The organism is Haemophilus haemolyticus, assembly GCF_003490595.1.
GTDB lineage: Bacteria > Pseudomonadota > Gammaproteobacteria > Enterobacterales > Pasteurellaceae > Haemophilus > Haemophilus haemolyticus_L.
Genome location: NZ_QQGY01000006.1, coordinates 1 through 115,343, shown reverse-complemented (window position 1 = coordinate 115,343; position 115,343 = coordinate 1). Strand labels below are relative to the sequence as shown.

At 38.3% G+C, this 115,343-nt stretch carries 106 protein-coding genes, 1 other RNA gene and 1 riboswitch; of the genes, 51 read left to right on the top strand and 56 right to left on the bottom strand.

Annotated elements, in window-relative coordinates; all coding sequences use genetic code 11:
- The first annotated feature begins 106 nt into the window (after positions 1-106).
- Together DV415_RS06010 and hycI are read left to right on the top strand one after the other, a co-directional pair.
- Positions 107-514 (top strand): formate hydrogenlyase maturation HycH family protein, encoded by a 408-nt coding sequence (locus DV415_RS06010; protein ID WP_118790423.1) that lies wholly within the window; start codon positions 107-109, stop codon positions 512-514.
- The gene (hycI, locus tag DV415_RS06005; protein WP_005626092.1) at positions 507-965 is read left to right on the top strand and encodes a hydrogenase maturation peptidase HycI; all 459 of its coding nucleotides are present in this window, start codon (positions 507-509) and stop codon (positions 963-965) included. The genes DV415_RS06010 and hycI overlap by 8 nt, the downstream gene beginning before the upstream one ends.
- An 87-nt stretch (positions 966-1,052) precedes the next feature.
- On the opposite strand, the gene hypF is transcribed toward hycI, so the two are convergent.
- Together hypF and DV415_RS05995 are read right to left on the bottom strand one after the other, a co-directional pair.
- Positions 1,053-3,323: a carbamoyltransferase HypF gene (gene hypF, locus DV415_RS06000; protein ID WP_118790424.1), complete on the bottom strand. Its 2,271-nt coding sequence runs from the start codon at positions 3,321-3,323 to the stop codon at positions 1,053-1,055.
- A 99-nt stretch (positions 3,324-3,422) separates the two neighbouring features.
- Positions 3,423-4,166 carry a YdcF family protein gene (locus tag DV415_RS05995; protein WP_118790425.1) on the bottom strand — a complete coding sequence of 248 codons (744 nt, stop codon included), beginning with the start codon at positions 4,164-4,166 and terminating at the stop codon, positions 3,423-3,425.
- A 134-nt stretch (positions 4,167-4,300) separates the two neighbouring features.
- Here DV415_RS05995 and lsgA point away from each other — a divergent pair, with 134 nt between their 5' ends.
- From lsgA to DV415_RS05955, 8 genes are read left to right on the top strand one after another with little or no spacing between them, the layout of a single operon-like run.
- The gene (gene lsgA / locus DV415_RS05990; RefSeq protein WP_118790426.1) at positions 4,301-5,506 is read left to right on the top strand and encodes a lipooligosaccharide flippase LsgA; all 1,206 of its coding nucleotides are present in this window, start codon (positions 4,301-4,303) and stop codon (positions 5,504-5,506) included.
- On the top strand, positions 5,503-6,417 hold the full coding sequence (lsgB, locus tag DV415_RS05985) for a lipooligosaccharide biosynthesis sialyltransferase LsgB (protein ID WP_118790427.1): 915 nt from the start codon (positions 5,503-5,505) through the stop codon (positions 6,415-6,417). Before lsgA ends, lsgB begins: the two co-directional genes overlap by 4 nt.
- 1 nt (position 6,418) lies before the next feature.
- Entirely contained in the window at positions 6,419-7,480 is a 1,062-nt protein-coding gene (gene lsgC, locus DV415_RS05980) for a lipooligosaccharide biosynthesis family 4 glycosyltransferase LsgC (RefSeq protein ID WP_118790428.1), read from the top strand.
- Positions 7,481-7,491: 11 nt separating this feature from the next.
- Positions 7,492-8,265: a lipooligosaccharide biosynthesis galactosyltransferase LsgD gene (gene lsgD, locus DV415_RS05975; protein ID WP_118790429.1), complete on the top strand. Its 774-nt coding sequence runs from the start codon at positions 7,492-7,494 to the stop codon at positions 8,263-8,265.
- 11 nt (positions 8,266-8,276) lie between these two features.
- Positions 8,277-9,158: a lipooligosaccharide biosynthesis N-acetyl-glucosamine transferase LsgE gene (gene lsgE, locus DV415_RS05970; protein WP_118790430.1), complete on the top strand. Its 882-nt coding sequence runs from the start codon at positions 8,277-8,279 to the stop codon at positions 9,156-9,158.
- Positions 9,159-9,167: 9 nt separating this feature from the next.
- Positions 9,168-9,971: a lipooligosaccharide biosynthesis galactosyltransferase LsgF gene (gene lsgF, locus DV415_RS05965; protein WP_192879099.1), complete on the top strand. Its 804-nt coding sequence runs from the start codon at positions 9,168-9,170 to the stop codon at positions 9,969-9,971.
- Between the two features lie 8 nt (positions 9,972-9,979).
- Positions 9,980-11,068 (top strand): lytic murein transglycosylase, encoded by a 1,089-nt coding sequence (locus DV415_RS05960; RefSeq protein WP_118790431.1) that lies wholly within the window; start codon positions 9,980-9,982, stop codon positions 11,066-11,068.
- A 46-nt stretch (positions 11,069-11,114) separates the two neighbouring features.
- Positions 11,115-12,320, top strand: a complete 1,206-nt coding sequence (locus tag DV415_RS05955) for a glycosyltransferase (protein WP_118790432.1) — start codon at positions 11,115-11,117, stop codon at positions 12,318-12,320.
- 722 nt (positions 12,321-13,042) lie between these two features.
- Here DV415_RS05955 and DV415_RS05950 read toward each other — a convergent pair.
- The 8 genes from DV415_RS05950 to DV415_RS05915 all read right to left on the bottom strand — a co-directional run bounded on the left by DV415_RS05950 (position 13,043) and on the right by DV415_RS05915 (position 21,331).
- Complete coding sequence (locus DV415_RS05950) at positions 13,043-13,360, bottom strand: c-type cytochrome (protein WP_118790433.1); 318 nt, start codon at positions 13,358-13,360, stop codon at positions 13,043-13,045.
- Positions 13,361-13,363: 3 nt separating this feature from the next.
- Entirely contained in the window at positions 13,364-13,846 is a 483-nt protein-coding gene (locus tag DV415_RS05945) for a TlpA family protein disulfide reductase (protein ID WP_118790434.1), read from the bottom strand.
- On the bottom strand, positions 13,833-14,507 hold the full coding sequence (locus tag DV415_RS05940; protein ID WP_005636775.1) for an ABC transporter ATP-binding protein: 675 nt from the start codon (positions 14,505-14,507) through the stop codon (positions 13,833-13,835). The genes DV415_RS05945 and DV415_RS05940 overlap by 14 nt, the downstream gene beginning before the upstream one ends.
- 371 nt (positions 14,508-14,878) lie before the next feature.
- The gene (locus tag DV415_RS05935; protein ID WP_118790435.1) at positions 14,879-16,033 is read right to left on the bottom strand and encodes an ABC transporter permease; all 1,155 of its coding nucleotides are present in this window, start codon (positions 16,031-16,033) and stop codon (positions 14,879-14,881) included.
- Positions 16,020-17,360, bottom strand: a complete 1,341-nt coding sequence (locus DV415_RS05930; protein ID WP_118790436.1) for an ABC transporter permease — start codon at positions 17,358-17,360, stop codon at positions 16,020-16,022. The genes DV415_RS05935 and DV415_RS05930 overlap by 14 nt, the downstream gene beginning before the upstream one ends.
- 2 nt (positions 17,361-17,362) lie before the next feature.
- Positions 17,363-18,778, bottom strand: coding sequence for a Fe-S-containing protein (locus DV415_RS05925; RefSeq protein WP_118790437.1), 1,416 nt, complete (start codon positions 18,776-18,778; stop codon positions 17,363-17,365).
- Between the two features lie 96 nt (positions 18,779-18,874).
- Positions 18,875-19,396 (bottom strand): iron transporter, encoded by a 522-nt coding sequence (locus tag DV415_RS05920; protein ID WP_005626197.1) that lies wholly within the window; start codon positions 19,394-19,396, stop codon positions 18,875-18,877.
- 27 nt (positions 19,397-19,423) lie between these two features.
- Positions 19,424-21,331 (bottom strand): FTR1 family iron permease, encoded by a 1,908-nt coding sequence (locus DV415_RS05915; RefSeq protein WP_192879098.1) that lies wholly within the window; start codon positions 21,329-21,331, stop codon positions 19,424-19,426.
- Positions 21,332-21,512: 181 nt separating this feature from the next.
- Between DV415_RS05915 and DV415_RS05910 the strand changes: the two genes are divergently transcribed.
- The 4 genes from DV415_RS05910 (at position 21,513) to qseC (ending at position 24,977) form a co-directional block, all read left to right on the top strand.
- Positions 21,513-22,400 carry a Dyp-type peroxidase gene (locus tag DV415_RS05910; protein ID WP_118790438.1) on the top strand — a complete coding sequence of 296 codons (888 nt, stop codon included), beginning with the start codon at positions 21,513-21,515 and terminating at the stop codon, positions 22,398-22,400.
- Positions 22,401-22,531: 131 nt separating this feature from the next.
- The gene (locus DV415_RS05905) at positions 22,532-22,897 is read left to right on the top strand and encodes a YgiW/YdeI family stress tolerance OB fold protein (protein WP_118790439.1); all 366 of its coding nucleotides are present in this window, start codon (positions 22,532-22,534) and stop codon (positions 22,895-22,897) included.
- A 62-nt stretch (positions 22,898-22,959) separates the two neighbouring features.
- Entirely contained in the window at positions 22,960-23,625 is a 666-nt protein-coding gene (locus DV415_RS05900; protein ID WP_118791538.1) for a response regulator, read from the top strand.
- The gene (gene qseC, locus DV415_RS05895; protein ID WP_118790441.1) at positions 23,622-24,977 is read left to right on the top strand and encodes a quorum sensing histidine kinase QseC; all 1,356 of its coding nucleotides are present in this window, start codon (positions 23,622-23,624) and stop codon (positions 24,975-24,977) included. The genes DV415_RS05900 and qseC overlap by 4 nt, the downstream gene beginning before the upstream one ends.
- A gap of 49 nt (positions 24,978-25,026) precedes the next feature.
- Here the strand turns inward: qseC and DV415_RS05890 are convergent, their stop codons facing one another.
- The 10 genes from DV415_RS05890 to sohB all read right to left on the bottom strand — a co-directional run bounded on the left by DV415_RS05890 (position 25,027) and on the right by sohB (position 35,586).
- Positions 25,027-26,400 carry a sodium-dependent transporter gene (locus DV415_RS05890; protein WP_118790442.1) on the bottom strand — a complete coding sequence of 458 codons (1,374 nt, stop codon included), beginning with the start codon at positions 26,398-26,400 and terminating at the stop codon, positions 25,027-25,029.
- 58 nt (positions 26,401-26,458) lie between these two features.
- Entirely contained in the window at positions 26,459-27,094 is a 636-nt protein-coding gene (nth, locus tag DV415_RS05885; RefSeq protein WP_005626177.1) for an endonuclease III, read from the bottom strand.
- Between the two features lies 1 nt (position 27,095).
- A complete protein-coding gene (locus DV415_RS05880; protein ID WP_118790443.1) occupies positions 27,096-27,794 on the bottom strand; it encodes an electron transport complex subunit E in 699 nt (232 codons plus the stop codon).
- A gap of 1 nt (position 27,795) precedes the next feature.
- Complete coding sequence (rsxG, locus tag DV415_RS05875) at positions 27,796-28,419, bottom strand: electron transport complex subunit RsxG (RefSeq protein ID WP_118790444.1); 624 nt, start codon at positions 28,417-28,419, stop codon at positions 27,796-27,798.
- A complete protein-coding gene (gene rsxD / locus DV415_RS05870; protein ID WP_118790445.1) occupies positions 28,419-29,495 on the bottom strand; it encodes an electron transport complex subunit RsxD in 1,077 nt (358 codons plus the stop codon). Before rsxD ends, rsxG begins: the two co-directional genes overlap by 1 nt.
- Positions 29,496-29,499: 4 nt before the next feature.
- Complete coding sequence (rsxC, locus tag DV415_RS05865) at positions 29,500-32,022, bottom strand: electron transport complex subunit RsxC (protein WP_118791539.1); 2,523 nt, start codon at positions 32,020-32,022, stop codon at positions 29,500-29,502.
- Positions 32,023-32,604, bottom strand: coding sequence for an electron transport complex subunit RsxB (gene rsxB, locus DV415_RS05860; protein ID WP_046952932.1), 582 nt, complete (start codon positions 32,602-32,604; stop codon positions 32,023-32,025).
- 87 nt (positions 32,605-32,691) lie between these two features.
- The gene (rsxA, locus tag DV415_RS05855; RefSeq protein WP_065250466.1) at positions 32,692-33,270 is read right to left on the bottom strand and encodes an electron transport complex subunit RsxA; all 579 of its coding nucleotides are present in this window, start codon (positions 33,268-33,270) and stop codon (positions 32,692-32,694) included.
- A gap of 222 nt (positions 33,271-33,492) precedes the next feature.
- Positions 33,493-34,344 carry an OmpA family protein gene (locus DV415_RS05850; protein WP_114909199.1) on the bottom strand — a complete coding sequence of 284 codons (852 nt, stop codon included), beginning with the start codon at positions 34,342-34,344 and terminating at the stop codon, positions 33,493-33,495.
- 180 nt (positions 34,345-34,524) lie between these two features.
- Positions 34,525-35,586, bottom strand: a complete 1,062-nt coding sequence (gene sohB, locus DV415_RS05845; RefSeq protein WP_118790447.1) for a protease SohB — start codon at positions 35,584-35,586, stop codon at positions 34,525-34,527.
- 200 nt (positions 35,587-35,786) lie between these two features.
- Between sohB and DV415_RS05840 the strand changes: the two genes are divergently transcribed.
- Both DV415_RS05840 and yccS read left to right on the top strand, forming a co-directional pair.
- Entirely contained in the window at positions 35,787-36,455 is a 669-nt protein-coding gene (locus DV415_RS05840; RefSeq protein ID WP_118790448.1) for a curli polymerization inhibitor CsgI-related protein, read from the top strand.
- Positions 36,456-36,522: 67 nt separating this feature from the next.
- Positions 36,523-38,658, top strand: coding sequence for a YccS family putative transporter (gene yccS, locus DV415_RS05835; protein WP_118790449.1), 2,136 nt, complete (start codon positions 36,523-36,525; stop codon positions 38,656-38,658).
- Between the two features lie 117 nt (positions 38,659-38,775).
- Here the strand turns inward: yccS and DV415_RS05830 are convergent, their stop codons facing one another.
- Complete coding sequence (locus tag DV415_RS05830) at positions 38,776-39,318, bottom strand: KdsC family phosphatase (protein WP_074030153.1); 543 nt, start codon at positions 39,316-39,318, stop codon at positions 38,776-38,778.
- Between the two features lie 9 nt (positions 39,319-39,327).
- Entirely contained in the window at positions 39,328-40,263 is a 936-nt protein-coding gene (locus tag DV415_RS05825; RefSeq protein ID WP_166635712.1) for a KpsF/GutQ family sugar isomerase, read from the bottom strand.
- A 160-nt stretch (positions 40,264-40,423) separates the two neighbouring features.
- On the opposite strand from DV415_RS05825, the gene rnpB reads away from it, so the two are divergent.
- Positions 40,424-40,800, top strand: an RNA gene (gene rnpB, locus DV415_RS05820) — RNase P RNA component class A.
- A gap of 76 nt (positions 40,801-40,876) precedes the next feature.
- Here the strand turns inward: rnpB and ytfE are convergent.
- Positions 40,877-41,548, bottom strand: a complete 672-nt coding sequence (gene ytfE / locus DV415_RS05815; RefSeq protein ID WP_118790451.1) for an iron-sulfur cluster repair protein YtfE — start codon at positions 41,546-41,548, stop codon at positions 40,877-40,879.
- 315 nt (positions 41,549-41,863) lie between these two features.
- A riboswitch (molybdenum cofactor riboswitch) is annotated at positions 41,864-42,005 on the top strand.
- Here ytfE and moaA point away from each other — a divergent pair.
- The 4 genes from moaA to moaE all read left to right on the top strand — a co-directional run bounded on the left by moaA (position 41,994) and on the right by moaE (position 44,277).
- Positions 41,994-43,007: a GTP 3',8-cyclase MoaA gene (gene moaA, locus DV415_RS05810; RefSeq protein ID WP_118790509.1), complete on the top strand. Its 1,014-nt coding sequence runs from the start codon at positions 41,994-41,996 to the stop codon at positions 43,005-43,007. (Overlaps the previous riboswitch by 12 nt.)
- A gap of 87 nt (positions 43,008-43,094) precedes the next feature.
- Positions 43,095-43,577: a cyclic pyranopterin monophosphate synthase MoaC gene (moaC, locus tag DV415_RS05805; protein WP_118790452.1), complete on the top strand. Its 483-nt coding sequence runs from the start codon at positions 43,095-43,097 to the stop codon at positions 43,575-43,577.
- 1 nt (position 43,578) lies between these two features.
- Positions 43,579-43,824 (top strand): molybdopterin synthase sulfur carrier subunit, encoded by a 246-nt coding sequence (moaD, locus tag DV415_RS05800; RefSeq protein WP_118790453.1) that lies wholly within the window; start codon positions 43,579-43,581, stop codon positions 43,822-43,824.
- On the top strand, positions 43,825-44,277 hold the full coding sequence (moaE, locus tag DV415_RS05795) for a molybdopterin synthase catalytic subunit MoaE (RefSeq protein ID WP_005631888.1): 453 nt from the start codon (positions 43,825-43,827) through the stop codon (positions 44,275-44,277).
- 45 nt (positions 44,278-44,322) lie between these two features.
- Here the strand turns inward: moaE and DV415_RS05790 are convergent, their stop codons facing one another.
- From DV415_RS05790 to purE, 3 genes are all read right to left on the bottom strand, one after another.
- The gene (locus tag DV415_RS05790; RefSeq protein WP_118790454.1) at positions 44,323-45,513 is read right to left on the bottom strand and encodes an amino acid aminotransferase; all 1,191 of its coding nucleotides are present in this window, start codon (positions 45,511-45,513) and stop codon (positions 44,323-44,325) included.
- Between the two features lie 139 nt (positions 45,514-45,652).
- On the bottom strand, positions 45,653-46,741 hold the full coding sequence (purK, locus tag DV415_RS05785; RefSeq protein ID WP_118790455.1) for a 5-(carboxyamino)imidazole ribonucleotide synthase: 1,089 nt from the start codon (positions 46,739-46,741) through the stop codon (positions 45,653-45,655).
- Positions 46,742-46,810: 69 nt separating this feature from the next.
- Positions 46,811-47,305, bottom strand: coding sequence for a 5-(carboxyamino)imidazole ribonucleotide mutase (purE, locus tag DV415_RS05780; RefSeq protein WP_118790456.1), 495 nt, complete (start codon positions 47,303-47,305; stop codon positions 46,811-46,813).
- A 348-nt stretch (positions 47,306-47,653) separates the two neighbouring features.
- On the opposite strand from purE, the gene DV415_RS05775 reads away from it, so the two are divergent.
- The 7 genes from DV415_RS05775 to rnm all read left to right on the top strand — a co-directional run bounded on the left by DV415_RS05775 (position 47,654) and on the right by rnm (position 60,320).
- Entirely contained in the window at positions 47,654-47,998 is a 345-nt protein-coding gene (locus DV415_RS05775; protein ID WP_005653201.1) for a type II toxin-antitoxin system HicB family antitoxin, read from the top strand.
- A 53-nt stretch (positions 47,999-48,051) separates the two neighbouring features.
- Positions 48,052-50,661 (top strand): aminopeptidase N, encoded by a 2,610-nt coding sequence (gene pepN / locus DV415_RS05770; RefSeq protein WP_118790457.1) that lies wholly within the window; start codon positions 48,052-48,054, stop codon positions 50,659-50,661.
- Between the two features lie 33 nt (positions 50,662-50,694).
- On the top strand, positions 50,695-51,555 hold the full coding sequence (locus tag DV415_RS05765) for a BRO family protein (RefSeq protein WP_118790458.1): 861 nt from the start codon (positions 50,695-50,697) through the stop codon (positions 51,553-51,555).
- 199 nt (positions 51,556-51,754) lie between these two features.
- A complete protein-coding gene (gene metE, locus DV415_RS05760; RefSeq protein ID WP_118790459.1) occupies positions 51,755-54,025 on the top strand; it encodes a 5-methyltetrahydropteroyltriglutamate--homocysteine S-methyltransferase in 2,271 nt (756 codons plus the stop codon).
- Positions 54,026-54,236: 211 nt separating this feature from the next.
- Positions 54,237-58,283: an ESPR-type extended signal peptide-containing protein gene (locus tag DV415_RS05755; RefSeq protein WP_118791540.1), complete on the top strand. Its 4,047-nt coding sequence runs from the start codon at positions 54,237-54,239 to the stop codon at positions 58,281-58,283.
- Positions 58,284-58,476: 193 nt separating this feature from the next.
- Entirely contained in the window at positions 58,477-59,496 is a 1,020-nt protein-coding gene (pyrD, locus tag DV415_RS05750; RefSeq protein WP_118790461.1) for a quinone-dependent dihydroorotate dehydrogenase, read from the top strand.
- Positions 59,496-60,320: an RNase RNM gene (gene rnm, locus DV415_RS05745; RefSeq protein WP_118790462.1), complete on the top strand. Its 825-nt coding sequence runs from the start codon at positions 59,496-59,498 to the stop codon at positions 60,318-60,320. Before pyrD ends, rnm begins: the two co-directional genes overlap by 1 nt.
- A gap of 84 nt (positions 60,321-60,404) precedes the next feature.
- Here rnm and DV415_RS05740 read toward each other — a convergent pair whose 3' ends face one another.
- Positions 60,405-61,013 carry a chalcone isomerase family protein gene (locus DV415_RS05740; RefSeq protein WP_118790463.1) on the bottom strand — a complete coding sequence of 203 codons (609 nt, stop codon included), beginning with the start codon at positions 61,011-61,013 and terminating at the stop codon, positions 60,405-60,407.
- A 127-nt stretch (positions 61,014-61,140) separates the two neighbouring features.
- Positions 61,141-62,535, bottom strand: coding sequence for a class II fumarate hydratase (fumC, locus tag DV415_RS05735; RefSeq protein WP_118790464.1), 1,395 nt, complete (start codon positions 62,533-62,535; stop codon positions 61,141-61,143).
- 234 nt (positions 62,536-62,769) lie between these two features.
- Between fumC and DV415_RS05730 the strand changes: the two genes are divergently transcribed.
- The 5 genes from DV415_RS05730 (at position 62,770) to valS (ending at position 67,548) form a co-directional block, all read left to right on the top strand.
- Positions 62,770-63,204: a DNA polymerase III subunit chi gene (locus tag DV415_RS05730; protein WP_118790465.1), complete on the top strand. Its 435-nt coding sequence runs from the start codon at positions 62,770-62,772 to the stop codon at positions 63,202-63,204.
- A gap of 15 nt (positions 63,205-63,219) precedes the next feature.
- The gene (locus tag DV415_RS05725; protein WP_118790466.1) at positions 63,220-63,711 is read left to right on the top strand and encodes a hypothetical protein; all 492 of its coding nucleotides are present in this window, start codon (positions 63,220-63,222) and stop codon (positions 63,709-63,711) included.
- Positions 63,712-63,757: 46 nt separating this feature from the next.
- Complete coding sequence (yqfB, locus tag DV415_RS05720; protein ID WP_118790467.1) at positions 63,758-64,072, top strand: N(4)-acetylcytidine aminohydrolase; 315 nt, start codon at positions 63,758-63,760, stop codon at positions 64,070-64,072.
- Positions 64,073-64,076: 4 nt separating this feature from the next.
- Complete coding sequence (locus tag DV415_RS05715; protein ID WP_118790468.1) at positions 64,077-64,595, top strand: hypothetical protein; 519 nt, start codon at positions 64,077-64,079, stop codon at positions 64,593-64,595.
- Between the two features lie 88 nt (positions 64,596-64,683).
- Entirely contained in the window at positions 64,684-67,548 is a 2,865-nt protein-coding gene (gene valS, locus DV415_RS05710; protein WP_118790469.1) for a valine--tRNA ligase, read from the top strand.
- Between the two features lie 82 nt (positions 67,549-67,630).
- Here the strand turns inward: valS and DV415_RS05705 are convergent, their stop codons facing one another.
- From DV415_RS05705 to DV415_RS05635, 15 genes are all read right to left on the bottom strand, one after another.
- The gene (locus DV415_RS05705) at positions 67,631-68,911 is read right to left on the bottom strand and encodes a type II toxin-antitoxin system HipA family toxin (RefSeq protein ID WP_118790510.1); all 1,281 of its coding nucleotides are present in this window, start codon (positions 68,909-68,911) and stop codon (positions 67,631-67,633) included.
- Entirely contained in the window at positions 68,911-69,189 is a 279-nt protein-coding gene (locus DV415_RS05700; RefSeq protein WP_005631862.1) for a helix-turn-helix domain-containing protein, read from the bottom strand. Before DV415_RS05700 ends, DV415_RS05705 begins: the two co-directional genes overlap by 1 nt.
- 310 nt (positions 69,190-69,499) lie before the next feature.
- On the bottom strand, positions 69,500-69,775 hold the full coding sequence (gene hybG, locus DV415_RS05695; protein WP_005626486.1) for a hydrogenase maturation factor HybG: 276 nt from the start codon (positions 69,773-69,775) through the stop codon (positions 69,500-69,502).
- 29 nt (positions 69,776-69,804) lie between these two features.
- Positions 69,805-70,314 carry a hydrogenase-2 assembly chaperone gene (gene hybE / locus DV415_RS05690; protein ID WP_118790470.1) on the bottom strand — a complete coding sequence of 170 codons (510 nt, stop codon included), beginning with the start codon at positions 70,312-70,314 and terminating at the stop codon, positions 69,805-69,807.
- Positions 70,315-70,410: 96 nt separating this feature from the next.
- A complete protein-coding gene (locus DV415_RS05685; RefSeq protein WP_118790471.1) occupies positions 70,411-70,899 on the bottom strand; it encodes a HyaD/HybD family hydrogenase maturation endopeptidase in 489 nt (162 codons plus the stop codon).
- Positions 70,899-72,608, bottom strand: coding sequence for a hydrogenase 2 large subunit (gene hybC / locus DV415_RS05680; RefSeq protein WP_118790472.1), 1,710 nt, complete (start codon positions 72,606-72,608; stop codon positions 70,899-70,901). The genes DV415_RS05685 and hybC overlap by 1 nt, the downstream gene beginning before the upstream one ends.
- Positions 72,608-73,834 (bottom strand): Ni/Fe-hydrogenase cytochrome b subunit, encoded by a 1,227-nt coding sequence (gene hybB / locus DV415_RS05675; RefSeq protein WP_118776006.1) that lies wholly within the window; start codon positions 73,832-73,834, stop codon positions 72,608-72,610. Before hybB ends, hybC begins: the two co-directional genes overlap by 1 nt.
- The gene (gene hybA / locus DV415_RS05670; RefSeq protein ID WP_118790473.1) at positions 73,827-74,867 is read right to left on the bottom strand and encodes a hydrogenase 2 operon protein HybA; all 1,041 of its coding nucleotides are present in this window, start codon (positions 74,865-74,867) and stop codon (positions 73,827-73,829) included. The genes hybB and hybA overlap by 8 nt, the downstream gene beginning before the upstream one ends.
- A gap of 2 nt (positions 74,868-74,869) precedes the next feature.
- Positions 74,870-76,015, bottom strand: a complete 1,146-nt coding sequence (hybO, locus tag DV415_RS05665) for a hydrogenase 2 small subunit (protein WP_118790474.1) — start codon at positions 76,013-76,015, stop codon at positions 74,870-74,872.
- A gap of 211 nt (positions 76,016-76,226) precedes the next feature.
- A complete protein-coding gene (gene trpCF, locus DV415_RS05660) occupies positions 76,227-77,660 on the bottom strand; it encodes a bifunctional indole-3-glycerol-phosphate synthase TrpC/phosphoribosylanthranilate isomerase TrpF (protein ID WP_192877168.1) in 1,434 nt (477 codons plus the stop codon).
- A gap of 40 nt (positions 77,661-77,700) precedes the next feature.
- Complete coding sequence (trpD, locus tag DV415_RS05655) at positions 77,701-78,702, bottom strand: anthranilate phosphoribosyltransferase (protein WP_118776002.1); 1,002 nt, start codon at positions 78,700-78,702, stop codon at positions 77,701-77,703.
- A gap of 52 nt (positions 78,703-78,754) precedes the next feature.
- Positions 78,755-79,141, bottom strand: coding sequence for a tautomerase family protein (locus tag DV415_RS05650; RefSeq protein ID WP_005636019.1), 387 nt, complete (start codon positions 79,139-79,141; stop codon positions 78,755-78,757).
- A 48-nt stretch (positions 79,142-79,189) separates the two neighbouring features.
- The gene (locus tag DV415_RS05645; RefSeq protein ID WP_118790476.1) at positions 79,190-79,771 is read right to left on the bottom strand and encodes an aminodeoxychorismate/anthranilate synthase component II; all 582 of its coding nucleotides are present in this window, start codon (positions 79,769-79,771) and stop codon (positions 79,190-79,192) included.
- Between the two features lie 11 nt (positions 79,772-79,782).
- A complete protein-coding gene (trpE, locus tag DV415_RS05640; RefSeq protein WP_192879097.1) occupies positions 79,783-81,333 on the bottom strand; it encodes an anthranilate synthase component I in 1,551 nt (516 codons plus the stop codon).
- Positions 81,334-81,590: 257 nt separating this feature from the next.
- Entirely contained in the window at positions 81,591-82,073 is a 483-nt protein-coding gene (locus tag DV415_RS05635) for a Dps family protein (RefSeq protein WP_005631842.1), read from the bottom strand.
- Between the two features lie 269 nt (positions 82,074-82,342).
- Between DV415_RS05635 and cdd the strand changes: the two genes are divergently transcribed.
- Complete coding sequence (gene cdd, locus DV415_RS05630; RefSeq protein WP_118791541.1) at positions 82,343-83,221, top strand: cytidine deaminase; 879 nt, start codon at positions 82,343-82,345, stop codon at positions 83,219-83,221.
- A gap of 48 nt (positions 83,222-83,269) precedes the next feature.
- Here the strand turns inward: cdd and cmoB are convergent, their stop codons facing one another.
- Together cmoB and putP are read right to left on the bottom strand one after the other, a co-directional pair.
- The gene (cmoB, locus tag DV415_RS05625) at positions 83,270-84,235 is read right to left on the bottom strand and encodes a tRNA 5-methoxyuridine(34)/uridine 5-oxyacetic acid(34) synthase CmoB (protein WP_118791542.1); all 966 of its coding nucleotides are present in this window, start codon (positions 84,233-84,235) and stop codon (positions 83,270-83,272) included.
- Entirely contained in the window at positions 84,232-85,746 is a 1,515-nt protein-coding gene (gene putP, locus DV415_RS05620; protein WP_118791543.1) for a sodium/proline symporter PutP, read from the bottom strand. The genes cmoB and putP overlap by 4 nt, the downstream gene beginning before the upstream one ends.
- A 114-nt stretch (positions 85,747-85,860) precedes the next feature.
- Here putP and rng point away from each other — a divergent pair, with 114 nt between their 5' ends.
- The 3 genes from rng to DV415_RS05605 all read left to right on the top strand — a co-directional run bounded on the left by rng (position 85,861) and on the right by DV415_RS05605 (position 88,072).
- Entirely contained in the window at positions 85,861-87,336 is a 1,476-nt protein-coding gene (rng, locus tag DV415_RS05615; RefSeq protein ID WP_118790481.1) for a ribonuclease G, read from the top strand.
- Between the two features lie 82 nt (positions 87,337-87,418).
- Entirely contained in the window at positions 87,419-87,679 is a 261-nt protein-coding gene (locus DV415_RS05610) for an antitoxin (protein WP_118775995.1), read from the top strand.
- A complete protein-coding gene (locus DV415_RS05605; protein WP_118791544.1) occupies positions 87,680-88,072 on the top strand; it encodes a type II toxin-antitoxin system VapC family toxin in 393 nt (130 codons plus the stop codon).
- Positions 88,073-88,364: 292 nt separating this feature from the next.
- Here DV415_RS05605 and DV415_RS05600 read toward each other — a convergent pair whose 3' ends face one another.
- The gene (locus DV415_RS05600) at positions 88,365-88,664 is read right to left on the bottom strand and encodes a hypothetical protein (protein WP_118791545.1); all 300 of its coding nucleotides are present in this window, start codon (positions 88,662-88,664) and stop codon (positions 88,365-88,367) included.
- A gap of 113 nt (positions 88,665-88,777) precedes the next feature.
- On the opposite strand from DV415_RS05600, the gene DV415_RS05595 reads away from it, so the two are divergent.
- Together DV415_RS05595 and DV415_RS10360 are read left to right on the top strand one after the other, a co-directional pair.
- A complete protein-coding gene (locus DV415_RS05595; RefSeq protein WP_118790511.1) occupies positions 88,778-89,323 on the top strand; it encodes a sigma-70 family RNA polymerase sigma factor in 546 nt (181 codons plus the stop codon).
- A gap of 9 nt (positions 89,324-89,332) precedes the next feature.
- Positions 89,333-89,506, top strand: coding sequence for an anti-sigma factor family protein (locus tag DV415_RS10360; RefSeq protein WP_048952589.1), 174 nt, complete (start codon positions 89,333-89,335; stop codon positions 89,504-89,506).
- Between the two features lie 103 nt (positions 89,507-89,609).
- On the opposite strand, the gene DV415_RS05585 is transcribed toward DV415_RS10360, so the two are convergent.
- Entirely contained in the window at positions 89,610-90,473 is an 864-nt protein-coding gene (locus tag DV415_RS05585; protein ID WP_118790484.1) for a DMT family transporter, read from the bottom strand.
- Positions 90,474-90,648: 175 nt separating this feature from the next.
- On the opposite strand from DV415_RS05585, the gene msrAB reads away from it, so the two are divergent.
- The 4 genes from msrAB to DV415_RS05565 all read left to right on the top strand — a co-directional run bounded on the left by msrAB (position 90,649) and on the right by DV415_RS05565 (position 93,970).
- Positions 90,649-91,707: a bifunctional peptide-methionine (S)-S-oxide reductase MsrA/peptide-methionine (R)-S-oxide reductase MsrB gene (gene msrAB, locus DV415_RS05580; RefSeq protein WP_118790485.1), complete on the top strand. Its 1,059-nt coding sequence runs from the start codon at positions 90,649-90,651 to the stop codon at positions 91,705-91,707.
- Between the two features lie 11 nt (positions 91,708-91,718).
- Complete coding sequence (locus DV415_RS05575) at positions 91,719-92,360, top strand: cytochrome c biogenesis protein CcdA (protein ID WP_118790486.1); 642 nt, start codon at positions 91,719-91,721, stop codon at positions 92,358-92,360.
- A gap of 41 nt (positions 92,361-92,401) precedes the next feature.
- Complete coding sequence (locus tag DV415_RS05570; RefSeq protein ID WP_118790487.1) at positions 92,402-92,872, top strand: redoxin family protein; 471 nt, start codon at positions 92,402-92,404, stop codon at positions 92,870-92,872.
- 180 nt (positions 92,873-93,052) lie between these two features.
- A complete protein-coding gene (locus tag DV415_RS05565; protein WP_118790488.1) occupies positions 93,053-93,970 on the top strand; it encodes a LysO family transporter in 918 nt (305 codons plus the stop codon).
- Between the two features lie 67 nt (positions 93,971-94,037).
- Here the strand turns inward: DV415_RS05565 and DV415_RS05560 are convergent, their stop codons facing one another.
- The 3 genes from DV415_RS05560 to moeA form a co-directional block, all read right to left on the bottom strand.
- Entirely contained in the window at positions 94,038-94,361 is a 324-nt protein-coding gene (locus DV415_RS05560) for an HI1450 family dsDNA-mimic protein (protein WP_005641855.1), read from the bottom strand.
- Positions 94,362-94,425: 64 nt separating this feature from the next.
- Positions 94,426-95,157, bottom strand: coding sequence for a molybdopterin-synthase adenylyltransferase MoeB (gene moeB / locus DV415_RS05555; protein WP_114909157.1), 732 nt, complete (start codon positions 95,155-95,157; stop codon positions 94,426-94,428).
- Between the two features lie 3 nt (positions 95,158-95,160).
- The gene (moeA, locus tag DV415_RS05550; RefSeq protein WP_118790489.1) at positions 95,161-96,375 is read right to left on the bottom strand and encodes a molybdopterin molybdotransferase MoeA; all 1,215 of its coding nucleotides are present in this window, start codon (positions 96,373-96,375) and stop codon (positions 95,161-95,163) included.
- A gap of 137 nt (positions 96,376-96,512) precedes the next feature.
- Here moeA and folE point away from each other — a divergent pair, with 137 nt between their 5' ends.
- Complete coding sequence (gene folE / locus DV415_RS05545) at positions 96,513-97,169, top strand: GTP cyclohydrolase I FolE (protein ID WP_118790490.1); 657 nt, start codon at positions 96,513-96,515, stop codon at positions 97,167-97,169.
- A 106-nt stretch (positions 97,170-97,275) separates the two neighbouring features.
- On the opposite strand, the gene DV415_RS05540 is transcribed toward folE, so the two are convergent.
- From DV415_RS05540 to potA, 4 genes are all read right to left on the bottom strand, one after another.
- Positions 97,276-98,358 carry an extracellular solute-binding protein gene (locus tag DV415_RS05540; protein WP_118790491.1) on the bottom strand — a complete coding sequence of 361 codons (1,083 nt, stop codon included), beginning with the start codon at positions 98,356-98,358 and terminating at the stop codon, positions 97,276-97,278.
- 128 nt (positions 98,359-98,486) lie between these two features.
- Complete coding sequence (gene potC / locus DV415_RS05535; protein ID WP_118790492.1) at positions 98,487-99,257, bottom strand: spermidine/putrescine ABC transporter permease PotC; 771 nt, start codon at positions 99,255-99,257, stop codon at positions 98,487-98,489.
- Positions 99,257-100,117: a spermidine/putrescine ABC transporter permease PotB gene (gene potB / locus DV415_RS05530; RefSeq protein WP_005638601.1), complete on the bottom strand. Its 861-nt coding sequence runs from the start codon at positions 100,115-100,117 to the stop codon at positions 99,257-99,259. The genes potC and potB overlap by 1 nt, the downstream gene beginning before the upstream one ends.
- Positions 100,101-101,219 carry a spermidine/putrescine ABC transporter ATP-binding protein PotA gene (gene potA, locus DV415_RS05525; protein ID WP_179227845.1) on the bottom strand — a complete coding sequence of 373 codons (1,119 nt, stop codon included), beginning with the start codon at positions 101,217-101,219 and terminating at the stop codon, positions 100,101-100,103. The genes potB and potA overlap by 17 nt, the downstream gene beginning before the upstream one ends.
- A 296-nt stretch (positions 101,220-101,515) precedes the next feature.
- On the opposite strand from potA, the gene pepT reads away from it, so the two are divergent.
- The gene (pepT, locus tag DV415_RS05520; protein ID WP_118790493.1) at positions 101,516-102,754 is read left to right on the top strand and encodes a peptidase T; all 1,239 of its coding nucleotides are present in this window, start codon (positions 101,516-101,518) and stop codon (positions 102,752-102,754) included.
- Positions 102,755-102,923: 169 nt separating this feature from the next.
- Here pepT and DV415_RS05515 read toward each other — a convergent pair whose 3' ends face one another.
- Together DV415_RS05515 and tdeA are read right to left on the bottom strand one after the other, a co-directional pair.
- A complete protein-coding gene (locus DV415_RS05515; protein ID WP_118790494.1) occupies positions 102,924-103,553 on the bottom strand; it encodes a histidine phosphatase family protein in 630 nt (209 codons plus the stop codon).
- A 92-nt stretch (positions 103,554-103,645) separates the two neighbouring features.
- Positions 103,646-105,013: a toxin/drug exporter TdeA gene (gene tdeA, locus DV415_RS05510; RefSeq protein WP_118790495.1), complete on the bottom strand. Its 1,368-nt coding sequence runs from the start codon at positions 105,011-105,013 to the stop codon at positions 103,646-103,648.
- Positions 105,014-105,316: 303 nt separating this feature from the next.
- Between tdeA and glnS the strand changes: the two genes are divergently transcribed.
- From glnS to glgC, 6 genes are all read left to right on the top strand, one after another.
- Positions 105,317-106,987 (top strand): glutamine--tRNA ligase, encoded by a 1,671-nt coding sequence (glnS, locus tag DV415_RS05505; protein WP_118790496.1) that lies wholly within the window; start codon positions 105,317-105,319, stop codon positions 106,985-106,987.
- A gap of 65 nt (positions 106,988-107,052) precedes the next feature.
- Positions 107,053-107,505, top strand: coding sequence for a YcgN family cysteine cluster protein (locus DV415_RS05500; protein ID WP_118775983.1), 453 nt, complete (start codon positions 107,053-107,055; stop codon positions 107,503-107,505).
- 70 nt (positions 107,506-107,575) lie between these two features.
- Complete coding sequence (gene malQ / locus DV415_RS05495; protein ID WP_192879096.1) at positions 107,576-109,666, top strand: 4-alpha-glucanotransferase; 2,091 nt, start codon at positions 107,576-107,578, stop codon at positions 109,664-109,666.
- A gap of 9 nt (positions 109,667-109,675) precedes the next feature.
- Positions 109,676-111,865: a 1,4-alpha-glucan branching protein GlgB gene (glgB, locus tag DV415_RS05490; protein WP_118791547.1), complete on the top strand. Its 2,190-nt coding sequence runs from the start codon at positions 109,676-109,678 to the stop codon at positions 111,863-111,865.
- Between the two features lie 3 nt (positions 111,866-111,868).
- Complete coding sequence (glgX, locus tag DV415_RS05485; protein WP_118791548.1) at positions 111,869-113,845, top strand: glycogen debranching protein GlgX; 1,977 nt, start codon at positions 111,869-111,871, stop codon at positions 113,843-113,845.
- A 22-nt stretch (positions 113,846-113,867) separates the two neighbouring features.
- Entirely contained in the window at positions 113,868-115,169 is a 1,302-nt protein-coding gene (gene glgC / locus DV415_RS05480; RefSeq protein ID WP_005627058.1) for a glucose-1-phosphate adenylyltransferase, read from the top strand.
- Positions 115,170-115,343 lie beyond the last annotated feature (174 nt).

Genomic DNA, 115,343 nt, shown 5'->3' with positions numbered 1-115,343 from the left:
CTGTATTGCTAAAGAAGAATCTCCCTCTTTAGCAAAGAGGGGTAAGGGGAGATTTGGCAGTATTGATTAGCGAAGAAATTACTTTACAAGTTTTATAGGACGTACCATGACAACCCAAGTTTTTTTCTATTTACTCAATGAGCGTTTTGTTGAAAACGATGAGCAAGTCCCAGAGCAGGCCAAGCAAGTAATGTATTATTCCCTTGCGATTGGTCACCACGTTGGTGTGATTGACTGCTTTAAAAAATTGCTAATTTGTGATTATGCCGATTACCAACGTTTTGTAGATAGCTTCCCAGAAGGAGATGCAAAACGTAAGTTTGCGGGCTTAATGAAATTTGGTGAAATAGTGATTGATTCAAGTCATGTGAATTTATTGGCTAAGGCACTAGATGAAAATAGATCCAATTTTTCGCCTGAACATCAAAAATGGGTAGATATTTTAATGGATACGCTTGCTTCCATCCAGCGTGAACCTGTGATGTATATTATGGTGAAACGTCGTGATGAATGAAAATGTAATTCTAACTGTTGGTAACACAATGATGGGCGATGACGGCGCAGGCCCTTATCTTGCTCAACTTTGTAGTGAAAATCCGTTGCCAAATTGGACCGCACTTGATGGCGGTTCAGCACCAGAAAATCTTGTGCATCAGATCCGTGCCATGAAACCAAAGCGTTTAATTATCTTTGATGCAACAGAAATGGAACTGCCCGTTGGCAAAATTCGTATTATCGACAAAGAGCTTATCGCCGAAATGTTCTTCGTCAGCACGCATAATTTGCCACTTAATTTTTTAATCGAGCAATTAGAAGAAGATATTCCCGAGGTTATTTTTATTGGTATCCAGCCCGATCTTGTTTCCTTTGGTTTTCCGATGAGTGAAGCTGTAAAAAGTGCGGTAGAATTTTTCTATGGATTTTTGAAGGATGGGGGCGATTTAGGCGAAATTACTCGATTGTAATTGCTTTCATTCATAAAAAACGATCGCTTAACTTGCGATCGTTTTTTTATATGTTAATAAGCAACATCTGCTTAAATGAATTTGGCATTAGCCAGACAATCTTGATGCGATCATCGCTTGCCCTAGACTTAATCCGCCATCTCCCATTGGATATTGATGTGCGCTTAATACATTAAATTCCACAAGCGCTTGTTTCAACAAACGACGTAATAATTGGTTATGCATTACACCGCCTGAAAGCACAATGGTTTTGCAATTGTGGCGTTTGGCTTGCTGACGAGCTAATTCAGCAAAACCTTTTGCCAGCGCATAATGGAAAATAAATGCTTTGTTTTCTTTGGAATCATCGTAATCTAGCCAACTTTGCCAAAATGTGGATAAATCCAATTGATTATTTTTGATTGGCATTTTAACCTGAATATTGAGCGTACTTTTTTCATCTTTGATAAAGTCAGATTTTGTGGCTAGTGCTTCTAAATAACAAGCAGCCTCGCCCTCCCAAGAGAGTTTGTCACCCACAATAGCTAACCCATAAGCTACCGCATCAAATAGTCGCCCAGCCGATGAAATGAGCGGAGAATTAAGATTACGTTCAATGGCATTGGAAAGAATTTCCCAAGGCAATTCGGAACAAGTTTTAGCCGCAATTTCACGCCAATTGGGTACAAATTTTTGCAGATGAGCAAGCCAATTACGCCAAGGTTGAGTTGCCGCAAGATCGCCACCAGGCAAAGCAACGGCAGGCAATCCACCTAAATGTTGAGATTGTTCGCCATCCACTAATAAACATTCACCGCCCCAAAGTTGCCCGTTATCCCCCATTCCAATTCCATCTAAAGCAAGACCAATGACTTTTTCATGACAATGATGTTCTGCCAATACGGCAGCAATATGTGAGTGATGATGTAACACTTCCGCATAGGGTACCGATAATTTTTGTGCGAGGTTTTTCCCCGTTTTTGATGAAAAATAACCTGAGTGAGCATCCACCGCAATTAAATCCGGTTTGAATTGATAAATTTGACAAAATAAGTCGATATTATTTTCTAATTGTTGTTGCACAAGCTCATTGGCGGCATCACCAATATGTTGGCTAACAACGCCTTTATTTTGTTTTAATAGGCAAAATGTATTTTTAAGATCAGAACCCAACGCTAAGATATTTTTTGTATTTTCTGTTTTCAATAGAATTTCATCAGGAACATAGCCACGTGCTCGGCGTAGCGTTTCCACGCCATCAAAAGAGGCTCTCACTAAGCTATCATCAGCGCGTTGCAAAATATCGCGATTATGGCAAAGATAGAAATCTGCCAAATTATTTAATTTTTTCACCGCACTTTCGTTATCTAAAACAGGTGGCTCACCACTAGGATTGGCAGATGTCATGACGAGCGGTTGATTGATTTCACGTAAAAGCAAATGCTGTAATGGATTACTCGGTAACATCACCCCAATTTCATTTAGATTCGGGGCGATATTTTCTGCGAGACTGGACACCTTATTTTTTTGTAACAAAACGATTGGTGCAGCTGTGCTAGTGAGTAATTTGATTTCGGTTTCTGTTAAATTTTGTAAAAAATCTAAACTTGGCACCATTACGGCAAGAGGTTTGCTTGGACGATGTTTACGATCTCGCAGTAATTGAACCACATCGAAATTCTGTGCATCACAAGCCAAATGAAAACCGCCAATCCCTTTGATTGCTAAAATTTTTCCTTCTTTTAGCAAAAGTGCAGTTTGTTTTAAGGCTGTTTGATGTGTTGCAAGTTGATGTTCGCTATCTTGTAACCAAATATGCGGGCCGCAAACTGGGCAGGCATTAGGTTGGGCATGAAATCGGCGATCTGCTGGACTTTTATATTCATGTTCACAATCTGGGCAGAAAGGAAAATCCGACATCGATGTATTTTTACGATCATAAGGAATTTTTTTGATGATTGTAAAACGAGGCCCGCAATGGGTGCAATTAGTGAAAGGATAGTGATAACGACGATTTTCAGGATTGAATAAATCCTCTACGCAAGCAGGACAAGTGGCGGCATCAGGCACAATTTGTGTGTCCATCGCATTGTTTTCGCTTTCTCGGATTACAAATTCAGCAAAGTGCGGTAGATTTTCCCAGTGTTTTTCACATTGTTGAATATCTGTGATCAGTGCTAAAGGCGGTAGTTTTTCCTGTAAATCTTTTAAAAAATGTGTAAGCGCATCTTTTTCTGGATTTACAAATCGAATTAATACTCCTTGCCCATCATTATTTACATCGCCCTTTAGGCCATATTCATTTGCTAATAACCACACAAAAGGGCGAAATCCCACACCTTGCACTTTGCCTTTAATGCGTAATTCGATTCCGTTCATAACTTATTCTCTACATCAAATTGAGTGATTTTTATGGTAACCGAAAATATATGTGCAAGCTGTGATTTTCATCAAAGAAGATTCGTTTTTATAAGCAAATTATTGTGCGTAATGGGCTTTCCAATAACCAATCCACTCTTTTAATAAAACCATATTGCTATTTAACGCACCTAAGTCAGGAACAAAAGATTTTGCAGATAGATTTCCTTTGCTGCCATAGCTTGCCGCTGCAGCCGGAAGTACATTAAATCCTTGTTTTTCAAAAAGGTATTTGGCTCGTTTCATATGCCATTGATTTGTTACTAAAATAATTTTTTGAATATGATCTTTAACTAAAATATTTTTAGTGAAACTGGCATTTTCTTCCGTATTACGGGCTTTATTTTCGATCCATTGTGTTGGCACATTAAAGAATTGGTTAAGTTCTTTCGCCATTAAGTCACCTTCAGAAATGCCTACCAAAGAATAGCCTGTGGTTAAAACAGGTAAGCCCGTTTCTTTTTGTAAAAATGCCGCATAACGTAAACGTTCTAGTTGCGGTGCGCCAGAAGCCGTTTCTGCATACAGTTCTTTGGTTGGGTAAGATCCACCGCCTAATATGACGATGGCTTGAGCTTGTTTATAGTCATCTAGGGTAAGGGCTGGAATGTCGTCATTATCTGTTAGCAATAAACCAGTAAAAGGCGTACTCATGACATAAAGCCAAGTGAAACTGATAAGCGCAATAAATTTGGCTAATTTTTTGAAATGAACACGATAAAGAATCGCTGCAATAATCAGTAATACAAAGGTATTGAGAGGCGGTGCGATAAGAGCGGTAAGAAGTTTTCCTAGTTCTAACATAGATAAGATCCTTGATATAGAGCGGTTTCATTATAATGATTAGTCATAGCTTGTCTATGTTGATTTTGTTAAAATAAGCCTCCTTATTTTTTGATAAACAAACGCTCGAATTCATCAAAAGTGCGGTTATATTTATGAAAGTTTTTAAAGACAGTGTCATTTACCTTGTTGGGGAATTATCGTCAAAGTTAGTTCCTTTTTTACTTTTGCCTTATTTATCGCGTAAATTGGGCGTAGAAGGGTATGGCTTACTTTCTTATTATCAAACTTTTTTAAGTTTATTTTTGATTGTGGTTTCTTTAACCCAAGAAGGCGCAATTTCCCGTTATTTTTATTTTTACGGAAAACGTTCATTAAATTTAGTGGTGAATACCGGCTATGCTTATACCACGATAATTGGCAGTATTATTTTAATTGGTTGTTGGATTGCTCAGTCTGAAATATTATTTTATGCCGCACTTTCCTCAATTTTCCAATCTTTTTTAAATGTTCAGTTAAGTGTAAGACAATGCCAGAAAAAGGCTTGGTCCTATGCGTTTATTCAATTTTCACTCACAGTCACTGGTGCGGTGTTTACCATCGCATTGCTCGAGTATTATCAAAATGATCTTGTTGAAAAAAGAATTTTGGCCATTTTATTGAGTAATTTAGTCGTCTGGTTTTTTTCTTATTTTCTTTACAGAAAGAGTACGACATCTAAAAAATATCAATTTAAGCATTATCAATCTGCATTATTTTATATTTTAGGATTTGGATTGCCGCTCATTTTGCATCATGCGAGCTTTTTCTTAAAAGGACAGTTAGACCGTATTTTTATTTATCACAAATTCAGTGAAACAGATTTAGGGCTTTATGCAATGGGCGCTCAACTTGCTTTGGTCGTTTCAATTGCTATTCAAGCACTTAATAAAGCGATCATTCCCTATTTTTATGAAGCCTTAAAACAAAAAAAATTAGTGATTCAACAGTTACATAAATGGGCGTTATTTTCCTTTTTGCTGATACCTATTCCTGCTTTAGTCATGTGGATTATTCCTGAAGATGTGCTAGTTTGGATTTTAGGTAGCCAATTTGTAGGAACGAAATATTATTTTATTTTATTTTTAATTTCGACCACATTAAGTATTCCTTATTTGATTTTAGTTAATTATCTTTTCTATTATGGAAAAAATAAACTTATTTCCCAATGTTCGGTTTTATCTACAGTTATTTATGTGGCAAGCCTTGTAGCTTTAGCTTTTACAGAAATTAAATATATCCCTTATGCTGGAATTATTGGTTCGCTTTCCATTATTCCTATTCTTTATTTTATGACATCTAAAGTGAGTAAAACCCTATGAATCTCATTCTTTGTTGCACACCATTGCAAGTATTAATTGCGAGAAAAATCATTGAATTACATCCTAACGAGCAATTCTTTGGCGTCATGTTTGGTGGTGTATGGGATAAAAAAAGAACCTTGTATGCGAGTAAATTAGCAGAAGTTTGTAATGATTCGATCAATATTGATACGGGAAAAGATCTAAAAGGTTTCGATTCCCTAAAATTAATGCGCCAGCTTAAGAATAAAATTACACACAAAGGTTTTGATAAGGTTTTTCTCGCCAATCTTAATTCATTATGGCTACAAACTTATCTTAGTCATGTTTCATTTAAAGAGCTTTATACCTTTGATGATGGCTCAGATAATATTTTCCCACATCCTAATTTATTGAGAGAACCTGATACATTTAAATATAAACTGATTAAAGCCTTTATTGGCGATAAATATAGTGTAAATAAATTATTTAATAAAATAAAAAAACATTATACGGTTTATCCTAATTACAAAAATATTGTTTCCAATATTGAAGCAATATCTTTATGGGATAATCAGATAGATTGTGAGATAGATGGCGAAGTCTCATTTTTTATCGGACAACCATTGTTAAATACAAAAGAGGAAAATATCTCATTAATAAAAAAATTAAAAGATCAGATTGCTTTTGACTATTATTTCCCTCATCCAGCAGAAGATTACCGAGTGGATGGGGTACATTATGTTGAATCAGAACTCATTTTTGAAGATTACGTATTTAAGAATTTAGCAAATAAAAAGGTGATTATTTACACGTTCTTCAGTTCTGTTGCGTTTAATTTATTAAGTCATCCTAATGTAGAAATTCGTTTTATTAGAACGAGTATTCCAAGATGGCAATTCTGTTATGATTCATTTCCAGACCTTGGATTAACGATTTATAAGGAAATTTAAGATGAAAAAAATTGGTTTCTTTATTATGAATATCGAAAGTGCGGGTGGAACGGAGCGCGTTTCCATTAATGTTGCGAATGCTCTTGCTAAACAGGGATATGATGTTTCTTTTATTAGTATTGGTGGTAACAAGCCTTTTTTCCAAGTCGATGAACAAATTAATATTTACTCAATGAATAAATTGCCCTATTCATTGAAAAAAGATTATTTTTCTATCACAAAAAAATTAAGAGAATGGGTTAAAGAATTGCAGCTAGATACCTTAATTGTGGTTGATGGTGCGATTATGCTCTTTTCAGCTTTGGCGTTGGTCAATTTACATGTAAAGCATATTTTATGGGAGCATTATTCTTTTAACTTTACTGGTAATCGTCTAGTTCGCACACTCGGTAAATATTTAGCTTCAACAAGATGTGATAAAGTTGTTACATTAACCGAGTCAGAAAAAACGCTGTGGCAAGAAAAATTTAAAACGAATAATATAATCAGTATTGCTAATCCAAATACGCTTTTGCCAAAGAATAAATTAGCAAAATGGGAAAATAAAACCATTTTATCTGTAGGGCATTTATTTTCTTATAAAGGTTTTGATTATTTATTAAAAGCCTGGCACGTTTTAGCAAAAAAACACCTAGATTGGAATTTAAAAATAGTGGGATCGGGTGAGGAAGAAGAGAATTTAAAAAATCTTGCTAAAGCATTGGATATTGAAGATTCAGTTAATTTTATTCCTCGTACCAATGATGTCGCTTTTTATTATGAAAGTAGTTCAATTTATTGTTTACCCTCGCAAACAGAAGGCTTGCCTTTAGTCGTTATTGAGGCGATGGCATTTGGCTTGCCTATTGTTGCCTTTAATTGTTCTCCTGGCGTAAAGCAATTAGTGGAACATAAAGAAAATGGTTTTCTTTGTGAACAAAATAATATTGAAGAAATGGTTAATGGTTTAGATTTATTAATGAATAATCCTGAACTTTATCAGCAAATGTCAGACAAATCTCGTTTAATGAGTGAAGATTATGGCATTGAGAAAATTATTGAAGAATGGAAAGCGATTTTATAAGGAATAATTTTATGTTAAAAAAATATTTGATCTCTTTAGATAAAGATATTCAGCGTCGGGAATTATTCTTTTCTCAAAAAAACACTGTGGATTTCCACGTTTTTTCTGCTATTAATACCATGCAAAAAGATTGGGATGAATTAGCTACTATTTTTAATATTGAACAATTTAAAGCACATTATGGCCGTAATGTCACTAAGGGCGAAATCGGCTGTACATTAAGTCATCTTTCTGTATACCAAAAAATTGTTGAAGACAACGATATCGCTGAAGATAGCTATGCGTTAGTCTGTGAAGATGATGCTTTATTCCACTCAGATTTTCAGCAAAATTTAACCGCACTTTTATCAGAAAAACTTGAGTCTGAAATTATATTGGTTGGGCAGTCAAAAATTAATGATTTCAATGATGCCGATTTAGAAATTAATTATCCGACAACTTTTTCTTTTCTATGCAAAAAAATAGGCAATGTAAATTACGCTTTTCCTTATAAAAGTTATTTTGCTGGCACGGTGGGGTACCTTATAAAAAAATCAGCTGCAAGAAGATTTATTCAGCAAATTTCTCAAAATAAACCGTTTTGGTTAGCGGATGATTTTTTACTCTTTGAACAGGATTTTAATATAAGAAATAAAGTGGTTCGCCCTCTCATGGTCATTGAAAATCCTGTATTGATAAGTAATTTAGAAAGTGTTCGTGGATCTTTATCCAATAACTTGTTTAAAAAATTAATGAAATATCCATTGAAAAAAATCTTTGCGATTAAGAAAAATTTGGCTAATTAAAGGAAGGAGTTATGTTAAGCATTATTGTGCCTTCTTATAATCGAAAAGCAGAAGTGCCAGCTTTATTAGAAAGTTTAACTCAACAAACATCGACTCATTTTGAAGTAATTATTGTGGATGATTGCTCAAAAGAGAGAGTAGTCGTTGAGAAAAGTTATTCTTTCCCAGTTACAGTGATTCGTAATGAAACGAATCAAGGTGCAGCAGAAAGTCGTAATATTGGCGCGCGTGCATCAAAGGGAGATTGGTTGCTTTTTCTCGATGATGATGATCGTTTTATGCCGGAAAAATGTGAAAAAGTATTACAAGTGATTGAGCAAAATCCGAATATTAATTTTATTTATCATCCAGCTAAGTGTGAAATGGTCAATGAAGGGTTTACTTATGTGACTCAACCGATTGAACCTCAAGAAATCTCGACAGAACGTATTTTGTTAGCCAATAAGATTGGTGGAATGCCAATGGTTACGATTAAAAAAGAGATGTTTTTAAAAATAGGCGGATTATCGACCGCACTTCGTTCTTTGGAAGACTATGATTTCTTGTTAAAACTGCTACAAGAGCCAAGTTTTACCCCTTATAAAATTAATGAACCTCTAACTTATTGTACTTTCCATACCAAACGTTCAAGTGTGTCTACGGATACCACTAATACGCAGAAAGCCATTGATTATATTCGCGAGCATTATGTGAAAACGGTAGAGCAAGCTCGTAATTTTGATATTAACGCGAGCTATATTTTGGCTTATCCCCATATCATGAGTTTATCGCGTAAAGCGGCAAAATATTATTTTGATATTTTTAAGAAAACAAAAAGCATTAAGCAATTCATTATTACGTTGGTTATTTTAATTTCGCCAAAATTAGCGATTAATTTAAAACGGTTTATGTAGGAAAATAAAATGAAATTTTCAGTCCTAATGTCCTTATATATTAAGGAAAATTCTCAATTCTTGCGGGAGTGTTTTGAAAGTCTTGTTGCACAAACTCGTCAAGCAGATGAAATTGTATTGGTTTTTGATGGCGGAGTAACGCCAGAATTAGAATCTGTTGTGACGGAATTTGAAACAAAACTGCCATTAAAATTAGTTAAATTGCCACAAAATCGAGGATTAGGCAAAGCCTTAAATGAGGGTTTATTGCATTGTGATTATGACTGGGTTTTCCGTATGGATACCGATGATATTTGCGTGCCTGAGCGTTTTGAAAAACAAGTGGCGTTTATTGAACAGCACCCTGAAACAATTATCTTTGGCGGACAAATTGCTGAATTTGGTGAAAATGTGAATGATATTGTGGCATATCGCAATGTGCCAACATCGGCTCAAGAAATTATCAAATTCACGCAAAAACGTTGTCCGTTTAATCATATGACGGTGGCATATCAAAAAAGTGCGGTCATTAATTGTGGTGGATATGAAGATCTTCAAGAAGATTATTATTTGTGGATCAAACTTGTTGCACAAGGTTTATATGTGGCGAATTTGCCAGATATTTTAGTTTATGCACGAGTTGGAAATGGTATGGTGAGTCGTCGCCGTGGGGTCAATCAAGCCAAAGCGGAATGGCGTTTGTTCAAATTAAAATATCGTTTGGGAATACAGGGTTTGTTATCTGGATTATTTACTTTTGCATTGCGTTTTGGTTCTCGTTTATTGCCAACCTCGTTATTGAAAAACCTTTATCAAACTTTTTTACGTAAATAGGAAATACAATGAAATTAAATATTTTATTTAAAATTTCTGTATTATCGACCGCACTTTTTTTAGTTGGCTGTTCTAGTTCGTCTGATATTAAGCCAGTGGTTAATAGCACCAGTTATACTAAGCAAAGAACGCCAGAAAATTTTAATGATTATGTTCAATTTTTAAAAGGTAAAGCCGCCGCTGAAGGCGTGTCATTATCGGTATTAAATGCTCAAAATAATATTCTCTATATGCAAAAGGCAGTAGATTTAGATCGTGAACAAGCTGGTAAAATTCGTAAAAGAGATACTAACTCCCCTCCAGTGGCTAATCCTAATGGCACTAGCAATTATCTCAATAGAGTACTAACTCAAAATAAAGTGAATGTTGCGACAGATCGTTATTGGGAAGTGCAAGCGCCATTGCAAAAAGCAAGCCAAAAATATGGTGTTCAGCAGGAGTATTTGCTTGCTCTATGGGGAATGGAAAGTAGTTTCGGGCATTATCAAGGCAAATATGATGTACTTTCTGCAGTGGCAACCTTGGCTTTTGAAGGTCGTAGAGAAAAATTATTTACGAAAGAATTTATCTCAGCCATGAAAATGCTTGAAAAAGATCATATTCGACGTGAACGTATGTTAGGTTCATGGGCGGGCGCGATGGGACAAACTCAGTTTATGCCAAGCACTTTCTTACGTTATGCGGCTGATGGAAATAATGATGGCGTAAAAGATATTTGGAAAAACCAATTTGATACTTTCGCTTCTATCGCCAATTATTTGCATACAGTAGGCTGGGATAATACTTTGCCTTGGGGCGTAGAGGTGATGCTTACGCAACCTATTGATTTGAGTTATTCTGGCACAGAAAGCAATAAAGCTCGCTCTTTGAAAGATTGGCAAGCTATGGGGTTAATTTTAAAAAGCACAAATCCACAGGAGCAAGCAAAATTAAGTATACTTGAAAATGCTCAGCTTTGGTTAGTTCGCCCTGATCGTGAAGCGGGCAGAGCATTTTTAGTTTCAAATAATTTCCGTACTATTTTAGATTGGAATAAATCTAATTATTTTGCGTTGAGCATCGGTATGTTTGCTGAACGGATTAGGGATAATTTATAATTAGCTTTTAATTTCATATATTTTATGAAAGGGAATATAGGTAAGTATGTTGAAATCAAATAAAAAAACAATTTGTTTAAATATGATAGTAAAAAATGAGTCTGCAATTATTGAACGTTGTTTGAACTCATTAGTTAATCAGATTGATTATTGGGTGATAGTGGATACAGGATCTACAGATAATACACAAATGATTATCAAGAATTTTATGATGAAACATAATGTTCCAGGAGAATTAATCGAGCGCCCTTGGGTAAATTTTTCACATAATCGAACAGAGGCACTAGAGTTGGCTGAGAATAAGGCGGACTACGTTTTATTATGTGATGCAGATATGGTTCTAGAGGTTATTGATTCTAATTGGAAAGATAAATTAAGTGGTGACTCTTCTTATTTGGTGATTCAAAAAAATAATACGTTAAGGTATCAAAATATTCGATTAATAAATGCTCGATTGAAAGGTAATGACCGATTCCGTTATTTTGGAGCTACACATGAATATTGTGATTCAATTGATGGATTTAATACCCCCGTATCCTTAACCGGTATTGAATTTTTTGATTATACAGATGGTGGTTCCAAAAGTGATAAATTTACACGAGATATAAAGCTTTTAACTGATGAGATAAATCGTCTAAATAGTATTGACAATTCTTTAGATATGAATAAGCAACAACTGATTGAAGAAGGAGTATTGAAAAGAAAAAATCACTTAATTCAACGATGTACTTTTTATTTGGCACAAAGCTGGCGAGATTTAGACGAATATGAGAAAGCATTAGAAACTTATGAAGAACGAGTAAAACTTGGTGGATGGGAAGAGGAGGTTTATTATTCTTTGTTGCAAATTGCTTTACTAAAAATTAAATTAGAGTACTCCTTAGAAGAGGTAACACAAGCTTTCTTAAGTGCCTATGAATATAGACCTAAACGTGCAGAAAGTTTATATTTTTTAGCTCGACATTTGAGATTTAAGGATAAAATTAAGTTAGCTTATATTTATGCATCGGTAGCAGCAAGTATACCTCAAAGTGATGATCGACTTTTTATTAATTATGATATTTATGTTTGGAAAGCAAAAGATGAATTGGCTGTGGCTGCTTACTGGGTTGAAAATTATCAACTTTCTTATGATCTTTGTTTAGAGTTGTTAACTAACTCATCAATTACAGATATTGAAACTAAAAAACGTATTAAGAAGAATTTTGATTTTGCAAAAGAAAAAATAAATCAATTAAGTTTAGTAAATTGATATATAGAAATTGTGACAGAAAGGGATAACTAAATTGCTCTGACTCCAAAAAGTTAGAGATCTAAATCAAGGAGCGAACCCTATAATCCACAGGGCTGCTTGGTTCTTATAGTTTATACTTAGTATGTTCATGATTGTAATAATGAATGTACCCATGAATTATTTTTCGAGTTTCTCAAAAGTATCAAGCTGTTTTTCCTCGTAGCACTTCGTTTTTCACCGCCTAAAGAAACTTTCCATCGTCTCACATCTAAACAATGTCCCTTTCTTGATATGCCTTGCCGAATGCAGTATTTCAACAGGATTTCTTGATATCCTACCATTTAATATTGCCACTCTTGGTCAGTATGTAAAATAGGCGTTGCCCCATTAAACCTTGTTATCACTTATGCCATCATTTGGGTAATTTGCTCAAAACTCGGTCTTCTTGATCAATCATAGGTATATTAAACAAGTTTTTAATTTGCGATAAATACAGCTTATCTTTCTCACATTTAAATTCGGGATAATACGTTTGTTTCTTGCCTAGTATTGATAACCCGTGATTCTACTATGATTAAAATGCACTCGGATGAGAAAATGGTTTTTACTGTGTTGAAGATAAAAATTGATCACCTGTTGTTTTAAGAGGGTATTTAGTCATAAAAAATCTGCACCTTGATCAGTTGATTGTTGAGTTCAACTTTTGGGGTGCAGATCAAAATTGACCGCATTTTGTTTACTTATTTTTTCAATGTCGGCACAAACTCAGACAGCATTTTTATCTCTTCTTCACTCAATCTGCTTTTTATCATGTTGCCTGCACCTTGTATTTTTCCACTTTTACGATCGGAAAGTGCGGTGTAAATTTCCTCTGAATTTAGCGTATTGATAATTCTGGATTGCCCCAATGCTGACTTGTCAGCGGATTTCCCGTGGCAAGTGGCACAGGTTCGTTTATAAAAATTTTCAGCTTGTTCCATATTCACATCAGCCAATACAAATTGGCTGGCGGTGAGTAAACTTAAAGAGAGTAGAGTAGCTTTGTAAATTCGTTTCATGGATTATCCTTTAAATAATTTAGTTAAATCGTCTTCGGGAATTTTGCCTTCATATTTAGCTTGAATGTTTCCTTCAGGGCTAATGACAAATGAAGTTGGCGTGCCAATAAGTTGATAACGTTCAGCGGTAATTTTCATTTGATCTTTAATTACAGGCAAATGAAGTTCACGTTTAGCCACTACGGCTTTGGTGTCCATTTTATCGCTATCCACATTAATCGCAATAAGTGAAACTTTTCCAGGATTCTCTTCTGCGAGTTTTTCAAATTCTTTTAACTCTGCGATGCAACGTCCGCAAGTTTCTGACCAAAAAATAAGTAAGCGTGTGCCTTTCCAATTCTCAAGGTTTGCAGGATTGCCTTGAAGATCATAGGCAGCAATATCAGGAGCTTTTTGCCCCACTGAGGCAACTTCATCTTTACAAGAAACCGCGCCAAAAATAACCGCACTTATGGCAAATAATTTCAATAGTTTATTTGTTCGCATGATTTTCTTCCTTTACAAATTTTCCGTGATGTAAATAAATAACACGATCGGTGAGTTCACCTAATTCTGGATTATGCGTCACCATTACAATGGTGCGCCCTTGTTGATTAAGTTTTGTGAGCAAATCTAAAACCAACGATTCGTTTTGCTCATCTAAATTTCCCGTTGGTTCATCGGCAAAGATAACGGGCGGTTGATTCACTAACGCACGTGCAATGCAAACACGCTGTTGCTCACCGCCTGAAAGTTGGCTTGGGCGGTGATCAATGCGATGACCTAAGCCTACTTGTTCCAATACCGCTTTGGCGGATGCTTCATCAATCACACTGTGATAATGTTGTGCCAGCATCACGTTTTCAAGTGCGGTCAAATAAGGGATTAAATGGAATTGTTGAAACACTAAGCCGATTTTTTCAGCGCGGAAACGTTGGCGACCGACTTCATCTAATTGGGCAGCATCAACGCCATCTAAAATGACTTTACCTTCGCTAGCGGTATCTAAGCCCGTTAAAATATTCATCAGCGTGGTTTTACCAGAGCCTGATGCCCCCATAATGGCAACAAATTCCCCTTGTTTGATTTGAATATTAATGTCTTCCAGCGCGGTCACTTGCCCGAAGCGTTTATATAAATGTTGGGTTTCTATTACAAAGTTGGTCATGGTTTTTCTCTTTTATTATCTAATTTCTTCGTGAATTAAGACTGCCAAATCTCCCCTACCCCTCTTTGCTAAAGAGGGGATTGGTTTTGTGGTTTAAATAAATTGCAACAGGCTCATTTACTTTTATTATTCTCAACTAGCAAAGTTAAGGCTCAGAACTTAAATTTTCTCAATCTCTCTCTTTGCTAAAGATGGATTGGTTTTGTGATTTAAATAAATTGCAATAGGCTCATTTACTTTTATTATTCTCAAATAGCGAAGTTAAATCTCAGAACTCAAAATTTCCTCAATCCTCCCCTCTTTAGCAAAGAGGGGTAGGGGAGATTTGGCAGAAGTAAAAACGAAGAACATAATTTATAAGCGTTTCAGTTTTACTCACCCTTCAACACATTCGCCACATTAATACTCAATGCTCGACGTGTTGGAATAATAACAGCTACAAATGCCACTAATAACGAAAGTACAATCGTAATTGGCAATACAGGGAGTCGCATATCAATATAAGATTTGAATACAGTTATTCCCAATACTTGAGCTAATAAATAACCCAATCCAAGCCCGATAATAATCGCACAAAACGCGATAATTAAAATTTCAGTGCTGATTTGGCTAATGATGTCTAATTTTCTTGCGCCTAGTGCTTTCTGTAAGGCAAATTCTTTGGATCGTTCGCCGACAATGGCAATTAAGGTAGTATTCACACATAAGGTTGCAAGCACCAAAATTACAAGGGAAATTAAGCCCATTAAGCCTTTAATTTTTTCTAAAATTTGACCTTCTGAGGCGGAAACTTTACGGATCGGGCGAGCGGTTAAATCAGGATATTGTTGCATGATTTTTTCGGCAAATTGATCCACTGTATTGGTACCTTGCTCATTTTGCACATTGAGTAATGCATTGTTTGCTACACCTTCTTTATCCAACCAATTTTGTGCAAATTCAACATTTACAATGAGCATATTATCAGTCGCATCACCAGCTTCTACAATTCCTTTAATGTTGAAACTGTGTTTTTCTACGGCATTTTTAGACAGTTGTAGGCTGTCTCCCACTTTCACATGTAATCGTTCAGCGAGGGTTTTCCCGATCATCGCATTGCGATCGTCAAAGTTTACGTTGATTGCTGATCCCGTAATTTGCCAGTAAGGGGCGAGGATTCGCATAGCATCAAAATTTACGCCCATCAGAACAATTTTTTCTAAATCACTGCGTGCAACGCCATAAAGGTAAGGGCTGGCTGCGGTGATAAAACCATCCGGTGCTTTTTGCAAAATTTCATCCAATTCGGCTTGATTCATCATTCCGCCATCAGCTGCACCAATGTAGAAATTTGCGCCGAAAGTACGCAGTTCTTGGCTCATTTTGGTATTGATGTCGAAGTAAACCGCTGCCATTGCAGTGACGATACTTGCTCCCACTGTAAGTGCGGTGAAAATAATGAACACTCGTTGGAGGCGTAATCGCAATGCGCGGAAAATTAATCGCCAGAACATGCTTTGAGTGTTTGCGCTTTTATGCTCTGCCATAAAGCACCTCGACAGGATAAAGTTTAGCGATTTTATGTGCTGGGAACCAAGTGCCAATCATAGCAATAAGAATGGAGAGCACGAGAACACAAGGCACGACGATCCAAGCGAAATCAAGAGGTGCACCGAATAATGTGGCACCGATAAATTTGGCTAATCCCCATCCGGCTAAACAGCCAAATATTCCGCCTGCTAATGCACTTAGCACTGCTTCGCAGTAGAACAGTAAGGTAATTTGCCATTGATAAGCGCCCAGGGCTTTCATTAAGCCTATTTCTTTTGATCGTTCGATAATGCCTGCGCTCATTAAGGAAGCGATACCCATTGCTGCAGCGATTAATGCGGCGAAGGTAACCACCGCCAGTAAGAGTTGGATTTTGCCAATGACTACACCTTCAGAAGCGGCAACTTGCCAAATTGGGCGAACCATTGCGCCAGAAATCGCTTCTTCTAATTGATGGGAAATTGATGAAACATAAGCAGTGCAATACCAACGGTCGTAGGCTTCCGCATCTAGGGCATCAGTATTGGCGCGCGCTTTACGGGAAAGATCGTTTTCTGGCACGGTGAGGGCAGATACACGAACGGATTGTACTTTGCCTTCTAAACCCAGCAAATTTTGTACTGCACTTAGGGGCATCACAAGCTGATTATCTTCTGTTCCACCGGTGCTTAAAATGCCTTTAATTTCTACCGCACTTTGTTGGTTTTCGCCGTTATCGTTTGTGTAGCTTAAGCTAAGTTTATCGCCAATTTTCCAACCATTACTTTTGGCAAGTTGTTCGCCAGCAAGTGCAGGAACTATTTCGCCAAAGTCATTGTTTAAATCATCAACCCATTCACCTTCTACTTTCCAATAAGGACTAATGATTCGTTGCCCTGTGTGGTAATCCTCTTCATCAGGTACGGCGATATTATGATCAAAGAAGGTACCAAGCACATTAATCGTTTTAGGTGATAAAAGTGCGGTGGAATTTTGTGAAGATTTTGTCACTTGCACATTTGCTGAAAGCAACGGGGCAAAACCCACGATATTATTTCGCCAGAAAATATCTTTGATGTTGGGAAGTTCTTTTTCATCTAAAAAATCTTGGCTAGATAATGAAGCACTATGACTAAGTTCATCAGGCAATGCCGCATTGCTGGCTGGCTCCACCAAAATATTGGCACCGTAAGATTTCAGCTCTTTCGCCATTTTGTCACCAATATCAATGGAAACTGCAAGCAGCGCAGAGACTAAGCCTGCTGCTAAGAAAATAGTGATAATGGCGAGTAATTTACGTTTGATACCAAATCGCCAAGATTGAAATAACATTCTAGCAAGCATTGTTATTCCCCTTTTGGATTTTCGTTTTTGTTAATGCCGAGATAGTTATCGGGATTATCGCGGAATAAATCGAGATTTTTTTCGTTCTCAAAGAAATAAGTATGCCCTTCGTGGCTATATTTATATTCAGTTTTAGTGTTTTTGAGTTTGGCGCCACTAATCGGATCTTGTACTTCAATTTCCATAATCGTACTGAATAGATTTAAGCCATCTTCAAGGCTTTTACGAGAAATCACGATTTCATTTTCAGTTTGTTGCCAATTTTCAATAGGTACAGGGTTACAACCGCCTGGTTTACCGATAGATGGAATAAAGAGATGCACGCCACAACCAACACAGACTACTTGATTGCCTTGCATGACATAACCTTGATCGCCGCAGAGTAGGCAAGCATCGAATACTGCCGACATACTGATTTTATTCGGTTGGCGATTGATAATGAAAAAGCGTACGGCTTTGCCATCATCAGCAATCCAAACAAAACGGTGAAGTTTACCGTCCTTAAGTGGCTCTAGTGCTAAATGCACTTCATTTTTGTCATTAAGTTGTACAGGAACCGCTTCAGAAAGTTGTGGTGGTTGAGAAGCAATTTTTTCCCAATAAAGTTGGCTTGCAGCTACAAAAAAAATACCCAATATGCCCCAGAAAATTGTGCGTTTTGACGTTTGTACGAAGGCTAATTTTTTTCGTTTTTCAATAAGATCCTTTTCGGCTTTTGCTTCTCTTAAACGTTTTGAATGTGTTTGAATGGTAAAAATACACAAAACAACGAGCATTAACACAACACAAATGATATTGAGCCAAGCGGTGATTTCCCCTGATTTTGCAACAAAACTTAACCGCACTTTAGTGAGTTCAATGAGTTGTAATTTCATCAAGGTAAGCAATAGTTCTGCTACAAGCGGAAGAATTAAAGCGATAAAAAGTAAAAAACTGAGTGCAAAAAGTGCGGTAGATTTTCCTTGTGTTTTTTGTTGCTGTTTAAGTAAGAAATAGAGCCATGCACTTGAGGCTAAACTAAAGATTACGCCAAAAATGACCGCACTTATATTTAAAATAAAGTCAGTGTTAATAACATCTGTGTTGGTGAGTGCGGTGATGTTTGGATCTTTTGCCCAAGTTGCCCCTGCGATAAGCATTAATGCAAATTGCCAGAATGCGGCAAGGGTTGATGATTTACTCCATTGGCTGATTGCAAAAAGTAAGAAGATAATTAAAAAGCCGATGGTTAGAATAAGATTGCTGGTTTGTCCATTAGGAATGTTTAGTCGTAGGATGACACCCAAAGCCAAGCCAATAAGGCTTAGCCAAATAAGCGTTTTAGGCGAAATGTTGCCTTTTTTGATTGCCCAAGATGCACCGAGTAAAAGCGAAATTGGCAAAAGAGATTGCAAAACAAAAATGAAAAAATAAGTCATAGAAAGAGGATTTTTAAATGGTAGGGTGGGATTTAGCCCACCGTTTTTTCATGTCTGATTGTTAATTGGTGGGCATAAGCCCACCCTACAGCACTATTATTTTAAACCAGTAAATTTAAATTCATAATTTACATCAAATGGTTTCCACCAACGACCCACGCCAGTTTCTTCATCAGTGTGGCGGTGCATACCTGCTTTTGGTGGCGGATCGATATGATAAGTTAATTTGTAGTTACCCACGCCCATCATTTTGATGTTTGCGCCATAGTGTGGGCCATCGCCAGCAACCATTGGCATGAAGGTACCTTCTTGTTTAGCACCAGTATCGGTATTGACTAAGGTATAGTTGATGGTTAAATAAGGCATCCATTCACCTTCACCAAAACCGTTCTTGTTACCTTTCACTGCGTGAATATCTGCTTCTAAGTGAATATCAGATTTTGCTGCTGGTAAGCCCATGCCGCGAGGTTCCATATCCACTGGTTTTAAGTAAACCGCTGCAATTTCCATGTCATTCATGGTAACCGCTTCACCGATTGGATATTCTTGGAATGCGTAAGCAGAAGTTGCTGCAAACATTCCTGCTAATAAACTTGCGCTAAGAAGTGCTTTTTTCATAGTTTCTCTCCTGAGATGAGTTTTGAGTTAATTTGAAACCGCTCTTTTGCTTTGATATTTCATAACAAACAAAGCAAAAATAGCAGCAAGGATTAAGATTGCTTGTGGCACAAGGGTTTCCACATAAGGATAAACACCTAACCACGAGATTTCTGGTACACCGTTAATTAATGTCGGTTCAAACAGTTTACCTTCAATCAGTTCAAGTACAGATTTTCCAGCGAATACAAATGCCATTAAATACATAAATGAACCGGTAAACATAAAGAATGGCTTAAGTGGTAATTTCACTACTGTGTAACGCATCACAAAGTAACAAATCGTCAGTAAAATTACCCCGCAAATAAAGCCAGCAAAAAGATAGGCTAAACTGACCGCACTTTTTGCATCACCAACTAGGGCATAATAGAACAATACGGTTTCTGCGCCTTCACGATATACAGCAAGGAAACTGGTAAGCCATAAGCCGAATAGAGAGCCTGCCGTTAATGCCGTTGAAAGTTTGCCTTCGAGGTAGCGTTTCCAGTTTTTTGCTTCGACTTTAGAAAGCAGCCAGTAACTCATGCTAAACAGCATAAAGACCGCAATAATCATTGTGAAACCTTCAAGCAATTCACGGTTTTGCCCTGAGTTTTCAAAAATAAGTTGGAAGATGAATGCGGTAACTACGCTTGCCCCTAACGCAATATAAACGGATTGGCGAATAACAGGCAATTTATCGTGATGATTGTTTTTCACCATATAAGCCACAATAGCGGCAACGATTAACAACGCTTCTAAGCCTTCACGTAAAATAATAAGCAAGCTATATAAGAACATAGACCAATCACTTTGTTCGCCACCTTGCAATATTTGAACGGCTTTCGCTAAGTTTTGGCTTAAACCTGCAGCTTGTTCCTGTAATTTGTCGCCATTTCCCGCTTTCATCAGGCTGACTAAACGAGTGAAATAACCTTCTAATTCTGCTTTAAAATTGCTATCGCGCGAGCCTACTTTGTTTTCCATACCAGAATTTTCAAATATATCGAAGTAAGTGTCTTGCACCGCAAGCATGGCTTTTTTCGCATCGCCTTGTTCATAAAGGGCAATAGCTTGTTGAATCCGTTGGTTGATTTCAGTTGTAATTTTCGCCCAATCTTGATCTGTAACCTTATCTGAAGTTTGCGCTTGTGATTGTGTCGCTTGAGCGTTTTGTTCATCGCGGGTGGTAGGTAAATTAGGAAGCTGCTCTTCAATATCTTGTAAGAGTTGTGTGCTTTGGTAAGCAATTTCTGTCATTTGATCAGGTTGTTCGCTCAAACGAATCAAATTATAGAATTGTTGATTGATCGCTGCTGAAATTTCAGAAGAGCGGTTAGTTCTAACCGACATTTCCATTTCAGAATTTTTGTATCCGTCATATTGAGCTTGTTGGAATGCTTTTTTAGCATTGGCAAAATCGCCGCTTTCATAAGCGCTAATGGCTTGTGCGATGAAATCATCAATGGTTTTGAAACTTTGTTGCCAATAAGGTTTGATGGCTTGATTATCATAAACGCCGTGCTGACTATCAGCATTGAGTTGATGCCCTTCAACAAGAGAAGGTAAAACTTGCTGTAATTCATTTTTTAAACCGTTGATTTTGGCTTGAACCTCATTCATTGGTTTACCTTCGCCAATCATTTTGCGAATTTCACCAAAAGTAGCTTCCATTTGATAGCTTTTTTGCGCTGAAAAATTAATGCGAATGGGGCCTTCTAAATTTTCAAACACTTCAAAATAGGCCATTTGTACTTCGGTTTTGGCATCATCAATTTTGTTTTCTTTAAGAAGTTGTTCGGTATGATTCAAGCGTTGAGTGATGTCATCAACCCATTTTTGATAGTTATCGGCAAAGACTGCTTGAGAAAATAAAAATAGTAAAGATATGCTGATATAACGTAAAAGGTACGGCATAGAACTAATAACCTTATAAATGAAATCTATTCGTATTTGAAAGATATATCTAATGATAAAAAATCTCAACTATAAATTTGAATTTTTGCTACTTAGATCAAGTTTTATTTGAATATTTAAGATTTTTTAATGGCTGTTGTATAATGCAAGTGTTTTCCAATTGCCTTTTTAGGAGATTTTTATGACAGCACAAACTGGTATTTTGCTTGATGGTTGCAAAGCAGGTATATTTTTAGAAGCAAATATCTTAGATTATTCTCAGATCCCAGCGGCGGCTCGCCAATTCCTTACTCGCTTAGAACAGCTTCAACAGACTTATCCCGAGGCACGTTTGGGGGCGGTAGTTGCTTTTGGCGATAAAGCTTGGAAAACCCTTGGTGGGCAAGATGCACCAGAACTTAAACCTTTTGTCACTTTAGGAAAAGGTGATTTAACTGCGCCTAGTACACAAACTGATCTTTTAGTGCATATTCAATCGTTACGCCCTGACGTTAATTTTTCTGTTGCACAAGCTGCAGTGAATGCTTTTGCTCAAGCGATTGACGTTCAGCAAGAAATTCATGGTTTCCGTTGGGTGGAGGAACGAGATCTCACAGGTTTTATTGATGGAACTGAAAATCCTAAAGATGTTCAACGAGCAGAAGTTGCCTTAATTTCAAATGGCAATGATAAAGATGGAAGTTATGTGTTTACTCAACGTTATGAACATAATCTCGCTAAATGGGAAAAATTGAATACGGCAAAACAAGAAAATGTGTTCGGACGCACCAAAACGGATAGTGTAGAAATGGAAGATAAGGCAGATACTTCTCATGTTGGTCGTACAGATTTAAAAGAGAATGGCAAGGGATTAAAAATCTTACGTCAAAGCTTACCTTATGGTACGGCGAGCGGTACACATGGATTATTCTTTATTGCTTACTGTGCAACGCTTTATAACATTGAACAACAGTTGCTTAATATGTTTGGTGAAAAAGACGGAAAAACTGACCGCATTTTAGGTTTCACTAAGGCTGTAACGGGCGCTTATTATTATGCACCGTCTATTGAGCAGTTGAATAAACTTTAATTTATGAAAAACCTAAATTAAAAACATTTAGGTTTTTTTATGTTTCTTAATCTTTTCTTAAGATTTATTTGTTTTAATACACACATCCAAGCAATGGTGCTTGAAATTAACTGACTTAAAAAGGAAACATTATGAAAAAATTTGCATTAGCAACAATCTTCGCATTAGCAACCACTTCTGCATTTGCAGGTTTTAACGGCGGAAATACTCAAGGCGGTTTTCAACAAGCAACCCCTTCAGCAATTAGTGTAAAACAAGCTTTATCTGCTGCAGATAATTCAATGATCACTTTAGTGGGTAATATCACACAACAAATTGATGACGATGAGTTTTGGTTTACTGATGGGACTGGGCAAATCAAGATTGAAATCAAAAAACGCGTTTGGAATGGTTTAAACGTAGATTCAAAGGATAAAGTGAAAATTTATGGAAAATTGGATAATGAGGTATTTGAGAAAGCGGAGCTTGATGTATTACGTATCGAAAAAGTAGAATAATCATTTTTGAAAATGGCGAGCATTAGCTCGCTGTTTTTGTTTATAAAGTCCGGTCAATTTTTATGAGAATTTTATTGATAGAAGACGATAATTTAATCGGTAATGGGCTACAAATCGGTTTAACTAAACTTGGTTTTATGGTGGATTGGTTTACAGATGGTAAAACAGGAATGGATGCCTTAGCGTCTGCGCCTTATGATGCGGTGGTATTGGATTTAACCTTGCCTAAACTTGATGGATTAGAGGTATTACAACAATGGCGTTCCAAGCATCAAGATGTACCAGTATTGATTTTGACTGCCCGTGATACTTTAGATGAACGTGTCAAAGGATTGCAAAGCGGTGCAGATGATTATCTTTGCAAGCCTTTTGCTTTGGCTGAAGTTGCGGCTCGCTTGCAAGCACTTATTCGTCGTCGTTATGGTCATCATCATTCGGTGATTGAGCACGCAGGCGTTAAACTCGATCCAAATCAACGTTCTGTTTGGCTAAATAATCAACCTATTTCTTTAACAAGCCGTGAATACAAATTACTTGAATTATTTATGCTAAATAAAGATCGCGTACTGTCTCGCTCATCTATTGAAGAAAAATTATCAAGTTGGGATGAAGAAATTAGCAGCGGAGCGTTAGACGTGCATATTTATAATTTGCGTCAGAAATTAGGTAAGCAATTTATTCGAACAGTGCACGGTGTTGGGTATGCTTTAGGACAAATTGAAAAATGAAAAATAGAAGCCTTACGTTGCGTCTTATTTCTGTGCTTTGTTTAACCGCACTTTTTGTTTGGGTGGGTTCTACGCTTGTTGCTTGGTGGCAAGTGCGCCACGATGTGAATAAAGTTTTTGATGCACAACAAGTTCTCTTTGCTGAACGGCTCGCAAATTCAGATTTAAGTACTATTTTGTTGGAATCTAGTACAACGCTAAATAAAAATTCACAGTCGGCATTAAAAAAAAGTTATGACGATGATGCCTTAGCCTTTGCTATTTTTTCTGAAACTGGGAAACTTTTATTCAGTGATGGACGAAATGGAAAAGATTTTATTTTTAATAATAAAACGGGTTTTCATAATTCTCATACTTATGATGATGACGATAAGTGGAGAATTTTCTGGCGTACGGCAGCGAATGGGAAATTGATTATCGCAGTAGGGCAAGAGTTAGATTATCGTGAAGATTTAATTGAAGAAATGATCTTTGGACAAATGTGGATTTGGTTTGCGAGTTTGCCTATTTTGATTATTGTTTTAGGATGGTTGATTTATAAAGAGTTGGGACCGATTAAACGTTTAAGTCAAGAAATACAAACGAGAAAATCTGGTGATGTATCATTGCTAAATACTGAGGGGCTACCCGTTGAAATTTTACCTTTAGTAAAAAATTTAAATCAATTTTTTGACCGCACTTCGGCTATGCTACAACGCGAACGTCGTTTTACCTCTGATGCCGCCCATGAATTGCGTAGCCCATTGGCGGCATTGCGTATTCAAACTGAAGTCGCTCAACTCGCAGTCGATGATATAGAGTTACGAGAACAAGCACTTTTACATTTAACGCAAGGCATTGATCGTGCATCGCAGTTAATTGAGCAACTTTTAACGCTTTCAAAACTAGATAATTTACAAGAATTGGAAGAATTACAGCCTATTGATTGGGAAGGCATCATTCAGTCGCTGATTGCTGAGCGTTATTTTGTGGCTGAAAAGCGTAAAATTACCTTGGCTTTTGAGAAAGAATCTGAACCAAAGCAGAAACAAGGGCAACCAATTTTAGTTTCATTGATGCTTAGAAATTTACTAGATAATGCCATTAAATATTGCCCAGAAGAAACAACCGTTTTAGTGAAAATAGCATCTTCTCAGATTATTGTTGAAGATAATGGTGGTGGCGTTGAACCTGAAGATTTGAAAAAGCTTGGACAGCGTTTTTATCGTCCTGCTGGGCAAAATGAAAAGGGAAGTGGTTTAGGGCTTTCTATTGTTATGCGAATTGCGGAATTACACGGATTCAAAGTACGGTTAGAAAACGTTATAAAAGAAGGGCAGCGAATTGGCTTAAAGGCACAAATATTTTTATAGATATTTCCTTTAAAAAAGAAAACCGAGCAAAAACTCGGTTTTTTCTTTTTTAGAATAGGTTGCTGATAAAAATGACTAAAATAATCACTGGCACAACGAATTTCACATAGTTAAACCAGATTTTAGTGAATGTTGAGTCAGGTGTTGGAGAAAGTTCTTTTTTCGCCTCATCTTTTAACACGAAACCAACGAAAATAGCACAACCAAGTGCGGTCAGCATAAAGAGAATATTTCCACTTGCATAATCATAGAAATCAAAAATGCTTTTGCCGAAAATGGTAACATCTTTCCATACATTATCCCCTAAAATTGCTGGAATATTACCCAAGATAAAAATCCCACCAAGGGTTAAGACAATCGCTTTGCCACGGCGCATTCTGAGCTTTTCTTGTAATGCCGTGATGATTACTTCATAAATTGTGATAGAAGTCGTTAGTGCGGCAATTAATAATAAGCCGAAGAAGATAATCGCAAAGAATTTACCTGCCCATAAGTGAGAAAATACGATAGGTAAACTTTGGAATACTAATGTTGGCCCTGCGTTTGGTTCAATTCCAAAAGTGAAAAGTGATGGGAAGATCATAAAGCCAGCAAGTACAGCAATAATTGTGTTGGTGAAACCTGTAATAACTGCAGTTTGTATTAAGTTTTCTTCTTTATTTAAGTAGCTTGAAAGGGTAATTAATACGCCAAAACCAAGACTCAATGCGAAGAATACTTGACCTAAAACGAAGATAAATAATTGTGGCGTAATTTTGCTGAAATCAGGTTTTAAATAGAATGTAATTCCTTCCATTGCGCCAGGTAATGTTACGTTGCGAATAACCATTCCAATGAGGAAGATGAATAGCAATGGCATTAAATATTTTACTGATCGCTCAATCCCGCCAATGATACCTTTCGCTAAAATAATGTAATTCACCACAACAAATAAGAAGGTGTATAGAATAATTTCATAAGGGCTATTGCCAATATGTAGCTCGTAGAAATCTTTGGCGACATCTTTAGTAATGGGTGCGGAGATATCTAAGGTACCGCTGATTAGGCTAATGATATAAGAAATAACCCAGCCACCAAGCACCATATAATATGCCATGATACCGAATGAACCGAGTAATCCCATATAGCCAAGGATTTTCCAATATTTGGAAATGCCTTTTCCTTTATCTAGAATTTTATCGCCAAAGGCATCAATGGAGTTTACACGTAAACGACGGCCGATCACGTTTTCAACGAGAATCATCGGAATACCGATTACGATCATTGCGATACAGAAAAGTAGAACGTAGGCGCCGCCACCATTTTCTCCCACAAGGTAAGGGAAGCGCCAAGTAGCGCCGAAACCGACAGTTGCGCCTGCGACAGTCATGACATAAGTGAGTCGGCTCGACCAAGTTTGTCGCTGTTTATTATTTGTTGTCATTTTTTATCCTATTTTTAATAAAAGTGCGGTAAATAATTAGGGTGTTTTATCGCAAAAATTAAAACTCAATTTTTTCTTTATATTCACACAGATCTTCAATAATGCATGAGCCACAACGAGGTTTACGTGCGATACAAGTGTATCGACCGTGTAAAATTAACCAATGGTGAACATCTACTTTAAATTCATCAGGTACGACTTTAAGCAGTTTTTCTTCCACTTTTACAACATCTTTACCTGGTGCAAAATTAGTTCGATTGCATACACGGAAAATATGGGTATCCACCGCAATGGTTGGATGACCAAATGCCGTATTTAGTACAACATTGGCTGTTTTTCTACCCACCCCTGCTAATGCTTCTAAGGCTTCGCGATTTTCGGGCACTTCACCGTTGTGCTTTTCAATTAAATCACGGCAGGTTTTGATAATATTTTCTGCTTTGCTATTAAAAAGCCCGATAGTTTTAATATAGCTTTTTAAACCATCTAATCCTAAATCTAAAATCGCTTGAGGCGTGTTTGCAACAGGGAATAGTTTTTCTGTCGCTTTATTCACGCCTTTATCGGTTGCTTGTGCCGATAGAATTACCGCAATTAATAATTCGAAGGGCGAATTATACTGTAATTCTGTGGTCGGGTGGGGATTTTGATCTCTTAATCGGGTTAATATTTCGATTCTTTTTAATTTATTCATCTTATTTATCAATTCGATTTTTTATTGCAAGGAGCAAGCCTAATCCTATAAATGCGCCTGGTGGCAAAATGAAAAGTAAAAAACTACTGTCTGTATGGTAGATATGGAGCGTTAAAAATTTCGCTTGTTCTCCGAATAGATTTTCGATGCCATCAAAAACCGTACCTTGTCCAATGATTTCACGCAATGCGCCAAGTACTGTCAAGCTAAGCGCCATCCCTAATCCCATTGAGAAACCATCCCAAACTGAATGGAGTAAGCTGTTTTTTGAGGCGAACGCCTCTGCTCGACCAATCACAATACAGTTGGTAACGATAAGTGGAATAAAAATCCCAAGTGATTGATAAAGCGTATAGGTATAAGCATTCATTAAAAGTTGAACGACAGTTACTGTTGTCGCAATAATCATCACGTAGATTGGAATGCGGATTTCATTCGGAATATATTTACGGAAAAGCGAAATGACCGTATTTGTGCAAGTGAGCACAAGCATTGTTGCTAAACCCAAACCAAGCGCGTTGGTGGCTGTGCTAGACACCGCTAAAAGCGGACAAAGCCCGAGAAGTTGGACAACCGCTGGATTATTTTTCCAAATTCCTTGAGCAAAGATTTCTTTCCACATGGATTTTTGTTGATTTTCAACCGCACTTTCTATCTGTTCTTCTTCAAGTGCGGTATTTTTTTCAGTTAAATCTGTCATATTATTTCATTTGTGTTGAAAGCTGTTGTAACAAGGGTTGGTTATTTAGCATGATTAATGCTGAGCGTTTAGTTTGATTCACCACTGCGCGAGGTGTAATGGTTGCCCCAGAAAATTGATCAAATTTTCCGCCATCTTTTTTTACTGCCCATTCGCTTAAATTATGCTCATTAATCGACTGATGAGTGAAATTTAAAATCCAGTTGGAAATACGAAGTTCAATTTTATCGCCTAAGCCAGGTGTTTCATGGTGTTCAATAACTCGTACACCTAAAATTTCACCTTTCGGATCTAATCCCACAAGCAAGCGAATATCGCCAGAATAGCCATCAGGTGCGGTGGTTTCATAGGCATAGGCAGATACATTTCCATCTTTTTTAGCAAAATAAATTTTCTGAATGCCCACCAAATTTTTATTTTGAGGAATAACCGCACTTTCTAACAGATTATTATTGAAATAATCTTGTGGAATGACCTGTAAAAGCAATTCTCGTTGTTGTGCTGCCATTACTGCATCAATTTTATCTTTGGTTAGGAAAAAAATACCCGCAGAAATTGCTGTGCAGAGTAGGGCGACAAAGCCTAATAGTATCCCGTAACGCGATGTGATTTTTACTGTGCCCATTATTTTTTTCCTTTTGTTGGATAACCAGATACGCGCGGACGTGTGTAATGATCGATAAGTGGAACGCAAATATTACTTAATAAAATTGCGAATGCTACACCATCTGGAAAGTTTCCGTGATAGCGAATGAGATAGACAAATAATCCTACTAATGCGCCAAAAATAATTTTTCCTCGTGGTGTAATCGAGGCTGTGACAGGATCTGTCGCAATAAAAAATGCGCCAAACATCATTGCTCCACTCACAAGTTGGCTAATCGCACTTAAATGCGTGAAACCAGTAAAAGCGGTCGCGGTGGCTAAACAGAAAAAGGTGACAAGCATCGCCACTGGAATTTGCCAGTGAATGACACGTTTTAAAATAAGGAAAATTCCGCCCGCTAAGAAAGCCACGTTGACTTGCCACCATCCTTGAGCGAAATCGGTTCCATTACCCATAAAAATCGGCAGTTTAATCAATTCATAAAAATCATTTAATTGAGTGTGACTTTTATAGAAAATTTTTGCGCTATCCAAAGGCGTTGCTTGGGTGATGCCATCAATGTTATCCGTAAGTTGTGAAAGCGTAAATCCATCAGTGGTTAAGCCTGAAAATATTAATGAAAAAGTATCTGAAAAAGTCGGTGGTTCCTGTAATAAATTAATTGGTGGCATCCAAGTTGTCATTTGTAACGGGAATGAAATTAAAAGAATTACATAGCCAATCATCGCAGGATTGAATGGATTTTGTCCTAAGCCACCATAAACCTGTTTACCTAATAAAACTGCACAAAGTGTTCCAATGATGATGACCCAATAAGGCGCATAAGGTGGAATAGCCATTGCCAAAATTAAAGCAGTCAGGGATACGCTGAAATCTGAAAGATAATTGAGCGGTTTTTTACCACGTAGTTTTATTGCAATAAATTCCGCAATGATTGCTGTACCAATGGCTAATGCGGATTGAAGCACCACGCCAAATCCAAAATAATAAATTTGCGTGAAAAAAGCTGGCATCATTGCCAACATTACCCAAAGCATAATACGCGCTGTGAGTTTCCCCGAATGAGTATGAGGAGAGCTAACCATTTTAAACATTATTTTATTCCTGATTATTTTCTAATGTTGCTTGTGTTTTTGCCAATTTCTTTGCTTTTGCTCGAGCAATAGCTGCAGCTACCGCCGCTTTTTTCGGGTCAAGTGCGGTTGAATTTGCGTCTGTTTTTTCTACCGCACTTTCTACGGTTTGATCGTTTGAGACTGATTCAGCGGTTTCATTTGCTTGAGCAAGTTTTTTTGCTTTTGCACGGGCAATCGCTGCAGCTACCGCCGCTTTTTTCGGGTCAAGTGCGGTTGAATTTTCTTCTGTTTTTTCTACCGCACTTTCTACGGTTTGATCGTTTGAGACTGATTCAGCGGTTTCATTTGCTTGAGCAAGTTTTTTTGCTTTTGCACGGGCAATCGCTGCAGCTACCGCCGCTTTTTTCGGATCAAGTGCGGTTGAATTTTCGTCTGTTTTTTCTACCGCACTTTCTACGGCTTGAGTGCTTGGAACTGATTCTGTAGTTCTATTCACTTGAGCAAGTTTTTTTGCTTTTGCACGAGCAATCGCTGCAGCTACCGCCGCTTTTTTCGGATCGAGTGCAGTTGAATTTTCTTCTGTTTTTTCTACCGCACTTTCTACGGCTTGACTTTTTGAGACTGATTCAGCGGTTTCATTTGCTTGAGCAAGTTTTTTTGCTTTTGCACGGGCAATCGCTGCAGCTACCGCCGCTTTTTTCGGATCAAGTGCGGTTGAATTTTCGTCTGTTTTTTCTACCGCACTTTCTACGGTTTGAGTATTTGAGACTGATTCAGCGGTTTCATTTGCTTGTGCAAGTTTTTTCGCTTTTGCTCGAGCAAGTGCGGCTGCAACTGCTGCTTTTTTCGCATCGGTTGGTTGAGTTTGTTGTTCTTGGTTTTCGACTTGAGATTCCGCTTGTTGACGAGCCAGGCGACGAGCTTTACGTTGTGCCATTAAATCAGCGTTATCAGGTAAAACTTCCCCTTTTTCTGAGGTAATCGTTTTAACTTGTATTGATTCTGTTTCATTGGCTTTTTTCGCTTTCAAGCGTTCTAGCGCTGCTTTAACAGGATCTTCACCTTTGGTTTTCGCTAATTCTTCTCGACGTGCTTCTGCTGCACGTTGTGAACGTGCTTTACGCTCTTGTTCTTCACGTTCCATTCGCGCTTGTTTCGCTTCAAAGCGAATTTTGGCTTCATCTGATTTTTTCTGTTTTTCTTTTATTTGCCAAATTTTTGCTTTTTCTTGGCGGAAATACTGAATCAGCGGAATATGGCTTGGGCATACGTAGGCACAAATCCCACACTCGATACAATCTTTTAGGGCGTATTCTTCCGATTTTTTGTGATCTTCACTACGCGCAAACCAGTAGAGTTGCTGTGGCATCAAATTGACTGGGCAGGCATCAGAACAGCTAGAACAGCGAATACAAGCTTGTTCAGGCTCTGGTTCTGCATACTCAAAATAGTCTGGTGCAAGCAAGCAGTTGACAATTTTTGTCACTGGTGCATTAAGATTGGAAAGTTCCAATCCCATCATTGGGCCCCCCGCAAATACTGGATAACGTTCATCAAACTGATAGCCAGCGTGCGCCAGTACTTGAGAAATTGGTGTACCAAGTCGGACCCAGTAATTACCTTTTTCAGGAATTTTATCACCAGTAAGGGTGACGACACGTTCAATTAAAGGTTCGTCATTTATAACCGCTCTTTTAATTGCAAAGGCTGTACCAACATTATGCATCAGTACACCAATACTAGAAGAACGCGCACCACTTGGCACTTCCATTCCTGTAAGTAAATAAATAAGCTGTTTTGCGGCACCCGAAGGATATTTTGTTGGAATCACGCGAACGCTAATGTCATTTGCTCCTTGTAGCGCTTTACGAATTACCTCTATTGCTTCAGGTTTGTTATCTTCAATGGCGATGACTACGTTCTCAGGTCGTAGGATATAACGCAAAATACGAATGCCTTCGATGATTTCATCGGCGCGTTCACGCATAAGACGATCATCACAAGTAATATAAGGCTCACATTCTGCACCATTGATAATTAAGAGTTTAACTTTTTTCTCTGCTGATTGAATTTTAGCGGCAGTCGGAAATACTGCACCGCCTAAGCCAGCTATACCTGCTTGATAGATTTTGTTAATGAGTTGTTCTGGCGAGAGTGTCAAAAAATCGTCAATAGGATTACGCTCTAGCCATTGATCTAAGCCATCTGCTTGCAAATGAATTGTAGGTTCATCAAGACCAGACGGATGTGCAGCGACATAAGATTTAATTGATTTAATTGTGCCTGAAGTTGGCGCATGAACGGGCAACATACGCAAGCCATCGCCTTTTGTTAAGGATTGACCTTTCAGTACGTAATCACCTTCCTTTACTAATAGGTTACCTATTGTTCCTGCATGTTGTTTAAGAGGAATGTAAAAATCCGTGATTAAAGGGTGATGACGTAATGGTTGTGAATTAGATTGTGATTTCATTTCAGGCGGATGAATGCCACCTTTGAAATCCCATAATTTACCGGAATTGAAACGAGATAATACGTCCGCCATTTATTCCCCCACAACCAATTTTTTCTCAGTGCCATTTACATTCATTACTGGAATGACTAATTTTGCATCAAACTTCCAATCCCAATTATCGATATTTTTTTTCACGGGAATCATTGAGATACAATCTGTTGGGCAGGGCGCTACGCAAAGTTCACAACCTGTACAGAGATCTGGAATGATCGTATGCATGAATTTATTTGTACCAATAATGGCATCAACAGGACAGGCTTGGATACATTTTGTGCAGCCAATACACATATTTTCATCAATAAAAGCGACTTTCTCGATAGGTTCTTCTACTCCATCCATTGCTGGCACATCAACACCTAAAATCTCTGCAATTTTCACGATGGTAGGTTGACCACCAGGAATACATTTTGTGATTTCATCTCCATTGCAAATAGCTTCAGCGTATGGTTTGCATCCCGGATAACCACATTGCCCGCATTGGCTTTGTGGCAAAATAGAGTCGATTTTTTCCACAATGGGATCTGCTTCAACTTTGAGTTTAAGTGAAGCAAAGCCTAAAATCGCACCGAAAATTAAAGCGAGTAAAGTGATTATGATGAATAGAAGGGTCATTATTTCTTTCTTTTTCCTGAAAAATACTGAGAGAACCCAATAAATAAAATCAAAATGGTAATAGCCATTAAAAGATAGATCATGTTATTACTTCACTAGCCCTGTGAATCCCATAAATGCGAGAGACATTAAACCAGCTGTGATAAGTGCGATAGATGAACCTTTGAAAGTTAAAGGTACGTCGGCAGCTACAAGACGTTCACGAAGCGCAGCAAAAAGCACTAATACAAGTGCAAACCCAAGAGATGCACCAAAACCATAAACGACAGACTCCGTTAAATTATGAGCAAGATTTACATTTAATAATGCGACACCGAGAACTGCACAGTTTGTGGTTATCAAAGGCAAGAAAATTCCAAGTAAACGATATAGTGTTGGGCTAGTTTTATTTATCACCATTTCGGTAAATTGTACAACTACGGCAATAACCAAAATAAATACTAATGTGCGTAAAAAAGTAGCATTTAAGGGAATAAGAATATAATGATCAACTAAATATGCACAAAGGGAGGCAACTGTTAATACAAACATTGTTGCTAGTCCCATTCCCACTGCGGTTTCAATTTTTTTGGATACGCCCATAAAAGGACAAAGTCCTAAGAATTTCACTAATACAAAGTTGTTAATCAGCGCAGTACCGATAATTAATAAAATATAGTGTGTCATTGCTTTCTGCCTTGTGTATAAGTCGGCTATTATCCTCATTTATAGGAACGATAACAATAGAAAATTTGGGGTAGGAGAAAGAGAAAATTGAGATTTTCACGTTTTGTTAGATATGAATAAAAAATGCAGCTAATCATTTAAATGATTAGCTGCGCAATATCTGAATTAACAATACTCAACTTGATTTATGTGAGTAGAGTACTATTTGACGTTCTATATCAATTATTTTTGGTATAGTTTTACTGGACCTTGAGTACCACCGTTAGATTTTCCACCTTCTTGTAGTTTTAATTCAGAACCAGAGGCAGTGATCTCAACACGACGATTAGGACGTAAACAATCTTTTAACGCTTGTCCATTAATACCCTCACAAGCTTTTACTTGAGGATTTTTACCATAGCCTACAGCAGTAATTAGAGAATTTACACCATCTTCAACTAAACGAGCTTTAACGGTATTTGCACGACGTTGAGATAGATCCAAATTGTAAGCATCAGAACCTAAACGATCTGTATAACCAGCAACTTTAACTTCTTTCGCACCAGTAGATTTTAATTGAGATGCAACACTATCAACTACCTTCTTACCCTGAGCTGTTAAAGTATCTTTGTTAAAATCAAATAAGGAGTCGCCACTCAAATTGAATGCTGAATTTCCGTTACAACCGTTTGGATACCAGAAGAAACTTTGCGCATTATGGTTTTTATCAAATAATACTTTATATTGACAAATTTTGTGGGTGCCATTTTCACGATAATTGAATACATAATCCCATTCAGATACACCATACAAGCCTTCAGTGAAGTGTGGATCACCAATTAATTGACGAATTTGATCTTTGTTCATACCATTTTCAATCATGCGTACATTATCCCAGTTTGGCCAAGTACCAAATTGGCTACCATCATGATTGAACTTCGCTGAATCAATTTTAGGCCATACTAATTGAGGAACTTGTTCACCATTTACGTCTTTATATTCTGGGGTACCTGCGTCAGTCACTTTGCTTAAGTTGCCACAAGCGGCAACAGTTGCAATAGCAATGCTTGATAATAAAATACGAGATAATTTCATTTGTTTTACCTTTTATTTGTCAATAACTCTTTGGAAAGAGGATAACTAAACTTCACGAATTAAATATTATAAAACTGTCAAAGTTTCGGCCGCATATACTAATAGCAAAGAATTGCCTTGTAAATACTAAAATTAGTGAACTAGCTTTCTTTTTTGTAAAGTAATGTAAAGGTATCTATTTTAGTGTATAAAATTATTTGACGGCTTTGTGGTATAACGATGAACAATATTTACCGCACTTTCTTCAGCCTGGCGACCTAATTTTTTGATCAATGATTTTTTCAATCGATATTTCACACTTAACACATGTTTTTCTTTCATTTTTTCTAAAATTAAATCATCACTGGTTGAAATTTCATCGACTAATTTCAAGTCGATTGCTTGTTGGCCAAACCAATGTTCCCCAGTAGCAATTTTATCAATATCTACACAAGGGCGATTCTGTGAGACGAATTGTTTAAATAATTGATGTGTTTCTTCCAACTCTTGTTGAAATTTTTGTTTACCTTTTTCGGTATTCTCACCTAATACAGTTACTGTGCGTTTAAACTCACCCGCAGTCATCACATCTACATCAACATCATACTTTTTCAATAAACGATGAACGTTTGGAATTTGTGCTACGACGCCAATAGAACCAATGACAGCAAAAGGCGCAGATACAATTTTATCTGCTACACAAGCCATCATATAACCGCCACTTGCGGCAACCTTATCTACAGCCATGGTTAATTTTATGCCTTTTTGTTTCAAACGAGACAACTGAGAGGCTGCAAACCCATAATCATGAACAATACCGCCCGGGCTTTCTAAACGTAATAATACTTCGTCTTCTGGTGTTGCTACATTTAAGATTGCTGAAATTTCTTCGCGAAGTGCGGTCGTTTCTGATGCTGAAATATCACCATGAAAATCTAAGACATACACACGGCTTTTCTTTTCGTCATCTAAGATTTCACCTTTTTTTAATTTCTCTTTACGTTTTTTAGCCTTTTGTTTTTCGGCTTTTTTCTCTGCTTTCGCTTGCTGTTTTAGCTCTTCTTCTGAAAGATTAAAATCACGCAATACACGAACTTGATGATCAAATTCTTCAGATAAATCTTTAATTTCTAATTCCCCTATTTTAGATTTGTTATGTTGACGATAAGAAATTACCAAACCAACAATAGCAAGAATGAGTAATAAAATTGTCAAAATTTCCAGAATAAAAATTCCATAGCCAGTTAAAATATCGTTTAACATTGTTACTCCTATTGATATTTAATAGATTACATTGTGCTTTTTACTAGTTGTGACTAGGCTAGACATCAATATGATAAAATATTGTGAGTATTTGTGCTATTACAACAAAGGTTTTTAAACCAATTCTCACTTTTTTATTTTCATTTTTCCTGATTTAGCATAGCATAGGCAAGAATTTCATTTATACCAAAGGAGCAATTATGAAATTACGTGCTGTTGTATTAGGTCTTGCAACATTATGTGCTAGCACAGCGACTTTTGCTGGCATGGTTTCTACTTCATCTAACCTTGAGCTTTTAGCCATTGATGGTCAAAAGGCATCTAAATCTCTTGCAAAGGATGCTAAAACCTTTGCTGTAAATGACACCCAAAACCATCAGGTTGTTGTTCGTTTAAGTGAAATTATTGGTTCTGGATCTAGCCAAACCCTTTTTGAATCTAATCCAGTAATTGTGACATTCCAAGGTAGCACAGAGGATCTTGTTATTTCTGCGCCAGTTATTCGTAGTCGTTCTGAAAGCGATAAATTCAATGAGATGCCAAGCATTAGCGTAAAAACAAAATCAGGTAATGCCATTTCAGCGAAAGTAGATGTGTTAAAACAAGAAGGTTTATTCCCAAGTGCTAATGTGGTGAATGATCTTGCTGAATATAATGCCTCTGGTGCAACTGCATCTGTTTCTGCATTTGCTGCAACCACAGCTGCTAGCCCAATGGTCGCTACTCCAGCAAGCAATGCAAAAGCGAATAAAGGTAAAGTGGTTGTTCAAGGTGAAAACGTTGCAGAGCAACAGCTCCAGTATTGGTTCCAACAAGCTGATAAAGAAACTCAAACACGTTTCTTAAATTGGGCAAAATCCCATAAATAATTACCGCACTTCATACAATAAAAAGTGAGCCTTGTTGCTCACTTTTCTATTTTGATAAGGATTTGAAATGAATATTCGGTTAAATGCCAAAGTAATCGCTGCGATTCCTGTTTTTATTGCTGTAAATATTGCGGCAGTAGGAATATGGGCTTTTGATATTTCTTCGCAATCAATGCCTTTGATTCTAGGGATTATTGCAGGTGGTTTGGTGGATTTGGATAACCGTTTAACTGGACGATTGAAAAACGTATTTTTTACGCTCATTGCCTTTTCCATTTCATCCTTTATTGTGCAGTTACATATCGGTAAGCCTATCCAATATATTGTGTTAATGACGGTGCTGACATTTATTTTCACCATGATTGGCGCCGTGGGGCAGCGTTATAGCACGATTGCGTTTGGTTCATTAGTGGTTGCGCTTTATACCACGCTGACTTATGTGCCTGAAGGAAATGTATGGTTTATTAATCCCGTAATGATTTTATGCGGTACATTGCTGTATAGCGTGGTGACTTTGATTGTTTACCTGTTTTTCCCAAATCGCCCCGTGCAAGAAAGTGTCGCTAAAGCGTTTTGTGCGTTGGGCGAATATTTAGATACCAAATCCTGCTTTTTTGATCCTGACGAAGTGGCTGAGATTGAAAAAAAACACCTCAATTTTGCAATGAAAAATGCGAATGTTGTCACGGCATTTAATATTGTGCGTACCGCACTTTTTTACCGTATTAGAGGACAACATCGCCATCCTCGCACCCAGAGAATGTTACGTTACTATTTTGCCGCGCAAGACATTCATGAGCGCGCCAATTCTACGTATTTTGATTATCAACAAATAACGGAAAAACTAAAAAATACAGATTTGATTTTCCGTATTCAACGTTTATTAGAGCTACAAGCACAATCCTGTAAAGAAATCACCGCGAGTTTGCATGAAAATAAACCCTATCATTTTAATGAACGTGTCGAACGTGCACTTTTAGGCACATTGCATTCCTTTGAGCTATATCGAGCACAACATCTCAATGATCAAGATGAACTGATTGATATCCAAACTTTGTTAGATAATTTACAAAGTATTAACTGGCAACTTCGCCAATTGGCACAAGAAACGACGGATACAGAACAATTAGCTCAAATTCATACGGAACAAATCACTGGGTTAAAAAATATAAGTGCAGTGATTTTTAGCCATTTTACTTTTGAGTCACCGTTGTTCCGTCATGCAGTACGCTTATCTATCGTGGTATTTTTATGCTGTGCAATTGTTGAGTTTTTTCAATTTAACCTTGGTTATTGGATTTTATTGACCACTGTATTTGTGTGTCAGCCAAACTATTCAGCAACTAAAGTCCGTTTACGTCAGCGTATTATTGGCACGATATTAGGTGTAGTGGTGGGGTCATTATTACCTTATTTAAATCCAACCTTAGAATTAAAACTGGGTCTTGTGGTGCTTACAAGTACGCTATTCTTTTTCTTCCGTAGTAATAATTACAGCTTTTCAACCTTTTTCATCACACTACAAGTTTTGCTGAGTTTTGATGTCATGGGATTTGATACGGCAGCTGCTTTAATGCCTCGTTTACTCGATACTTTGCTTGGTTCCGCGATTTCATGGTTTGCCGTATCTTACTTATGGCCCGATTGGAAATATTTGCAACTTGATAAAGTGAGCCATCAGGCATTGCGTAGTGATGCGGTGTATTTGTTGCATATCATTAGCCAATTGCAATTTGGTAAAAGTGACGATCTTAAATATCGCATAGCACGTCGTAATGCACATCAATATGCAGCCGCACTGAGTACAACACTTTCTAATATGAATAATGAGCCAGTGAAATATAAGGCATATTTACAGAAAGGTTTTGATTTACTCAAACTGAATTATTCTCTATTAAGCTATATTTCGGCCCTTGGCGCTTATCGCGACAGAATGAAAAATTTGCAACAGACCGCACAATTTTTATCTGGTTTTTATCCTGTAGCAAAGAAAATTATCTATACCTTAGAACACATTGAAGAAATACCCGAAGCTATTTTTAACCAACAGCAAGAACGTATTGAAACACATTTAAAAGAATTGGAAAAACAAGAAATGACGGCAGAAGAACGCGCCGTCTTTAGTTTACCGTATCAGCAATTAAATTTGATTACGCAACTCTTACCGCAGTTCTATGAGTATTTTAGGAAAGAGTCTTGTTAAAGAGTATGGGATCGTTATAAATACAAAAGTGCGGTTGATTTTTGAGAGATTTTAAAACTCCTTGAAAATTAACCGCACTTTATTTTTTATTGAGCAATAACATTGACGAATGAGTTATTACTGTCCCATGTTTTTCACTGATTTTAGGAAACCTTGAGCACTATCAAACACAGAAGATTTTCCCTGTGCCAGTAAAATCATGTCGGACATTTCTCGGAAGGCACCTTTGCCGCCATGGGTGGAAAGTACATGATCAACGGCATTCTTCACATAAATAGGGGCATCAGCCACAGCAAAAGATGCACCACAAACGGCAAAAGCAGGAAGATCTACGCTATCATCGCCAATATAAGCGGTTTGCTCGGCAGTGACGCCTGCTTGTTTCATGAGTTCAAAACAAGCGGTTTCTTTTTCAAGTTTGCCAAGAAAGTATAATTTAATACCAAGATCAGCAATGCGACGACGTAAAATAGGGGAGTCGCGACCAGAAAGCACAGCCACTTGAATACCTGCATCCATCAGCATTTTTATGCCTAAACCATCTCGTACATGAAAGCTTTTGATAGCTTCACCATTGGCATCATAATGAAGTTGTCCATCGGTGAGTACGCCGTCTACATCAGTAATGACAAATTTAATGTTTTCTAATTTTTGTTGCATTGGGATTCCTTAGCTTGAAAATTCCACTAAACCCACTACGTGATTTTCATCATTAACAACGACTAGCGAGTGAATTTTTTTCGCTTTCATAAAGTCTTCTGCTTTGGATAAAAATTCGTCTTGATGAATAGTTTTTGGTGAACTTGTCATAAAATCTTTGGCTGTTTTATTCAGCGTTTCTGCACCATTAGCTGTAAGTGCGCGGCGAATATCGCCATCCGTGATAATGCCTTTGAGTTGTTCATTTTCCATCACCAAGGCAACGCCCATTCGCCCTTCATTCATGACTGTGAGGCAGTCAGTAAAATTGGTGGTCGGTAAAATTGTTGGTAGGCGAGTTTGCATTTGATCTTTCACTTTACATAATAAACGACGACCAAGACTGCCACCTGGATGGAATTTAGCAAAGTCAGCTGGTTGGAAATTGCGTGCCGTAATGAGTGATACGGCGAGTGCATCGCCAAGTGCCAGCGTTACAAGTGCGGATGTTGTTGGCGCGAGATTATTTGGACATACTTCACGCTCAACAGTAATGTCTAAAACATAATCTGCATGGCGTGCGAGCGTGGAATTTTTGTTACTCGTCACAGCAATAATTTTATTACCAAAATTTTTTAAACTTGGAATCAGTTTATTGACATCATCGGTTTCACCGCTATAGGAAATTAACATCACGATATCAATTGGTTTCAACATTCCTAAATCACCGTGGAAGGCTTCAGTCGGATGTAAAAAGAAACTTGGTGTGCCCGTAGAGGCAAAGGTAGCCACCATTTTTTTACCGATTAAACCAGATTTCCCTATCCCGCCGATGACTAATCGTCCTTCGCAAGCAAGGATTAAATCGACGACTTGATTAAAATCCTCGCCTAAACGCTGGCTGAGTTGCAAAAGTGCGTTGCTTTCCACTGCAAGGGAATCCTGTGCAATTTTTAGATAGTTCATTCTTTTTCCTAAAAGAGCGGTTGAAATTGGCGCTATTTTAGCGGAATCATAAAAAAATACGAATGAAAAATTAGGCATTATTGTTGATAAGATTGATGAGAAATATTCAAAAATTGGGGATTTTATTGACCGCACTAGTGATTGCCCCTATACTACGCGCCGAGTTGGTTAGACAATCGCTGGTTTATTGAAGCCCTTAACCGTATTTATACGACCTAGTGGGACAAGTAAACGAGAGGAAAGTCCGAGCTACACAGGGCAGAGTGCCGGATAACGTCCGGGCGGCGTGAGCCGACGACCAGTGCAACAGAGAGCAGACCGCCGTGTAAACGGTAAGGGTGAAAGGGTGCGGTAAGAGCGCACCGTGCCTCCGGTAACGGTTGGCAGCAGGGTAAACTCCACTCGTAGCAAGACCAAATAGGAATCCAATGAGTGGCCCGCTCTGGATTCGGGTAGGTTGCTTGAGCGGCAGAGTAATTTGTCGCCTAGAGGAATGATTGTCCACGACAGAACTCGGCTTATCGACCAACTCAAAATTTTTGTGGAAATGACCGCACTTTAGTTTGTTTTTCGGAATAGATTAAAGTGCGGTTATTTTTTGACGAATATTAAATTATTTTTCGTTTAATACACGTGGAAATAAAATATTATTTTCCAAATGAATATGATGCATTAAATCATCAATAAATTCATTAATACCGCTATATAAGGCTTTCCAACTGAAACAAGCATCTGCTGGTGGCGTGCAGTTATTAGTAAGCGATTTGATTACTTCCACATCTTGCCCAGCTTCATCGTGTTCCATTTCCATTACACGAATTGGCATTGAGGCCATTGCATAATTTCCCATTTTGATCATTGGGAACAAAATTTGTTCTTCTTTCATTAAATGCTGGCTAAGTTCAGCATAAATTTTTTCTAATTGTGCGGCTACGCCGACAGGGCAGTCATCACGATCACCATGTACATTTTCAACTTTCTCCGCCAATGTAATTAATTCTGGGAGTTGTTCACGGTGGCGATTATGAAAACGAGTAATAATGTGATCGATCATCTCTGCATAAGATGCCGAAGTCCAATCTTTATCGTTATTTTCTGCTTTACTTTGTTGTAAATCAGTTAAACGTTTTTCAATTTCAGCAAGGTTAAGATTCTTTTGTTTTGCTGCGACTTCTAATAATACAGAACCTCCGCAGCAAAAATCTAAATCATATTCACGAAAAATTTTAGTTGCACCTGGAATTGAAACAGCGAGTTCGCTAAGTTTTTGTTGGGCAAAAGACATAAATCACTCCTATATTGATTAAGTAAAAATAAATCCGATAAAAATAGTAGGATATTTTTCTGATTATGAAAAGTAGGGCGATTTATTTATTGATTAAATTATGATTTAAATCAATAAAAATACCTCATAATAATCAGTTCAAAATTGATGGTTATTTACATAAATAGGATTAATTATCACTAATGAGGCAACTTTAATTTCATTATGTATTTTTTTATATAATTGATTTTTAAGAATTTAGGAAAATACTGATTTTCATCAATATTATTGATTGTGTTTACAAAGTGAAATCTTTTAGAATGGCGAAAAATTAAATTTAACGCATAACTCCGAGCTTGTTTAGCCTAAGTTTCACAAGAAATACGGTGGCAAGCCAATAACGCGGTACGTTATTCAGGGATACGCTGGAAACGGTTTATCCTCTCCATATTTAGAAAGGTGTAAAATGCAATCCATTCCTATTAAAAACGTAGGAGAGTCTCGCTTAGTCGATCCTTTCCAACGTCAATATTACTATCTACGACTGTCGATTACCGATCAGTGTAACTTTCGTTGTACCTATTGTTTACCTGATGGTTATCAACCCGAAGCTAACAAACCAAGTTTCTTAACCTTAAAAGAAATTACCCATCTTGCTCAAGCGTTTGCTGAAATGGGCACAGAGAAAATCCGTTTAACGGGTGGCGAACCGACTTTACGCAAAGATTTTATTTCTATTGCTGAAAGCATTGCTAATATTGATGGAATCCGTCAATTAGCTGTCACGACAAATGGCTATCGCATGGCAAAAGATGTGGCTGATTGGAAGAAAGCAGGGATTACGTCTATTAATGTCAGTGTTGATAGCCTTGATCCGAAAATGTTCCATCAAATTACAGGTATCAATAAATTTGATGACGTGATGCGTGGTATCGATCGTGCATTTGAGGTGGGCTACAACAAAGTCAAAGTTAATTCAGTTTTGATGAAAAATTTGAATGACAAAGAGTTTGAACAATTCCTTGTTTGGGTGAAAGATCGCCCAATTCAAATGCGCTTTATCGAACTCATGCAAACGGGCGAAATGGATAGTTTCTTTGATAAATTCCATCTTTCAGGACAAGTCTTAGCGGATAAATTGCTGAAAAATGGTTGGACATTACAGCATAAATCCCATACAGATGGTCCTGCAAAAGTCTTCACACATCCTGATTATGCTGGCGAAATTGGTTTAATCATGCCTTACGAAAAGAATTTCTGCGCAAGCTGTAATCGTCTCAGAGTGTCAGCGAAGGGCAAACTTCATCTCTGTTTATTCGGCGAAGAAGGCATTGAATTACGTGATTTATTGCAATCCCATGAACAGCAAGATATTTTGCAAGCACGTATTTTTTCTGCACTGCAAGGCAAACGTGAACATCATTATTTGCATATCGGTGATAGCGGCGTAAGAAATCATTTAGCCTCTATCGGTGGCTAAAAGAAAATAGGTGAATTTACTATTCACTTATTTTGCTTTCATCACACATGTAAAACATTTAATATTTTAACCGCACTTTATTTTATTATGACTACATTTACGCATATCAATTCTCAAGGCGAAGCCAATATGGTGGATGTTTCTGCAAAAGCAGAGACCGTTCGTGAAGCTCGTGCTGAAGCCATCGTTACTATGTCAAAAGAAACCCTTGCTATGATCGTGGAAGGCAAACATCACAAAGGCGATGTATTTGCTACAGCACGTATTGCAGGTATTCAAGCGGCAAAACGTACTTGGGAACTTATCCCACTTTGCCATCCATTGTTACTTTCTAAAGTAGAAGTGAATTTAGAACCGTTACTTGAAACCAATCAAGTTCGTATTCAATCTCTTTGCAAATTAACCGGTAAAACCGGCGTAGAAATGGAAGCATTAACCGCTGCAAGTGTGGCAGCCTTAACCATTTACGATATGTGTAAAGCCGTACAAAAAGACATTGTAATTGAGTACGTACGTCTGTTAGAAAAGAGCGGTGGAAAATCCGGTCATTTTATTGCGGAGGAAAAATAAGATGTTAAATGTTTTATTTTTTGCTCAAACACGTGAATTAATTGGGGAAGATTCTATTCAGCTTGAAGGGGATTTTGAGACAGCGGAAGCAGTGCGTGAACACCTTGCTCAAAAAGGTGATAAGTGGGCATTGGCACTTGAAAAAGGGAAGCTTTTAGTAGCGATTAATCAAACTTTGATGCCGTTAGAAAGTGCGGTCAAAAATGGGGATGAAATTGCGTTTTTCCCACCGGTAACAGGGGGCTAAATGACGGATATTCAAATTTCAGTACAAGAACAACCTTTTGATCAAAATGCTGTTTATCAATGGCTATCTGAGCAACATTCAGTTGGCGCAACGGTTATTTTTGTGGGTAAAGTACGCGATCTTAATTTAGGCGATGAGGTATCCAGCTTATACTTAGAACATTATCCCGCAATGACAGAAAAAGCCTTACGTGAAATTGTAGAACAAGCAAAAGCCCGTTGGGATATCCAGAGAGTGTCTGTGATTCATCGTGTGGGACTTTTGCATACTGGCGATGAAATTGTTTTAGTCGGCATCAGTTCTGCTCACCGAGGTGATGCTTATCATGCCAACGAATTTATTATGGACTTCTTAAAATCTAAAGCCCCATTCTGGAAAAAAGAACAAACCAATCAAGGTGAACGTTGGATTGAAGCAAGAGAGAGTGACAAAGAAGCGTTAGAGAAGTGGTAATGACAAAGTGCGGTTAAACTTAACCGCACTTTTGCTTTTTATGAATTAAAGCACTTTCACAACGCTTTCACATAAATAACGAATATTGTCTTCCGTAATACCCGCCACATTGATACGACCAGAACGAACAGCGTAAATCGCAAACTCATCTTTTAAGCGATCAACTTGTTCAGGTGATAAACCGCTGAAAGAGAACATACCATTTTGTTCCATAATAAAGCTGAAATCTTGTTCTGTACCGTATTCTTTTAATAACTGAACGAATAAGTGACGCATTTTTTTGATACGTTCACGCATTTCAGTTAATTCATTTTCCCATTCTTGGCGAAGTTGTGGATCATTTAATACGGTTGCGACCGTTGCGCCACCGTGAGATGCAGGGTTAGAGTAGAGTGTACGAATAATTGATTTCACCTGTGTTAATGCGGTTGAAGCAATTTCTGCATTTTCAGCCACAAGGGTAAAGGCACCTACACGCTCATTGTATAGACCAAAGTTTTTAGAGAATGAGCTCGCCACTAATAATTCTTTATGATTTGCTGCAAATGCACGTAAACCGTAAGCATCTTGGTCTAAGCCATTGGCTAAACCTTGATAAGCAAAGTCAAAGAGTGGTAACCAGCCATTTTTTGCTGAAAGCGCAGCTAATTCTTGCCATTGCTCAGGGGTTGGGTCAATACCGGTTGGGTTGTGGCAGCAACCGTGTAAAAGCACCACATCACCTTCGCTTGCTTGGCTTAAATCTTCAAGTAAATGTTCCCAGTCAAGGGCTTTACGTTCAGCATCATAATAACGATATTCACGAATCGTCATGCCCACAGCATTGAAAATAGCATTGTGGTTTGGCCATGTTGGTGTGCTGATCCACACATTTTGTGCTTTGGTTTGACGTTTAATAAATTCTGCCGCAATGCGTAATGCACCCGTTCCGCCTAAACTTTGTACTGTTCTTGCACGATTAGATTTGATGACTTCAGAATCTTTACCGAAAAGTAGTGCTTTTGTTCGTTCGTTATAATCCGCAATACCATCGATAGTCAGATAATTCTTCGTTTTTTCCTTATCAAATAAGCGTTTTTCTGCTTCTTTTACTGCACGCATAATCGGGGTTGTACCTTGTGCATCTTTATAAACGCCAATACCTAAATTGATTTTATTTTCACGCGTTTCAGATTTGAATGCTTCACCTAAGCCTAAGATTGGATCGGCTGGTGCCGCTTTGATATGTTCAAACATAGCTTTTCCTTATGTATGTGTTGTGTGGTGGATAGTTTTATACTTCAGCCGTTTTATTTTATCAAGAAAGATTTTTATAAAAATTAACCGCACTTTGATATTTTTAAATATTCATCAAAAAGTGCGGTCATTTTTTGCATTATTTTAGTTTTTCAATCGCCCAATTTAATCCCGATTGATAATCTTCTGGTAACTCAGTGCGGAGTATTTCTAATTGTTGAACAATGACCGCTTTATTAGGATGAGAAAGATTAATATGCCCAACTTTACGCCCAGCTCTGACTTCTTTACCGTACCAATGAAGTTGTGCAAACGGTGTATTAAGCCATTTTGGATTATGTTTTGTGCCGATTAAATTCACCATCACACTTGGAGCGAAAGTTTGTAAGTCAGGCGTTGGCAAATCGAGTAGCGCACGTAAATGTAATTCAAATTGGCTAATCGAGCATCCTAGTTGTGTCCAATGTCCACTGTTATGTACGCGAGGCGCAAGTTCGTTAATCAGTAATTTGTCGCCTACAACAAAACATTCCATTGCCATTACACCCACATAGCCTAATTTATCCATAATTTTGCTGAGCATGGCTTCTGCTTGATTTTGTTGTGCAGATTGTTGAGGAAAAGCACTATCAACTACACTGTAACGCAAAATACCGTTTTGTTGTAGGTTATGTGTAACGGGATAAAAACGCTTTTCGCCATTTTTAAATCTTGCGCCTACAATAGAAACTTCATAATCGAAAGGAATAAATTTTTCTGCGATCACTTCACCGAATAAGTCATCAGTGATGTCCGCTTTATTTTCATCGCTGATAATCCATTGACCACGTCCATCATATCCGCCTGTTCTACGTTTAACGACAACTTTCTCGCCAACAGTTTGGAAAATATCATCCCATTGCGTTTTATCTTTTAATAAACACCAAGGCGAGGTAGAAAGATTCAGCTCATCAAGCAAGGATTTTTGAGTAAAACGATCGGCCAATAATCCAAATATATGTTGATTAACGAAGTTTTTATGATTGCCGAGTAATTCAGTCAAAGGCGTTTTTTCCCAGCGTTCAATTTCCGTCGTGATGATCGCATTTTCAGGTAAGTCAAAAACTGGCGCATTGAAGGCTAAGGGTTCAACATAAATATCTAAAGGTGCGCCTGCGTAACGTAACATTCTGCCGAGTTGTCCGTTGCCAAGTACATAAACGGTTGGGTATAAGGTGGAGTTTTGCATAATATTTCTCGTTAAATTTACGAAAAAAACAACCGCACTTTAAAAGTGCGGTCAGATCTGAAGATATTTTTATGTGCGTGGATCAGGATTGTCCAGTACAGCACGAGTTTGGTTTTCACGGAAAGATTGCAAGCGTGAAAGCAATTCTGCATCCCAACCTGCTAGAATTTGGGCGGCCAACAATCCAGCATTTGCCGCACCCGCAGGGCCAATGGCTAATGTTCCAACAGGAATCCCTTTTGGCATTTGCACAATCGAATAAAGGCTATCTACGCCACTTAACATAGAACTTTTTACTGGCACCCCCAGCACCGGCACAAGTGTTTTTGCTGCGATCATACCGGGTAAATGTGCCGCACCGCCTGCACCAGCAATAATTACTTTATAGCCATTTTTTTGTGCATTTTCAGCAAATTCAAAAAGTTTATCAGGCGTACGATGAGCCGAGACGACTTCCACATGATAAGGTACTTTTAATTCATCTAAAATCTGAGTTGCCTCTTGCATGGTAGCCCAATCGCTTTTGGAACCCATCACAACGGCAATTTGTGCAATTTTTGACATGCTATTTTCTCAATTTTTTAATTAAAAACGTGGCGTAGAATAGCACATCTTATACATATCAAGCAAACGTTTGCTAAATGGGTTTTATAGGAAAATACCATTGCAACTTTAAGGATAAAATTTTATTCTAGGCACAATTTTTATAAGAATAGGGCAAATTATGTTAGCCAAAGCAAAATATAGATCGTAGGGTGGGCTTTAGCCCACCGTTTTTATTCATTTAGCCCACTGTTTTTTATCCATTTAGCCATAACAAAGGTGGGCTGAAGCCCACCCTACAACTGAAAATTATATTAAAGGTGGTGCTTTAAAGTCAGTGAAAGAATCATTAAAACAGGTAGGTATTCTATGAAGTTATTAAATTATAAAGGTTATGTTGGCACGATTGAGGCGGATTTAGAAAACAATATATTGTTTGGCAAACTTGCTTACATTCGTGATTTAGTGACTTACGAAGCAGAGTCATTATCTGAGCTAGAAAAAGAATTTCGTCAATCTGTTGATTTATATTTACAAGATTGTTTGGAATTAGGTAAAGAACCGAATAAGCCTTTTAAAGGTGTATTTAATGTACGAATTGGCGAGGAATTGCATAGAGAAGCTACGATCATAGCTGGCGATCGTTCTCTTAATGCTTTTGTGACGGAAGCGATTCAAGAAAAAATTTTTCGTGAAAAACCAAGTTTAAGATAATAAAACGTAACGATATCATATTCACATTTTCTTTCTTCAAAGTAGGGCAAATTATGTTAGCCAAAGCAAAATATAGAAAAGATTACAAACAACCAGATTTTACAGTCACAGACATTTATTTAGATTTTCAACTCGATCCTAAACACACAGTGGTGACTGCAACCACAAAATTCCAACGCTTAAATGATGAAGCGACTTCTTTACGTTTAGATGGGCATAGTTTCCAGTTTTCTTCTATTAAATTTAATGGTGAGCCATTTTCTGCCTATCAACAAGATGGCGAGAGTTTAACGCTCGATTTAAAAGGTAAAAGTGCGGAAGAATTTGAACTTGAAATTGTGACCTTCCTTGTACCAGCCGAAAACACTTCATTACAGGGGCTATATCAGTCTGGAGAGGGGGTTTGTACGCAATGCGAGGCGGAAGGTTTCCGTCAAATTACTTATATGCTTGATCGCCCAGATGTGTTGGCGCGTTACACAACCAAAATTACCGCAGATAAGACTAAATATCCTTACTTACTTTCTAATGGCAACCGCATTGCAAGTGGTGAATTAGAGGAGGGTCGTCATTGGGTAGAATGGAACGATCCTTTCCCAAAACCAAGCTATTTATTTGCTTTAGTGGCGGGGGATTTTGATTTATTACAAGATAAATTTATCACCAAAAGTGGAAGAGAAGTTGCATTAGAGCTTTATGTAGATCGCGGTAATCTTAACCGTGCAAGCTGGGCAATGGAAAGTCTGAAAAAAGCGATGAAATGGGATGAAGATCGCTTTAATTTAGAATATGACCTCGATATTTACATGATCGTTGCTGTCGATTTTTTCAATATGGGCGCAATGGAAAACAAAGGGTTAAATATCTTTAATTCTAAATTTGTATTAGCCAATCCGCAAACAGCAACAGATGAAGATTATCTTGCCATTGAAAGCGTGATTGCGCACGAATATTTCCATAACTGGACAGGAAACCGTGTAACCTGCCGAGATTGGTTCCAATTAAGTTTGAAAGAAGGCTTAACAGTTTTCCGTGATCAAGAATTTTCTTCAGATACGGGCTCTCGTGCGGTGAATCGCATTAATAATGTGAAATTTTTACGCACCGTGCAATTTGCCGAAGATGCAAGCCCGATGTCGCACCCGATTCGCCCTGAAAAAGTGATTGAAATGAATAACTTCTATACAGTGACCGTATATGAAAAAGGTGCTGAAGTCATTCGTATGTTGCACACTTTATTGGGTGAGCAAGGTTTCCAAAAAGGCATGCAATTTTATATTGCTGAAAATGATGGCAAAGCGGCAACCTGTGAAGACTTTGTTTCTGCCATGGAACGCGCAAATAACCTCGATTTAAACCAATTCCGCCGTTGGTATAGCCAATCGGGTACACCAGAATTATTGATTAGCGATGCTTATGACGAAAAAACGCATACTTATCGTTTAACGGTTTCACAATCTACACCGCCAACCGCCGATCAAATGGAAAAAGTGAATTTACATATTCCGTTAAAAATCGCGCTTTATGATGCGAACGGCACGAAACAAATGATGCAACATAATGGCGAATTGTTGAGTGATGTATTAAATGTCACCGAAAAAGACCAAGTCTTTGAGTTTCATGGCATTTATGGTCGCCCTGTTCCCGCATTGCTATGTGATTTCTCTGCACCGGTAAAACTGGATTATGATTATAAAACGGAGCAGTTATTAGGCTTGCTTAAATTCGCTGATAATCAATTTATCCGTTGGGATGCGGCACAAATGCTATTTGCGCAAGAATTACGTCGTAATGTTGTGCGTTTCCAACAAGGCGAGGCACTAGAAATTTCGCCTGAAATTTTGACCGCACTTTCTTATATTCTGAGCCATTATGAGAAAGATATTGAACTGGCAACCTTAATTCTCACGCTGCCAAAAGAAATGGAATTTGCGGAAGGTTTCAAAACCATCGATCCTGATGGTATTTCAGCCGCAAGAGCATTTATGCAAGCACAAATTGCCGAGACTTTAAAAGATGATTTCTTGCGCGTTTATACCCATATTCGCCTTGATGAGTATCAAATTACGCAACAAGACATCGCCTTGCGTGCAATGCGTAATCTTTGCTTAACTTATTTGGCTTATACCCATTTGGGCAACAACCTAGTCCAAAAACACTACAATAATGCGAATAATATGACAGATACATTGGCGGCATTAAGTGTTGCAACTAAAGCAGCATTACCTTGCAGAGATGTGTTGTTAGCTGATTTTGAACAAAAATGGCAACATGATGGATTGGTGATGGATAAATGGTTTGCATTACAAGCCACTCGCCCAGATGAAAATGTATTGGAAATTATTCAGTTATTAATGGATCACCCAAGTTTTAACTTCAATAATCCAAACCGTTTACGTGCATTAGTAGGTAGCTTTGCAAATCATAACTTAAAAGCATTCCATAACGTAAGCGGATCAGGCTATCGTTTCTTAACGGATGTTTTAATCCGTTTAAATGAAAGTAATCCACAAGTGGCTGCGCGTTTAATCGAGCCATTAATTCGTTTTTCTCGCTTTGATGCTCAACGCCAAACGCTCATGAAACGTGCTTTAGAACGCTTAAGCGTTGTAGAAAATCTTTCAAAAGATTTATTTGAAAAAATTGAGAAAGCGTTGCAGTAAGTTGAGTTTGTGTAGATTAAAAGGAAAATTAGCTTGGATAATAAAATTAAATTATTTGAAGGAAATGAAATCCGTTCTATTTGGGATAATGAAAAAGAAGAATGGTATTTTAGCATCATTGATATTTTAGGTGTCCTCACTGAAAGTGATAATCCAAGAAAATATTGGAGTGTGTTAAAAACAAGGCTTAAAAAAGAAGGAAATGAGTTGGCTACAATTTGTAGCCAACTGAAAATGAAATCACCTAAAGACGGTAAAATGTACAAAACTGATGTTGCTGATATGCAAGGTATTTTCCGCATTATTCAATCTGTTCCCTCACCTAAAGCGGAACCTTTCAAAATGTGGTTAGCTGAAGTCGGTAAAGAAAGAATTGATGAAATCATTGATCCTGAATTAACCATTGATAGAGCCTTAGAAACTTATCTTCAAAAAGGTTATAGCCGAGAATGGATTAATCAAAGGCTGCAAGCCATTCAAGTAAGAAAAGAGCTTACAGATACTTGGCAAGCTCATGGCGTATCTGAAGGGAAAGAATATGCCATTCTTACCAATGAAATCTCTAAGGCATGGAGTGGAATGACGACAAGAGAATATAAAGATTTTAAAGGGCTGAAAAAACAAAATTTAAGAGACAATATGTCCACCACTGAATTAATCTTAAATATGCTTGCGGAAACCGCTACCAAAGATATTGCTAATACATCAAATCCTCAAGGTTTTGAAGAAAATAAAAGAGTCGCTAAAAGGGGAGGCAATGTTGCAAAAATTGCGAAAGAGACGCTAGAACAAGAAACGGGACAGCCTGTTATTACTTCTAAAAATGCCGTTGATTTTGGTCGATTAATTGGCGATGTAATAAAAGAAATTCAGCATAAGGATGAAAACGCATAAAAGTGCGGTAAATTTTGCAATAGTTTTTGGGGCATTTAGTATGCCCCTTTGTTTTATATGGAGTTTAAGTATTAATTTATTTCATACAAATCCTGAAAATAATAAGTTTGCATAATATATTGAGATGACGCATTCTATACCCGTACAGACGTTTAGCCGTCTAAATGATTAAGAAGATTACTTTAAAACGGGAGTTATTATGACAACATCACATATCTTAGGCTTTCCTCGTGTGGGTGCAAAACGTGAATTAAAATTTGCACAAGAACGTTATTGGCGTAAAGAATTAGCCGAGCAAGATTTATTAGATTTAGCGAAAGCATTGCGTGAAAAAAACTGGAAACATCAAGCAGTGGCGAATGCAGATTTCGTTGCCGTGGGCGATTTCACGTTCTACGATCATATTTTAGATTTACAAGTGGCAACTGGGGCAATTCCTGCTCGTTTTGGTTTTGATAGCCAAAATTTAACCCTTGATCAATATTTCCAACTTGCACGTGGTAACAAAGATCAATTTGCGATTGAAATGACCAAATGGTTTGATACGAACTATCATTATCTCGTGCCTGAGTTCCAAAAATCGACCGCTTTCAAAGCAAATCCAGCTCATTACGTGAATCAAATTCGTGAAGCGAAAGCGTTAGGCTTAAACTTCAAACCAGTGATTGTTGGTCCATTAACATTCTTATGGTTGGGTAAAGAAAAAGGCGAAGCATTTAACCGTTTCGATTTATTAAATCAATTAGTGCCTGTTTATGTTGAAATCTTAAACGCATTAGTGGCTGAAGGTGCGGAGTGGATTCAAATTGATGAACCTGCATTAGCATTAGACTTACCTGCAGAATGGGTTGAAGCCTATAAATCTGTTTACGCTGAATTAAGCAAAGTGAACGCAAAATTATTATTAGCTACTTATTTTGGTTCCGTTGCACAACACGCAGAGTTATTAAAAGCCTTACCTGTTGCAGGCTTGCATTTAGATTTAGTGCGTGCGCCAGAACAACTTGCAGCCTTTGAAGATTACAGCAAAGTGTTATCTGCAGGTGTGATTGAAGGCCGTAATATCTGGCGTGCAAACTTAAACAAAGTGTTAGATGTATTAGAGCCATTAAAAGCAAAATTAGGCGAGCGTTTATGGATTGCACCAAGCTGTTCATTATTGCACACCCCATTTGATTTAGAAGTGGAAGTACAATTAAAAGAAAAAAATACCGCACTTTATAGCTGGTTATCTTTCACGCTACAAAAAGTGGAAGAATTAAATGTATTAAAACAAGCCTTAAATAATGGCAGAGCGTCTGTGCAAGCGGCATTAGATGCAAGCCAAGCGGCAGCATATGCTCGTGCAACCTCAAAAGAAATTCATCGCCCAGAAGTGGCTGAGCGTTTAGCAAACTTGCCAAAAGGTGCGGATCAACGTAAATCGCCATTTGCAGAACGTATTGTTAAGCAAAATGCGTGGTTAAATTTACCGCTTCTGCCAACCACAAACATTGGCTCATTCCCGCAAACGACTGAAATCCGTCATGCTCGTGCAAGTTTCAAAAAAGGCGAGTTATCTCTTGCAGATTACGAAGCGGCAATGAAAAAAGAAATTGAATATGTGGTACGTCGCCAAGAAGAATTAGACTTAGATGTGTTAGTTCACGGCGAAGCAGAACGTAACGACATGGTGGAATACTTTGGGGAATTATTAGATGGTTTCGCATTCACTAAATTTGGTTGGGTACAAAGTTACGGTTCACGTTGTGTAAAACCACCAGTAATTTACGGTGATGTGACTCGCCCAGAGCCAATGACAGTACGCTGGTCACAATATGCACAAAGTTTAACTAACCGTGTAATGAAAGGAATGCTCACAGGCCCTGTGACTATTTTACAATGGTCATTCGTGCGTAACGATATTCCACGTTCAACCGTATGTAAACAAATCGGCGTAGCATTATCTGATGAAGTGTTAGATTTAGAAGCAGCGGGCATTAAAGTTATTCAAATTGATGAGCCAGCAATTCGTGAAGGTTTACCACTTAAACGTGCAGATTGGGATGCATACTTACAATGGGCAGGCGAAGCATTCCGTTTAAGCTCAATGGGCGTGCAAGATGATACGCAAATTCACACTCATATGTGTTATTCTGAGTTTAACGATATCTTACCTGCGATTGCGGCATTAGATGCGGACGTGATTACCATCGAAACTTCACGTTCAGATATGGAATTATTAGATGCCTTTGTGAAATTTAACTACCCGAATGACATCGGCCCTGGTGTGTATGATATCCACAGCCCACGTGTACCAACCGCAGGTGAAATTGAACACTTATTACGCAAAGCGTTAAAAGTAATTCCAAAAGAACGTTTATGGGTAAACCCAGACTGTGGCTTAAAAACACGTGGTTGGACAGAAACTATCGATCAATTAAAAGTGATGGTGGATGTAACGAAAAAATTACGTGCGGAATTAGCGTAAATTTTAAGTTTATTACTTAACTGTAACTTAAGGACTGAGGTTGTATTTTACAATTTCAGTCCTTTATATTTATAGTGAAACATAAAATAGATGATTGTTATAATTATGTTGTTGTTGTTGTTGTTGTTGTTGTTGTTGTTGTTGTTGTTGTTGTTGTTGTTGTGTATAATCCGTGCTCAATTTTTAATGTGACTATTTAAAGAGGAAATTTATGAATAAAATTTTTAGAATTGTGTGGAGTGAAGTTTCTCAAGCTTGGATTGCTGTATCTGAACTTACTAAATCACACAAAAAACGTGCTTCTGCAACCGCCGTTGCAGTTGCTCTTGTTGCTGGCGTGCTTTCTCCCTTTGCGGAGGCAAGTAATACGGAATCGGATCCGGCTAAGAATCTTGAACCTTCTGAGTTGGGAACAGACTATTATTTTCGTGTTACGACTGCTAACACTGGTGAACCAGATGATCTTGAACATTATAATGGATGCCGCAATGGAAATGCAGATAGTGCGTGCCCAGATACAGAGATGAATATAGGCGTATTAGATAAAGATTCGGCCCCAACAGAAGATAATAGCGATAATTCTAGATTGGTTTTAGAAGGGAATAAAGGGATTAGACTTAAAAAAGCTGAAGATAAATCTCATAAAATCACCTTTGATGCGCCAGTTGAGGTTGCTGACGGTAGCGGTGCGGTATCAATAGAACAACCTGTGACAGGTGATAAGGCAGGTCATACAATTATTAAATCTGAGATCAAATCTGGTAGCCCGGATAAAATACAAGTGACATCTGCAAATGGTGAAACCACAATTACCTGGGTGGGTGGTGATACAGGTGCTGCTGGTGGTGCGGCAGGTGGCAGCACTTCTGTTACTGCAGGAGATGGAATTTCGGTCTCTGCGGATAATAAGGTTTCTGTTCATGCGAAAGACAAAGGTGGTCTTACTGTGGGTACAGATGGAGTATCTGTGAAAACGGACGGTACAACCATTGAGTTAGATACAGCGACAGGTAATGTGAAAGCGGTAACGGGTGGCTTTAAGACCAATGCAACGACAGGTGCTACAGAAGCTAATGATAATGATGGAAATAAACTTGCCACGGTTACTAATGTAGCTAACGCGATTAACGATGCGAAAGTGAAAGTGACAGAAGGTAATGGTGCGAAAGTTGAGCATGATAAAGCGACTAACACCTATACGGTTTCAGCGAAAGTTGAGGAGAACAAAGGTTTAGAGAATAAAACTGAAGGTTTGTCAGTCAAGGCTGGAGAAGGTGTTACAGTTGATGATAAAGGTGTTTCAGTTAAATCCAAAGCCAACGGTGGTATTACTGTGGGTGCTGATGGCGTATCGGTACAAAATGGAAATGGTATTACTGTAGGTGCAGATGGTGTCTCTGTTCATGCGAAAACTGACGGTGGTCTTACTGTAGATGCAAATGGTGTATCTGTAGTAACTGATGGCAAGACTATCAATGTTGCAGATGGCAAGGTATCAGCGGTAACGGGTGAGATTGAAAACGACGCAGGCAATGCGAAAGCGAAAGCTGGTGATGGGGATAAACTCACCACGGTGGCTAATGTTGTTAGTGCGATTAATGAAGCAAAAACAAAAGTTGCAGCGAAAGACGGTACAGCGGAAGTTGAGCTTGCAGATGATGGTAAGACTTATAAAGTTGCAGCGAAGGTTGCATCCGCTAAAGGTTTAGAGAAGACTGATGATGGTTTGGCGATTAAGTCTAAAACCAACGGTGGTATTACTGTAGATGCAGATGGTGTATCTGTTAATGCGAAAGCGAACGGTGGTATTAGTCTTGATGGAGGCGTGTCTGTAGATACAGATAACACAACGATTAAAGTGGATGATGCAGGCAAAGTCTCAGCGGTAACAGGTGGTTTTAAAATCAATGCAGCGACAGGAGTGACTGAAGCTAATAAAGGTGATGACAATAAGCTCACTACTGTGGCTAATGTAGCTAAAGCGATTAACGATGCGAAAGTGAAAGTTAAAGCGGGTAATGGTGCAGAAGTTGCACACGATGCGAAAACAAATACCTACACAGTTTCAGCGAAAGTTGAGGAGAACAAAGGTTTAGAGAATAAAACTGAAGGTTTGTCAGTCAAGGCTGGAGAAGGTGTTACAGTTGATGATAAAGGTGTTTCAGTTAAATCCAAAGCCAACGGTGGTATTACTGTGGGTGCTGATGGCGTATCGGTACAAAATGGAAATGGTATTACTGTAGGTGCAGATGGTGTCTCTGTTCATGCGAAAACTGACGGTGGTCTTACTGTAGATGCAAATGGTGTATCTGTAGTAACTGATGGCAAGACTATCAATGTTGCAGATGGCAAGGTATCAGCGGTAACGGGTGAGATTGAAAACGACGCAGGCAATGCGAAAGCGAAAGCTGGTGATGGGGATAAACTCACCACGGTGGCTAATGTTGTTAGTGCGATTAATGAAGCAAAAACAAAAGTTGCAGCGAAAGACGGTACAGCGGAAGTTGAGCTTGCAGATGATGGTAAGACTTATAAAGTTGCAGCGAAGGTTGCATCCGCTAAAGGTTTAGAGAAGACTGATGATGGTTTGGCGATTAAGTCTAAAACCAACGGTGGTCTTACTGTAGATGCAGATGGTGTGTCTGTTAATGCGAAAGCTAACGGTGGTCTTACTGTTGATGGAAGCGGTGTATCTGTGAATACTGATGGTACAACAATCACTGTAGATACAGCGACAGGTAATGTTAAAGCGGTAACGGGTGGCTTTAAGCTCAATACAACGACAGGTGCTACAGAAGCTAATGATAATGATGGAAATAAACTTGCCACTGTTACTAATGTAGCTAATGCAATTAATGCGGCGAAAGTGAAAGTTGAAGCGGGTAGCGGTATTTCTGTGGCACATAATGCTGCATTGAATACTTACACTGTTTCTGCACCGTTTGAAAAAACTGAAAACGATAAAGGAACAACAGTAACCTTTAAGGGCAAAATAACAACTGAACATCCAAATGGAGAAACTAAACTCACGGGTATTGCTGCTGGTGATATTTCACCAACAAGTTCAGATGCAGTGAATGGCGCTCAAATTTATGGGTTAAATCGTGGGGCGACAACAAAAGTAGAGAATGTTACGATTGGTGGAAATACTTATAACAATGTTATTGTAAGTAATGATGGTAAAAACACTCCGCTCTTAAAAACCTATAATACGCAAGACAGAAGAACAGTTCTTACTAATTCTGTTTATGAAGCAATTTATAATATGAATGAGTATGGTATTAAGTTCTTCCATGTTAATGATGGTACTGAGAATGCTAAGATAGAGGGGCACAGTGAAAATGATTCAAGTGCGAGCGGTAAATATGCTACAGCTATTGGTGCATTATCTGATGCATCGGGTCAGAATGCCGTTGCAATGGGCTTTGGTTCTAAAGTAACAGGCGATAATTCTATTGCGATTGGTACTGGTAACAAAGTAGATGCTGCAAAATCAGGTGCCTTTGGTGACCCTAATATTATTAACGGTAAAGATGTTAATAATGTCGCTGTTTCAGGTAGCTATGCTGTGGGTAACGATAATATTATTGATAGCAGTAATACCTTTGTTTTAGGTAATGATATTAATAATAAAGGAAACTCTACACCTGTTGGACATACTGTTGAAAATTCTGTTTATCTAGGTAATAAAACAACAGCAAGAGGTGGTGATGGTAGCCAAACTGCGAAATTGAAAAATATTAAGCATGATGGCTCTGAAGGTACTACAACGACAGCGGGTTCTATTGGAACAGTGAATGAAGCTACTGTAAACGGTGTTACTTATGGTGGTTTTGCTGGTGCGAAAGGGCATGGTGTTGTTTCTGTTGGTGCTGCAGATGCTGAACGCCGTATTCAAAATGTGGCAGCAGGCGAAATCTCTGCTACTTCAACAGATGCGATTAATGGTAGTCAGTTGTATTCTATATCTAGTCGTTTAGGTAACAATATGAATAGCTTAAATGATCGCATCAATAAGGTTGGCAAACGTGCAGATGCAGGTACGGCAAGTGCAATTGCTACGGCAAACTTGCTCCAATCTTATCGCCCTGGTTTGTCAGCTGCTACTGCTGCAGTAGGTCAATATCGTGGTCAATCTGCGATTGCTGTTGGTTATAGTCGCCTTTCTGATAATGGAAAATATGGGGTTAAATTCTCATTAGGTGCTAATACACAAGGTAATGTTGGTGCTGGTGCTGGTGTAGCATATTTCTGGTAATAACCTGATTTTCCTTTAACTTTCGAATGAAAGGTTGATATTAAAATGTGATGATTGCGTTGTGATCATCACATTTTTTATTATTTGCACATTATTCCTGTTCCTCGTAGAATACGAGTAATCTCACCTTTAAAGTGCGGTAAAAATTAACCGCACTTTTCTTACAGTCAACTATCCTGAGAGATAAACGAGTATGTATCAATTATTCCGTCACGGCATTTTCCAAATGGATGCTGAAAAGGCTCACAATTTCACGATTCAATGCTTGAAATTAGCTGGTAATCCTTTATTTCAACCGATCTTAAAATCTCTTATTCATGCTCCCAAAGGCTTTCCTAAAACGGTAATGGGTGTGAGTTTTCCTAATCCTATTGGATTGGCGGCAGGGGCGGATAAAAATGGTGATGCGATTGACGGCTTTGGTGCATTGGGTTTCGGTTTTCTTGAAGTAGGAACTGTTACGCCCGTTGCACAAGATGGTAATGCAAAGCCACGTCAGTTTCGTTTGATTGAAGCTGAAGGCATTATTAACCGTAATGGCTTTAATAATAATGGCATTGACTATCTTATAGAAAATGTGAAAAACGCCCGTTATAAAGGGGTGATTGGCATTAATATTGGTAAGAATAAATTCACACCTTTAGAACAAGGCAAAGATGATTATATTTTCTGTTTGAACAAAGCCTATAACTACGCAGGTTATATTACGGTGAATATTTCATCACCCAATACACCGGATTTGCGTCAGTTACAATATGGCGACTATTTCGATGATTTATTGCGAAGCATCAAGGATCGTCAGGCTATTTTGGCAAACCAATACAATAAATATGTGCCGATTGCGGTAAAAATTGCACCAGATTTAACAGAAAGTGAATTAGTGCAAATTGCGGATACGTTGGTTCGTCATAAAATGGATGGCGTTATTGCAACGAATACTACAATTTCTCGTGATACTGTGATGGGGATGAAAAATGCCGAACAGCAAGGCGGATTAAGTGGAAAGCCGTTGCAGCATAAAAGCACAGAGATTATTAAGCGATTACATCAAGAACTGAAAGGTCAGATTCCGATTATTGGTAGCGGCGGCATTGATGGCTTGCAAAATGCGCAAGAGAAAATTGAGGCTGGCGCCGAGTTGTTACAAGTTTATTCAGGATTGATTTATCACGGTCCAAAATTAGTAAAAGAATTAGTAAAAAATATTAAATAATGACAAAAAAATACGACTTACATTGTCACAGCACTGCATCAGATGGGGTGTTGAGTCCAACTGAATTAGTGCATCGTGCTTATGTGCAAGACGTGAACGTGCTGGCATTATGCGACCACGATACGATTGCGGGCATTGATGAAGCTGAGATTGCAGCGAAAGAAGTAGGTATTGAATTAATTACCGGAGTAGAAATCTCCACAAATTGGGAAGGGCGGGGGATCCATATTGTAGGATTAAACTTCGATAAAACTCATCCCCAAATGACCGCACTTTTGCAAAGCCAAAAAGCATTACGCGAAAAAAGAGCGGTGGAAATTGGCGATAAATTAGAAAAAGCAGGGATTCCTCATGCTTATGAAGGGGCTAAAGCTTTAGCTGATGGAGAAGTGACGCGTGCTCATTACGCGCGTTATTTGAGGCAGATTGGTAAGGTCTCTAATGATGGTCAGGCCTTTAAACGCTATTTAGGGCAAGGAAAATCGGCATTTGTCAAAGCAGAATGGACTGATATTCCCACCGCGATTGAGACAATCCATGCAGCAGGCGGTATAGCCGTTATTGCGCATCCATTACGTTATAACATGACTGGGAAATGGGTGCGTAAGCTGATAACCGATTTTAAGGCTTGGGGCGGTGATGGCATGGAAATGGCGGATTGTGGTCAGACAAAAGATCAACGTCAAATGCTTGCTCGTTGGGCAAAAGAATTTGATCTGCTGGGATCGGTTGGCTCCGATTTTCATTTTCCTTGTGGTTGGATTGAGTTAGGAAAAAATTTAGATTTAGTTGATGGCGTTATCCCTATTTGGGAAAAATTTTAACAAGCCATAATGCATAAATACCTGTTTCCTTGATTATAAAATTTATTTGGAAACAGGTATTTTTTATGGTGCAAAAAACTGAATTTATCCTTCGGATTTTTTCTGGTTATCTAATAAATAATGTGGCGGCAATTCAGGCATTGAATCTTGTTCATCAAAGGATTCAATTTCAGGTTTGAGATAAAATTCAGCCGCTTCATGATTGCTTTTCTTTTTGCCTAATAATTGTGGCTGAAGTTTTACAAAAGTGCTATTCGGTGCAAGCCAGATGCCGATAAATGCCTGATTAAATTTAGCATCAAAATCGTGTTCCAAAACAGTGTCATTTAAGACGAAGTAGCCTCTATCTGGTAAGGCAATATAGTTCAAAATATCGTTTGGGGAAAAATCAGGAAAGGTCGCTTGCATTTCTTTTAGCCAGCTTTGAGTATCGCCATCATTAAGTTTTAAGGTTTCAATTTCTTTAATAAGGGTAATCGCAAAATTTTTTCCTTCAATGGGTTTTTCATATTTGAAAGAGAGCATTAATGGACGTTCATTTTCTTGATAAGTGCCCGTTTCGGAAAATAAGCCAATGGTATAAACATGGAACGGCCCCCAAGTGTATTCGGCATTTCCGATGGGTTGCCAATGAGCAAAAGGTGCGGCAGAAAAAAACGTTATCATTGCCACAAAAAGGGATTTCATTTTCATAATAAATTGCCGTGAATAAAATTGTGTTGATTATAACAAACCGCATCAAAAAACAAATGAGAAACGAGTAAAAAGGCGAGTAATTTTACTCGCCTTTAATATCAATGATGTTAATTTGTGCGGTGAATTATTTTAGGCTACCCACCATATCTTCAGGGCGAACCCATTTATCAAAATCTTCAGCAGAAACTAAGCCTAAATTAATCGCTTCTTCACGCAATGTTGTACCATTTTTGTGTGCAGTTTTTGCAATTTTAGCTGCGTTTTCATAGCCAATATGCGTATTAAGTGCGGTCACCAACATCAATGAATTTTCAAGTTGTTGTTTAATTCGAGGATAGTTTGGTTCAATACCTACTGCACAGTGTTCATCGAAAGATACACAAGCATCACCCAATAATTGAGCAGATTGTAAGAAGTTTGCAATCATCACAGGGTTGAACACATTTAATTGGAAGTGACCTTGTGAACCCACAAATGCGATTGTAGTGTCATTACCAAATACTTGTGCGCAGACCATTGTCATCGCTTCGCATTGAGTTGGGTTTACTTTACCTGGCATAATTGAAGAACCCGGTTCATTTTCAGGAATTAAAATTTCGCCAATTCCCGAACGAGGGCCTGATGCTAATAGACGAATATCGTTCGCAATTTTAAATAAACTCATTGCTAATTGACGTAATGCACCGTGAGTTTCAACAATCGCATCATGAGCCGCTAATGCTTCAAATTTATTATCTGCGGTGACAAACGGAAGTGCGGTGAATTTTGCAATGTAATCTGCCACTTTCACATCATAGCCTTTCGGCGTGTTCAAACCTGTACCAACCGCAGTACCACCCAATGCTAATTGACTTAAATGCGGAAGAGTATTTTTTAATGCTTTTAAGCCGAAGTCTAATTGAGCAGCATAAGCCGAAAATTCTTGGCCTAATGTGAGTGGTGTTGCATCCATTAAGTGAGTGCGGCCAATTTTTACCACGTTTTTGAAGGCTTCAGATTTTGCCGCAAAGGTTTTTTGTAAACGTTCAACACAAGGAATAGTGTGTTTAACTACTTTTTTATATGCCGCAATGTGCATTGCCGTTGGGAAAGTATCGTTTGAGGATTGTGATTTATTCACATCATCATTTGGGTGAATAATAGATTTTTCGCCTAATTTTCCACCGTTTAGCACATGCGCACGATTGGCAACCACTTCGTTCACATTCATATTAGATTGTGTACCAGAACCGGTTTGCCAAATAACAAGTGGGAATTGATCATCTAATTTATTTGCTAAAATTTCATCACAAGCCTGTGCAATTAAATCACGTTTTTCAAGAGGTAATACACCTAAATCATGATTAGCAAATGCGGCTGCTTTTTTCAAATAGCCAAAAGCTTCGATAATTTCATGTGGCATTGATGCGGCAGGACCAATTTTAAAGTTATTGCGTGAACGTTCAGTTTGTGCAGCCCAGTATTTATCTGCTGGAACTTGAACTTCACCCATTGTGTCTTTTTCAATACGAAATGCCATTCTGTACTCCTATGAATTGAATGAAAATGAAAACTGGATTGATTTTAACACTTCAGAGTTATGAGTGGAACGTAACAAAAACGTTAAAAATCAGTTTTGTGACATAGATCATAAAAGTGCGGTGGATTTCCACGCATTTTTAATAATGTATATTTAATTATTTATTTTTTAGGGTTTTTTCGTTAAAATTTCACCCTTTTTATAGGGCAAGATTGAGAAAATAACGGGGCTAAAATGGCAAAAACTGCGCAATTTTACATTCTTACGGAAGATTGTACGTTAAGTGTCGAAGAAATAGTCTGTAATCTTGCCGCCTCAATATGGCGCTCAGGGAAAAAAGTATTAATTAGCTGTGAAAGTGAGACTCAAGCGCTAGAGATTGATGAGCGTTTGTGGCAACGAGATCCCAATGAATTTGTTCCACATAATCTATCGGGTGAGGCAACGCAATATCCCACACCGATTGAGATTTCATGGCTTGGGAAACGAAATTTACAACGCCGTGATGTGTTAATTAATTTGCAACAAGAAATCCCAGATTTTAGCCATAGTTTTACCCAAATTATTGATTTTGTACCGAAAGATGATGCCTTAAAAACACAAGCTCGAGAACGTTACAAACAGTTAAGAGCATTGGGATGGGCACTTTCTACAGAAAATATAGCATAACAGAATGGAGTAATTATGAAGAAAACCAAATTTTACTTAGGATTATTAGGAATAGCAGTATTGATGATTTCAGCTTGTGAGAAACAAGAAAATAAAGTTGAAGCAACACCTAAAGTTGAAGAAACTCAACAAGTAGCAGAACAGGATGTTAAAAAGGAAGCAGTTCTTTTAGAGGAAAATAAAGAAAAAACTTCTGTTGTAGAGCAGAAATCTGAAGCTGTTGAACAAGATAAAATTGTTGAAGCTGAAAAAACAGTAGAGATGACTACTCAACAAAAAACGCAAGAGGCTCAAGTTTCATCTAAAGTATCGCCAGCTCCAGCTAAAATAAAACAGAAGAATGATCTAAATACAGAAAAACGAAAAATATTACAAATACTAGAACAACAATATCAGCAAGTTCGTTGTACTAGCGAGGGCGAGAAACTCGGTTCTGAGAGTTTTTGCCATCAAGAAGAATATCGCTTATTAAATGAAATTGATCGTTTAAAGAAAGAATTGAGATAGTTTTTGTAAAAACTTTCTAAAACTCAACCGCACTTTAAGGATCAAAATGCAACCAAATGACATCACTTTTTACCAACGCTTCGAAGCCGATATTCTCGCAGGGCGTAAAACGATTACCATTCGGGATAAATCCGAAAGCTATTTTAAAGCAGGTGATATTTTACGTGTTGGTCGATTTGAAGATAATCAATATTTCTGCACCATTGAAGTGTTAAGTGTGTCGCCGATTACCCTTGATGAGCTGACGGAACAACATGCGATGCAAGAGAATATGGGATTGGAAGAATTGAAAGGGGTAATTCGGGATATTTATCCGAGTGAAAGTATATTTTATTTAATAAGGTTTAGTTTAGAGGCATAATGATATGGATTTAATTAAGTGTGTTTTGGTTTTTTCTATTTCTCTTGTTTTTATTGTTTTTTTGTCAGTGATAAGTAAATCATCATTGGATAGTATAATTGTTATTATGTCATTGATTGGTCTTATTTTTAATAATCTAGAAAAAGATTACCCAAAGATTGAATTGTATTTAAGAAAATTTACAATATATTTTATTCAGTTTTTGAATGTTGCATTTGTGCTATATGGGGTTATGTATATTTTAGGAGGGGTGGCCCAAATATGGTATGTGCTTGATAAGTATATACAGAATCAAGATGTTTTGATTGTTGCGAAAATTAAGGCTCAGGATGAGATAATGCTATTAGGTATTCCTCTGGTTGTTTTAGGGGGGGCTTTATTTTTTTTGAAAAATAAAATAAATACTTCAAAAGGAATGGCATATTCAGTATATTTTTTTATTATTCTAATTATCTATTTATTTTTTACTATTCAAGATAAACAATTCATTTCAGATTGGAATGAATTTATGAAGATTTTATAAAAAGAGATATTTCTAGGGGGTGTGTAAATGCACCAGTTATTTTATAAAACGGTGCATTTACACGCACCCTACTAAGCAAGAGAAAAATATGACACAAAAATTTGAAATGGCAGACCGTTTTAATCCGTCTGCGGTAGAACAAGCCCTTTATCAACATTGGGAAGAGAGCGGTTATTTTAAACCGTCTGAAAATGAAAATGCGCCGAGCTATTGCATTGCGATTCCGCCACCGAACGTAACAGGTTCCCTACACATGGGGCACGCTTTCCAACAAACCTTAATGGATACCTTAATCCGTTTTAACCGCATGGAAGGACATAATACCTTATGGCAAGCGGGGACAGACCATGCCGGTATCGCAACCCAAATGGTGGTGGAGAGAAAAATTGCGGCAGAAGAAGGCAAAACCCGCCACGATTATGGTCGTGAAGCGTTCATCAACAAAATTTGGGATTGGAAAGCCTATTCAGGCGGCACAATCAGCCAACAAATGCGTCGTTTAGGTAACTCTATCGACTGGGAACGTGAGCGTTTCACGATGGATGAGGGTTTATCTAACGCGGTAAAAGAAGTATTTGTTCGCTTGCATGAAGAAGGTCTGATTTACCGAGGCAAACGCTTAGTAAACTGGGATCCAAAACTTCACACCGCGATTTCTGATTTAGAAGTGGAAAACAAAGAGAGCAAAGGTTCCCTTTGGCATTTCCGTTATCCGTTAGCAAATGGTGCAAAAACGGCAGATGGTAAAGATTATTTAGTCGTCGCAACCACGCGTCCAGAAACCATGTTAGGCGATACGGCGGTGGCGGTGCATCCAGAAGATGAGCGTTACCAATCTTTAATCGGTAAAACAGTGGTTCTGCCATTGGCAAACCGTGAAATTCCGATTATTGCCGATGAATATGTGGATCGTGAATTCGGTACTGGTGTGGTGAAAATCACCCCTGCACACGACTTCAACGACTACGAAGTGGGTAAACGTCACAGCTTGCCAATGGTTAACGTATTAACCTTAAATGCAGATATTCGTGATGAAGCGGAAATTATTGGTACTGATGGCAAACCGCTTGCCGGCTATGAAGCAACTATTCCTGCGGATTACCGTGGCTTAGAGCGTTTCGCTGCACGTAAAAAAATCGTGGCAGATTTTGAAGCGCTTGGTTTATTAGACGAAATTAAACCTCATGATTTGAAAGTGCCTTATGGCGACCGTGGCGGCGTGCCGATTGAGCCGATGCTAACCGACCAATGGTATGTGAGCGTAAAACCACTTGCCGATGTAGCGATTAAAGCGGTGGAAGACGGCGAAATCCAATTCGTGCCGAAACAATATGAAAACCTTTACTTTTCTTGGATGCGTGATATTCAAGATTGGTGTATTTCTCGCCAACTTTGGTGGGGACACCGTATTCCTGCGTGGTATGACGCTGAAGGCAATGTGTATGTCGCGCGCAACGAAGAAGAAGTGCGGTCAAAATACAACTTAGATTCTGCGGTTGAGCTCAAGCAAGATGAAGACGTGTTAGACACCTGGTTCTCATCAGGCTTATGGACATTCTCAACTTTAGGTTGGCCAGAGCAAACTAAAGAGCTCAAAATGTTCCACCCAACGGATGTGTTAATCACGGGCTTCGATATCATCTTCTTCTGGGTTGCGCGTATGATTATGTTTACGATGCACTTCGTGAAAGATGAAAATGGCAAACCGCAAGTGCCATTCAAAACGGTGTACGTAACAGGCTTGATCCGTGATGAGCAAGGTCAAAAAATGTCTAAATCAAAAGGTAACGTGCTTGACCCAATCGATATGATTGACGGTATCAGACTTGAAGATTTACTTGAAAAACGCACTGGCAACATGATGCAGCCGCAATTAGCAGAGAAAATTGCTAAAGCAACGCGCAAAGAATTTGCTGAAGGTATTGCTGCTCACGGTACGGATGCATTGCGTTTCACATTAGCCGCATTGGCTTCAAACGGTCGCGATATTAACTGGGATATGAAACGCCTAGAAGGCTATCGTAACTTCTGTAATAAATTGTGGAATGCAAGCCGTTTCGTCTTAACAAATGAAAAATTAGATTTAAGCGAAGGCGAAATTGAATTCTCCGTAGCGGATCGTTGGATTCAATCGGAATTCAATCGTACCGTGGAAACTTTCCGTAATTCATTAAGCCAATACCGTTTCGACCTTTGTGCCAATGCGATTTATGAATTTACCTGGAACCAATTCTGCGACTGGTATTTAGAATTGACTAAACCAGTATTTGCCAACGGCAACGCAGCACAAATCCGTGCAGCAAGCCAAACCTTGGTTCACGTGTTAGAGAAATTATTACGTTTAGCCCATCCGCTCATTCCATTTATTACCGAAGAAATTTGGCAAAAAGTGAAAGGATTCGTGGACATCACTGCAGACAGCATTATGTTACAACCTTTCCCACAAGTGGAAGAAAACGGCTTTGATCCTGAAGCGGAAGCTGAAATTGAGTGGTTAAAAGAAGTGATCGTTGCGGTGCGTAATATTCGTGCAGAAAGCAACATCGCACCAAGTAAAGGCTTAGATCTGTTATTCCGTAATTTAAGCGCAGAAAATGCAAAAATTCTCGAAAAACAGACCGCTCTTTTAAAAGCAATGGCGAAATTAGACAACGTTCAAGTGCTAGCGACAAATGAAGCTGCACCACTTGCGGTAGCGAAACTCGTTGGCAATGCGGAATTGCTTGTGCCAATGGCTGGCTTTATCAATAAAGAAGCGGAACTTGCCCGTTTAACTAAAGAGATTGAAAAATATCAAAACGAAGTTAAACGTATCGAGAACAAACTCAGCAACGAAGCTTTCGTAGCCAAAGCACCAGAAGCGGTTATCGCTAAAGAACGCGAAAAACAAGCGGAATACCAATCTGGATTAGAAAAAATCCAAGAGCAGTATAAAGCGATTGAGGCGCTTTAACGCTAGCTATAAAAAACGTCGATTTCTCCGACGTTTTTTGTTTTCAGAAACTAAAAAGTGCGGTGAATTTCCACCGCACTTGTTAACTTATCTTTTTCATCTGCATTTCTAATCCCATTAAAATAGGCTCAACAATTTCATCAGGTAATCCATGGGTATTTATTTCACTTACTCTTGGATATAGTGCACAGATCTCATGCAAAATATCTTCTACCGTTTCCTTTGCCAAGCCTGCGAGTTTAGCGGTGTTGAAAATGTGCCGGAACTGTATTTTATCCCATAAATAATGTTTATTTTCTCCGTGCCACGCCATTGCGATTTTGACTTTTTGCTTTTGTAGTCCGTTGTGTTTGATGAGCGGATAGGCAGACATCACGTCATAAAAAGGCGTTAGACGATAGCGATTCTCTTGTTCCAAAAATAAACTGAAATTTTTGCCATGACCGTCAATGGCACAAAGCAGCCAAAAAACAATTTGCGCTTTAAAAAACTGCTTGCGATCTGCTTGGGCGTTGGATGAACCGTTGAGGAGCGACATAATTTGCAGAATACTCGGCCCTCCATCATTTTCATATTTTCGTGCAGGCGCAATGTTGAGTGCTTGGCACATATCTTCCTGTGGTAAACGAATCAGCCAACTCCTATTTTCAGACCAACGGCGATCAAAGCGCTCCACAATCAGCACTTTCATTTCACCAAAATACTGAATTTGACTTCGAGGAACCGGCAAACCGAAGGCTTTCATAATATTTAAGCAAAGCCATTCATTTTCACAGCTACCGGAAAGATCAAGTTGCCCTTGTGCCACCATACCAATAGGAAGTTTAAAAATATGGCTGGTCGCGGTGGAATGCAAAGGGCGCTGCCATTGATTCTGATAATAAAGCAGCGCTGTTTTTTCCTGAGCGCCGGCTAAAGAAATTCGGAAATCCTCACGTTCTTCCATACCGAGAGGAAAAGTGCGGTAGTTTTTCAGCACGTTTTCCACCTCTTTGTCATTTAGTGGTTCTGCATAAATTTGACGTACCGAGCGGCTCTGGTCCTGATAAAGCTGAATTGCGCCAATACAATCCTGTCCAATCGCAGAAAGCAAATCAAATGGGGACTTCGTTGATGTTTGGAAACGTTGTTGAATGCGTGAACGGATCTGTTCATTGTCCGGGAGGAGATTATCGAAGAAATTGTAAACGGAATCTCCTCGATAAATTCTGTGCGACAAGGGCAGTGACAATGAAATAGGGCGTGAGCGAACAGATTCAAGCCATTTTTCCGCATACTGAAATTCGGTTGCGCCACTGGTGAGTTTTCGCCATTCACCGACTAACAAGCCATTCATGGCAACGTTTAGAATCGAGTTACTCATCACCATGCCTCGTCGTCATCGTATGTTGCTGTTGGCTCCTTGATTGAGAGAGCAGTATCAGATGACTTTTTGCGTGGTTGCACAATAAGCTCTAGTTCTAATCCTGCCAGAATTTTAAATAGCGTTTCTAATTTAGTACGCTCTGGCTCATTCTCAAACGCTGAAATTCTGGCTTGGGTAGTTCCGGCGAGTTTAGCAACATCAGTTTGTGACAGATCGCCTTGATAGCGAAATTCACGAATGACATGAGAAAGCATTTTTGCGGTGGTGATAACCATTGTGACTCCTCATACGCTATAGCGTATAGAAATTGTTTTATACGCCATAAAGTATAAATATTATTTTATATCTTGTAAAGTATAATTTATTCTTTATATCCTATGAGATATAATTTGTAAAAGATTAAAATTTCCACTGCACTATCATCTTCTACATTACAATTAAATGATTCAATTAATAGACTTTTTACATTGTTATAGAGATATTTCTTAAACAAAAAAATAAGAGAAATATTGTCTTAGATTAGAAAATATGGGGAGATTGATAGGTATAAATTGGAATAAAAAAGTAGGCGCAATGCCTACTTTTTTATTTTTGATTTAATCCTAAAAAATCCCCAACTTCGTGTTCGAGTTGACTCATAGCGAGTAGGGCTTCTTGTGTTTTCTTGGCTTCATCTTCATCAATAACACTCATTGCAAAGCCAACATGAACGAGCACCCATTTGCCAAGTAAATCGGCAGGATCTCCAGTGCAGACTAGAGAAATATTCACATCACGTTGTACGCCACATACATCCACGGTGGCAAGTTGAAGAGCGCTTTCGCCAATCTTAACAATTTGGCCTGGAACACCTAAACACATAATACTTTCACTCCTATTGAAATTTGTGCTTATTTTACTATCGCGCGGAATAAGTTACGTCGATCTGGATCAAAAGTTGTTGCTTTTGTTGGCATTGATAAAATTATTCTGAGGCAATCTTGTGCGAGTTGAGCCGCTTGAGTATTTGTCATGGCAGGATCAATCGGAGAATGAAGGGAGCAACTAAGATATTGTGGAATATTTTCTAAACTACTCACTGTGAAAGTGAAGGTTTTATAGGGTAGTTGTACTGAAAGTTTATTGCCAATTTCGCGCGGTTCCCATTCTTGATCTTTGCCTGGCAAAATGACAATGCTCAACATCCAAGGTGTCACAACTGTACCTATCCATTGGTTTTCAAAAAGTACAAATTTAGGACAATAGCAGTCGATACCTTTTCGATAGAAAGGAAGATCTTTCATTTCTTCTGCAACTTTTCGCATTTCGTTTTGGAAGATTGAAGATGGCTCTTCGGCGAAGCCTTGAATGACACCTTCAAGTGCGGTTGTATTTTCTGGTGTTTTTTCGTGTCGATACATAATATTTACTCTAACCTAGAGTAAGTATACCTTTGGTTAGTTATAATTTTGTCCTTTTAGGACAAGGTAATGCTCCCCAAAGGGGAGCGACAATGTTTAACCGTGGGTATACTTACCCACGGAGGAAAGACCATATTCTTTTAAAACATTCTCCAATGTCTCAAAAATCACTGGAAATTGTTTTTGAATTGTTTCACTTAATTCAATCTGCGGCTCAAAAGTTTCTGGTTGAATCCCAATTAAACATAGGTTTTTAGGGAATTCATCCGTTAATTTTAACGCAGAAAGCACATCACAAATACCAAGTTGGTGTGGTGAAATTTTACGCGAGAAAAATACCGGCACTTGCTCATCATGAAGCACAATGATTTCTCCTGGCTGTTTATTGTCAAGTACAGCATCAATGATGATGATATGCTCACGATTTGCCATTTCGTCCAATAATTCCATACCGCAAGTGCCACCGTCAACCACGTCAAAGTGCGGTAAAATTTCAGAGCGATTTTCTAAGGCTTGGGCGATTCGTACGCCCACGCCTTCATCGCTGAGTAGAATATTACCAACGCCTAAGATTAATGGCTTCATTAGAGCACCTTCACTTGTGTGACTTCACCATTTTCTGTGTTCACAACATGTACTGCGCATGACATGCAAGGGTCGAAAGAGTGGATGGTGCGCACAACTTCTAATGGTTTTGTTGGATCTGCTACAGGTGTACCGATGATGGAAAGCTCATAAGGCCCCATTTCATCATTTTGGTTACGAGGACCTGCATTCCAAGTTGATGGTACAACGGCTTGATAATTTTCGATTTTGCCATTTTTAACGACAACCCAATGAGAGAGCATGCCACGAGGTACTTCACCAAATCCAACACCTTTAAACTCACCAGTTTGTGGAATATCTGTCTTGAGATAAGCAACAGTATCACCAGTGCCAATATTATCAACAAGTAGTTTCCATTGTTGTTCAAGAATATTATTTAGCACGCAACAATGTACGGTACGAGCAATAATACGCCCTAATGTTGAATGTAAATGGTCAACAGATAAGGTATTGCCGCTTAGTTTTTCATACAACCCTTTAATATGGTTAAAGTGATGTAATGTATCTTTATTTTCGTTTGCTAAGTTACATATTAAATAGGCAAGAGGGCCTACCTCAACAACTTTTCCGTAGAAACTTGGCGCTTTAACCCATGAATATTTGCCTTCATCTTGCCAGCCTGTATATTTCGGGCGTGTTAAACCAGCCCAAGGTTCAAGCGGTTCATCGTCTTCATACCAAGCGTGTTTACCACTTTCTTTAATGCCTTTTACAACAAATTCATCTTTTTGTTGCGTAATAGGACGGAAGGTCGAAATATCGAAGTTTTCAATATAGCCACCCGTTAGAGCAAATTTAGAATTGTCGCCGTCAATTGGATATTCAGGCACAGAAAGGTAGTTGCCCGATGTCTTACCAAGATTGAGCCATTCAGGATAATAAGCCGCAATGATAGCCGCATCAACACGATAAACTTGAGTCACGAAGTCATTTAAACGATCAATACAGGATTTTACAAACATTAAACGTTCTAAGTTTAATACTGATTGAGAGTCTAAGTTGATTGGGTTTGCCACACCACCAATTGCTAAGTTTTGAATGTGCGGTGTTTTTCCGCCGAGTAATGCCACAATACGGTTACAATCACGTTGACATTCAAGTGCTTGTAGATAGTGAGCCACCGCGATTAGGTTTACTTCTGGCGGTAATTTCATGGCTGGGTGACCGAAATAACCGTTGGCAAAAATACCAAGCTGACCACTTTCAACTAAAGATTTAATTTTATTTTGGACGTTGCGGAATTCATTAGCACTGTTTAACCCCCATGTTGAAACACCTTTAAGAATTTCAGCTGCTTTATCGGGATCAGCGTTCAGTGTGGCCGTGATATCCACCCAGTCCATCGCAGAAAGTTGATAAAAATGAACGATATGGTCGTGCATGCTATGAGCAGAAAGAATCATATTGCGGATATATTGTGCATTTACTGGCACTTTGGCGCCGAGAGCATCTTCCACTGCACGCACACTTATAATGGCGTGAACGGTTGTACAAACGCCACAAATACGTTGCATAATCATCCAAGCATCACGCGGATCTGAACCTTTCACGATATTTTCCATACCACGCCACATTGTGCCTGATGACCAAGCGTTGGTTACTACGCCATTTTCAATTTCGCAATCGATGCGCAAATGGCCTTCAATGCGTGTGATAGGGTCGATTGAGATACGTTTTTTTTCAGTCATTATTCTGCTCCGCTCATTTTTTTACTGAATTGTGCTTTTTCGGCAATAATTTGTTCCGAGTCTTCATGATGTTTTTCTTTCAACACGGGTAAGACAGGGAATAGACGAATTATTAAAATATAGGCGCAAATTTCGATGGATACGAAACCAATGGAAATTAGCAATTCTTCTGCTGATGGGAAGTAACGATAGCCATTACCTGGATCGTACATAATCATTGAATAATTTAAACGCCATAGAGCTGCGCCGAGTAACATGCTCAAGGCTGAGATAAATAGCCAACGTGAATCAGATTTTTTCTCACCAAGGAATAAAGTGAGTAATGGTAATGTCATTAACCATACTTCCATCCAAAACATCCAAGCTTCAAATTTACCAAGTTTATCGAATCCGAATACATAATGGAGTTTGTCATGGTAAATCAATTCGCCAAAGCGTACCGCAAGGAAAAGTGCGATTAATCCAGCGGTCACTTTTGCAAGCTGGGTAAAGAGTGAACGCTCATCTGGTGTTTTTCCTGCCAAACCTGCACGCACTAAAGAACCTTCAAAAATGACGATAGAAAAGCCCATAATAAATGCTGTGAGCAAGGATAAGATTGGTAATGCTTCATAGCTTTGCCACACTTGATGAACTTTATGACCTGCGGCGATCATTAATGATCCCATAGATGATTGGTGCATCATCGGCAATAGTGCGCCAAGTGCAATGACAAAGAACATAATTTTGTTGAGCTTATTGAACCATTTTTTCAATCCTAAGAACCCTAGCCAAACTGGCGCAAATTCAAGGGTGACGACAATGATGTAAATCGTCATACAAAATGCTGTTTCAAATAACACTGAGTTTGTATTGAATTGACCAGGAATGTAGAAGTAAGGCAAGTGCCAGTAACGTCCCATATCAATGGTGATGGAAAGACCACCTAATGAATAGCCGAATAAGCTGGCAAGCAATGCAGGACGTACAAGAGGGTGATATTTCCCTTTGTTGAAAATATATACTGTCCAAGCTAATGCCCAACCACCACAGGCAAAACCTGTACCTACAAGTAAGTCAAAGGAAATCCATAAGCCCCAAGGATAACCGCCGTTAAGTGCGGTGACGGAACCGATACCTAAGAACAAACGTTTGATAATTAATAAGATACAAATTACAGCCAAAGGTGCAAAAAAGAGAATACTGGCGGAAACTAATCGGCCGCCCACCGGACGTGGATTACTCATGATGTTCATCCTCCGCTTCTTCCATTTCTTTACGTGCTTGGCGCATCGCTTCTTTTTGCGCTTCAATTCGTTCACGAATCTTATCGCCGTGCATATTCTTATAAGTCATCATTGTTAAACCGGCTAATGCCACCAGTGGCAATGCTAAACCGCGATACAAGAAGTGTTGTAAATGTGCTGCGCGTGCACCTGTAGCAATATCATCTAACTCAGGGAAACCTAAATTTTCTTGCGGAACCGCACTTAACACTAAAACTTGTGTTCCGCCACCTTCTTTTTCACCGTAAATACGATATTGATAGGCTGGCACAGTTGCGCGATAAGTGTCTTTACTGTTTACGTGTTGGCGAGGATAGTTATATTCAGTGCCACGTAATAAACTTAAACGACGTTTTGCTTCCGCTAAAAGTTCTTCACGAGTACCAAAAATAATCGCGCCAGTTGGACAAACATGACAACAACCCGGTAATTCACCTTTATCTAAGCGTTCCACGCCTTTTTGGTTGCAAAGTTCACATTTGCTGATTTGACCAAATGGATTATCGTAATCATATTTTGGCACGTCAAACGGACAGCCCACCATACAATAACGGCAACCAGTACAAATATCAGGATCGTATTTAACAATACCTGTTTTAGGATCTTTGGTTAAAGCCTGCACTGGGCAAACAGAAACGCAGTTTGGATCAACACAGTGCATGCATTGTTTTTTAACATAAGCATAACCGTTTTCTGTTTTATCTTTATTTTTGCCGTCTCCATCGCTCCATACTTGAATCACATTGCGTGTGAACGGAGTGAGTTTGTCATTGTTTGACCAAGTTTGCTCACCTTTTGGATTGACAGGTGTTTTGTTCACTTGCTGACATTCTGCGACACAAGCCTGACAGCCAACGCAAAGTGTGGAGTCATAAAGCATTCCAAGTGCACCAGGAATTGGCGGAAGATTTTCCACCGCTTCGGCTTTTGCAACGGGCAGACCTGATGTGACTGTTCCCAGCAGACCTGCTTTAAGGAAATTTCGTCTATCCATCTTTAATGTCCTTGATCTTGATTGGCTTGTTTGTCTGTGGCTTTGTTCGCTTTATGTTGTTTGCTTAATTCTTTCAATGTCACAACGCTGACGCCCGCTAAAATGGCTGCAGCACCGCCTAATAGACCAATCGCCGTCATTGAGGTACCTTCGCCTTCAACATTGTTCACGTCTGGTTTTTCCACGCGTGGCGTTGGGTTTTCGACGTTCGCTAATTGGAAAATGCCTTTGGTAAAGCCGATGCCTTGATCGTTACAGCCATAGCAAGGATGTCCGATACCCACAGGCCAGTTATTGCCACCAACATCACAGAATTCTAGTGTAGAACAGTTGCCGTAAGTTTCTGGCCCTTTACAACCTAAATGATATAAACACCAGCCATGGCGATGACCATAATCGCCAAATTCTTTTGCGAAACGGCCTGCATCAAAGTGCGGTCGGCGATAACAGTTTTCATGGATTAGACGGTCATAAGCAAATAATGGACGATTTAATTTATCCATTGCTGGTAATTTTTTATAAGTGATGATATAGGCAACGGTTGCCAAGAAATTATGTGGATTAGGAGGGCAACCAGGAATGTTAATAATTGGTGTGCCTTTTGGTAAAACTTCAGAAAGACTGACCGCACCTGTTGGGTTGCCACCGCAAGATGGAACACCGCCCCAAGATGAGCAGGACCCAATAGCAATAATAGCTGCCGCACCTTTTGCTGCTTCACGAATATGTTCCACAATTGGTTTGCCTGCCACCATGCAGTACACACCGCCGTCTTTAATTGGAATGGAACCATCCACTACAAGCACATATTTGCCGTAATAGTTATGGATAGCATTATGTTTATTTTCTTCCGCTTGTTCACCAAATGCAGCAGAAAGTACTTCGTGATATTCAAGGGAAATTAAATCGAGTACGAGATTTTCAATTGTAGGGTGGGTTGCACGCAGTAAAGATTCGGTACAGCCAGTACATTCTTGTGCACCAATCCAAAGCACTGGTGGACGTGCTGGACTGGTCATTGCCTCCGTCATTTCTGCGCCCGCTTTAGAATTTAACCCCATAGTAGCCGCAAGTGCGGTACATAATTTCATAAAATCTCGGCGAGAAACATCTATCAATGCAGAAAAAACGCCATCCGGATTATTCATAGTATCACTCCAAAAAGACACACATTTATTGTGGAAATTGGCCAATGATAAATGTTTTCTTCAAAAAAAATTTGATCATAATCATGAAATGAAGAATTTATAGCAAAAATATGTCCAAATTGTGAAAGGAATGTTATTGTATTTGAGAGTAGTTCTTATTTGATTGAAAAAGAACAAAAATAAAGGCTGTAGAACACAGCCTTAGATTGGATTAAGAACAAATTTTTTCAAAAACTAACCGCACTTTTTCTTGATCTTTTACGCCCGCAGCACTTTCTACTCCAGAATTAAGATCCAAGCCTAAGCAATTTTGTTGAATGGCTTGTTCCACATTATTTGGTGAGATGCCTCCGGCTAAAATAATCTTGTGTTTAAGATTTTCAGGAATTAATGACCAATCAAAAGTCTTCCCCGTACCGCCTTGTTGATTTGCTGTTTGGCTATCAAAAATATAACGATCCACATTCAAATCATCGGTAAAATCGACCGCACTTTGGGTTTCAGTATTGACAGAAATCGCTTTCCAGATTTGCGTGTTTTTGGGTAGTTGTTGGCGAAGTGCGGTAATAAATGCTTCAGTTTCTACACCATGTAATTGCACTGCATAAAGCTGTAACTGGTTGGCTATTTTTACGATAAAGTCAATTTCTTGATTCTGAAAAACACCAACAAATCGAAGTGGAGCAGCGGTTACCAATTCTTGCGCTTGGCGTAAACTCACACAGCGTTTTGAATGTTCTACGAAGATTAATCCGCCGTAGAGTGCGCCGTTTTCGTAAACGATTTTGACATCTTGCGCGCGTGTTAAACCGCATACTTTATTTTCTCCAAAAATCACCGAGCGAACCGCATTATTCAAATCTTGGTTGCCCATTAAGCTACTCCCAATTAAGAAACCATGCGCCACCTTTTGTAATTGACGAATTTGCTTGTGATTGTAAATGCCTGATTCGCTAATAATACGTACATCAGCAGGAATACGGTCGGCGTATTTTTTAGTGAGTTCAACAACACGATTTAAATCTACAGTTAAATCGTGCAAGTTACGATTATTAACACCGATAATTTTCGCACCAAGCGCAAGGGCGCGTTCAAATTCTTCTTCATTGCTGGTTTCTGTCAGTACGCCCATGCCAAGAGAATGCGCAAGATCTGCCAGCACACGATAAGTTTCATCGTTTACCACAGAAAGCATTAATAAAATCGCATCCGCTTGATAGTAGCGAGCAAGGTAAACTTGATATTCGCTAATCATAAAATCTTTGCAAAGCACGGGTTGGCTGACGATACCGCGAACTAAAGGCAAGAATTCAAAATTGCCTTGAAAGTATTTTTCGTCAGTTAGCACAGATACAGCAGAGGCATAATGTTTATAGACATTCGCGATGTCTTCCAAATTAAATTCAGCACGAATTAATCCCTTGGAAGGGGAGGCTTTTTTACATTCTAAAATATAGGCGGGCTTTTGATGCGTGCCTTTTGCTAACGCATCATAAAAAGAGCGGTCAGATTTTTGAATCTTTTCTTTAAACTGAGAAAGTGGAAATTCAGTTTCCTTTGCTTTAACCCATTGTGCTTTATCAAGCACAATTTTTTGCAGCACCGTAGCGGAATCAATGGGTTTGGTAAAATCTTGAGTGATCATCATTTTTCTTCTTATTGTGGCGTATCAAATTAGCTTTTTATTAATATGTGGTTAATTTCTGTAATGTTTCAAAGGCTTTACCTGATGCAAGATGGGCCAACACATTTTGCACATTTTGTTTTAAATCATCATGCCCGAATAATTTCAATAATAATGCCGTATTTGCCGCCACAGCATTTGCATGTTCAGATTTTCCTTTGCCTTGTAAAAGTGCGGTGAGCATTTGGGCATTTTCTTGTGGTTCACCACCGCGAAGGCTTTCGAGGGATTGCGTTTTTAAGCCAAAATCTTCAGGCGTTAAAGTGAAATATTCAATTTTGCCATTTTTAATTTCTGCCACTTGCGTTTCACCGTGCAATGCGACTTCATCTAAGCCTGAACCATGTACAACAAAGGAATGTTGATGCCCTAATGCAACCGCAGTTTCAGCATAGGTTTTCACTAATTCAGGCGCATATACGCCAAGTAAATGATAAGTCGGGCGGGCAGGATTGATAAGCGGACCTAAAATATTAAATATAGTGCGCGTTTTTAAAGCGGCACGGACAGGTGCAACATGACGGAAACCAGAATGATATTGTTGAGCAAATAAAAAGCAGACACCTATTTCATCTAATGCTTGTCGAGCTTGCTCTGGTGTAGCATTCACATTAACGCTAAGTGCCGTTAATACATCGCTAGCACCTGATTTACTCGACACGCTACGATTGCCATGTTTTGCCACTTTTGCTCCCATTGATGCTGCCACAATCGCACTAGCAGTGGAAATATTAATAGTGTTTTGTCCATCACCACCTGTTCCCACAATATCCGCAAAAGGATAATCTGGACGTGGAAATGCTTTGGCATTTTGTAATGAGGCGGCAACCGCGCCAGTAATTTCTTCAGTATTTGCTCCCCGCACTTTTAAAGCGATAAGCATTGCAGCAATTTGTTCATTGGAAAGTTCACCTTGGATGACTGCATTAAAAAGTGCGGTGCTTTCTGAGGTTGAAAGTGAATGACCGCTATAAAGTTGTTCTAATAATGGGGTGTGTTGCATAGTCTATTCCTGTTTTTCTTTGTATATGTATTTGTTAATTTTCTATATTTTATTAAACATAAATATCGTAATCTAAATCGCGCGCCTCATCGCCTGTCATACCTCGGAAACCCCAGCAATGTGCAGGTTGTTCTTTAATCGTAATTTCCACATCGTGAGCACGGATGCCAAGTTTGTACTCTAATTCGCTAAACAGCATTTTTATCAAGCGTTTTTTTGTGCCTTCCATACGACCAGCCATCAGGTTAATTTCGATGACCGTGTAATCATCGCTACGATCAAAAGGGTAGTAAAAATCTTCTTTTTCTAAACACAAAAAGCGAATCGCGTGTTTGCCTTTTGGAATATCTAAGCCAAGATAGAGGCTGTTATAAATGACTTCTGCCAGTTGTTCACGACGTGGTGCGAGTTTGGATTTAAGTCCGAATACGGTGATCATTTTTTCTCCTTTAAAGTGCGGTTAAAAATCACCGCACTTTTTGATGTCTTATCTATTTAACAACCATTCAATGGATTGTTGTAATAATTGCGAACCTTGCACAGTTAAAATACTTTCAGGGTGAAATTGGAATGCGCAAATGGGTAAATCACGATGACGAATTGCCATGATAATGCCATTATATTCCGCATTGACAATAAATTCTTTTGGTAAATCTTGTCCCATTAAAGAATGATAACGCGCAACAGGCATTGGGTTAGCAATATCTTTAAACATGGCTTGGTTATCATGTTGAATGCGAGATACTTTACCATGTAATACTTCGCCAGCGTGAACAATCTTCCCGCCAAAGGCTTGAATCAATGCTTGATGGCCTAAACAAATTCCAATAATCGGCACTTGATTTTTTAAGCGTTCGATTAATGGCAGCAAAATCCCCGCTTTTGATGGTGTTCCTGGCCCTGGAGAAAGTGCAAGAATGGTATCTGGTGTATTGAGTGCGGTTTCCACCAGTTTTTCTAAGTCACAGTCATTGCGGTAAATTGTGACGTTGTGACCCAACACACGGAATTGATCCACAAGATTGTAAGTAAAGGAATCGAAGTTATCTAAAAATAAAATATTAGCCATAAAATTCTTCCTTATTTTGCTTGTGTATTAACTTGACGAATTGCTTTTAAGACAGCCGCGGCTTTGTGGCGTGTTTCATCGGCTTCCATTTGTGGATCAGAATCCAACACTTCGCCGCAACCCGCTTGTACATGGGCCATTCCATTTTGTACAAAAGCAGAACGGATCACGATACAGGTATCAAAATGTCCATCGGACGTGAGATAACCCACCGCACCACCGTAACTATGGCGTTTTTGTCGCTCAAGTTGATAAATAAGCTGCATTGCTTTAATTTTAGGCGCGCCAGTTAATGTACCCATATTCATACAGGCTTGATAGGCGTGAAGCGCATCTAACTCAGGGCGTAATTTACCCACTACGCGAGATACCAAATGCATGATGTGAGAATAGCGATCCACTTGCATTAATTCTGCCACTTTACGCGTACCGCTTTGGCAAACTCGAGCAATGTCGTTACGCGCTAAATCAACCAACATTAAATGTTCCGCTTGTTCTTTATGATCAAGACGAAGTTCCAGTTCTAAACGAGCATCCAATTCAGGATCGATACTGCCGTGAGCGTCAAAACCACGAGGGCGTGAACCTGCGATTGGGTAAATTTCTAGCTGACGATTTTCTGGCGCGTATTTCAGCGCACTTTCTGGCGATGCACCAAACAAAATAAAGTCTTCATCGTTCATATAGAACATATAAGGGCTTGGATTATTTTGTTTGAGTTGAGCGTAACTGGCTAATGTATTCGGGCAAGCCAGGGAGAAACGACGAGAGGGTACAATTTGGAATACATCACCAATGTTAATATGGTGTTTTAAGGCTTTCACAATGCCAGTAAATTCAGGATCGTCAAAGTTTGTTTTAACTTCATCACTTGCCGCTTTGATAGAAAGAACGTGATCAATATTTTTTAGTTTTTGTGCGATAGAAAGTGAGGTTTTGGCAATATTGACTTGTTCTTCTTGAGCAAAACAGAAACTTTTCAGTGTCGCTTGTTGATTTTGATGGTCGATAGTAATGAGGTGTTCGGCAAGATAGAAACTGTAATCAGGGCAGTTGATACCATCATGTTGTAATGTAATGCCATCCATTGGAATGAAATTTGCGACGAGATCGTAAGCAAACAATCCGCCTAAGAAAATAGGCGTTTGGCTATGTTGATAAAGACTAGAAATAATACGCAGTCCATCAAAAATAGTGGCAGACTGTAATTTACTATCTTCATCTAGTTGATTATCAAGTGGCGAAAATTGTACAGAAAATTCCTCTTCAAAATTGACCGCACTTACTTTTCCAAGTGCGGTTAATTTTGGATGAATTTCTTTTAAAACTTGTTTTCCATTCTTATTTAAAGCTTTAAATGTGACGTTGTGACCTAAGCAGGTTATTTTAACCGCCGCATTGACTAAGATAAGACTTTGTAAACTGTTTTTACTCCCGATTTCGGCAGAGTCGAGTAGAAGAGAATTCGAATTAGGCTGGCAAAGTGTATTAAAAATAGCGGTGGTGTCAGCATAATAAGGAATGGGCTGAGCTGTCACCGCAATAAAGGCTTGAGTTTGCATATTGATATCCTTTTGGAAACTTTTGCACTATTAAACTAGTACAAGAGAGGTAAGTCAAGCCTAATTAATATTTTTTTAAGTGTTTTAAGAAAAATAACTAATTTATGTTAAAAATAGAGAGGAAGTTGGATTAAGTCTACTTAATTAAAAGGACCAAATTCTGGGATATAGAACTTGGCCCTTGTATTAATTTAGCCTAACTTTTTTAGAGTTAGATAGATTGCAGGTTAGTTTTCGTTAGAGTTGAAATTTACCCATTAAGCATGGCAAGTTTGGCAAGCTGCTTGGAACATCCACACCAATTTTTCTTGTTCTTTAATGTAGTCACTCATTTGTGATGCAGTACCTTCGTCACCAGCATCGCCTGCAAGAGCAAGAATTTCACGTTGTTGGTCGAGTAATGTTTTTAAGCCTTGTAATGTGCCTGATAAACATTCTTGTGCGCCGCTTACTGCGATATCTTCTTTAATACGAGATACTTTTAAGTATTGGCTATATGCGTTATCTGGTGTGTAACCTAAAGTTAAAATACGTTCAGCCACTTCATCAACTTTGGTGATTAAATCTGTGTAGATTTCTTCAAATTTTGCGTGTAATGCAAAGAAATTCACACCTTTAATGTTCCAGTGGTAACCACGTACATTAGTATAGAATACTTGGTAGGTTGCAAGTAATTCGTTAAGTTTATTGGCTAATTCTGCTGATTGAACTTTGTCTAATCCGATAGATGTTTTTGACATAATAATTTCCTTTTTCTAGTTGAATAATTGAGCTAATGCCCTGCCTTTGATATGGGTATTATACGTTTCTAGAATTTGCTGTGAAATTGTTCTATTCAATAAAATTGATAGTCTGCAACTATATGTTAATAAATTGTAATAAATTTAAGCTATCAAAATAAATGATCGAGATCACAGTTATAAGGAATACTTTAGTAAAAGGTCGCGGATAACAGTAAATTTTGCTTTAATAAGTGCGGTTATAATTTTTAATATTTTAAGGATGTCTTATGCAAGAACTTATTAAGCACGCATTGCCACAAGATGATGCACTCAATCAAGCGATTGTTGATGAAATTCGTTTGCAAAATTGGGCTGGCTTTTTAAATCGTTCCCAAGTGGAGCAGCTTTGTCGTGATTTTGAACTTACACCATTAAAATTAGCTATGCATTTGTTGCCGATTGCGGCGAGTTATAGCCATACCGCTATTTCTCATTTTAATGTGGGGGCCATTGCTATTGGTGAACAAGGTGATTTTTATTTTGGTGCGAATCAAGAATTTTCTAATTCAGCCATTCAGCAGACGATTCATGCAGAGCAAAGCGCAATTTCTCACGCATGGTTGCGTAATGAACGTCGTATTTCAGATATGGTGGTCAATTACACGCCGTGCGGACATTGTCGTCAATTTATGAATGAATTGCACGGTGCTGAAAAAATTTCAATTCATTTGCCGCATAGCCAAAATAATCCATTACATTCTTATTTACCAGATGCTTTTGGACCGAAAGATCTCGATATTGCGACGCATCTTTTAGCGGAAGAAAATCATGATTTAGTGGCTGATCACCAAGATGATTTGATTAACCAAGCTATCTTGGCGGCAAATCAATCTCATTGTCCTTATTCAAATAGCCCGCATGGCATTGCGATTTTATTTAAAAATGGTGATGTGGTGATAGGACGTTATGCAGAAAATGCCGCATTTAATCCGAGTTTGCCAGCGTTACAAACTGCACTTAATTTTGCGTATTTAAATGATAAAAAATTGAGTGATATTGAGCGAATTGTGATGGCTGAAAAAGCATTAAAACTAAGCCATAAAACGATGGCAGAAGCGCTACTCTCTACATTAACATCGGTGAAATTAGAGTATCATTCATTGTAAGTATGAAAGATTCTTGATGGAAAATAAAAAAGGGAATAATTTCCCTTTTTATTTGTTCGCTAAAATTACCGCTCTTTTCGGTGCTTGATAACCTTCAATGGTTTTACTTTGATCATTTGGATCTAAGAAATCAATTAGACTTTCATTTTCCAACCAATCAGTTTTACGCTGTTCCTCTAATGTGGTTGTCGCTACATCCACACAACGTACGTTGGTAAAGCCAACTTTTTCTAGCCAGTTAATTAGTGCGGCGACAGAGGGGATAAAATAAACATTTTTCATTTTCGCATAGCGATCTGCTGGTACAAACACAGTATTTACATCGCCATCCACCACTAACGTTTCTAATACCAATTCACCACCTTTTACCAATTGATTTTTCAACTGGCTTAAATGATCTAATGGGGATTTACGATGATAGAGTACGCCCATTGAAAATACAGTGTCAAATGCCGCTAATGGTTGCATTTGCTCAATACCAAGCGGGATAAGATTTGCTCGACGATCATTATTAAGCAGTTTGCGTACGGCTTCAAATTGGCAAAGGAAAAGCTCGGTAGGATCAATCCCGACCACCATTTTTGCGCCTTCGCCTACCATTCTCCACATATGATAACCGCTGCCACAGCCCACATCTAAAATAGTGCGGCCTTGCAGTGGCGCCAAATGAGGAAGAACACGATCCCATTTAAAATCTGAACGCCATTCACAATCAATATGAATACCGAAAAGATGATAAGGCCCTTTTCGCCACGGCATTAATTGTTTTAAATGATGGATAATTCGTTGTTTTTCACCTTCTGAAAGGGGAGAAGTGCGGTCAGATTTCACTGCACTTTTTAGATCGATTTCATCAGCATGTAAATCAGGCAAAAAATCAACAATTTTGCTCCATTTCGCATAATCGCCATGAGTTTGAGTTTCCCATTCTTTCAATTGGAGTGGTAAGGTTTCTAACCAGTCCGATAAATTTGTAGTAGCAATTTGTTGATAAAAAGGGCGAAAGTCGATCATTTTGCTTCCTTATAAGCCTTTTCTGCTTTATCAAAGGTATTAAGAATATCTTGTTCTGGTTTATTGGAAAGTAATGAAATAACAATAATTGCAAGGCTGGCGAAAGCAAAGCCTGGGATCATTTCATATACTTTAAACCAATCGGTATCAGCTGGAACAACTTCTTTCCAAGCAAATACTGTCACTGCACCTACAAGCATACCCGCCATTGCACCCGATGATGTCATTCGTTTCCAGAAAAGAGAGAAAAGTACAACAGGGCCAAATGCACTACCAAACCCCGCCCAAGCGAATTCGACAAGTTTTAATACTTTGCTGTTTTCATCTTGTGCAATCCAGATAGCAAGTGCGGCAATAACCAACACCATAATTCTTCCAAGCCATACGAGTTCTTTTTCTGAAGCCTTAGGGCGAATAAAACCTTTGTAGAAATCTTCTGTAATTGAGCTAGAAGAAATTAACAATTGCGCACTTAATGTGCTCATTACTGCAGCTAAAATAGCGGAAAGTAATATGCCCGCGATCCAAGGATTAAACAAAAGTTTAGCGAGTTCAATAAACACTTGCTCTGGTTCATTATTGACTGTGCCTGCAATATTTGGATTGGCAAAGAAATAAGGAATTGCGAAGAAACCAATACCAATTGCACCACCCAAGCAAAGCACCATCCATGTCATACTAATGCGGCGAGCTTTGATAAGTGATTTGACAGAATAAGCCGCCATAAAGCGCGCTAAAATATGTGGCTGCCCAAAATACCCCAATCCCCAAGCCGCAAGGCTTAATAGACCAAGTGGCGTAGTGGCAGTAAATAAATCAGTAAAATCTTTATTGGCAGCCGCTTCAGCTTGCGCTAATACCGCGGAAAATTGAGCGGTATCAGTGAAACTTAATAACACAAAAACAGGGGTTAAAATTAATGCAAAAATCATTAATGTGGCTTGAATGGTATCTGTCCAGCTTACCGCGAGGAAACCTCCGATGAACGTGTAAGCAATGGTTGCCGCTGCGCCGTACCAAAGTGCGGTGGAATATTCCACAGAAAATATATTTTGGAATAATTTTGCACCTGCCACGACACCCGAAGCACAATAAATAGTAAAAAACACTAAAATAATCGTAGCAGAAACAAGTTTTAATAATTTGTGTGATGAACCAAAACGATTGTGAAAATATTCTGGGAGAGTGAGTGCATTATTATTTAATTCTGTATAAACACGCAAACGACCAGCCACTAAAAGCCAGTTAAAATAAGCACCGATAGTTAAACCAATAGCAATCCAGCCTTCAACTAAGCCTGATAAATATACTGCACCAGGCAAGCCCATTAAAAGCCAACCAGACATATCTGACGCACCTGCAGACATTGCAGTGACAAAGCTGCCTAAACGACGTCCACCGAGAATGTAATCTGATAAATTATTCGTGTAATAATAGGCGAGTACGCCAATCAGCAACATCCCGAAAATATAAATAGTAAAAGTAATAAGAGTTGGGTCGAATCCAAACATTATATAAGTCCAAAATGGGTTAAAATTTCAGAAAGGGTGCATTTTACCTTATTTCGGGCTATTATTCTATTTAGACTAAATATTTGATGAAATTTAAGAAATTAGGAATATAAAATGGATGCTGTCGAGTTATTGATGAACGTAACGCCTAACGAAACACGCATTGCGCTAGTAGAAACAGGAATGTTGCGCGAAGTGCATATTGAACGCCAAGGCAAACGAGGAATTGTCGGAAATATCTATAAAGGTCGTGTGACTCGAGTGTTGCCTGGTATGCAGTCTGCTTTTGTTGATATTGGTTTGGAAAAAGCGGCTTTTTTACACGCTGCTGACATTGTATCCCACACGGAATGTGTAGATGAAAATGAACAAAAGCAATTTAAAGTTAAGAGTATTTCGGAATTAGTACGCGAAGGGCAGGATATTGTTGTACAAGTGGTGAAAGATCCGCTTGGTACAAAAGGTGCACGTTTAACAACAGACATCACATTGCCATCACGTCATCTTGTTTTTATGCCAGAAAATAGCCACGTAGGCGTTTCACAACGCATTGAAAGCGAAGAAGAACGTGCCCGTTTAAAAGCATTGGTTGAACCTTTTTGTGATGAACTCGGTGGTTTTATTATTCGTACCGCCACAGAAGGGGCAAGCGAAGAAGAATTACGTCAAGATGCTGAATTTTTAAAACGCTTATGGCGTAAAGTCTTAGAACGTAAATCTAAATATCCAACCAAATCAAAAATCTACGGTGAGCCAGCGCTTCCTCAACGTATTTTACGTGATTTTATCGGCACGAACTTAGAAAAAATTCGTATTGACTCTAAACTTTGCTTTGGCGAAGTGAAAGAGTTTACCGATGAATTTATGCCTGAACTAAGCGATAAACTTGTTCTTTATTCTGGCAATCAACCTATCTTTGATGTGTATGGGGTTGAAAATGCGATCCAAACAGCGCTAGATAAACGTGTTAATCTCAAATCGGGTGGCTATTTGATTATCGAGCAAACGGAAGCCATGACCACCATTGATATTAATACAGGCGCATTTGTGGGGCATCGTAATCTAGAAGAAACCATCTTCAATACCAATATTGAAGCGACAAAAGCTATCGCACAGCAACTACAATTACGTAATCTTGGTGGCATAATCATTATTGATTTCATTGATATGCAAACAGATGAACACCGCAATCGAGTGTTGGAATCTTTATGTGATGCGCTTTCTAAAGATCGTGTGAAAACCAATGTGAATGGCTTTACGCAATTAGGTCTTGTGGAAATGACTCGTAAGAGAACTCGAGAAAGCCTTGAGCATGTGCTATGCGATGAATGCCCAACTTGTCACGGGCGCGGGCGAGTGAAAACTGTCGAGACAGTTTGCTATGAAATTATGCGTGAAATTATTCGGGTGTATCATTTATTCAGTAGCGAACAATTTGTTGTTTATGCCTCGCCAGCGGTTTCCGAATATCTTATTAATGAAGAATCTCACGGTTTGCTGCCAGAAGTGGAAATGTTTATTGGAAAACGAGTAAAAGTAAAAACAGAACAGTTTTATAACCAAGAACAGTTTGATGTGGTGGTGATGTAACTAAAGTGCGGTTAAATTTAATCGTGTTTGTTCAGACTAGTGTTTTGGCATATACTAAAGCATATATTTAAGGAGGAGCATAATGGAAAAAATCGCACGTTTATTTAGAAATGGTCGCAATCAAGCCGTTCGTTTACCTGTGGAATTTGAGTTTGACGCCACTCAAATTTATGTTTTCAAAGAAGAAAATGGCGATATTACGCTTTCAACTCGTTCTCGTAGCCAGCAAAATTGGCAGAAAGTCTTCGAATTGTTACCTACAATTCAATGTGATGAAGATTTTTTATCAGAAAAAGAATGTAAGCAAGAAGTGGCAACTCGAGATCCTTTTGAGGGCTTTTAAATGTATATGTTAGATACGAATACTGTGAGTTATTTTTTCCGTAAAGTGCCTTCTGTGATAGAACGATTAAGGTTGCTTAATCCTGAAATTCTCTGTATTTCTTCTGTTACCGCCGCTGAATTATTTTATGGTGTAGCAAAGCGTAATAATCTGCAACTTTCACAGTTTCTAGATGCATTTTTATCTGCGATTTCTATTTTAGAATGGGATACTAAAACCGCTGAAATTTATGGAACATTGCGAGCTGAAATGGAAAAAGAAGGCAAAGTAATGGGAGTACAAGATCAGATGATTGCAGCTCACGCTTTAGCCAATGAATGTGTTTTAGTCACGAGTGATAAAGCCTTTGAGTTTGTCCCCAACTTGATTTTAGAAAATTGGCATAGTGTTTAACTTGCCAAACAGCCAAATTTTGCAAAAGTTTTACAGAATTTGGTCGCTTTTGTTTCATTTCTCCCTTCTTAGCTTAAAAATAAGATTTCTAGGTATTCCTTATTCTAAAAAGGTTCTCGTTTTAAGGTGTTTTATACGTCCAAATATTCTGTTTTTATAAGATATTGACGATTTAGTGAATACAGGGGTAGAGATTATTACGGTAGATAAAATAGACTGTCTGTGTTCTGTTGGTATTGAAAGTGCGGTGAAAAATTTTTGAGATTTTCACCGCACTTTTAAAGGCTGTTTTTTACATTTTTTCTTTTGTCATTTTCATTTTTTTATTTGATTTCATCTTTTTATCAGATTTCATTTTCATATCAGATTTCATGCCCATTTCATCAGACTTCATCATATTGTCAGATTTCATCATGTGGTCAGAGTGCATTTTCATATCATCTGATTTCATCATTTTTTTCATTGGGGTATTCATCATCGGTTCTGATTTCATTGGCATGGCATCAGATTTCATTTCTTCTGCGTAAAGGGCGCTTGCACCAAATAACATAGCCATACCTAAGATTGCGCTTTTTAATGTAATATTTTTCATTTTAAATTTCCTTGTTTAAGTGGTAAAAATAGTATTGAAAGAAATTTTTTCTTTCATGTTATTAGACGAAAAACTCTTTCATTTCTTACAAAAAAAATTTTAAAGGAATTAAAATGACCGTCATTTCAGAAAGGGAACTTGAGCAAATCCGTGCGCAAATGCTGAAATTTGCAATGTTACAGTTGCACCATGCCGATCTTGCTGAGGATTTAGTACAAGAAGCATTTTTAAGTGCATTTAACAATCTCGCGAATTTTAAACATCAAGCCGCTTTTAAAACTTGGGTTTTTGCTATTCTAAAAAATAAAATTATTGATTACCTTCGCCAGAAAGGACGCTTTGTATTAGAAAGTGAGATTGAAGATGAACAGCCAACTAATACATTTTTTGATGATACTGGGCATTGGAAAATAGAATATTATCCGAGTGAATTACAGGGCGAAGAGGAAACGGTGTATTCTGATGAGTTTTGGTTGATTTTCGAAACTTGCCTTACTTGTTTACCCGCTAAACATGCCAAAATTTTTATGATGAGAGAGTTTTTAGAATTGTCATCGGATGAAATTTGTCAAGAAGCTCAGCTTACCACATCCAACTTACATACCACACTTTATCGGGCCCGTTTGCAGTTGCAAAATTGTCTATCAAAAAAACTTTAGGAGAAAATTATGCGTTGTATTCAAGCCACTCGAATAATTTCTGATTCTCATGAGCGATCATTAGAACTGCAAGAAAAAATGGGTTTAAAAATGCATTTGTTAACTTGTCCTCATTGCCGTCGTTTTCAAAGAAATTGCAAAACCTTAAGTATGATGATGAAGAAATTTAAAGATTCACATTAGGAATTTTTGACGGAGTGAAAAACACCGTTATTTTTCACCGCACTTTATTGAGCCAGCCATAACCTAATCATACTGAATTTCATATTCTTATAAATAAAGTGGTTTATTTCTTCATTTTCGCCAATAAACTCACTGCCCCTACAATTACAATTGCACCGAGCCAAAAATAGAGATTAGGTGTATGATTCCAAAATAGCCAGTCAAATACGCTAGAGAAAATCACACCGGTGAAAGCAAATGGGGTAATGACATTGGCTGGCGCATATCTAAAAGCGCGAGTGAGCAATAATTGGAAAATCAATCCAAATCCGCCCACCAATAGCAATAAACCAAGCTCGTATAAATTAGGGATTTTCCATTGATGAATAAAGAAGATTGGTAGCATTAGTGTCCCAATCAGATGAAAATAAAATACGATATTTTTGGGTGTGTTGTATTTGTTTAATTCTTGTAAGCCAATAAATGCCATTCCTGCCAATATGGCACCAGATAATCCAATCAGCACATAAATAGGATCAACATTGCCATTGTGATTGGTAAGTAAAATAATGGAAACGCCAAGAAAGCCGATTAAGCTACACAAAAGCACATTAAGTGGTGTTTTTTGATGGAAAAAGAGCAATAAAATCGGGATAAATAGGGCGGAGGTATTCATTAATAAGACAGCGATGGAAAGCGGTAAGAACTTCACGACATAAAAGTTAATCAACATACTCGATACACCCGCGGCATTCCGCAGGATTAAAAATTTCCATTGACGAGTATCCACTTTAAAATCGCGATCTTTAATCACAAAAGGCAGTAAGAAAAGCAAACCAATTAAAAAACGTGAAAATAAGGTTTCACTTGCAGGGATTGTTTGAGAAGCAGTTTTGACAAATACATTCATTAAGGTAATGGAAAAATAAGCTGATACCATAAAACTAATCGCTTTGTGATAAAGCGAAGGAGTGGAATATGATTGCATATAGATTTTTTACCTTAGAAAAGAGGGCGAAATAGTGTGTTTTAGCTATTTATTATTGGTTATAACAATGGATTTCAGTCAATTTCTTTAAAAATTTTACAAAAATCTGTAAGAAATCGAATTATCCGCCGTCTAACCTTATGTAACGTTAATTTTCACATCATAAGGAAAAACAATGAAACTATCAAAAACATTTCTATTTATTACCGCACTTTGTTGTGCTACACCAACTTTAGCAATACAAAATTCAACATCATCTGGAGAACAAAAAATGGCAATGGAAAATATGCAAAATATTCATGAAATTTATCTTGCTGGTGGCTGTTTCTGGGGTATGGAAGCATATATGGAGCGCATTCACGGTGTGAAAGATGCGATTTCTGGCTATGCCAACGGTAATACGGAGAAAACCAGTTATCAAATGATTGGCGTAACCGATCACGCAGAAACGGTAAAAGTTACTTACGATGCAAACCAAATTTCGTTAGATAAATTGCTTAAATATTATTTTAAAGTAATTGATCCAACGAGTGTAAACAAACAAGGTAACGATCGTGGTAGACAATATCGCACAGGGATTTATTATCAAGATGGGGCAGATAAAGCGGTGATCGAACAAGCACTTGCCCAGCTTCAAACCAAATATAAAAAACCAGTACAAATTGAGGTGCAACCACTTAAAAATTACATCGTAGCAGAAGAATATCATCAGGATTATTTGAAGAAAAATCCAAATGGTTATTGCCATATTGATATTACCAAAGCAGATGAACCTATGATTGACGAGAAAGATTATCCGAAACCAAGTGATGCAGAACTCAAAGCGAAATTGACACCGTTGCAATATTCCGTTACTCAAAATAAACATACTGAACGCTCTTTTAGTAACGAATATTGGGATAATTTTCAACCAGGTATTTATGTTGATGTCACCACAGGCGAGCCTGTTTTTTCTTCAAATGATAAATTTGAATCGGGTTGTGGCTGGCCGAGTTTTACGAAACCAATAGCGAAAGAGGTGGTGCATTATCAAACGGATAATAGTTTTAATATGCAACGTACCGAAGTGTTAAGCCGTGCGGGCAATGCCCATCTAGGACATGTTTTTGACGACGGTCCGAAAGATAAAGGTGGTTTGCGTTATTGCATTAACAGCGCATCAATTAAATTTATTCCGTTAGCTGAAATGGAAAAGGCAGGATACGGATATTTGATTCAATCAATTAAAAAATAAGGAGAGGCAGGATGTTAGATCAACAACTCCTTATTGGAACTGTATTTTTAGCTGGGCTTGCTTCTTTTCTTTCGCCTTGTATTTTCCCGATTATTCCAATTTATTTTGGTATTTTGAGTAAAGGGGGTAAAAAAGTCCTAAATACTTTTTTATTTATTTTAGGGCTTTCCCTTACATTTGTAAGTTTAGGCTTTAGTTTTGGCTTTTTAGGGAATATTTTATTTAGTAACACCACCCGCATTATCGCTGGCGTTATCGTGATTATTTTGGGCATTCATCAACTTGGCATTTTCAAAATTGGTTTGTTGGAACGCACGAAATTGGTGGAAATAAAAACATCAGGAAAATCAACCGCACTTGAGGCATTTGTCCTTGGTTTAACCTTTAGTCTTGGTTGGACGCCTTGTATTGGCCCGATTTTGGCTTCCGTGTTAGCTTTATCGGGCGATGAAGGATCCGCACTTTACGGTGCATCAATGATGTTCATTTATGTTTTAGGCTTGGCAACGCCGTTTGTATTGTTTTCGTTCTTCTCTGACAGCTTGCTCAAACGTGCTAAAGGGTTAAATAAACACTTAGACAAATTTAAAATCGCTGGCGGTGTTTTAATTGTCGTGATGGGCATTTTATTGATTACGAATAATTTTTCGTAAAACATAACCTCAACAAAAGAAATTTATAAAAGGAAAAAGCAATGAAAAAACTATTATCAATATTTCTAATGGCATTCAGCCTAAACACTTTTGCACAAACCAATTTGGCGGATGTGCAACTCAAAGATTTAAACAATCAGCCAGTTACTTTAAGCCAATATAAAGGCAAATCTGTGTATGTAAAAATGTGGGCATCTTGGTGTCCGATCTGTTTGGCAGGATTAGCTGAAATTGATGATTTAAGTGCGGAAAAAGATCGCAATTTTGAAGTGATTACCATTGTTTCGCCCGATCACAAAGGCGAAAAAGACACCGCTGATTTTATTGAGTGGTACAAAGGGCTAGAATATAAAAATATTAAAGTCTTGCTAGATGAAAAGGGTGAAATTATTGATCGTGTTCATGTTCGAGGTTATCCGTTTAATCTATTTTTAGATGCTGATTTAAATGTGAAGAAGACGGTGCCAGGGCATTTAGGTGCAGAGCAAATAAGTAAGTTTATTGAGAAATAAAATCAAGCGGCTGGTAATTAAAATTTAACCAGCCGCTTTTTTATTTCTGGCATAACGTAGATATTCTTTCATTGGGAATTTGGTAGATTGATAAAAAGTATATATTATAAATAGTGCTTAGATATTGAAATGGTCTTTACTTTTACAGATGAGATAAAAGTAATAGTGGTGAAGGAAACAATGGAAGAAATAATTAACGGACTACTCATCGTGCTTGTGCCGATGATGTTGGGCTACTTAGTCAAAATACAGAATCAAAATGCGTTGGCATTCATTAATAAAATTGTGATGTTATTGCTTTACATCATTTTATTTATGATGGGTTTTATGCTCGGGCAGCTAGAGCACTTAGAACAAAAATTGCCAATCATTGGTATGACGGCTTTGGGATTGTCCGTCATCATTCTGACTTGTAATATCCTAGGCTTGGCTATTTATGACCGCACTTTGCCTAAGCCTGTTAATTATTTACAGGGAGAATTGCCATCTCGTTGGCATTCGTTAATAGACTCAATTAAATTATTAAGTGCGGTGATTATCGGCGTCGTTTTAGGTTGGTTGTCTAATGATTGGTTGCATTTCCCACATGGTTCCAATCTTTACGTGCTTATTGCGTTGATCTTTTTTGTCGGGATTCAGCTTCGTAATAACGGAATTTCCTTGAAAGAAGTCTTATTAAATAAGCAAGGTTTAATGATGGGGGCAATTTTTACCCTAAGTTCTTTAATTGGGGGCGTTATTTCAGCATTTTTTCTAAGTATGCCGATTACTCAAGGTTTAGCCTTTTCATCGGGATTTGGTTGGTATTCTTTATCAAGCGTCGTGCTGACAAATGCTTGGGGGCCGATGCAGGGCAGTATTGCCTTTTTCAATGATTTATCGCGTGAAATATTGAGCTTATTTTTGATTCCATTGTTTATGCAACATTATCGCTCTACAGCTATTGGGATTACAGGCGCAACGGCATTAGATTGTACATTGCCTATTATTCAAAAATCAGGTGGAATTGAAGTAACGCCTATCGCCATTTCTTTTGGTATGGTGACAAATTTATTACCACCGCTGTTATTAGTCTTTTTCTCGAGTTTTCCAATTTAATAGCGCGTTAATTTTAAGAGAAAAGAAAAAGGGAAATCAGATGATTTCCCTTATTTTTAGGTTATCGTTACTTTTTCCAAATAACGTGAAATTCGCGATCTTCTTCTCGGTGAGAAATTAAGAATTTAGCAAAGACATCATCCATTTCATCTTGCTCATTGACTAAGCCCACCCACACTTCAGCGTATTCTTCTGGGTCAATTAGTACACCAATTTCTTCTTCCCAATTATCGGCGGTTTCAACAAATTCCACACCACCGCGTTCTTCAAATTGTAAATTGAATAAAAGAATATCAGCAGGATCTAAATTTTCTCCAGCCATTTCTAAGAAAATATCGTAAGCAATATCAATGGCTGTATCGGGATCAAGTTTTTTAATTTCTGTTGTCATAGTGTTTTGTTGTAAAGGTTATGGTTAATAAAAGTACGGTTAAATTTTTCTCTTTTTAAGCGTTTTATTCCATATTGGTTGGAAGTTTAATTTCTCGGATATTCATCGAAAAACCATCAATCATCAATAATCGGCCACATAAATTCTTACCGATTTTTAACCGCACTTTAATTGCTTCTAAGGCCTGAATCGAGCCCACAATGCCGACGATTGGTGCAAGCACGCCAGCTTCCACACAGCTTAATACATTTTGTCCGAATAATTTGCTGAGATCACGATAAGTAGGCGTATTCGGTTCATAAGTGAAAACGGAAACCTGACCTTCCATTCGAATTGCAGCACCTGAAATCAGAGGAATTTTTGCATGATTACATTGGCGATCCAATTGATTACGGATTTCTACATTGTCTGTACAATCTAAAACAATATCAAAGTGCGGAATGATTTCTACGAGTTTTTCTTCGTCTAACTTCGCATTAATCGTCTCGATGTTTATATGTGGATTGATTTGTTCGAGTGCAATTTTAGCTGACGCTACTTTGGGCATATTCAAGCGTGCATCACAGTGCAAGACTTGGCGTTGAAGATTCGAAAGCGAAACTGTATCGAAATCCAACAGCGTTAAATTTCCAACACCTGCTGCTGCGAGATATTGGCTGGCTGCACAGCCTAAGCCGCCAAGCCCAACGATCAGCATTTTGCTTGCTTTAAGTTTTTCTTGCCCATCAAAATCTACGCTTTTAAGAATAATTTGACGGTTATAACGCAATTCTTCTTCGTGACTAAGTTCGATCATTTTTTATCCTAATAAATGATTGAAAGGCTCAATCGTCACCGTTTCACCGGCAGAGACATTGCTACGTTCTTGTTCTAACACGATAAAACAATTGCTTTTTACAAAAGTGCTAAAGAGATGAGATCCTTGGAACCCCACTGATTGCACTTCAATTTGACCTTGTTCATTGATGTGATAAAAGCCTCGTTGGAAATCTAAACGGCCAGGTGCTTTTTTCAAATTCGTTGTGGCAATAGCTGAAAAGTGCGGTGGTTTTTTCCATTGTGTTTGGCCTTGTAGTTTCGCAATAAGTGGCTGAACAAGTTGATAAAATGTCACTAATGCTGAAACGGGATTACCGGGTAAACCACAGAACCAAGCGTTTTCTAATTTACCAAAAGCGAATGGTTTGCCGGGTTTGATTGCAATTTTCCAGAAATTTACTTGGCCTACTTTTTCTAATACTGCTTTAGTAAAATCCGCTTCACCAACGGAAACTCCGCCACTGGTAATCACTAAATCGGCTTGGCTTTGTGCGGCAATAAATGTTTTTTCAAATTCCGCTTCGTTATCAGGTAATAGTCCTAAATCAATGACTTCACAGTTTAGTTTTTCTAGCAGTAATTTTACGGTGAAACGGTTAGTGTCATAGATTTGTCCGCTTTGTAATGGCTTGCCGACTTCGACAAGTTCATCACCAGTTGAGAGTACGCCGACTTTTAATTGGCGATAGCATTTTACTTCTGTAATGCCTAGAGAGGCTAATAATGGCAAGGAAACAGGAGTGAGCTGTGCGCCTTGTTCTAGTACCACATCGCCTTTCTTTACATCTTCACCAATACGACGGATGTTTTGATTTGGTTTAGGCAATTCACTAAAAGTGACGGTGCCGTCTTCATTGAGTGTCACTTGCTCTTGCATTATCACTGCATCTGCGCCTTCTGGAATCATCGCGCCAGTCATAATTCTGACCGCACTTTTTGATGGCCATTCCCCTTGGAATGGATTACCTGCAAAAGATTTCCCTGCTACCGAAAGCGTTAAAGATTTTTGTAAATCCGATAAACGTACAGCATAACCATCCATTGCTGAATTATCGAAAGAAGGAACATTAATAGGTGAAACAACATCTTCTGCACAAATTCGATTGGCGGCTTCTTGTAAATTTAGGTATTTAGTTTGAGTCGGGAAGGGAATCTGTTCGAGCATTTTCGAGCGAGCTTGATCCAATGTAAGCATAGAAAATCCTTATTTGATAAAATTTGTCAGCTATTCTATATCTAAAGCCTAATTCATTCAAATTTGCAATTTTTCTCATTTTACCATCCTATTATCCTTTGCTAGAATAGCCGATTATTTTTTTAGGAAAGACTATTATGAGCAAAATTTCACTGGATGCACTGAATGTAAGAAATGCCTTGATTGAAAAAGGTATTGAAACACCTATGATTGATCCAACACAGGCTAAAGATGAACGTCGAGAAAGCATTGCAAAACACATGTATGAAGTGATGAAGCTGATTGGATTAGATTTGCGAGATGATAGTTTGGAAGAAACGCCAAATCGTTTGGCTAAAATGTTTATTGATGAGATTTTTAGCGGAATGGATTATGCCAATTTTCCTAAAATGACGAAAATCAAAAATCAAATGAAAGTCAGCGAAATGGTGCAAGTGAATGACATCACGCTAACAAGCACTTGTGAACATCATTTTGTTACGATTGATGGTAAAGTTTGTGTGGCATACTATCCAAAAGATTGGGTGATTGGTCTTTCTAAAATTAATCGAATCGTTTCATTTTTTGCTCAACGTCCACAGGTTCAAGAACGCTTAACTGAACAACTTTTGACAGCATTTCAAACAATTCTTGAGACAGATGATGTCGCGGTATATGTGAAAGCAACCCATTTCTGTGTGAAAGCTCGTGGTATTAGAGATACAAATAGTTATACTGTCACATCTGCTTATGGTGGCGTATTCTTAGAAGATAGAGATACTCGTAAAGAATTTTTAGCTACAGTTCAGAAGTAAAAAATAGTTAATAAAATAGCCGCACTTTAATATCAGTGCGGCTATTTTTATACTTATCTCGAATAGAAAAGTGCGGGGAAATTTATCCGCACTTTTGGATTGTAGATTATTTAGCTGCTTTTAATTCTTGATAATATTGTTCATAGAATTGAATTGCATCGCCAACGTCATCTTGCCAGTGGCTATTTTTTAATACATCAGCTGGTGGATAAATCGCTGGATCTTCAGTGATTTCTTTTGGTAATGCTTTTTTCGCTTCTAAGTTAGCTGTTGGATAGCCAATTGCTAAGGTTAATTTTTCTGCAGCTTTAGCACCTAACATATAGTTAATAAGTTTATGTGCACCATCTGGGTTTTTAGCAGTTTTAGGAATTGCTAGAGTATCAACCCAAAGTACAGGGCCTTCTTTCGGGAATACCATGTCTAAAGGTGCTTTTTCTTTTTTAGCAATACGTACAGAACCATTCCATAATTGACCTAGTTCAACTTCACCTGAAATGAAAGAATTCGCTGGGTTATCGGAATTGAAAGAAAGTACGTTTGGACGTAGTTTCAATAATTCTTCATAGGCTTGTTTGATAATGGCTGGATCTTGAGTATTTGGATCTTGACCAATTTTCAATAAAGCGATGTTGAATACTTCGCGCGCATCGTCTAATAACTGAACTTTGTTTGCAAATTCTGGTTTCCACAAGTCAGCCCAAGAAGTGAATTGAGCACCTTTATAAGTGTTGGTGTTGAATGCAATACCTGGTGCACCCAATAATTGTGGAAGCGAGTATTTGTTACCTTTATCATAAGGTTTATTGAGCCAATCAGGGTCTAATTCTTTAATAACAGGCAATTTGCTGTGATCTAGCTCCATTAACATGCCTTCTCTAGCCATCTTAGAAACAAAGTAATTAGATGGTGCAATCACATCATAACCGCCAGCTGCGCCTTGAGTTTTGAGTTTTGCATACATTGTTTCGTTTGATTCTAGGCTTGAAACGATAACTTTGATGCCTGTTTCTTTAGTAAACTCATCTAAAAGACCATCTGGTACGTATTCAGTCCATGTGTAGAGGTACACGGTGTCATTGGCAGTAGCCGGAGATTTTGCAGCTTCAGCTTTGCTATCTTTATCATTACAAGCAGTTAAAGTTGCAGCTACTAAGCCTGCAGTAATTAAACCTGCGAATTTTTTCATTTTTGTTTGTTCTCCGTAAAGAGTCGTAAAAAAACCACCTGCCGAATGACAGGCATAAAAAAACGCCTTGATTGTGCGTCAAGGCGTATTCTATTTTAAATTCAAAGGTTTGTGAAACCTTTTGTTTCTTAATGGTTATTTTTTCGTGTAATTAGCTGGCTTAAAACGACAAGAGCCAGTGAAAGCACGATCATAATCGTTGCTAAAGCATTAACTTCAGGTGTTACACCAGTTTTCACTAAAGAGAATATTCTCAATGGTAAGATTTCATAACTTACACCACTGACGAATGATGAAACCACAACATCATCTAATGAAATAGTGAAACTTAATAACCAACCAGATACAACTGCAGGTAATGCTAAAGGAAGGATAATTTTACGTAAAATGGTCACTTCACTTGCGCCTAAGTCTTTCGCCGCTTCTAACATTCTGGAATCAAAGCCATTTAAGCGAGAGAAGATAGTTACGGTCACATACGGTAAACAGAAGGTCACATGGGCTAGTAATAAAGACCAGAAACCTAATGAAATACCGACAACCATAAATAATGCAAGTAAAGATACTGCCATTACAATATCTGGTGACATCATGACGATAAATAACATTCCGCTTACCGCTTGTTTACCGCGGAATCGATAGTGGTAAAGTGCGATTGCAGTTAATCCACCTACAATAGTAGCTAGTGTAGCTGCAAAAAATGCAATAGTTACCGAATGAATCGCTGCTTGTATTAAGGTGTCGTTATTAAATAAACGCTCGTACCAGTTCCAGCTAAAGCCTTTCCAGCTTAAACCATAACGATCTTCGTTAAAGGAATTGGTGACCAAAATGATAATTGGGATATACAAATAAGCGTATACCACAAACATAAATGCATTACGTAGTAAACGACTCATTATTCTAACTCCACTTTCTTATTCAATAGTTTGTTCGCGCGGTAGTACACGAAAATCAACAATGCCATTAGAACAGTTAAACCAATACTGATTGCAGAACCAAATGGCCAGTTACGAGAAATTAAGAATTCGCTCTTAATTACGTTACCAACCAGCAATACTTTTGCTCCGCCAAGTAAGTCTGCAACGTAGAACATACCCATTGCCGGTAATAATACTAATAAACACCCCGCGATAATGCCTGGCATGGTTAGTGGTAAAATAACACGGAAGAAACGTTGGAATGCATTTGCGCCTAAATCTCTTGCAGCCTCTAATAAGCGACCGTCTAATTTTTCAATCGCAGAGTAGAGCGGCAAAATCATAAATGGTAATAGTAAATAAACTAAGCCTATGATTACCGCAATTTCTGTATTCAAAATGCGAATTGGTTCACTCAAAATTCCCATGTCCATCAACATAGTGTTAAGTACACCTTTCACACCAAGAAACACTTTCATTCCATAAATACGGATCAACGAGTTTGTCCAGAATGGTAATACCACAAGGAACAATAAGAGCGGTCGATATTTAGGATTAATTTTGCTCATCATGAAAGCAAATGGATAGCCAACTAATAAGCAAATAATGGTAGCTATGCCCGACATATACAATGAATTCCACACAACTTGTGCATAAAGCGGATTAAACAAGTTTGTGTAGTTTTCAATGGTGATTGGGAAAGCGTAAAAGTCGCTACCGTCTCTAGTCAGAAAACTTACGGCGAATACCAATAAGTTTGGAATCAACACAAAGAAGATGAGCCAACTGAAGATAATCGCAACAGTAATTTTCTGGAATTTATTATTGATTATCTTCATCGTTGAGAACAACCTCCCAGCCTTCATGCCATGTGATGCCTACGCGTTGACCTACGCTATGATCCATATGTGGGTCGTCTTCGTTAAAGAATTCACTTACAAGAACACGCATGCCATTATGATCAAATTCTACCGTTGATTCTAATGTCATTCCTTTGTAAGTGCGGTCAACAATGTGGCCGATAATTGCTTTAGAATGTTCATTTTCATCTAATTCTTCAATCACAATATCTTCAGGGCGAAGGAGTACTTGAAGTTTTTGATCTTTTTCAACAGGTATGTCTGTGTAAATATCACAAACTCGACCTTCCACATTTGCAAGTACAACTTGTTCTGATTTACGTTCAATCACTGTTGCTTCAAATACATTAATTTCGCCAATGAAACGAGCAACGAATAAGTTCGCAGGATCTTCATAGATTTCACGTGGAGAACCATCTTGTGCGATTTTACCTTTACGTAATAACACGATGCGATCAGACATTGTAATCGCTTCTTCTTGATCGTGGGTAACGAAAATAAAGGTAATGCCAAGCTGACGTTGTAACATTTTGAGTTCATTTTGCATTTGTTTACGCAATTTGTAATCTAATGCAGATAAAGACTCATCAAGTAACAATACTTTTGGTTTATTTACTACGGCGCGAGCGATGGCAATACGTTGTTGTTGTCCGCCTGAAAGTTGGGTTGGCTTACGATCTGCCATCTCTTCTAGCTGTACCATACGCAAGGCTTCTAAAACACGCGGTTTAATTTCGTCGTTTGGTACTTTTTGCATACGCAAACCAAAAGCCACGTTCTCAAAAATTGTCATATGTGGAAATAGCGCATAGCTTTGGAATACTGTATTAATATGACGTTTTTCCGCTGGCACATTGGTGATATCTTCACCATCTAAAATAATGCTACCTGAATCCAATTCTTCTAAGCCTGCAAGTAAGCGTAAAACTGTGGTTTTACCACAGCCTGAAGGGCCGAGAATAGTGACAAATTCACCATTATTAATTGTAAGATTGAAATCGTTAATAATGGTGTTAGAACCATAGGATTTTTTGATTGAACGAAGCTCAATAATAGGCTTGTTTTGAAGCTGATTTTCCACTAGCTTTGGTTTTCTCCCTAATTTCACCAATGATTTGGTACTGAGTAGAAATAAAACCTGCAAGACTGCAGGGGCGACATATAAAAATAGACGCCTATGATATAGTGAATTGTTAATAATTAAAAGGACTTAATGCCTTAGAAAGTAAAAAAACTGCCGTTCATAAAAATAACGAGAAATTTAACCGCACTTTCGATGAATTTTACTTCGTTAATTTTATAAATATTGTTATATATCAAGATGTTTTTTATTTTTCTCATTAAACTAAAAAAGATATTTTTAAAAGGAGCGAGAATATGATTTCTCAAATAGATAAAACAGAACTTTTAGAACGATTTTTACATTATGTGTCTTTTGACACTCAATCAAAACCTAATGCTAAGCATTCTCCTAGCTCTGTCGGGCAAATGAAATTAGCCATGCAGTTGCAAAAAGAACTCCTCCAGCTTGGTTTAGAGAATGTTGAAGTAAGTAAATATGCGGTGGTAACAGCATTTTTACCCGCTAATGATCCTAGCTTAACGAAAACCATTGGTTTAATTGCGCATCTTGATACGTCTCCGCAATGTAGTGGTAAAAATGTACGCCCAGAAGTGATAGAGCAATATCGTGGCGGAGATATTGCATTAGGTATTGGCGAGGAATTTATTAGCCCTGTTTATTATTCTTTTATGCAAAAATTGGTCGGGCAGACTCTGATTGTTGCCGACGGAACCACTTTGCTTGGGGCGGATAATAAAGCAGGAATTGCAGAAATTATGACCGCACTTTCCATTCTTCAAAAAGAGAATATTCCTCATTGCAATATTCGCGTTGCTTTTACGCCTGATGAAGAAATCGGCTTGGGAATCCATTATTTCCCAATGGAAAAATTTTCCTGTGATTGGGCATATACCATTGATGGTGGTGAAGTAGGGGAATTAGAATACGAAAATTTTAATGCTGCAACGGCAAAAGTGCGGTTTTTCGGGCGGAGTATTCATCCTGGTTACGCAAAAGGAAAAATGGTGAATGCACTGACTTTAGCTTGCGAGTTCCAGCAAGTTTTTCCTGTCGATGAAGTACCAGAAAAAACGGATGGAAAAGCGGGCTTTTATCATTTAGAAGATTTTTCTGGCGATATTGAGCAAGTGGAGCTCACTTATTTGATTCGTGATTTTGATGAGCAGAATTTCGCACAAAGAAAAGCTTTTATTAAAAGTCAGGTGGAAAAATTTAATGCTAAAAAAGGTTTGAAAAAGCCTATTGAGTTAGACATTCAAGATAGCTACCAAAATATGTATGATGTGGTAAAAAATGTTCCTCAATCAATTGAACTTGCTGATCGAGCAATGAAAGCGGTAGGGGTTAAACCAAGTCATAAGCCGATTCGAGGCGGTACAGATGGGGCATTTTTAGCCTCTAAAGGTTTGGCATGCCCGAATATTTTTACTGGCGGCTATAATTTCCATAGTAAACACGAGTTGGTTTCTTTACAAGGCATGGAAAAGACGGTCCAAGTAATTATCGAAATGCTTAAATGTAAAGATCTGTAAAGAAACGTAAAGATTTGTAAAGAAATGTAAAGATTTTTCTTGCTATTCTTTAGATTAGTCAATATAATGACCTTGTTTTATCGAGATTCCTTTGATAAAGCTAAACTTTAGAGATTTTATTCATAAATTCCTTTTTGATGCCCCTAATGATTTAGGGGCTTTTTTTTATCTATTGTAAATGCGTTGTGTCATTTAGTTTTTCAAGGCTAAAGCCTTTTTCACTGTCATAATGCATGATGCTAATAGCAGTATTTAATAAAGATACTGATTTGTTTTTATCTCGGTGATTTTGCCAAGTTGCACCATTGAGTAAAGCAATCAATAGACGCAAGGTATGCCCATGCGATACCACTAAAATATTCCCTTCTTGATGAACCTTAATAATATCTTGTACAGCTGCGATAGCTCGTTTGGCTAGTTGTTCATAGGTTTCTCCACCATTCGATTCAGCTTTATAGTTAGCAGGATCATTAATCATTTGTTGGAATTCAGGCAAAGGTCGGATCAGTTCTACATTTGTTCCTTCCCAACTACCAAAATAATGTTCATTTAATCCACGATGTTGGAATAAGGGAATGTCTCGATCGCCAATAATATAATTGGCTGTGTCAATGGTTCGTTGTAAACAGCTCGAATAGGCCGCAATAAAATTGACATTTTGTAAAGCTTGCCCAGTTTTGACCGCACTTTGAATGCCTTCTTCTGTTAATGGAGAATCTCCACTGCCTTGCATTAATCCTTGTTCGTTCCAAACAGTGCGGCCATGACGAATAAAATAAAAAGTCAGTTGTTTTTTCATTTTTAGGAATATTTATTGGTAAGGTTTATATACCTTAAGTGAGGAATGTAATATTAAAAAGGGCGCTTAAAAACGCCCTATATTTAGTTTTATTAACGAGAGTAATATCCCGCCATTGAGCTATATACTGCATTTTCACTTTGCAACACTTGATATTTTGCATTCAAAATTGCAAGTTGTGATGATTTTTCCGTATTGGCTGCAACTAACCATTCGCGCAATTCGGACACGCCCGCATTATAGCGGTTTCGATAATATTGCGTGATACGCTGATTGTAACTATGGGTTTGCTGTAAATTACTTAATGTGCTTTGCGCTTGGGTAAAGGCAAAGTAGTTGGTATCCACATTATTGAGAGCGGTGGTAATACGTTGTTCGTAATTTAAACGCGCCGTTTCATAGTCAGCTTCAGAAATTTTAACGTTCCATTTTACGGTGTTCCAATTTAAGAATGGTAGGCTAATTCCTACTGTGCCTGCAGCCACAGGATTGTGTAACGCCGTGCCAACAGTGCTTGCAGTTGAAGATAGACTTCCACCTAAATTAACCTCTGGGAACCAACTTTTTTGAGTTGCTTTAGCATTTTTGAATGCACTACTTAAACGGAATTGCGCTGCTTTTACATCAGGGCGATTTGCAATCACAGAGACAGGAACATTCAAATTCACCCCAGCAGTTTTCACATTCATAATATGAGGGAACGTGATATTTAATGCATCGTTTGGCTTTAAGTTCAGCAGATTGCGTAAGGTTTGTTCTGCCGTTTTGCGTTGGGTTTCAAAATTTAATTTGTTATTACGCGCCGTTAATACTGCTTGTTGCGCTTGATCAACGCTGACCGCATCAGCCACACCTTGCGCTAAGCGCGTTTGCATAATATTACCAATGTCAGTGTAATATTTGATCGTTTCGTTGGTTGTGCTAATTGCATCATTTAAATAAGCGATTTGATAATAAGTCGTGACCACAGAATTGATTAATGATAAACGAGCCGATTCCATGTCTTCTGCGGTTGCTTTGTGCGACCATTCCGCAGCATCAGCTGCATTGGCTAAACGTTGCCAAAGATCCAATGTATAGCTCACATTTAAAGAACCTTTGTGCGAAATGGCTGAGTTTGCACTTGTGTCAACTCTGCGTTGTGCCGCAGATGAAGTTGAACCATTAAATGCAGGCACTAAATTTGCGCCCACTAAATTTGCACTGTAAAGCGCACGGTTTACTGCCACAGCTGCTTTAGCTAAATCTTTGTTGTTTATTAACGCTTGTTCTACGACGCGATTTAATTGCGCATCATTATATAATGACCACCAATTTTCTTTTACATTATATTGCTTGGTAATTTCTTCATATTGCTTGTAATCTTCAAGGCTAGTTTGATAAGAATCGCCAATATTGGCACATCCCACTAATGCTCCAGACATCAACAAAGCAAGCGTGATATTTTTCATTTTAAACATTGAGTTTTCCTTCTTACGAAAATGAGTGGAAAGTGCGGATGATTTTAACCGCACTTTTGTGTTTTACAAAATTATTCCCTTGCGAACCCAATTATAAAACAAACCACTGAACGATTGTTCATGAAAGGCGGCATTGTAATGATTTATTCTATTTTTTGCACGAAAAATCTTGCTGTTAAACAAAAATGCTGAAAAAGTCATAAGTTATTAAATAGAAAGTGCGGTTAGTTTGGTGATCAAATTCACAAAGCCTTGCTTTTCGTATAGAATGGCAAAATTATTTTTTCTATTTATGAGAAAGTTATGAGCAATACAGAAATTCTAGAAAGTGCAGAAAATACTCGCACTCACAATTTTATTACCCAAATTATTGATGAAGATTTAGCTTCGGGTAAACATAAAAGCGTTCATACCCGTTTTCCGCCTGAACCGAACGGCTATTTACATATCGGCCACGCAAAATCGATTTGCTTAAACTTCGGCTTGGCAAAAGAATATAACGGTTTATGTAACCTACGTTTTGATGATACCAACCCTGTAAAAGAAGACGTGGAATATGTAGATTCCATCAAAGCTGACGTGGAATGGTTAGGCTTTAAATGGGAAGGCGAACCGCGTTATGCATCTGATTATTTTGATGCGCTTTATGGCTATGCGATTGAATTGATTAAAAAAGGCTTGGCTTATGTGGATGAGCTTTCTCCAGAAGAAATGCGTGAATATCGTGGTACCTTAACCGAGCCTGGCAAAAATAGCCCATATCGTGACCGCACTATTGAAGAAAACTTAGCTTTATTTGAAAAAATGAAGAACGGTGAGTTTGCGGAAGGCACATTAAGTCTTCGTGCAAAAATCGACATGGCATCGCCATTTATGGTTATGCGCGATCCAGTAATTTATCGTATTAAATTCGCTAGCCATCACCAAACCGGTGACAAATGGTGCATTTATCCAATGTACGATTTCACCCACTGTATTTCTGATGCAATCGAACGTATCACTCATTCAATCTGTACATTAGAATTCCAAGATAACCGTCGTTTATATGATTGGGTGTTGGAAAATATCAGTATTGAACGTCCATTACCGCATCAATATGAATTCTCTCGTTTGAATTTAGAAGGTACGTTAACCTCTAAACGTAAGTTATTGAAATTAGTAAACGACGGCATTGTGGATGGTTGGAACGATCCGCGTATGCCAACGATTTCAGGTTTACGTCGTCGCGGTTATACACCTGCTTCGTTACGTGAATTCTGTCGTCGTATCGGTGTGACGAAACAAGATAACGTCGTAGAGTATTCCGCACTTGAAGCCTGCATTCGTGAAGATTTAAATGAAAACGCACCACGCGCAATGGCGGTGATTGATCCTGTTCGTGTTGTGATTGAAAACTTTGAAGGTGAAGAAACCTTAACGGCACCAAATCATCCAAATCGCCCTGAATTAGGGGAGCGTCAATTACCGTTTACGAAAGAGCTTTATATTGATCGCGCAGATTTCCGTGAAGAAGCAAACAAACAATATAAACGTTTAGTATTAGGTAAAGAAGTGCGTTTGCGTAACGCTTATGTGATTAAAGCGGAGCGTGTCGAAAAAGATGCAAATGGTGAAATCACCACGATCTTCTGTACTTACGATCCTGAAACCTTAGGTAAAAATCCAGCAGATGGTCGTAAAGTGAAAGGGGTAATTCACTGGGTTTCTGCTATGCATAATCATCCAGCTGAATTCCGTTTGTATGATCGCTTATTTACCGTGCCAAATCCAGGTGCTGAAGAGGATATTGAAAGCGTGTTAAATCCACATTCTCTCGTGGTAAAACATGGTTTTGTAGAACAAAGCTTGGCTGCTGCAGAAGCAGAAAAAGGTTATCAATTTGAACGTGAAGGTTATTTCTGTGCAGATAGTAAAGATAGCCGTCCTGAACATTTGGTATTTAACTTAACAGTAAGCTTAAAAGAAGGCTTCTAATTTTAATCAACCAAGTGCGGTCAAAATAAATGCGATTTTGACCGCACTTTTTATTTGTATCAACTATGCAACTTGAACCTAATTTTTGGCAAACAAAATCCCTGCTTGAAATGACCGAATCTGAATGGGAAGCCTTATGTGATGGGTGCGGCAAATGCTGTTATCGCAAATATATTCAAGGGCGAGGTAAACGCCAAAAACTTTATTACACTCGAATTGCTTGTAACCTTTTAGATGTGGAAACTGGAAAGTGCGGTAATTATTCAGAGCGTTTTAAAATTGAAACCGACTGCACCAAACTCACCAAAAAGAATTTACCTGATTTTCATTGGTTGCCTGACACTTGCGCTTATCGTTTGCTTTATGAAGGAAAAACACTCCCTGAATGGCATCCACTCATTTCTGGCCATGCGGATTCTTTGAAAAATGCTGATATTTTAATTAAAAATGGTGTACATGAACGCGATGTGATTGATTGGTTTGAACTTATTATTGACGAAGATCACACTTTTAAATAAAGCCGGTTGTCATCACCTTCAGCTTGGTTATAATCCCTAACAAGAGTTATACAGTTGTCATGTGGTGTCTATGCAAATCTCGGATTCTCTCAAACAAAAAGCAGAAAAATGCGGTATCGCGCTTTCTCATTATGATATTGATGGACATCTTATTTTCGCAGATGAAAAGACGGTTTCAACTTTTGTTGAGCTTTTGCAGCCTCCGCCAAAAGCGAAAGGACAGTTTGATGATGTACTGGCTGCATTTGAAAATGAACCGATTGATTATCGACTCAATCGTCTAGATTTGCCCCCTGCCGATGAATATCGTTATCAGTTGATTGATGAATCTAATGTCATTCTGTTAGAAAAAACACTTTCAAATTTATCCGCACTTTCCTTGCCTCCACTTCCTTTTGGCTATTATCAATTATCTATTTTTTCTGATACTGAACAGTACCGCGTTCGTTTACTTATTTCTCCTAAAACAGCGTTTCAACCACCCGTATTAAAAAATAAAAAAGTGTGGGGCGTTAATGTGCAACTTTACAGTTTACGCTCAGAACAAAACTGGGGCATTGGCGATTTTTGTGATTTAGGTTATTTGATCGAACAAAGTGCAAAACAAGGCGCAGATTATGTGGGAATTAATCCATTACATTTGCCATATCCTGCCGTGCCAACATGGGCCAGTCCTTATAGTTCATCCTCTCGTCGTTGGTTGAATTTTTTATATTTAGCGATTCCAGCGTTAGCAGAATTTAAGCGTTGCTGTTCAGTGCAAAATTGGTTTAAGCGTGAGGATATTCAAGCAAAAATTGGCGCTTTGCGTGAAAGTGATTGCGTCGATTATTCTTCAATATTGGCTTTAAAATTAACTGCACTTGAATCCCTGTTTGATTTCTTTCAACGTAGTCAATCCGCTGAAATTGTGACACGTCGAAAAATCTTTGCTGATTATTTAAAAAACAAAGGTGAACCTTTGTTGTTACAGGGCTTATTTAATGTATTAGATTTACAAGAACACGCTGACCATCAAGCAGAAGAAAATACCATTGGTTGGCTTGGCTGGCGTAAGGAATGGCAACATTTAAGTGCGGCAAAAAGAAAAGCCCTATTAAAAACACACCATGAACAAATCCAATTTTTTGCTTGGTTACAATGGCTTACAGAAGAGCAGCTTTCCGCATTACAAAATCTTTGTAAACAGTCTGGTATGAAGTTGGGGATTTATGGCGATTTAGCGGTGAATAGTTCTCGTGGCAGTGCTGATGTATGGAGCGATCCCGATTTATATTGTGTAAATGCCTCTATTGGCGCGCCACCCGATCCGTTAGGCCCCGTCGGGCAAAATTGGAATTTGCCGCCTTATAATCCAACGGTGCTAAAAGCACGTGGCTTTGCACCATTTATCGATATGCTACGTGCCAATATGCAATATTTTGGTGTGCTACGCATCGATCATGTTATGGGCTTATTCCGTTTGTGGTGGATTCCAGAAGGAAAAACAGCGGCTGATGGCGCTTATGTGCATTATCCTTTTGATGAATTAATGGCGATTCTTGCCATTGAAAGTGTACGCAATGAATGTTTGATTATTGGTGAAGATCTCGGCACTGTGCCTGATGAAGTGCGGTGGAAATTAAACGAGTTTCAAATTTTCTCTTATTTTGTATTGTATTTCGCCCAACGAAATGGCGAATTTCCTCGTATATCTGATTATCCTCGAAATGCTTATGCCACCATTGGCACGCATGATATTCCCTCATTACAAAGTTTTTGGCATTGCCGTGATTTAGAATTATTTAATCAACTCGGTATTCTGAGTGGGGAAGTGCTCAAGCAAAAATACGATCAACGCGTTGTTGATAAACAAGCCTTATTAAATAGTTTACATCGTGATAATTATTTACCGCCGCATTATGAAGGCGATGCCCTTTCTATGGCGATGCACGATCATTTAAACCGAATGATTCATCATTATTTAGCGGAAAGTAACAGCCGATTGATTGGTGTGCAATTAGAAAATTTACTTAGCCAAGAAATCAGTTTTAATTTGCCTGGCACCTCAAATGAATACCCAAACTGGTGCAAGAAACTTGCTAAACCGTTAGCGTTTATTTTTGGCAATGAGGCTTTAAAAACGTTCTTTGTGCAAATTAACCAAGGGCGAAATGTATAAGGAGTAAATATGACAACCGCAGTAACACAAGCAATTATTGATGGTTTTTTTGATGCGAGCAATGGCGATCCTTTTGCTACGCTTGGTATGCACGAAACTGAGCGAGGAATTGAAATCTGTACGTTATTGCCAGATGCCAATCGAGTGGTGGTGATTGAGCGTGAAAGTGGTAACGAAATAACGGAACTGGATTGTGTCGATGAGCGTGGCTTTTTTGTTGGTGTTATTCCAAATTGTCGCCATTTTTTTGCTTATCAATTACAGGTTTTTTGGGGCAATGAATCGCAAATAGTCGAAGATCCTTATCGTTTTCATCCTATGATTGATGATTTAGAACAATGGCTACTTTCTGAAGGTTCTATGCTTCGCCCATATGAAGTGCTTGGTGCGCATTTTATGGAATGTGATGGTGTGAGTGGGGTAAATTTCCGCTTATGGGCTCCCAATGCAAGACGCGTTTCTATTGTGGGTGATTTCAACTATTGGGATGGTCGTCGTCATCCTATGCGTTTTCATCTAAAAAGTGGTGTGTGGGAACTCTTTTTACCAAAAGCCAGTTTAGGACAGCTCTATAAGTTTGAATTAATTGATTGTCATGGCAATCTTCGTTTGAAAGCCGATCCATTTGCCTTTAGTTCGCAACTTCGCCCTGATACAGCATCGCAAGTGAGTGCATTACCAAATGTAGTGGAAATGACGGAACAACGTCGTCAAGCAAATCAAGCGAATCAACCGATTTCCATTTATGAAGTGCATTTAGGATCTTGGCGTCGTAATTTAGAAAACAATTTTTGGCTAGATTACGATCAAATTGCTGATGAATTAATTCCTTACGTAAAAGAGATGGGCTTTACCCATATAGAATTTTTACCGCTTTCTGAATTTCCGTTTGATGGTTCTTGGGGCTATCAACCACTTGGACTTTATTCGCCAACCAGTCGTTTTGGCTCACCTGAAGCATTCCGTCGTTTAGTAAAACGTGCACATGAAGCAGGAATTAATGTGATTTTAGATTGGGTGCCAGGTCATTTTCCAAGTGATACGCATGGTTTAGTTGCATTTGATGGCACAGCCTTGTATGAACATGAAGACCCTCGCGAAGGCTATCATCAAGATTGGAATACCTTGATTTATAACTATGGGCGTAATGAGGTCAAAAATTTCTTATCCAGTAATGCACTGTATTGGCTTGAACGCTTTGGTGTAGATGGTATTCGCGTGGATGCCGTGGCTTCTATGATTTACCGAGATTACAGCCGTGCGGAAGGTGAGTGGATTCCAAATCAATATGGTGGACGTGAAAACTTAGAAGCCATTGAATTTTTAAAACATACCAACTGGAAAATTCACAGTGAAATGGTGGGGGCAATTTCTATTGCGGAGGAATCTACCTCTTTTGCTGGTGTGACTCACCCGAGTGAAAACGGTGGATTGGGATTTAATTTTAAATGGAATATGGGCTGGATGAACGATACTCTCGCCTATATGCAGCTTGACCCAATTTACCGCCAATATCATCACAATAAAATGACTTTTGGGATGATGTATCAATACAGCGAAAACTTTGTGCTACCGCTTTCCCATGATGAAGTGGTGCATGGCAAATATTCGCTTCTCGATAAAATGCCAGGAGATGCATGGCAAAAATTTGCGAACTTACGCGCTTACTATGGCTATATGTGGGGGCACCCGGGTAAAAAATTGCTCTTTATGGGTAATGAATTTGCTCAAGGTCGTGAGTGGAATTACGAAGAAAGTTTGGACTGGTTCTTGCTTGATGAAAATGTCGGTGGTGGCTGGCATAAAGGCGTATTGAAATTAGTAAAAGACTTGAATCATATTTACCGAGAAAACTTACCGCTCTTTGAACTGGATTATTCACCTGAAGGCTTTGATTGGCTTATCGTTGATGATGCGGCAAATTCTGTGTTCGCCTTTGAACGTCGCAGCTCAAATGGTGAACGCATTATTGTCATCAGTAACTTCACACCTGTGCCACGCCATGATTACCGTATTGGGGTAAATGTTGCAGGCACTTATGAAGAAATTCTGAATACTGATTCTATGTATTATCAAGGCTCCAACGTGGGCAATTTTGGTTATGTAACAAGTGAAGAAATTGAAAGCCATGGACGAGAAAATTCTATTTCGATTTCTATTCCACCATTGGCGACAGTTTATTTGAAATACAATTTGTAAGATATGTTTACGATTTATAACAACGGCAAACCAGCGTCAATGGGTTATTCAATATTTACCGAGAATGGCGTGAAGGTGATTAATTTTGCACTGTTCTCTGCTGCAGCGAGTGGTGTTGAACTTTGCCTGTTTGATGGCGATAAGGAAACGCGCTTTCCTATGGTTTGCACAAATAATGTATGGCATTTAGCTGTAGCAGGCGTTGAGGTTGGGACAGAATTTGGATTCCGCATTCACGGTGAACATGCCAATCCGAATAAATTAATGCTCGATCCTTATGCGAAAGCGGTGAATGGTAAACCAGATTTAAGTACCGAAGAAAATCGTTCTTGGTTCTTAATGAGTGATCATCGCGATAATGCTCATATTGCGCCAAGAGCGGTGATTATTTCAGAAGATTTTGATTGGGAAAATGAAACAGCACCCAATACGCCTTGGGCTGAAACCATTGTATATGAATTGCACGTCAAAGGTTTTAGCCAACTTAACGACAAGATTCCCGATGAATTACGGGGCACCTATGCGGGCTTAAGTCATCCTATTAATTTAGCTTATTTAAAAGAATTAGGTGTGACAGCAGTGGAATTGCTGCCTGTAAATTTCCATATAAATGAACCGCACTTACAAGCTCGAGGCTTACAAAATTATTGGGGATATAATCCCTTAGCGATGTTTGCGGTGGAACCTAAATATGCGGCAACAAATAATCCATTATCTGAATTTAAAGCGATGGTGAAGGCGTTTCACAAAGCGGGTATTGAAGTTATTTTAGACGTGGTATTTAACCATTCCGCAGAATCAGAGCAAACTTATCCAACATTCTGCCAGCGTGGTATTGATGATCAAACTTACTATTGGCGCAACGATCAAGGGCGTTATATCAATTGGACAGGCTGCGGCAATATGCTCAATTTATCCTCTGATGTAGGGCGAAAATGGGTCGTAGATTGTTTACGTTATTGGGCTGAACACTGTCATGTTGATGGTTTTCGATTTGATTTAGCTTCCGTGCTAGGGCGTGATACACCAGATTTTAACTCGTCAGCTCAGCTTTTTACTGACATAAAAAATGAGCCAAGTTTACAAAATATTAAATTGATTGCGGAGTCTTGGGATATTGGACATTACGGTTATCAAGTCGGCAATTTCCCAAGTTATTTTGCCGAATGGAACGACCGATTCCGCGATGATCTCTGCCGTTTCTGGCTATGGAAAAGTGGTGAAATCGGTGCATTTGCTGAACGCTTTGCAGGTTCTAGCGATTTATTTAAGAAAAATGATCGCTTGCCACACACAACGCTTAATTTTATTACCGCCCATGATGGTTTCGTCATGCAAGATTTGGTGAGTTATAACCAAAAACATAACGAAGCAAATGGCGAAGAAAATCGTGATGGTCGCAATGAAAATTACAGTTATAACCATGGGGTAGAAGGTTCTACAGAATCCCTTTCTGAACCGCAAAAAAGTGCGGTGGAAAATAACCGCACTTTTGCACAAAGCGGATTATTAATGAGTTTATTGCTGGCGAATGGCACGCCTATGCTTTTGGCTGGCGATGAGTTCGGCAACACTCAATATGGTAACAATAATGCCTATTGCCAAGATAACGAGATTACTTGGCTGAAATGGGCAAATTTTAACGAAGAATTATTTGAACTTACCAAGCAAACGATTGCAGCGCGTAAGCAAATTGGTAGTTTAAATCGGAATCAATGGTGGTCAGGTGACAATGTGCAATGGCTTAACATTCACGGTAACCAGATGACAGTTGACGATTGGCAAAATCAACAAACCAAAGCATTACAAGTAGTTTTAGATAAGCATTGTCTTTTATTGATTAATGCCAAAGCCGAAGGACAGGCGTTTCACTTACCTGATGGAAAATGGACATCTCAAATCGGCACACATAATTTAACCCTCGATGCACAACAAGCAGAGCTTAGCTCAATGGGCTTTTGTATGCTGAGTGACGAATAACTATAAGACTATGGAGATCCTTATGAAAGCTGGCGACCTTAACAAATATGATTTAGTTAAAAATACTTTGGTGCTTATTCTTGCGGGTGGACGTGGTTCACGCTTGCATGAACTTACGGATAAACGCGCAAAACCAGCCCTTTATTTTGGTGGTAATCGCCGTATTATTGATTTTGCACTTTCTAATTGTATTAACTCTGGTTTGAACCGAATTGGCGTAGTGACTCAATACGCGGCACACTCTTTACTTCGTCACTTGCAAACTGGTTGGTCTTTCTTACCACAAGAAAAAGGGGAGTTTGTTGATATGCTTCCTGCTCGTCAACAAATTGATGATTCAACTTGGTATCGTGGTACGGCGGATGCGGTTTATCAAAATATGGCGATTATTCGTGATCACTATCGCCCTAAATACGTTTTAATTTTGGCAGGTGACCATATTTACAAACAAGACTATAGCGTCATGTTGATGGACCATGTGAACAGCGGTGCAAAATGTACGGTGGGTTGTATTGAAGTCCCACGCTCTGAAGCACATGAATTTGGTGTCATGGCGGTAAACGAAAATTTAAAAGTCAAAGCCTTTGTTGAAAAACCAAAAGATCCGCCAGCAATGGTAGGTAAACCTGATGTTTCACTCGCATCAATGGGGATTTATGTGTTTGATGCGGATTATCTTTACAAAATGTTGGAGAGAGAGGTCAATACACCACAAACTAGCCATGATTTCGGTAAAGATGTATTACCAAAATGTTTAGCAGAAGAAACCCTTTATGCGCATCCTTTCAGTCGTTCTTGCATGGGACGTAATACTGAAGGTGAAATTTATTGGCGTGATGTGGGGACATTAGATAGCTTCTGGCAATCTAATATCGATTTAGTATCGGAAAATCCACAGCTTGATATTTATGACCAAAGTTGGCCAATTCGCGGTAATCCAATTCAAGCTTACCCATCAAAATTCTTCTACAAAAATTCAAACGTTCATCCTGTAGATAATTCTTTAATTGGCGGTGGTTGCGTGATTACTGATGCCTCTATCAGTAATTCCGTGCTATTTGATCGCGTTAAAATTGATGCTTTCTCAAAAGTGGATCATTGCGTGGTATTACCACAAGTTAAAATCGGTAAGAATTGTATATTGAAAAACTGTATTCTAGACCGTGAATGTATCATTCCAGATGGCATGGAAATTGGTGTGAATATGGAAGAAGATAAAAAACGTTTCCGTATCAGTTCAACAGGTAAAGTGATTCTAGTTACCCCGAAAATGCTGAAAAAATTAGAAGGGGAAGAAGTCGTCTCTGAAGAGCATTTAGATTAATGATGAAAAGTGCGGTAAATTTGATCTGCACCCCAAAAGTTGGACTAAACAAACCAACAATTGAGGTGCAGATTTTTTTATGGGTAAACACTACACAATCGAATTTAAATTACAGGCTCTCCAACCTATTCTGAATCGAAAAATGAGTATTAGAGAAGCTGCGCGTTTTTACAA

Bases quoted from the DNA above. Each gene is read 5' to 3' on its own strand.
- DV415_RS06010 (WP_118790423.1), top strand. From the start codon at position 107: ATGACAACCCAAGTTTTTTTCTATTTACTCAATGAGCGTTTTGTTGAA.
- hycI (WP_005626092.1), top strand. From the start codon at position 507: ATGAATGAAAATGTAATTCTAACTGTTGGTAACACAATGATGGGCGAT.
- hypF (WP_118790424.1), bottom strand. From the start codon at position 3,323: ATGAACGGAATCGAATTACGCATTAAAGGCAAAGTGCAAGGTGTGGGA.
- DV415_RS05995 (WP_118790425.1), bottom strand. From the start codon at position 4,166: ATGTTAGAACTAGGAAAACTTCTTACCGCTCTTATCGCACCGCCTCTC.
- lsgA (WP_118790426.1), top strand. From the start codon at position 4,301: ATGAAAGTTTTTAAAGACAGTGTCATTTACCTTGTTGGGGAATTATCG.
- lsgB (WP_118790427.1), top strand. From the start codon at position 5,503: ATGAATCTCATTCTTTGTTGCACACCATTGCAAGTATTAATTGCGAGA.
- lsgC (WP_118790428.1), top strand. From the start codon at position 6,419: ATGAAAAAAATTGGTTTCTTTATTATGAATATCGAAAGTGCGGGTGGA.
- lsgD (WP_118790429.1), top strand. From the start codon at position 7,492: ATGTTAAAAAAATATTTGATCTCTTTAGATAAAGATATTCAGCGTCGG.
- lsgE (WP_118790430.1), top strand. From the start codon at position 8,277: ATGTTAAGCATTATTGTGCCTTCTTATAATCGAAAAGCAGAAGTGCCA.
- lsgF (WP_192879099.1), top strand. From the start codon at position 9,168: ATGAAATTTTCAGTCCTAATGTCCTTATATATTAAGGAAAATTCTCAA.
- DV415_RS05960 (WP_118790431.1), top strand. From the start codon at position 9,980: ATGAAATTAAATATTTTATTTAAAATTTCTGTATTATCGACCGCACTT.
- DV415_RS05955 (WP_118790432.1), top strand. From the start codon at position 11,115: ATGTTGAAATCAAATAAAAAAACAATTTGTTTAAATATGATAGTAAAA.
- DV415_RS05950 (WP_118790433.1), bottom strand. From the start codon at position 13,360: ATGAAACGAATTTACAAAGCTACTCTACTCTCTTTAAGTTTACTCACC.
- DV415_RS05945 (WP_118790434.1), bottom strand. From the start codon at position 13,846: ATGCGAACAAATAAACTATTGAAATTATTTGCCATAAGTGCGGTTATT.
- DV415_RS05940 (WP_005636775.1), bottom strand. From the start codon at position 14,507: ATGACCAACTTTGTAATAGAAACCCAACATTTATATAAACGCTTCGGG.
- DV415_RS05935 (WP_118790435.1), bottom strand. From the start codon at position 16,033: ATGGCAGAGCATAAAAGCGCAAACACTCAAAGCATGTTCTGGCGATTA.
- DV415_RS05930 (WP_118790436.1), bottom strand. From the start codon at position 17,360: ATGCTTGCTAGAATGTTATTTCAATCTTGGCGATTTGGTATCAAACGT.
- DV415_RS05925 (WP_118790437.1), bottom strand. From the start codon at position 18,778: ATGACTTATTTTTTCATTTTTGTTTTGCAATCTCTTTTGCCAATTTCG.
- DV415_RS05920 (WP_005626197.1), bottom strand. From the start codon at position 19,396: ATGAAAAAAGCACTTCTTAGCGCAAGTTTATTAGCAGGAATGTTTGCA.
- DV415_RS05915 (WP_192879098.1), bottom strand. From the start codon at position 21,331: ATGCCGTACCTTTTACGTTATATCAGCATATCTTTACTATTTTTATTT.
- DV415_RS05910 (WP_118790438.1), top strand. From the start codon at position 21,513: ATGACAGCACAAACTGGTATTTTGCTTGATGGTTGCAAAGCAGGTATA.
- DV415_RS05905 (WP_118790439.1), top strand. From the start codon at position 22,532: ATGAAAAAATTTGCATTAGCAACAATCTTCGCATTAGCAACCACTTCT.
- DV415_RS05900 (WP_118791538.1), top strand. From the start codon at position 22,960: ATGAGAATTTTATTGATAGAAGACGATAATTTAATCGGTAATGGGCTA.
- qseC (WP_118790441.1), top strand. From the start codon at position 23,622: ATGAAAAATAGAAGCCTTACGTTGCGTCTTATTTCTGTGCTTTGTTTA.
- DV415_RS05890 (WP_118790442.1), bottom strand. From the start codon at position 26,400: ATGACAACAAATAATAAACAGCGACAAACTTGGTCGAGCCGACTCACT.
- nth (WP_005626177.1), bottom strand. From the start codon at position 27,094: ATGAATAAATTAAAAAGAATCGAAATATTAACCCGATTAAGAGATCAA.
- DV415_RS05880 (WP_118790443.1), bottom strand. From the start codon at position 27,794: ATGACAGATTTAACTGAAAAAAATACCGCACTTGAAGAAGAACAGATA.
- rsxG (WP_118790444.1), bottom strand. From the start codon at position 28,419: ATGGGCACAGTAAAAATCACATCGCGTTACGGGATACTATTAGGCTTT.
- rsxD (WP_118790445.1), bottom strand. From the start codon at position 29,495: ATGTTTAAAATGGTTAGCTCTCCTCATACTCATTCGGGGAAACTCACA.
- rsxC (WP_118791539.1), bottom strand. From the start codon at position 32,022: ATGGCGGACGTATTATCTCGTTTCAATTCCGGTAAATTATGGGATTTC.
- rsxB (WP_046952932.1), bottom strand. From the start codon at position 32,604: ATGACCCTTCTATTCATCATAATCACTTTACTCGCTTTAATTTTCGGT.
- rsxA (WP_065250466.1), bottom strand. From the start codon at position 33,270: ATGACACACTATATTTTATTAATTATCGGTACTGCGCTGATTAACAAC.
- DV415_RS05850 (WP_114909199.1), bottom strand. From the start codon at position 34,344: ATGAAATTATCTCGTATTTTATTATCAAGCATTGCTATTGCAACTGTT.
- sohB (WP_118790447.1), bottom strand. From the start codon at position 35,586: ATGTTAAACGATATTTTAACTGGCTATGGAATTTTTATTCTGGAAATT.
- DV415_RS05840 (WP_118790448.1), top strand. From the start codon at position 35,787: ATGAAATTACGTGCTGTTGTATTAGGTCTTGCAACATTATGTGCTAGC.
- yccS (WP_118790449.1), top strand. From the start codon at position 36,523: ATGAATATTCGGTTAAATGCCAAAGTAATCGCTGCGATTCCTGTTTTT.
- DV415_RS05830 (WP_074030153.1), bottom strand. From the start codon at position 39,318: ATGCAACAAAAATTAGAAAACATTAAATTTGTCATTACTGATGTAGAC.
- DV415_RS05825 (WP_166635712.1), bottom strand. From the start codon at position 40,263: ATGAACTATCTAAAAATTGCACAGGATTCCCTTGCAGTGGAAAGCAAC.
- ytfE (WP_118790451.1), bottom strand. From the start codon at position 41,548: ATGTCTTTTGCCCAACAAAAACTTAGCGAACTCGCTGTTTCAATTCCA.
- moaA (WP_118790509.1), top strand. From the start codon at position 41,994: ATGCAATCCATTCCTATTAAAAACGTAGGAGAGTCTCGCTTAGTCGAT.
- moaC (WP_118790452.1), top strand. From the start codon at position 43,095: ATGACTACATTTACGCATATCAATTCTCAAGGCGAAGCCAATATGGTG.
- moaD (WP_118790453.1), top strand. From the start codon at position 43,579: ATGTTAAATGTTTTATTTTTTGCTCAAACACGTGAATTAATTGGGGAA.
- moaE (WP_005631888.1), top strand. From the start codon at position 43,825: ATGACGGATATTCAAATTTCAGTACAAGAACAACCTTTTGATCAAAAT.
- DV415_RS05790 (WP_118790454.1), bottom strand. From the start codon at position 45,513: ATGTTTGAACATATCAAAGCGGCACCAGCCGATCCAATCTTAGGCTTA.
- purK (WP_118790455.1), bottom strand. From the start codon at position 46,741: ATGCAAAACTCCACCTTATACCCAACCGTTTATGTACTTGGCAACGGA.
- purE (WP_118790456.1), bottom strand. From the start codon at position 47,305: ATGTCAAAAATTGCACAAATTGCCGTTGTGATGGGTTCCAAAAGCGAT.
- DV415_RS05775 (WP_005653201.1), top strand. From the start codon at position 47,654: ATGAAGTTATTAAATTATAAAGGTTATGTTGGCACGATTGAGGCGGAT.
- pepN (WP_118790457.1), top strand. From the start codon at position 48,052: ATGTTAGCCAAAGCAAAATATAGAAAAGATTACAAACAACCAGATTTT.
- metE (WP_118790459.1), top strand. From the start codon at position 51,755: ATGACAACATCACATATCTTAGGCTTTCCTCGTGTGGGTGCAAAACGT.
- DV415_RS05755 (WP_118791540.1), top strand. From the start codon at position 54,237: ATGAATAAAATTTTTAGAATTGTGTGGAGTGAAGTTTCTCAAGCTTGG.
- pyrD (WP_118790461.1), top strand. From the start codon at position 58,477: ATGTATCAATTATTCCGTCACGGCATTTTCCAAATGGATGCTGAAAAG.
- rnm (WP_118790462.1), top strand. From the start codon at position 59,496: ATGACAAAAAAATACGACTTACATTGTCACAGCACTGCATCAGATGGG.
- DV415_RS05740 (WP_118790463.1), bottom strand. From the start codon at position 61,013: ATGAAAATGAAATCCCTTTTTGTGGCAATGATAACGTTTTTTTCTGCC.
- fumC (WP_118790464.1), bottom strand. From the start codon at position 62,535: ATGGCATTTCGTATTGAAAAAGACACAATGGGTGAAGTTCAAGTTCCA.
- DV415_RS05730 (WP_118790465.1), top strand. From the start codon at position 62,770: ATGGCAAAAACTGCGCAATTTTACATTCTTACGGAAGATTGTACGTTA.
- DV415_RS05725 (WP_118790466.1), top strand. From the start codon at position 63,220: ATGAAGAAAACCAAATTTTACTTAGGATTATTAGGAATAGCAGTATTG.
- yqfB (WP_118790467.1), top strand. From the start codon at position 63,758: ATGCAACCAAATGACATCACTTTTTACCAACGCTTCGAAGCCGATATT.
- DV415_RS05715 (WP_118790468.1), top strand. From the start codon at position 64,077: ATGGATTTAATTAAGTGTGTTTTGGTTTTTTCTATTTCTCTTGTTTTT.
- valS (WP_118790469.1), top strand. From the start codon at position 64,684: ATGACACAAAAATTTGAAATGGCAGACCGTTTTAATCCGTCTGCGGTA.
- DV415_RS05705 (WP_118790510.1), bottom strand. From the start codon at position 68,911: ATGAGTAACTCGATTCTAAACGTTGCCATGAATGGCTTGTTAGTCGGT.
- DV415_RS05700 (WP_005631862.1), bottom strand. From the start codon at position 69,189: ATGGTTATCACCACCGCAAAAATGCTTTCTCATGTCATTCGTGAATTT.
- hybG (WP_005626486.1), bottom strand. From the start codon at position 69,775: ATGTGTTTAGGTGTTCCAGGCCAAATTGTTAAGATTGGCGAAAGCGCT.
- hybE (WP_118790470.1), bottom strand. From the start codon at position 70,314: ATGTATCGACACGAAAAAACACCAGAAAATACAACCGCACTTGAAGGT.
- DV415_RS05685 (WP_118790471.1), bottom strand. From the start codon at position 70,899: ATGAAGCCATTAATCTTAGGCGTTGGTAATATTCTACTCAGCGATGAA.
- hybC (WP_118790472.1), bottom strand. From the start codon at position 72,608: ATGACTGAAAAAAAACGTATCTCAATCGACCCTATCACACGCATTGAA.
- hybB (WP_118776006.1), bottom strand. From the start codon at position 73,834: ATGAGTAATCCACGTCCGGTGGGCGGCCGATTAGTTTCCGCCAGTATT.
- hybA (WP_118790473.1), bottom strand. From the start codon at position 74,867: ATGGATAGACGAAATTTCCTTAAAGCAGGTCTGCTGGGAACAGTCACA.
- hybO (WP_118790474.1), bottom strand. From the start codon at position 76,015: ATGAATAATCCGGATGGCGTTTTTTCTGCATTGATAGATGTTTCTCGC.
- trpCF (WP_192877168.1), bottom strand. From the start codon at position 77,660: ATGATCACTCAAGATTTTACCAAACCCATTGATTCCGCTACGGTGCTG.
- trpD (WP_118776002.1), bottom strand. From the start codon at position 78,702: ATGCAACACACCCCATTATTAGAACAACTTTATAGCGGTCATTCACTT.
- DV415_RS05650 (WP_005636019.1), bottom strand. From the start codon at position 79,141: ATGATCACCGTATTCGGACTTAAATCCAAACTCGCACCACGTCGTGAA.
- DV415_RS05645 (WP_118790476.1), bottom strand. From the start codon at position 79,771: ATGGCTAATATTTTATTTTTAGATAACTTCGATTCCTTTACTTACAAT.
- trpE (WP_192879097.1), bottom strand. From the start codon at position 81,333: ATGCAAACTCAAGCCTTTATTGCGGTGACAGCTCAGCCCATTCCTTAT.
- DV415_RS05635 (WP_005631842.1), bottom strand. From the start codon at position 82,073: ATGTCAAAAACATCTATCGGATTAGACAAAGTTCAATCAGCAGAATTA.
- cdd (WP_118791541.1), top strand. From the start codon at position 82,343: ATGCAAGAACTTATTAAGCACGCATTGCCACAAGATGATGCACTCAAT.
- cmoB (WP_118791542.1), bottom strand. From the start codon at position 84,235: ATGATCGACTTTCGCCCTTTTTATCAACAAATTGCTACTACAAATTTA.
- putP (WP_118791543.1), bottom strand. From the start codon at position 85,746: ATGTTTGGATTCGACCCAACTCTTATTACTTTTACTATTTATATTTTC.
- rng (WP_118790481.1), top strand. From the start codon at position 85,861: ATGGATGCTGTCGAGTTATTGATGAACGTAACGCCTAACGAAACACGC.
- DV415_RS05610 (WP_118775995.1), top strand. From the start codon at position 87,419: ATGGAAAAAATCGCACGTTTATTTAGAAATGGTCGCAATCAAGCCGTT.
- DV415_RS05605 (WP_118791544.1), top strand. From the start codon at position 87,680: ATGTATATGTTAGATACGAATACTGTGAGTTATTTTTTCCGTAAAGTG.
- DV415_RS05600 (WP_118791545.1), bottom strand. From the start codon at position 88,664: ATGAAAAATATTACATTAAAAAGCGCAATCTTAGGTATGGCTATGTTA.
- DV415_RS05595 (WP_118790511.1), top strand. From the start codon at position 88,778: ATGACCGTCATTTCAGAAAGGGAACTTGAGCAAATCCGTGCGCAAATG.
- DV415_RS10360 (WP_048952589.1), top strand. From the start codon at position 89,333: ATGCGTTGTATTCAAGCCACTCGAATAATTTCTGATTCTCATGAGCGA.
- DV415_RS05585 (WP_118790484.1), bottom strand. From the start codon at position 90,473: ATGCAATCATATTCCACTCCTTCGCTTTATCACAAAGCGATTAGTTTT.
- msrAB (WP_118790485.1), top strand. From the start codon at position 90,649: ATGAAACTATCAAAAACATTTCTATTTATTACCGCACTTTGTTGTGCT.
- DV415_RS05575 (WP_118790486.1), top strand. From the start codon at position 91,719: ATGTTAGATCAACAACTCCTTATTGGAACTGTATTTTTAGCTGGGCTT.
- DV415_RS05570 (WP_118790487.1), top strand. From the start codon at position 92,402: ATGAAAAAACTATTATCAATATTTCTAATGGCATTCAGCCTAAACACT.
- DV415_RS05565 (WP_118790488.1), top strand. From the start codon at position 93,053: ATGGAAGAAATAATTAACGGACTACTCATCGTGCTTGTGCCGATGATG.
- DV415_RS05560 (WP_005641855.1), bottom strand. From the start codon at position 94,361: ATGACAACAGAAATTAAAAAACTTGATCCCGATACAGCCATTGATATT.
- moeB (WP_114909157.1), bottom strand. From the start codon at position 95,157: ATGATCGAACTTAGTCACGAAGAAGAATTGCGTTATAACCGTCAAATT.
- moeA (WP_118790489.1), bottom strand. From the start codon at position 96,375: ATGCTTACATTGGATCAAGCTCGCTCGAAAATGCTCGAACAGATTCCC.
- folE (WP_118790490.1), top strand. From the start codon at position 96,513: ATGAGCAAAATTTCACTGGATGCACTGAATGTAAGAAATGCCTTGATT.
- DV415_RS05540 (WP_118790491.1), bottom strand. From the start codon at position 98,358: ATGAAAAAATTCGCAGGTTTAATTACTGCAGGCTTAGTAGCTGCAACT.
- potC (WP_118790492.1), bottom strand. From the start codon at position 99,257: ATGAGTCGTTTACTACGTAATGCATTTATGTTTGTGGTATACGCTTAT.
- potB (WP_005638601.1), bottom strand. From the start codon at position 100,117: ATGAAGATAATCAATAATAAATTCCAGAAAATTACTGTTGCGATTATC.
- pepT (WP_118790493.1), top strand. From the start codon at position 101,516: ATGATTTCTCAAATAGATAAAACAGAACTTTTAGAACGATTTTTACAT.
- DV415_RS05515 (WP_118790494.1), bottom strand. From the start codon at position 103,553: ATGAAAAAACAACTGACTTTTTATTTTATTCGTCATGGCCGCACTGTT.
- tdeA (WP_118790495.1), bottom strand. From the start codon at position 105,013: ATGTTTAAAATGAAAAATATCACGCTTGCTTTGTTGATGTCTGGAGCA.
- glnS (WP_118790496.1), top strand. From the start codon at position 105,317: ATGAGCAATACAGAAATTCTAGAAAGTGCAGAAAATACTCGCACTCAC.
- DV415_RS05500 (WP_118775983.1), top strand. From the start codon at position 107,053: ATGCAACTTGAACCTAATTTTTGGCAAACAAAATCCCTGCTTGAAATG.
- malQ (WP_192879096.1), top strand. From the start codon at position 107,576: ATGCAAATCTCGGATTCTCTCAAACAAAAAGCAGAAAAATGCGGTATC.
- glgB (WP_118791547.1), top strand. From the start codon at position 109,676: ATGACAACCGCAGTAACACAAGCAATTATTGATGGTTTTTTTGATGCG.
- glgX (WP_118791548.1), top strand. From the start codon at position 111,869: ATGTTTACGATTTATAACAACGGCAAACCAGCGTCAATGGGTTATTCA.
- glgC (WP_005627058.1), top strand. From the start codon at position 113,868: ATGAAAGCTGGCGACCTTAACAAATATGATTTAGTTAAAAATACTTTG.